At 73.9% G+C, this 115,343-nt stretch carries 89 protein-coding genes and 7 pseudogenes; 47 read left to right on the top strand and 49 right to left on the bottom strand.

Features of this window, described 5'->3' with window-relative positions; all coding sequences use genetic code 11:
- Positions 1-31 precede the first annotated feature (31 nt).
- Both ABZ117_RS20895 and ABZ117_RS20890 read right to left on the bottom strand, forming a co-directional pair.
- The gene (locus ABZ117_RS20895) at positions 32-2,023 is read right to left on the bottom strand and encodes a phospholipid carrier-dependent glycosyltransferase (protein WP_356822793.1); all 1,992 of its coding nucleotides are present in this window, start codon (positions 2,021-2,023) and stop codon (positions 32-34) included.
- A gap of 383 nt (positions 2,024-2,406) precedes the next feature.
- A complete protein-coding gene (locus ABZ117_RS20890) occupies positions 2,407-3,057 on the bottom strand; it encodes a nucleoside/nucleotide kinase family protein (RefSeq protein ID WP_356822791.1) in 651 nt (216 codons plus the stop codon).
- 105 nt (positions 3,058-3,162) lie between these two features.
- Here ABZ117_RS20890 and ABZ117_RS20885 point away from each other — a divergent pair, with 105 nt between their 5' ends.
- The 4 genes from ABZ117_RS20885 to ABZ117_RS20870 all read left to right on the top strand — a co-directional run bounded on the left by ABZ117_RS20885 (position 3,163) and on the right by ABZ117_RS20870 (position 9,000).
- Entirely contained in the window at positions 3,163-3,900 is a 738-nt protein-coding gene (locus ABZ117_RS20885) for a beta-phosphoglucomutase family hydrolase (protein WP_356822789.1), read from the top strand.
- Positions 3,897-6,251, top strand: coding sequence for a glycosyl hydrolase family 65 protein (locus ABZ117_RS20880; protein ID WP_356822787.1), 2,355 nt, complete (start codon positions 3,897-3,899; stop codon positions 6,249-6,251). The genes ABZ117_RS20885 and ABZ117_RS20880 overlap by 4 nt, the downstream gene beginning before the upstream one ends.
- Positions 6,252-6,731: 480 nt before the next feature.
- Entirely contained in the window at positions 6,732-8,234 is a 1,503-nt protein-coding gene (locus ABZ117_RS20875; protein ID WP_356822785.1) for a hypothetical protein, read from the top strand.
- Positions 8,235-8,514: 280 nt separating this feature from the next.
- A complete protein-coding gene (locus tag ABZ117_RS20870; protein ID WP_356822784.1) occupies positions 8,515-9,000 on the top strand; it encodes a DUF5709 domain-containing protein in 486 nt (161 codons plus the stop codon).
- Between the two features lie 123 nt (positions 9,001-9,123).
- Here ABZ117_RS20870 and ABZ117_RS20865 read toward each other — a convergent pair whose 3' ends face one another.
- Positions 9,124-9,333 carry a hypothetical protein gene (locus ABZ117_RS20865; RefSeq protein WP_356822782.1) on the bottom strand — a complete coding sequence of 70 codons (210 nt, stop codon included), beginning with the start codon at positions 9,331-9,333 and terminating at the stop codon, positions 9,124-9,126.
- A gap of 227 nt (positions 9,334-9,560) precedes the next feature.
- Between ABZ117_RS20865 and ABZ117_RS20860 the strand changes: the two genes are divergently transcribed.
- From ABZ117_RS20860 to ABZ117_RS20850, 3 genes and pseudogenes are all read left to right on the top strand, one after another.
- The gene (locus tag ABZ117_RS20860) at positions 9,561-11,396 is read left to right on the top strand and encodes a glycoside hydrolase family 15 protein (RefSeq protein WP_356822780.1); all 1,836 of its coding nucleotides are present in this window, start codon (positions 9,561-9,563) and stop codon (positions 11,394-11,396) included.
- Positions 11,397-11,462: 66 nt separating this feature from the next.
- A pseudogene (locus ABZ117_RS20855) lies at positions 11,463-11,734 on the top strand (FG-GAP repeat protein); the annotation flags it as partial.
- 98 nt (positions 11,735-11,832) lie between these two features.
- Entirely contained in the window at positions 11,833-12,069 is a 237-nt protein-coding gene (locus ABZ117_RS20850) for a hypothetical protein (protein WP_356822778.1), read from the top strand.
- Positions 12,070-12,167: 98 nt separating this feature from the next.
- Here the strand turns inward: ABZ117_RS20850 and ABZ117_RS20845 are convergent, their stop codons facing one another.
- Positions 12,168-14,906 (bottom strand): SpoIIE family protein phosphatase, encoded by a 2,739-nt coding sequence (locus ABZ117_RS20845; RefSeq protein ID WP_356822776.1) that lies wholly within the window; start codon positions 14,904-14,906, stop codon positions 12,168-12,170.
- Between the two features lie 119 nt (positions 14,907-15,025).
- Positions 15,026-17,614, bottom strand: coding sequence for a SpoIIE family protein phosphatase (locus ABZ117_RS20840; protein WP_356822774.1), 2,589 nt, complete (start codon positions 17,612-17,614; stop codon positions 15,026-15,028).
- Between the two features lie 323 nt (positions 17,615-17,937).
- Between ABZ117_RS20840 and ABZ117_RS20835 the strand changes: the two genes are divergently transcribed.
- Positions 17,938-19,203, top strand: a complete 1,266-nt coding sequence (locus tag ABZ117_RS20835; protein ID WP_356822773.1) for a hypothetical protein — start codon at positions 17,938-17,940, stop codon at positions 19,201-19,203.
- Between the two features lie 256 nt (positions 19,204-19,459).
- Here the strand turns inward: ABZ117_RS20835 and ABZ117_RS20830 are convergent, their stop codons facing one another.
- From ABZ117_RS20830 to ABZ117_RS20815, 4 genes and pseudogenes are all read right to left on the bottom strand, one after another.
- Positions 19,460-19,747, bottom strand: a complete 288-nt coding sequence (locus ABZ117_RS20830; RefSeq protein WP_356822771.1) for a YkvA family protein — start codon at positions 19,745-19,747, stop codon at positions 19,460-19,462.
- A 49-nt stretch (positions 19,748-19,796) separates the two neighbouring features.
- Entirely contained in the window at positions 19,797-21,062 is a 1,266-nt protein-coding gene (locus ABZ117_RS20825) for a hypothetical protein (protein ID WP_356822769.1), read from the bottom strand.
- Between the two features lie 868 nt (positions 21,063-21,930).
- On the bottom strand, positions 21,931-23,295 hold the full coding sequence (locus tag ABZ117_RS20820; RefSeq protein ID WP_356822767.1) for an FAD-dependent oxidoreductase: 1,365 nt from the start codon (positions 23,293-23,295) through the stop codon (positions 21,931-21,933).
- Between the two features lie 171 nt (positions 23,296-23,466).
- Positions 23,467-23,832 (bottom strand): annotated as a pseudogene (locus ABZ117_RS20815) (C40 family peptidase); the annotation flags it as partial.
- A gap of 1,658 nt (positions 23,833-25,490) precedes the next feature.
- Between ABZ117_RS20815 and ABZ117_RS20810 the strand changes: the two are divergent.
- Together ABZ117_RS20810 and ABZ117_RS20805 are read left to right on the top strand one after the other, a co-directional pair.
- Positions 25,491-27,584, top strand: a complete 2,094-nt coding sequence (locus tag ABZ117_RS20810; RefSeq protein ID WP_356822840.1) for a DUF1996 domain-containing protein — start codon at positions 25,491-25,493, stop codon at positions 27,582-27,584.
- 154 nt (positions 27,585-27,738) lie between these two features.
- Positions 27,739-28,377 (top strand): GNAT family N-acetyltransferase, encoded by a 639-nt coding sequence (locus tag ABZ117_RS20805; protein WP_356822765.1) that lies wholly within the window; start codon positions 27,739-27,741, stop codon positions 28,375-28,377.
- Positions 28,378-28,401: 24 nt separating this feature from the next.
- On the opposite strand, the gene ABZ117_RS20800 is transcribed toward ABZ117_RS20805, so the two are convergent.
- Positions 28,402-29,106, bottom strand: a complete 705-nt coding sequence (locus tag ABZ117_RS20800; RefSeq protein ID WP_356822763.1) for a lipoprotein — start codon at positions 29,104-29,106, stop codon at positions 28,402-28,404.
- 262 nt (positions 29,107-29,368) lie between these two features.
- On the opposite strand from ABZ117_RS20800, the gene ABZ117_RS20795 reads away from it, so the two are divergent.
- Positions 29,369-30,697 carry a lipase family protein gene (locus ABZ117_RS20795; protein WP_356822761.1) on the top strand — a complete coding sequence of 443 codons (1,329 nt, stop codon included), beginning with the start codon at positions 29,369-29,371 and terminating at the stop codon, positions 30,695-30,697.
- Between the two features lie 6 nt (positions 30,698-30,703).
- On the opposite strand, the gene ABZ117_RS20790 is transcribed toward ABZ117_RS20795, so the two are convergent.
- Positions 30,704-31,345, bottom strand: coding sequence for a class I SAM-dependent methyltransferase (locus tag ABZ117_RS20790; protein ID WP_356822759.1), 642 nt, complete (start codon positions 31,343-31,345; stop codon positions 30,704-30,706).
- A 123-nt stretch (positions 31,346-31,468) separates the two neighbouring features.
- Here ABZ117_RS20790 and ABZ117_RS20785 point away from each other — a divergent pair, with 123 nt between their 5' ends.
- Positions 31,469-31,927 (top strand): NAD(P)H-dependent oxidoreductase, encoded by a 459-nt coding sequence (locus ABZ117_RS20785; RefSeq protein WP_356822757.1) that lies wholly within the window; start codon positions 31,469-31,471, stop codon positions 31,925-31,927.
- A gap of 114 nt (positions 31,928-32,041) precedes the next feature.
- On the opposite strand, the gene ABZ117_RS20780 is transcribed toward ABZ117_RS20785, so the two are convergent.
- Positions 32,042-32,242 (bottom strand): hypothetical protein, encoded by a 201-nt coding sequence (locus ABZ117_RS20780; RefSeq protein ID WP_356822755.1) that lies wholly within the window; start codon positions 32,240-32,242, stop codon positions 32,042-32,044.
- 1,839 nt (positions 32,243-34,081) lie between these two features.
- On the opposite strand from ABZ117_RS20780, the gene ABZ117_RS20775 reads away from it, so the two are divergent.
- Positions 34,082-34,207, top strand: coding sequence for a hypothetical protein (locus ABZ117_RS20775; RefSeq protein ID WP_356822753.1), 126 nt, complete (start codon positions 34,082-34,084; stop codon positions 34,205-34,207).
- A 104-nt stretch (positions 34,208-34,311) separates the two neighbouring features.
- Entirely contained in the window at positions 34,312-35,061 is a 750-nt protein-coding gene (locus ABZ117_RS20770) for a hypothetical protein (RefSeq protein ID WP_356822751.1), read from the top strand.
- 27 nt (positions 35,062-35,088) lie between these two features.
- Here the strand turns inward: ABZ117_RS20770 and ABZ117_RS20765 are convergent, their stop codons facing one another.
- Complete coding sequence (locus ABZ117_RS20765) at positions 35,089-36,081, bottom strand: acyl-CoA desaturase (protein WP_356822750.1); 993 nt, start codon at positions 36,079-36,081, stop codon at positions 35,089-35,091.
- A 248-nt stretch (positions 36,082-36,329) separates the two neighbouring features.
- On the opposite strand from ABZ117_RS20765, the gene ABZ117_RS20760 reads away from it, so the two are divergent.
- A complete protein-coding gene (locus tag ABZ117_RS20760; RefSeq protein WP_356822748.1) occupies positions 36,330-38,498 on the top strand; it encodes an acetoacetate decarboxylase family protein in 2,169 nt (722 codons plus the stop codon).
- A 34-nt stretch (positions 38,499-38,532) separates the two neighbouring features.
- Complete coding sequence (locus ABZ117_RS20755; RefSeq protein WP_356822746.1) at positions 38,533-38,793, top strand: hypothetical protein; 261 nt, start codon at positions 38,533-38,535, stop codon at positions 38,791-38,793.
- A 50-nt stretch (positions 38,794-38,843) separates the two neighbouring features.
- On the opposite strand, the gene ABZ117_RS20750 is transcribed toward ABZ117_RS20755, so the two are convergent.
- A complete protein-coding gene (locus ABZ117_RS20750; RefSeq protein ID WP_356822744.1) occupies positions 38,844-40,463 on the bottom strand; it encodes a peroxidase family protein in 1,620 nt (539 codons plus the stop codon).
- Between the two features lie 141 nt (positions 40,464-40,604).
- Positions 40,605-41,888 carry a cytochrome P450 gene (locus ABZ117_RS20745; protein ID WP_356822742.1) on the bottom strand — a complete coding sequence of 428 codons (1,284 nt, stop codon included), beginning with the start codon at positions 41,886-41,888 and terminating at the stop codon, positions 40,605-40,607.
- A 253-nt stretch (positions 41,889-42,141) separates the two neighbouring features.
- On the opposite strand from ABZ117_RS20745, the gene ABZ117_RS20740 reads away from it, so the two are divergent.
- The 3 genes and pseudogenes from ABZ117_RS20740 to ABZ117_RS20730 all read left to right on the top strand — a co-directional run.
- Complete coding sequence (locus ABZ117_RS20740) at positions 42,142-42,498, top strand: lysophospholipid acyltransferase family protein (protein WP_356822740.1); 357 nt, start codon at positions 42,142-42,144, stop codon at positions 42,496-42,498.
- 427 nt (positions 42,499-42,925) lie between these two features.
- Positions 42,926-44,173, top strand: coding sequence for a beta-ketoacyl-[acyl-carrier-protein] synthase family protein (locus ABZ117_RS20735; protein ID WP_356822738.1), 1,248 nt, complete (start codon positions 42,926-42,928; stop codon positions 44,171-44,173).
- A 90-nt stretch (positions 44,174-44,263) separates the two neighbouring features.
- Positions 44,264-45,136, top strand: a pseudogene (locus ABZ117_RS20730) (acyl-CoA desaturase); the annotation flags it as partial.
- A gap of 177 nt (positions 45,137-45,313) precedes the next feature.
- Here the strand turns inward: ABZ117_RS20730 and ABZ117_RS20725 are convergent.
- Together ABZ117_RS20725 and ABZ117_RS20720 are read right to left on the bottom strand one after the other, a co-directional pair.
- Positions 45,314-45,970: a GNAT family protein gene (locus tag ABZ117_RS20725; RefSeq protein WP_356822736.1), complete on the bottom strand. Its 657-nt coding sequence runs from the start codon at positions 45,968-45,970 to the stop codon at positions 45,314-45,316.
- A gap of 305 nt (positions 45,971-46,275) precedes the next feature.
- Complete coding sequence (locus ABZ117_RS20720; protein WP_356822735.1) at positions 46,276-46,977, bottom strand: ATP-binding protein; 702 nt, start codon at positions 46,975-46,977, stop codon at positions 46,276-46,278.
- Between the two features lie 310 nt (positions 46,978-47,287).
- Between ABZ117_RS20720 and ABZ117_RS20715 the strand changes: the two genes are divergently transcribed.
- The 3 genes from ABZ117_RS20715 (at position 47,288) to ABZ117_RS20705 (ending at position 49,851) form a co-directional block, all read left to right on the top strand.
- Complete coding sequence (locus ABZ117_RS20715) at positions 47,288-48,163, top strand: helix-turn-helix transcriptional regulator (protein WP_356822733.1); 876 nt, start codon at positions 47,288-47,290, stop codon at positions 48,161-48,163.
- A gap of 62 nt (positions 48,164-48,225) precedes the next feature.
- The gene (locus ABZ117_RS20710) at positions 48,226-49,041 is read left to right on the top strand and encodes an SAM-dependent methyltransferase (protein WP_356822731.1); all 816 of its coding nucleotides are present in this window, start codon (positions 48,226-48,228) and stop codon (positions 49,039-49,041) included.
- Between the two features lie 309 nt (positions 49,042-49,350).
- A complete protein-coding gene (locus tag ABZ117_RS20705; protein ID WP_356822730.1) occupies positions 49,351-49,851 on the top strand; it encodes a hypothetical protein in 501 nt (166 codons plus the stop codon).
- Between the two features lie 67 nt (positions 49,852-49,918).
- Here the strand turns inward: ABZ117_RS20705 and ABZ117_RS20700 are convergent, their stop codons facing one another.
- Positions 49,919-50,980, bottom strand: a complete 1,062-nt coding sequence (locus ABZ117_RS20700; protein WP_356822838.1) for a glycerophosphodiester phosphodiesterase family protein — start codon at positions 50,978-50,980, stop codon at positions 49,919-49,921.
- Between the two features lie 180 nt (positions 50,981-51,160).
- Complete coding sequence (locus ABZ117_RS20695; RefSeq protein WP_356822728.1) at positions 51,161-52,309, bottom strand: PP2C family protein-serine/threonine phosphatase; 1,149 nt, start codon at positions 52,307-52,309, stop codon at positions 51,161-51,163.
- Between the two features lie 232 nt (positions 52,310-52,541).
- Here ABZ117_RS20695 and ABZ117_RS20690 point away from each other — a divergent pair, with 232 nt between their 5' ends.
- Genes ABZ117_RS20690 through ABZ117_RS20680 form a run of 3 tightly spaced genes read left to right on the top strand, consistent with a single transcriptional unit; the run spans position 52,542 to position 54,228 of the window.
- Positions 52,542-53,228, top strand: a complete 687-nt coding sequence (locus tag ABZ117_RS20690) for a hypothetical protein (RefSeq protein ID WP_356822726.1) — start codon at positions 52,542-52,544, stop codon at positions 53,226-53,228.
- On the top strand, positions 53,225-53,500 hold the full coding sequence (locus ABZ117_RS20685; RefSeq protein WP_356822724.1) for a BON domain-containing protein: 276 nt from the start codon (positions 53,225-53,227) through the stop codon (positions 53,498-53,500). The genes ABZ117_RS20690 and ABZ117_RS20685 overlap by 4 nt, the downstream gene beginning before the upstream one ends.
- A complete protein-coding gene (locus ABZ117_RS20680; RefSeq protein ID WP_356822722.1) occupies positions 53,497-54,228 on the top strand; it encodes a metallophosphoesterase in 732 nt (243 codons plus the stop codon). The genes ABZ117_RS20685 and ABZ117_RS20680 overlap by 4 nt, the downstream gene beginning before the upstream one ends.
- Before the next feature lie 47 nt (positions 54,229-54,275).
- On the opposite strand, the gene ABZ117_RS20675 is transcribed toward ABZ117_RS20680, so the two are convergent.
- From ABZ117_RS20675 to ABZ117_RS20660, 4 genes are all read right to left on the bottom strand, one after another.
- On the bottom strand, positions 54,276-55,583 hold the full coding sequence (locus tag ABZ117_RS20675; protein WP_356822836.1) for an MFS transporter: 1,308 nt from the start codon (positions 55,581-55,583) through the stop codon (positions 54,276-54,278).
- A gap of 302 nt (positions 55,584-55,885) precedes the next feature.
- Positions 55,886-56,875: an aldo/keto reductase gene (locus ABZ117_RS20670; RefSeq protein ID WP_356822720.1), complete on the bottom strand. Its 990-nt coding sequence runs from the start codon at positions 56,873-56,875 to the stop codon at positions 55,886-55,888.
- Between the two features lie 166 nt (positions 56,876-57,041).
- Positions 57,042-57,176, bottom strand: coding sequence for a hypothetical protein (locus ABZ117_RS20665; RefSeq protein ID WP_356822718.1), 135 nt, complete (start codon positions 57,174-57,176; stop codon positions 57,042-57,044).
- A gap of 682 nt (positions 57,177-57,858) precedes the next feature.
- The gene (locus tag ABZ117_RS20660) at positions 57,859-58,674 is read right to left on the bottom strand and encodes a methyltransferase domain-containing protein (RefSeq protein ID WP_356822716.1); all 816 of its coding nucleotides are present in this window, start codon (positions 58,672-58,674) and stop codon (positions 57,859-57,861) included.
- Positions 58,675-58,729: 55 nt separating this feature from the next.
- On the opposite strand from ABZ117_RS20660, the gene ABZ117_RS20655 reads away from it, so the two are divergent.
- From ABZ117_RS20655 to ABZ117_RS20635, 5 genes are all read left to right on the top strand, one after another.
- On the top strand, positions 58,730-59,449 hold the full coding sequence (locus ABZ117_RS20655; RefSeq protein ID WP_356822715.1) for a GntR family transcriptional regulator: 720 nt from the start codon (positions 58,730-58,732) through the stop codon (positions 59,447-59,449).
- Between the two features lie 369 nt (positions 59,450-59,818).
- The gene (locus tag ABZ117_RS20650) at positions 59,819-60,319 is read left to right on the top strand and encodes a DUF6415 family natural product biosynthesis protein (RefSeq protein WP_356822713.1); all 501 of its coding nucleotides are present in this window, start codon (positions 59,819-59,821) and stop codon (positions 60,317-60,319) included.
- Between the two features lie 75 nt (positions 60,320-60,394).
- Positions 60,395-60,526 (top strand): hypothetical protein, encoded by a 132-nt coding sequence (locus ABZ117_RS20645; RefSeq protein WP_356822711.1) that lies wholly within the window; start codon positions 60,395-60,397, stop codon positions 60,524-60,526.
- A gap of 107 nt (positions 60,527-60,633) precedes the next feature.
- On the top strand, positions 60,634-61,077 hold the full coding sequence (locus tag ABZ117_RS20640; RefSeq protein ID WP_356822709.1) for a hypothetical protein: 444 nt from the start codon (positions 60,634-60,636) through the stop codon (positions 61,075-61,077).
- Between the two features lie 75 nt (positions 61,078-61,152).
- Positions 61,153-61,578 (top strand): hypothetical protein, encoded by a 426-nt coding sequence (locus ABZ117_RS20635; protein ID WP_356822707.1) that lies wholly within the window; start codon positions 61,153-61,155, stop codon positions 61,576-61,578.
- Between the two features lie 279 nt (positions 61,579-61,857).
- Here ABZ117_RS20635 and ABZ117_RS20630 read toward each other — a convergent pair whose 3' ends face one another.
- The 6 genes from ABZ117_RS20630 to ABZ117_RS20605 all read right to left on the bottom strand — a co-directional run bounded on the left by ABZ117_RS20630 (position 61,858) and on the right by ABZ117_RS20605 (position 67,478).
- A complete protein-coding gene (locus tag ABZ117_RS20630; RefSeq protein ID WP_356822705.1) occupies positions 61,858-63,084 on the bottom strand; it encodes a cytochrome P450 in 1,227 nt (408 codons plus the stop codon).
- Between the two features lie 79 nt (positions 63,085-63,163).
- A complete protein-coding gene (locus tag ABZ117_RS20625; protein ID WP_356822703.1) occupies positions 63,164-64,375 on the bottom strand; it encodes a cytochrome P450 in 1,212 nt (403 codons plus the stop codon).
- The gene (locus ABZ117_RS20620; protein ID WP_356822835.1) at positions 64,372-64,965 is read right to left on the bottom strand and encodes an ATP/GTP-binding protein; all 594 of its coding nucleotides are present in this window, start codon (positions 64,963-64,965) and stop codon (positions 64,372-64,374) included. Before ABZ117_RS20620 ends, ABZ117_RS20625 begins: the two co-directional genes overlap by 4 nt.
- A gap of 13 nt (positions 64,966-64,978) precedes the next feature.
- Complete coding sequence (locus ABZ117_RS20615; RefSeq protein ID WP_356822701.1) at positions 64,979-65,326, bottom strand: DUF742 domain-containing protein; 348 nt, start codon at positions 65,324-65,326, stop codon at positions 64,979-64,981.
- Positions 65,327-65,337: 11 nt separating this feature from the next.
- On the bottom strand, positions 65,338-65,745 hold the full coding sequence (locus ABZ117_RS20610) for a roadblock/LC7 domain-containing protein (protein ID WP_356822699.1): 408 nt from the start codon (positions 65,743-65,745) through the stop codon (positions 65,338-65,340).
- Positions 65,742-67,478 carry an ATP-binding protein gene (locus ABZ117_RS20605; protein ID WP_356822697.1) on the bottom strand — a complete coding sequence of 579 codons (1,737 nt, stop codon included), beginning with the start codon at positions 67,476-67,478 and terminating at the stop codon, positions 65,742-65,744. Before ABZ117_RS20605 ends, ABZ117_RS20610 begins: the two co-directional genes overlap by 4 nt.
- A gap of 376 nt (positions 67,479-67,854) precedes the next feature.
- Between ABZ117_RS20605 and ABZ117_RS20600 the strand changes: the two genes are divergently transcribed.
- Positions 67,855-68,850 (top strand): hypothetical protein, encoded by a 996-nt coding sequence (locus ABZ117_RS20600; RefSeq protein ID WP_356822695.1) that lies wholly within the window; start codon positions 67,855-67,857, stop codon positions 68,848-68,850.
- A gap of 306 nt (positions 68,851-69,156) precedes the next feature.
- Complete coding sequence (locus ABZ117_RS20595; RefSeq protein ID WP_356822694.1) at positions 69,157-72,531, top strand: pyruvate carboxylase; 3,375 nt, start codon at positions 69,157-69,159, stop codon at positions 72,529-72,531.
- Between the two features lie 60 nt (positions 72,532-72,591).
- Here the strand turns inward: ABZ117_RS20595 and ABZ117_RS20590 are convergent, their stop codons facing one another.
- From ABZ117_RS20590 to ABZ117_RS20575, 4 genes and pseudogenes are all read right to left on the bottom strand, one after another.
- Entirely contained in the window at positions 72,592-73,572 is a 981-nt protein-coding gene (locus ABZ117_RS20590) for a hypothetical protein (protein ID WP_356822692.1), read from the bottom strand.
- 159 nt (positions 73,573-73,731) lie between these two features.
- The gene (locus tag ABZ117_RS20585; protein WP_356822690.1) at positions 73,732-74,187 is read right to left on the bottom strand and encodes a hypothetical protein; all 456 of its coding nucleotides are present in this window, start codon (positions 74,185-74,187) and stop codon (positions 73,732-73,734) included.
- A gap of 226 nt (positions 74,188-74,413) precedes the next feature.
- Complete coding sequence (locus ABZ117_RS20580) at positions 74,414-75,640, bottom strand: carbohydrate-binding protein (RefSeq protein ID WP_356822689.1); 1,227 nt, start codon at positions 75,638-75,640, stop codon at positions 74,414-74,416.
- 222 nt (positions 75,641-75,862) lie between these two features.
- A pseudogene (locus ABZ117_RS20575) lies at positions 75,863-77,932 on the bottom strand (TIM-barrel domain-containing protein); the annotation flags it as partial.
- A gap of 766 nt (positions 77,933-78,698) precedes the next feature.
- Here ABZ117_RS20575 and ABZ117_RS20570 point away from each other — a divergent pair.
- Positions 78,699-79,781: a GNAT family N-acetyltransferase gene (locus tag ABZ117_RS20570; RefSeq protein WP_356822833.1), complete on the top strand. Its 1,083-nt coding sequence runs from the start codon at positions 78,699-78,701 to the stop codon at positions 79,779-79,781.
- Between the two features lie 349 nt (positions 79,782-80,130).
- On the opposite strand, the gene ABZ117_RS20565 is transcribed toward ABZ117_RS20570, so the two are convergent.
- Positions 80,131-81,138, bottom strand: a complete 1,008-nt coding sequence (locus ABZ117_RS20565) for a Ppx/GppA family phosphatase (protein ID WP_356822687.1) — start codon at positions 81,136-81,138, stop codon at positions 80,131-80,133.
- Between the two features lie 671 nt (positions 81,139-81,809).
- On the opposite strand from ABZ117_RS20565, the gene ABZ117_RS20560 reads away from it, so the two are divergent.
- On the top strand, positions 81,810-84,350 hold the full coding sequence (locus tag ABZ117_RS20560; RefSeq protein ID WP_356822685.1) for a discoidin domain-containing protein: 2,541 nt from the start codon (positions 81,810-81,812) through the stop codon (positions 84,348-84,350).
- 47 nt (positions 84,351-84,397) lie between these two features.
- On the opposite strand, the gene ABZ117_RS20555 is transcribed toward ABZ117_RS20560, so the two are convergent.
- Positions 84,398-85,351 (bottom strand): helix-turn-helix transcriptional regulator, encoded by a 954-nt coding sequence (locus ABZ117_RS20555; RefSeq protein WP_356822683.1) that lies wholly within the window; start codon positions 85,349-85,351, stop codon positions 84,398-84,400.
- Between the two features lie 131 nt (positions 85,352-85,482).
- Between ABZ117_RS20555 and ABZ117_RS20550 the strand changes: the two genes are divergently transcribed.
- A complete protein-coding gene (locus ABZ117_RS20550; protein ID WP_356822681.1) occupies positions 85,483-85,827 on the top strand; it encodes an ANTAR domain-containing protein in 345 nt (114 codons plus the stop codon).
- A gap of 15 nt (positions 85,828-85,842) precedes the next feature.
- Here the strand turns inward: ABZ117_RS20550 and ABZ117_RS20545 are convergent, their stop codons facing one another.
- A complete protein-coding gene (locus ABZ117_RS20545) occupies positions 85,843-87,009 on the bottom strand; it encodes an amidohydrolase (protein ID WP_356822680.1) in 1,167 nt (388 codons plus the stop codon).
- A 145-nt stretch (positions 87,010-87,154) separates the two neighbouring features.
- Between ABZ117_RS20545 and ABZ117_RS20540 the strand changes: the two genes are divergently transcribed.
- On the top strand, positions 87,155-88,618 hold the full coding sequence (locus ABZ117_RS20540) for an aminotransferase class I/II-fold pyridoxal phosphate-dependent enzyme (RefSeq protein WP_356822678.1): 1,464 nt from the start codon (positions 87,155-87,157) through the stop codon (positions 88,616-88,618).
- Between the two features lie 446 nt (positions 88,619-89,064).
- Positions 89,065-91,344 (top strand): catalase, encoded by a 2,280-nt coding sequence (locus ABZ117_RS20535; protein WP_356822676.1) that lies wholly within the window; start codon positions 89,065-89,067, stop codon positions 91,342-91,344.
- 102 nt (positions 91,345-91,446) lie between these two features.
- Here ABZ117_RS20535 and ABZ117_RS20530 read toward each other — a convergent pair whose 3' ends face one another.
- The 8 genes from ABZ117_RS20530 to ABZ117_RS20495 form a co-directional block, all read right to left on the bottom strand.
- Positions 91,447-93,183, bottom strand: a complete 1,737-nt coding sequence (locus ABZ117_RS20530) for a SpoIIE family protein phosphatase (protein ID WP_356822674.1) — start codon at positions 93,181-93,183, stop codon at positions 91,447-91,449.
- On the bottom strand, positions 93,167-94,225 hold the full coding sequence (locus ABZ117_RS20525; RefSeq protein ID WP_356822673.1) for an ATP-binding SpoIIE family protein phosphatase: 1,059 nt from the start codon (positions 94,223-94,225) through the stop codon (positions 93,167-93,169). Before ABZ117_RS20525 ends, ABZ117_RS20530 begins: the two co-directional genes overlap by 17 nt.
- On the bottom strand, positions 94,222-94,668 hold the full coding sequence (locus ABZ117_RS20520; protein WP_356822671.1) for an anti-sigma regulatory factor: 447 nt from the start codon (positions 94,666-94,668) through the stop codon (positions 94,222-94,224). Before ABZ117_RS20520 ends, ABZ117_RS20525 begins: the two co-directional genes overlap by 4 nt.
- A complete protein-coding gene (locus ABZ117_RS20515) occupies positions 94,668-95,048 on the bottom strand; it encodes an STAS domain-containing protein (protein ID WP_356822670.1) in 381 nt (126 codons plus the stop codon). Before ABZ117_RS20515 ends, ABZ117_RS20520 begins: the two co-directional genes overlap by 1 nt.
- Positions 95,045-95,938, bottom strand: coding sequence for an STAS domain-containing protein (locus tag ABZ117_RS20510; protein WP_356822668.1), 894 nt, complete (start codon positions 95,936-95,938; stop codon positions 95,045-95,047). Before ABZ117_RS20510 ends, ABZ117_RS20515 begins: the two co-directional genes overlap by 4 nt.
- A 567-nt stretch (positions 95,939-96,505) precedes the next feature.
- Positions 96,506-97,807 carry an acyltransferase family protein gene (locus tag ABZ117_RS20505; RefSeq protein ID WP_356822666.1) on the bottom strand — a complete coding sequence of 434 codons (1,302 nt, stop codon included), beginning with the start codon at positions 97,805-97,807 and terminating at the stop codon, positions 96,506-96,508.
- A 925-nt stretch (positions 97,808-98,732) separates the two neighbouring features.
- Entirely contained in the window at positions 98,733-98,921 is a 189-nt protein-coding gene (locus tag ABZ117_RS20500; protein ID WP_356822665.1) for a hypothetical protein, read from the bottom strand.
- 76 nt (positions 98,922-98,997) lie between these two features.
- Positions 98,998-99,651, bottom strand: a complete 654-nt coding sequence (locus tag ABZ117_RS20495; RefSeq protein WP_356822663.1) for a hypothetical protein — start codon at positions 99,649-99,651, stop codon at positions 98,998-99,000.
- Between the two features lie 272 nt (positions 99,652-99,923).
- Between ABZ117_RS20495 and ABZ117_RS20490 the strand changes: the two are divergent.
- The 3 genes and pseudogenes from ABZ117_RS20490 to katG all read left to right on the top strand — a co-directional run.
- Positions 99,924-100,178: pseudogene (locus ABZ117_RS20490) on the top strand (abortive phage infection protein); the annotation flags it as partial.
- 318 nt (positions 100,179-100,496) lie between these two features.
- Entirely contained in the window at positions 100,497-100,934 is a 438-nt protein-coding gene (locus ABZ117_RS20485) for a Fur family transcriptional regulator (protein ID WP_356822661.1), read from the top strand.
- Between the two features lie 33 nt (positions 100,935-100,967).
- Entirely contained in the window at positions 100,968-103,199 is a 2,232-nt protein-coding gene (gene katG / locus ABZ117_RS20480) for a catalase/peroxidase HPI (RefSeq protein WP_356822659.1), read from the top strand.
- 207 nt (positions 103,200-103,406) lie between these two features.
- Here katG and ABZ117_RS20475 read toward each other — a convergent pair.
- A pseudogene (locus ABZ117_RS20475) lies at positions 103,407-104,259 on the bottom strand (transcriptional regulator); the annotation flags it as partial.
- Between the two features lie 228 nt (positions 104,260-104,487).
- Between ABZ117_RS20475 and ABZ117_RS20470 the strand changes: the two are divergent.
- A pseudogene (locus ABZ117_RS20470) lies at positions 104,488-104,779 on the top strand (carboxymuconolactone decarboxylase family protein); the annotation flags it as partial.
- Positions 104,780-105,078: 299 nt separating this feature from the next.
- Complete coding sequence (locus ABZ117_RS20465; RefSeq protein ID WP_356822657.1) at positions 105,079-106,647, top strand: carbohydrate-binding protein; 1,569 nt, start codon at positions 105,079-105,081, stop codon at positions 106,645-106,647.
- Positions 106,648-106,816: 169 nt separating this feature from the next.
- Here ABZ117_RS20465 and ABZ117_RS20460 read toward each other — a convergent pair whose 3' ends face one another.
- Positions 106,817-107,218: a VOC family protein gene (locus tag ABZ117_RS20460; protein WP_356822656.1), complete on the bottom strand. Its 402-nt coding sequence runs from the start codon at positions 107,216-107,218 to the stop codon at positions 106,817-106,819.
- 346 nt (positions 107,219-107,564) lie between these two features.
- Here ABZ117_RS20460 and ABZ117_RS20455 point away from each other — a divergent pair, with 346 nt between their 5' ends.
- Complete coding sequence (locus ABZ117_RS20455) at positions 107,565-107,747, top strand: hypothetical protein (protein ID WP_356822654.1); 183 nt, start codon at positions 107,565-107,567, stop codon at positions 107,745-107,747.
- Between the two features lie 80 nt (positions 107,748-107,827).
- Positions 107,828-108,718, top strand: a complete 891-nt coding sequence (locus ABZ117_RS20450; RefSeq protein WP_356822653.1) for an SDR family oxidoreductase — start codon at positions 107,828-107,830, stop codon at positions 108,716-108,718.
- A gap of 29 nt (positions 108,719-108,747) precedes the next feature.
- On the opposite strand, the gene ABZ117_RS20445 is transcribed toward ABZ117_RS20450, so the two are convergent.
- Positions 108,748-109,758 (bottom strand): phosphotransferase, encoded by a 1,011-nt coding sequence (locus ABZ117_RS20445; protein WP_356822651.1) that lies wholly within the window; start codon positions 109,756-109,758, stop codon positions 108,748-108,750.
- A 105-nt stretch (positions 109,759-109,863) separates the two neighbouring features.
- Entirely contained in the window at positions 109,864-110,637 is a 774-nt protein-coding gene (locus ABZ117_RS20440) for a polysaccharide deacetylase family protein (RefSeq protein WP_356822649.1), read from the bottom strand.
- A gap of 707 nt (positions 110,638-111,344) precedes the next feature.
- On the opposite strand from ABZ117_RS20440, the gene ABZ117_RS20435 reads away from it, so the two are divergent.
- Positions 111,345-112,421: an acyl-CoA desaturase gene (locus tag ABZ117_RS20435; RefSeq protein ID WP_356822648.1), complete on the top strand. Its 1,077-nt coding sequence runs from the start codon at positions 111,345-111,347 to the stop codon at positions 112,419-112,421.
- Between the two features lie 69 nt (positions 112,422-112,490).
- On the opposite strand, the gene ABZ117_RS20430 is transcribed toward ABZ117_RS20435, so the two are convergent.
- Positions 112,491-113,069 carry a DNA starvation/stationary phase protection protein gene (locus tag ABZ117_RS20430; protein ID WP_356822646.1) on the bottom strand — a complete coding sequence of 193 codons (579 nt, stop codon included), beginning with the start codon at positions 113,067-113,069 and terminating at the stop codon, positions 112,491-112,493.
- A 517-nt stretch (positions 113,070-113,586) separates the two neighbouring features.
- On the opposite strand from ABZ117_RS20430, the gene ABZ117_RS20425 reads away from it, so the two are divergent.
- A complete protein-coding gene (locus ABZ117_RS20425) occupies positions 113,587-114,312 on the top strand; it encodes an alpha/beta hydrolase (RefSeq protein WP_356822645.1) in 726 nt (241 codons plus the stop codon).
- 50 nt (positions 114,313-114,362) lie between these two features.
- Positions 114,363-115,208, top strand: coding sequence for an alpha/beta hydrolase (locus ABZ117_RS20420; protein ID WP_356822644.1), 846 nt, complete (start codon positions 114,363-114,365; stop codon positions 115,206-115,208).
- The last annotated feature ends 135 nt before the right edge of the window (positions 115,209-115,343 follow it).

Below are 115,343 nucleotides of genomic sequence, written 5' to 3'. Positions count from 1 at the left end.
CGCCGTGACCAGGGGGTCGAGTCAGCGCCGCTCACCGCCGAAAGAGGCTGATGGAACGGCCGACTTCGCCGGCCGGCCGGCTGCCGGCGATCAGTTCGGCCAGCCTCCCGCGCGCCTTGGCGGCCGCGGAGTCGGACACCACCAGCAGTCCGTGCACCCGCTCCGGCGGTACCCGGCGGGGATCGGCGGCGTGGATGCCGTAGTACGACGGCACTCCGCTGCCCTTGTACACCAGCCACACCCGCTCGCCCGGGTACCGCTGCCGGAGCCGGTCGGCGAGCCGGCCCAGGTCCTGTCCCCAGTCCACGTTGGAGTCGTGCAGCAGCCGGTGCGTGTGCGCCGGGCCGCCGAAGGCCTCGTTCGCGTACGGCAGGTAGTACGGGAACGCCCGCAGCGAACTCGCCGCCGCGAACAGCAGGAGGGCGCAGATCAGGGGACCGGCCCAGCGCCTACCCCGGTGCCAGTGCCGGTCCCGGTGCCGGTGCAGCGCGGGCAGGCAGCCCGCCGCCACCGCGAGGAACATCGGCACGAACAGGGCGTACCGGGTGCCGAAGTCCCGCGCCCCGGTCATCGCCACCGCCAGCAGGACGAGGGGCGGCAGCAGCAGGTACGGCGCCACGGGCCGCAGCCGCCGCACCGCCACGACCGCCACCATGCCGGCCGCGCCCAGCGCCGCCAGCCCGAGCGGCGTCTTCACCAGCAGGGCGGCCGGCAGGTAGTACCAGAGCGAACCGGTGTACACGTGCCCGAACAGATAGCCCTGCCAGGGATAGTCCTCCAGCCCGAACTGCACCCGCATCCCCGCCCGGTAGGCCTCGGGCACCGGCAGCAGGTCCACCAGCCGCCCGCGCAGCCCGTGAACGGCCGGGACGGGGCCGGCGGGCGTGAACCGCAGCCGGGGATCGACGGCCAGGTACGCGGCCCAGACGACGGCGAGCGCCACCAGCACCACGACCACGGCGCCCACGAGCCCGGCCCCCACCGTCCGCCGGCCCCCGAACCACGGCCGGGTTGACCGGTCCGACCGGGCCCATCGGTCCGACCGGGTCCACCGGTGCGGCCGGAAGGCCGGGAAGAACCGGTGCGTTACCGGCGCGGATGCGGCGGCCGGAGTGGCCGGATGTGGGTCCGGGCCGGGCCCCGCGGCCGGAGTGGACCGGTGCGGGTTCGAGGTGGGTTCCGGGGCCGGAGTGGACGGGTGTGGGTCTGGGCCGGATGCCGCCGCCGGAGTGGCCGGATGCGTGGCCGGGCCGGGACCCGTGGCCCGAGTGGACCGGTGTGCGGACACCGCGGACGCCGCCGCCAGCGCCATCAGCACCGGCACCGCCGGCAGCGCGCTCATCTTCGTCGCCACGGCCGCCCCGAGCGCGGCCCCGGCCGCCGGCAGGTACGGGACGGGCCGCCGCCGCGCCCGCCACACCAGCCAGGCCGACACCAGCACGAACCCGGCCGCCGGCACGTCCAGGGTGGCCAGCGAGCCGTGGGCGATCAGGTCGGGCGAGAAGGCGTACAGGGCGAGCGTCACCAGTCCGCCCGCCGGGCCCGCCACCTCCCGGGCGAACGCGAAGGCGACCAGCCCGCACAGCAGGGTCAGCGCGATCACCGGCAGCCGCGCCCACAGCATCACCCGCCAGGGGTCATTGCCCGACGCGTACAGCAGCCGCCGGCCCGCCTCCCCCTGGTCGCCGGTGAACGCCGGGTCGTAGTGCGGGTCCGCCACCGCCACCCCGGCCGCGATCAGAAGCTTCCCGAGCGGCGGATGCTCGGGGTTGTAGCGCACCCGGTGCGCGTGCAGGTAGTCGGCGGCCGTCGCCACGTACACGGGCTCGTCGATGGTGGGGGTCTGCTGGACGGCCGTGGTGACCATCGCCGCGGCCATCTGCGCCAGCAACAGCACGACGAGGAGCGGCGTCAGCCGGCGCCCGTGCCGGCGCAGCCGGGCGTACCGGGCGGCCCGGGCCCGCCGTGCCGGCTCGGCGGCCGGAGCCCCGGGAGCCAGGACCAGGTGCTGTTCGCGCGTCATCGTCCGTCCCACGGTGGCACCGGCCCGCGCGCCGTACCGGCGCCCGCGGGCCCGGTCACGGTCCCGCGGGCGCACCGCTCCCGCCACCGCCGTACAAGTCGTACCGGCAGACCCTCTGCCGTACACACCGGTACGGCCCACGGCCCGTCGGAGTTCACCCCGCCCGACACGAAACCGGCCGCACGACCGCGTCCCGGCGTGGTGTCTCCCGCGACCGGGGCCGTCGACGGGGCGCACGCGAGCCCGGCTCCCGGCCGGTAAGACCGGAGCGCGGCCGTCCCTTCCGGTGACGGACCTGGTCCGGCGGTACGCACGGGGCGTGCACCGCCGGTGCACCGTACGCCGTACGCCGTACGCCGTACGCCGGTGCCGGCGCCCGCGTGTCAGCTCGCCGGGGGCGCCGGGGCGGCCGGTAGCACCAGGTCCGCCCGTTCCCGGGTCGCCGCGACCAGGTCGGCGTTGCGCTGGTCCGTGCCCCGTACCCAGGCCACGGCCGCCGCGTGGTCCTTGCCGAACTCCTCGTGCCGGGCGATCAGCCGGCGCACCCGCTCGTCCTCGTCGGTCTCGCAGAACCAGACCTCGTCCAGGCACGGCCGCACCCGCCCCCAGGCCCCCTCCCGCACCAGCAGGTAGTTGCCCTCGGTGACCACCAGCCGGGTGGCCGGCGGCACCGGGATGGCTCCCGCGAGCGGCTGCTCCAGCACCCGCTCGAACGCCGGCGCGTACACCACCTCGCCGGTCTCCTCGCGCAGCCGCCGCAGCAGCGCCGCGTACCCGGCCGGGTCGAACGTGTCGGGCGCGCCCTTGCGGTCCCGGCGGCCCAGCCGGTCCAGCTCGGCGTCGGCGAGGTGGAAGCCGTCCATGGGCACGTGCACCGCCCACGGCGGACCGTCGCCGTTCAGGGCGTCCACCAGGCGGGCGGCGAGCGTCGTCTTGCCCGCGCCCGGGCTGCCCGCGATGCCGAGCAGGGCACGCCCGCCGCCCCGGGGCAGGGCGCGGGCACGGCGGAGGAGGTCGTCGAAGGTCAGGGACACACGGGCAAGTGTGGCATCGCCCGTTCGCCGCACATGTGGCCCGTTCGCCGAACATGTGGCGTGCGCCACCCACTGGAGCGCTCCCGACGGGGAACAGTGCTGGGTATGACTCAGCTCGGTCTGCCCGACACCATCCAGGCCTGTCTCTTCGACCTCGACGGGGTCGTGACCAAGACGGCCGTCGTGCACGCGGCGGCCTGGAAGGAGACGTTCGACGCGTTGCTGCGCGCCTACGACGGCGAGCAGGGACGGCCGTTCGACGACGCCGACTACGACGAGTACGTCGACGGCCGCCCCCGCGCCGACGGCGTCCGCGCCTTCCTCGACTCGCGCGGCATCCGCCTGCCCGAGGGCGGCCCCGGCGACCCGCCCGACGCGCGCACCGTCCACGGCATCGGCAACCGCAAGAACGAGCTGCTGCTGGAGAAGATCCGCACCGGCGGCGTCGAGGCGTACGAGGGCACGCTGCGGTATCTGGAGGCGGTCCGCGCCCAGGGGCTGCGCACCGCGATCGTCTCCTCCAGTGCCAACTGCCGGGACGTGCTGCGCGCCGTCGGCGCCGAACACCTCTTCGACACCCGCATCGACGGCGTGGTCGCCGCCGAGCGGAACCTGCCGGGCAAGCCGCACCCCGACACGTTCCTCGCCGCGGCCCGCGACCTCGGTGTCGAGGCGTCCCGCGCCGCCGTCTTCGAGGACGCCCTGGCCGGCATGGACGCGGGCCGCGCGGGCGGCTTCGGCTACGTCGTCGGCGTCGACCGGGTCGGCCAGACCGACGCGCTGTACAAGCACGGCGCCGACACCGTCGTGCGGGACCTCGCCGAGCTGGGAGACAAGCAGTGATCACCGAGCGGTCGTACGCCGTCGAGCCCTGGACCGTCCGGGAGACCACCCTCGACCTGGACGTCCTCGCCCAGAGCGAGTCGGTGTTCGCCCTGTCCAACGGGCACGTCGGCTGGCGCGGCAACCTCGACGAGGGCGAACCGCACGGCCTGCCCGGCAGCTACCTCAACGGTGTCCACGAGGTGCACCCCCTGCCCTACGCGGAGGCCGGCTACGGCTACCCCGAGTCCGGGCAGACCGTCATCAACGTCACCAACGGCAAGGTCCTGCGCCTGCTGGTGGACGACGAGCCGTTCGACCTGCGCTACGGCCGTCTCGTCGCCCACGAGCGCGTGCTGGACCTGCGCCGCGGCGTGCTGGAGCGGACCTGCGAGTGGACCTCGCCGGCCGGCTCCACCGTCCGGGTGCGCTCCACCCGGCTGGTCTCGCTGACCCAGCGGGCGGTGGCCGCGGTCGCGTACGAGGTGGAGGCCGTCGACAGCCGCAGCCGGGTGGTGATCCAGTCGGAACTGGTCGCCAACGAGAGCCTGCCGGAGTCCGACGGCGACCCGCGCGCCGCCAGGGCGCTGAAGTCGCCGCTGGAACAGGAGGACGGTTTCGCCGCCGGCAACCGGCTGCGGCTGGTGCACCGCACCCGGCGCAGCGGCCTCAGGGTCGCGGTCGCCGCCGACCACGTCGTCACCGGCCCCGACCGCACCACCACCCGCAGCGAGAGCGGCATCGACGTCGCCCGGCTGACCGTGACCTCCGTGCTGGAGCCCGGACAGACCCTGCGGGTGGAGAAGCTGGTCGCCCACGGCTGGTCCGGCACCCGCTCCCTGCCCGCGATGGCCGACCAGGTGGACGCCGCGCTCGCCGCGGCCGGGCACGACGGCTGGCAGGGCCTGCTGAACGACCAGCGGTCCTGCCTGGACGACTTCTGGGCCCGCGCCGACGTCGAGGTGGAGGGCGACGAGGAGATCCAGCAGGCCGTCCGCTTCGCGCTCTTCCACGTCCTCCAAGCCGGGGCGCGCGCCGAGCAGCGCGCGATCCCCGCGAAGGGGCTCACCGGCTCCGGGTACGACGGGCACGCCTTCTGGGACACCGAGATGTTCGTGCTGCCCGTGCTCACCCACACCGCGCCCGCCGCCGTCGCCGAGGCACTGCGCTGGCGGTACAACACCCTGGACGAGGCCCGCGAACGCGCGGCCCAGCTGGGACTCGCCGGGGCCGCGTTCCCCTGGCGGACCATCGCCGGCCCCGAGGGCTCCGCGTACTGGCCGGCCGGCACCGCCGCCTTCCACGTGAACGCCGACGTGGCCGACGCCGTCGTCCGGTACGTCGAGGCCACCGGCGACACCGCCTTCGAGCGGGAGACCGGCGTGGAACTGCTGGTGGAGACCGCCCGGCTGTGGCGGTCGCTGGGCCACCACGACCGGCACGGCGTCTTCCACCTCGACGGCGTCACCGGCCCCGACGAGTACAGCGCGGTCGCCGACGACAACACGTACACCAACCTGATGGCCCGGCAGAACCTGCGCGCCGCCGCCGACGCCGTCGAACGCCATCCGCGCGAGGCCCGGCGGCTCGGCGTGGACGACGAGGAGAGCGCCGCCTGGCGGGACGCCGCCGACACCATGCACCTGCCCTACAACGACGAACTCGCCGTCCACGAACAGCACGCCGGGTTCACCCGCTACCAGCGCTGGGACTTCGCCGGCACCCGCGCCGACCAGTACCCGCTGCTGCTCCACTTCCCCTACTTCGACCTGTACCGCAAACAGGTCGTCAAGCAGGCCGACCTCGTGCTGGCCATGTACACCTGCGCGGACTACTTCGAGCAGGAGTACGACGAGGAGCAGATCGCCCGGAACTTCGCCTACTACGAGCCGCTCACCGTGCGCGACTCCTCGCTGTCCGCCTGCTGCCAGGCCGTCATCGCCGCCCGCACCGGCCATCTGGACCTCGCCTACGCCTACACCACCGAGGCCGCGCTGATGGACCTGCACGACCTGGAGCACAACACCCGGGACGGGCTGCACATCGCCTCCCTCGCGGGCACCTGGATGGCGCTGGTCGCCGGCTTCGGCGGCATGCGCCGCGACGGCGACGGGCCCCGGTTCGCGCCCCGCCTGCCCGAGCGGCTGAGCCGCCTCGCCTTCCACGTCCAGTTCCGCGGGCGCCGGCTGCGGGTGGAGATCGGCGCGGACAAGGCGACGTACGCGCTGCTGGACGGGCCGCCACTGACCATCCGGCACCACGGGGAGTCCCTGACGATCAGCACCGACGAACCGGCCGTCCGGGCCATACCGCCGATGGTCCGCCGTGCCGCGCCCGACCAGCCGCCGCACCGGGCACCGAACGGCGGCTGACCTGCGGCCGTCGGGGGGCGCGTGTCTCCGTCGCCGGGCGCGGGACGCCTGCGGCCGGTCGCGCGGTTCCCCGCGCCCCTGGGCACGATCGGGTTCGACCTGGTCGTCGGGTGCGGGCGTCCGGTGGCCGGTCGCGCGGTTCCCCGCGCCCCTGGGGGGTTGGATTCGGCCTGGTTTCAGGGGTGTGCGGGGTGGTCCGGGCTCGTCGTGGTGCGTGCGTGTCCGTTGTCGGTGCGGGGCGTGCGGTGGCTGGTCGCGCAGTTCCCCGCGCCCCTGAGGGGGTTCGGATTCGGCCTGGTTGCAGGGGTTTGCGGGGTGGTGGCTCAGCCGTCGGTGGGCCGGATGGCCCTACCCGTGCGGCGCGGGCGGACGGAGCGGGCTAGCTTGGCGGTGGCTTCCCGGCTCCGGGCCCGGCCCGTCCGGGCGGGTGAGCCGCGGGGGAGCAGCCGTGAGGAAGCTGTAGGCGAGAAGCGGTGATCCATGACCGGCAGCACGGACGTCCCACACGCCGGCGCGCGCCGTGAGCGCCGTGCCGCGCACCCGGCGACCGCCGGCGGTCGCACCCGGGTCCGCGCCACCGCCCCGCTCGCGGCCGTCGCCGCCGTCTTCACCCTCGCCCAGCTACTTCTTCTCGGCCCCGGTACCGGCCTCGGCTGGGACGAGACGGTGTACGTCAGCCAGGTCGCCGCACACGCCCCGGCCTCGTTCTTCAGCGCGCCGCGCGCCCGGGGCGTCTCCCTGCTCGTCGCGCCGGTCGCCGCCTGGTCGTCCTCCACGGTCCTGCTGCGGATCTACCTCGCGGTCCTCTCCGGCCTCGCCCTGTACCTGGCGCTGCGCGTCTGGCGGAGCCTGTTCCCGGTCCGTGTCCTGGCGCTCGCCGGTGCCCTCTTCGCCTCCCTGTGGGTGACCCTGTTCTACGGCCCGCAGGCCATGCCCAACTACTGGGTGGCCGTGGGCGCGCTCACCGCCGTCGGCTGCTTCCTGCGCGCCGGGGCCGGTGGCGCCGGGACGGACCGGGCGGCCCTGGCGGGGGTCGCCGGGAGCGCGGCGCTCATGGCGTGGATGCGGCCGACGGACGCCGTCTGGGCGGCCCTGCCGCTGCTCGTCCTCGGTGCGGGCCGACGCCACCGGCGGGCGCTGCTCGTGCTGCTGACCGGCCTCGCCGCCGGCGCCGCCGAGTGGGTGATCGAGGCGTACACGCGCTACGGCGGCCTGGCCCGGCGGCTGGCGGACGGCTCGGCGATCCAGGGCGGCCTCGGCTGGCACCTCGCCGTCATCGACCAGCTGCGCAGCCTCGGCGGGCGGACCCTGTGCCGGCCGTGCACCGGCGGCCCGCCGCATCCCGCCCTCACCGTGTGGTGGTTCGTGCTGCCGCTGCTCGCCGCGCTCGGACTGGCCGTCGCCGTCCGCGCCCGGCGCACGGCGGCCACAGCCCTGCCGCTCGCCTGCGCGGCGACGGCCGCCTTCCCCTACCTGTTCCTGATCGGCTACGCGGCACCCCGCTTCCTGCTGCCCGCCTACGCCCTGCTCGCGGTCCCGGTCGCCGACGCGCTCGTCCACCTGATGACGGCTCCCCGCCCCTCCCGGCGCCCGGTCGTGGTGACGCTGGTCTGCGCCGGGCTCGCCGCCCACCTCGCCGTACAGCTGGCGGTCCTCGTGCACACGGCCGGCAACACGGCCGCCGCCCACCGGGCCTGGTCCCGCACCGCGGCAGAGCTGCACCGCCGGGGCGTCCGCCCGCCCTGCCTGGTCACCGGCGAGGAGGCCCTGCCGGTCGCCTACCAGGCCGGCTGCTCCTCGGCCGCCACCACCGGACCCAACGCCAACGCCACCGGCGACGGCATCGCCCGCACCGCCCGGCGGACGCCGGTCGCCACGCTGGTGCCGGCGGGGGCCTCGCCGCCCGGCTACGCCCGCGCCTGGACGTCCGTACCGCTGGGCGGCGTACGGCTGTACTACGTCGTCCCCGGACCCCGCGGCTGACGTCCGCCCCACCGCCCCGGGGAAGGGCTGTGGAGCGCTTTGCCGCACATGGGTTGCATATGCCGGAGGGATGGCACGAGGCTGGGTGGTGGCCGCCCCTGGTCCCGCTCCGCCCCTCCCCGCCCCGCCGAGGCCCGGTCCTCGGCCCGGCACCGCGTCCACGGCTCCCGACGCGGCAGGAGCTGATCAGGGGCGGTTCGGCCACGGCCCGGGTGACGGCGGGGTTAATGATCCTCTTGCGGGTTACGCGGAGCAGGACCGCACCGCGAAGGAGGCGACCATGAGCGACCAGTCCGAGCAGACCCCCATGGCGGACGACGCCTACCAGCCCACCGGAACCAACGAGGAACAGGAGGACGCCGCACCCCTGGACCTTCAGGACGCGGTGGGCGAGCGCACCTACGACGACATCCTCGACGAGGGCTACTCCCCGCCCGAACGTCCCCTGGGCGTCACCAAGCACGGCATCACCGCCGCCGAACAGCACGAGGGGGAGACCCTGGACCAGCGGCTCGGCCAGGAGGTCCCGGACGTGACCCCGCCGGCCGGCGACGAGATCGGCGACCTGCCGGGCGGCGAGGGCGAGCCGGTCGACTCCGAGGCCGGAGAGGCCCGCGCGGGTCGCCTGGTCGCCCCGGACGAGGGCGCCCACACCGACACGGTCAAGGAAGAGGTCGCCGACGACGTGGGCATCGACGGCGGAGCCGCGGGCGCCGAGGAAGCGGCCATGCACGTGATCCCGGACGACACCGCCCTGCCGGAGTGACCGCCGGCGCCCGCGACCTCCGGCACCGGTCACGGCGCACGACACCGTCCCACGCACACACGACGGTACCGGCCGGGCGTTCCCTCGCCCGGCCGGTACCGTCGTCCGTCTCCCCGGACCGCCCTACGGCAGCAGTTTCTCGACGGCCGCGGAGCCCTCGGACTCCAGCTTCTGCCGCGCCCAGTCGAGGTTCTTCGGTGTGACGTCCCTGCCCGCCGCCATCACCAGATCCTCGGGGGTGACGTCCCTCGAGGGAGCGGAGTGGAGCAGGGCGTCCGGGGTGCGGACGTCGTCCGACGTCGACCGGGACTCTTCGGGTGTGGATGTCGACATGATGCCTCCTCCTCGGTCCGGATGACCGCATCCGTGCCGGTGCCTCCGAACGGGGCACCCTCTCACCATTGCCCGCCCCGGCGCTCCCTGCATCCGGAAAGCGCCGGGGGCGGCGAGCAAGCTCCTGCCCACGCCACGCGGGCCCACTCGCTCCTAAGCTGGATAACACCCGTAAGCGGGAAACCGCATCGCGGGACAACGCCCGCATCCGAGCCGGGAGGCCGCCGATGGCCGAGACGCCGTTTCCCGAGGACGCGGCCCCCGGCCGCCGCTACCTCCCCATCGCCGACCACGGACTCATCGGCGACCTGCGCAGTGTGGCCCTGGTCGGCACCGACGGCACCATCGACTGGTACTGCTGCCCGTCCTTCGACGCCCCCAGCGTCTTCGCGGCGATCCTGGACGCCGAGCGCGGCGGCCGGTTCGAGCTGGCCCCCACCGTGCCGGCCCGCACCAAACAGTTCTACTTCCCCGACACCAACGTGCTGATCACCCGGTTCTTCACCGAGGACGGCGCCGGCGAGGTGCAGGACTTCATGCCCGTCGGGACGCCGGGCTCCGAGACCGGCCGGCACCGGCTCATCCGGCGCGTGGTCTGCGTCCGCGGCACCGTGCCCTTCCGGGCGCTGGTCGCCCCCCGCTTCGACTACGGCGCCGCCCCGCACACCGTGCGCGCCCTGGACGGCATGGTGCTGTTCGAGTCGCCCGACCTGGCCCTGACCCTCACCTCCACGGCGACCCTGGAGTACGGCGACCGCGACGCGTGGGCCGACTTCAAGCTCGACGAGGGCGATTCTGCGGTGTTCGCCCTGGACCAGGCCGGCGCCCGGATCACCCCGCGCGGCTGCGCCCACGCCGAGGCCGAGCACGAGTTCACCGCCACCGTCGCCTACTGGCGGCGCTGGCTCCACCAGTCCCGCTACCGGGGCCGCTGGCGGGAGATGGTGCACCGCTCCGCGCTCACCCTCAAACTCCTCACCTACGCCCCCACCGGCGCCATCATCGCCGCCCCCACCACCAGCCTGCCCGAACAGCTCGGCGGCGAGCGCAACTGGGACTACCGCTACGTGTGGGTGCGGGACGCCGCGTTCTGCGTGTACGCGCTGCTGCGGCTCGGCTTCAGCGGCGAGGCCGAGGCCTTCATGCGGTTCGTGACCACGCACATCAGCCCCGGCTGCGGCGACGGCACCGGCCCCTTGCAGGTCATGTACGGCATCGACGGCCGCGCCGACCTGCCCGAACGTGAGCTGCCGCACCTGGAGGGATACCAGGGCTCCGCACCGGTCCGCGTCGGCAACGCCGCCGCCGGCCAGCTCCAGCTCGACATCTACGGCGCGCTGATCGACTCCATCTACCTCTACGACACGTGGGCCCAGCCCATCTCCAGCGGCCAGTGGGACGACGTGTGCCAGCTGGTCGACTGGGTCTGCGACCACTGGGACCAGCCCGACGAGGGGGTGTGGGAGACCCGCGGCGGGCGCAAGAACTTCCTCTACTCGCGGCTGATGTGCTGGGTCGCGATCGAGCGGGCCATCCGCCTCGCCAACCGGCGCGGCCTGCCCGCCGACCTGACCCGCTGGCGTCGGTCCCGGGACACCGTCTACCGCCGGATCATGGACCGCGGCTGGTCCGAGCGCCGGGGCGCCTTCGTGCAGTACGAGGGCGGCGACGTCCTGGACGCCTCCCTGCTGATGATGCCGCTCGCCAAGTTCATCGCCCCCACCGACCCCAAGTGGCTGTCCACCCTGGACGCCCTCACCGACGACCTGGTCTCCGACTCCCTCGTCTACCGCTACGACCCGCAGGCCAGCCCCGACGGACTCCGCGGCGACGAGGGCACGTTCTCCATCTGCTCCTTCTGGTACGTCGAGGCGCTCGTCCGGGCCGGCCGTCTCGACGAGGCCCGCCTGGCCTTCGAGAAGATGCTCACCTACGCCAACCATCTCGGCCTGTACGCCGAGGAGATCGGCCGCACCGGCCGCCAACAGGGCAACTTCCCGCAGGCGTTCACCCATCTGTCCCTGATCAGCGCCGCCTTCAACCTGGACCGCGCCCTCGGCTGACCCCTCCCGGACGTCCCGGTCCCGCCACCGCTGTCACCGTTGCGCCCCCCGTCCCCGGGTCGGACCGGCGTCCCCGGCACCGCCGAGAAGGACGACGCCTGGGGCAACGACCTGTCCGTCGCCGACGTGAACGGCGACGGCTACCCGGACGTCGCGGTCGGCGCGCCCGGCGAGGACATCGGCACGTCACCGGCGCGGGCGCGGTCCGGCTGCTGCCCGCCAGCGGCGACCGGCTGCTCACCGGCGGCTCCCGCTCCTACGGCGGGGCCGCCCTCGGCGCCGCCGCCCACGGCGCCGCCGCCCACGGCGCCCACTATGGCGCGGTGATCGACGAATAGCCGACTGCCCGGATCGGGCGGTGTGTCCGGAACGTGCCACGGGTACCCGGCAGCTCCGCAAGCGGAATCGCCACCGGCTCGACAGAGGGAGGAGACGGATGACCAGCACCAGCGAGACCGGCCACGTCACCGGCACCCGCGACAAGGACTACAACCTGATCTGGTACGTCGAGGCGTGCCTGAGCAACGCGCTGCGCCTGGAGCAGTACATCCAGGACGCCGAGCGGGAGGGGGACAACGAGGTCGCCGACCTGTTCCGCAAGGCGCAGGCCGACAGCCGCAAGGGTGCCGAGATGGGCAAGCAGTTGCTGCGCTCCCGGCTGGGCGACGGCTGACCGCCACCGCCCCGACCGCCGACCGCGCGCCGCGGCCGGACATGACCCCTTACGGGCATGCCGGCCGCGGCGCCTTCCGCGCTGCCCGGGCCGCCCGCTCAGGGCAGTGGCTGTTCCGCCCAGATGACCTTGCCCTGCGGGGTGTAGCGGGTGCCCCAGCGCTCGGCGATCTGGGCGACCAGGAACAGGCCCCGGCCGCCCTCGTCGGTGCTCCCCGCGTACCGCAGATGCGGGGACGTCGTGCTGCGGTCGGAGACCTCGCAGATCAGCGTGCGGTCGCGCAGCAGCCGTACCCCGATCGGGCCACGTCCGTAGCGGATGGCGTTGGTCACCAGCTCGCTCAGGACCAGCTCGGTCGTGAACGCCAGCTCCTCCAGGCCCCAGGCGGCCAGCTGCCGGGTCACCGACGCCCGTACCCCCGACACGGCCGCCGGATCGGACGGCACCTCCCACCCGGCGACCCGGTCCGCGCCCAGCACCCGGGTACGGGCCACGATCAGGGCCACGTCGTCGCTCGGCCGGGACGGGAGCCGGTCCAGCACCGTACGGCAGGTGTCCTCCGGTGACGCGCCCGGCGTACGGAGCAGAGCGTCGCGGAGCAGGTCGAGCCCCTCCTCGATGTCCCGCTCCCGGTCCTCCACCAGACCGTCGGTGTACAGCACCAGCCGGCTGTCCTCCGGCAGTTCCAGCTCCGCCGTCTCGAACGGCAGCCCGCCGAGGCCCAGCGGCGGCCCCGCGGGCAGGTCGAGGAACTCGACGCTGCCGTCCGGGCGGGCCAGCGCGGGCGGCGGATGACCGGCCCGCGCCATGGAGCACCGCCGGGACACGGGATCGTAGATCGCGTACAGGCAGGTCGCGCCCGTGACCGCGGCCGCGCCCGTCGCCGGGGTCTCGTCCTGGTCGATGCGCCCGACCAGCTCGTCCAGCAGGGCGAGGAGTTCGTCGGGCGGCAGATCGAGCGAGGAGAAGTTGTGCACGGCCGTACGCAGCCGGCCCATGGTCGCCGCCGCGTGCAGCCCGTGCCCCACGACATCGCCGACGACGAGCGCCACGCGCGTACCGGACAGCGGCAGCACGTCGAACCAGTCGCCGCCCACCCCGGCCTGGGCCGGCAGATAGCGGTAGGCGATGTCCAGCGCCCCCTGCTCCGGGAGCGTCCGCGGCAGCAGGCTGCGCTGGAGGGTGACCGCCATGCTGTGCTCGCGGGTGTACCGGCGGGCGTTGTCGATCGACACCGCCGCCCGCGCCACCAGCTCCTCGGCGAGCGCCAGTTCCTCCGTGTCGAACGGCTGCGGTTTCTCCGACCGCCAGAAGTTCGCCACCCCCAGCACCAGACTGCCCGCCCGCAGCGGCACGGCGATCAGCGAGTGGACGCCGTACGCCAGGACCTGGTCGGTGCGCTCCAGGTCCTGCGCGCGCCAGCCGGGCGAGGCACGGAGCCGGGGCTCCACCACCGACTGACCGGTGACCAGGCTGCGGGCCTGCGGTGAGGTGGGTACGAACCGGATCCGCTCGCCGACCGGGTACAGCGGGGCGTCCTTGCGGACGCCGGCACAGGCCGCGCGGCGCAGCGCCGTCCCGGGCCGCGGCTCCTCCCCGCTGAGCACCGCGTCGAACAGGTCAACCGTCGCGAAGTCCGCGAACCGCGGCACCGCCAGCTGCGCCAGCTCCTCCGCGGTACGGGTCACGTCCAGGCTGGTGCCGATGCCCACCCCGGCGTCGTACAGCATGTTCAGCCGTTCCCGGGCCACCTCCGCGCGGCCGGACACGGCGCGCAGCTCGGTGGAGTCGCGCAGCGTGGTCACGCTCCCGGGCGGGCCGCCGCGCAGATCGGTGGGCCGTTGATTGACCGCCAGCAGACGGTCCTTGACCAGGTGCACCTCGTCCGTGGCGATCCGCCCGGAGGCCAGCAGCCCCGCCGTCTCGTCGTCCAGGCCCAGCTCCAGCACATGCCGGCGCTCGGCGTCCTCGGGCAGGTCCAGCAAGCGGTGCGCCTCGTCGTTGGCGAGCAGCAGCCGCCCGTCGCCGCCGACGATCAGCACCCCCTCCCGCACCGCGTGCAGCACCGCGTCATGGTGCTCGTACATGCGGGTCATCTCGTACGGCCCGAGCCCGCGCGTCTGGCGCAGCAGCCGCCGGCTGACCAGAGCCGTACCCCCGGTGGCCAGCGCGAGCGCCGCTGCCGCCGCCGCGAGCAGCAACGGCAGCTGCTGGTCGGCGGCCCCGCCCACGTGTGCCGTGGTGATCCCGGCGGACACCAGGCCGACGACCTTGCCGGCGGGGTCCCTGACCGGGACCACGACCTGCACCAGCGGGCCGATGGTCCCGGTGAGGTGCTCGGTGACCGTGCCGCCGGCGAGGGCCGGGGCGATCGTGCCGACGAACTTCCTGCCGATGCGGTCGGTCCTGGGATGGGTGTAGCGGATGCCGTCGGTGTTCATCACGACGACGAAGTCCACGCCGGTCGCCTTGCGGGTGGCCTCGGCACGCGGCTGGAGCACGGCCGTGGGGTCGGGGGCGCGCAGGGCGGCGGCCGTGCCGGGCGCGTGGGCGAACGTCTCGGCCACGGCGAGGGAGCGGTTGGTCGCCTCCAGGTCACTGTCGTGCCGCACCTGGAGGACCTGTGCCACCACGGCCGAGACGACCAGCAGCAGCACGATCACCACCTGGAGCAGGAACACCTGCCCGGCCACGCTGCGCCCCGACACCGCCGACCGCAGCACCCCCGGCCGGCTGCCGTCCGCCTCGTCCCCGCTCCGCGGCGGGACTTGCGGTACGCGCGGGTGCCCGGAAGAACGGGACGACCGGGTCGCGGGCCGGCCGGGCAGTCGCACCATGCGCCATGTCTACACTGCCCGGCGCCCTCAAGCGAGACCGTCAGCCGGGTTGCCCACCGCTGATCCCGGAACGGGAGACCGATGACGGACCTGCCCCGGGGTGGCAGGGCGCGGCGGGGTCAGCCGGGCGGCATGAGCGGCGGGGTGGAAAAGGGCGGCCGGTCCCGCGGTGCGCGGGCCGGGCGGCGGGCGGCGAGCAGCAGCGCCACGTCGTCGGGGCGGTCGGTGGCGTGCCGGGCGGTGGCCGTGAGCCGGTCGGCCACCCCCGACAGCGACCGCCTCCCGGCCCGGCCGGCACCCGCCCCGGCTTCGGCGAGCGCCAGCCGGAGCGCGGTGATGCCGTCGTCGATGTCGGCGCCCGGCCGCTCCACCAGCCCGTCCGTGTACAGGGCGAGGATCGCGTCCGGCTCCAGCAGCACCTCGGTGACCGGGTACCGGGCGGTGGCATCCACTCCGAGGACGACACCGCCCGGGATGTCCAGCACGCCGGTGCTGCCGTCCGGAGCGCGCAGCAGCGGCGGCGGATGACCGGCCCGGGCGATCCTGGTCCGGCCGGTGAGGGGGTCGAGGCGCAGATAGCAGCAGCTGGCGAACTGGCCCGGGTCCAGGTCGATCAGCAGGAGGTTGGTGCCGCTCAGCACCTCGTCCGGCGGCCGGTCGCCCAGCGCGAACGCGCGGACGGCGCTGCGCAGTTGCCCCATGGTGGCCGCCGCCTGCACCCCGTGCCCCTGCACATCGCCGATGACCAGGGCGAGCCCGTCCCCGGCCCCGACCACGTCGTACCAGTCACCGCCCACGTCCATGCCCTGCGTACCGGGCAGATAGCGGCCCGCGGTCTCCACCCGCGGGTGCGCCGACAGCCGGCGGGGCAGCAGCGCCTGCTGGAGACCGCGCGCCAGAGCCGCCTCGCTGTCGTAGCGCTGCGCCCGCTCCATGGCGTGCGCGATCAGCCCGGCGAGCGCCGTGAGGACCGTGCGCTCCTCCGTGCTGAAGCCGCGCGAGCCCTCGAAGCCGAGGATGCAGGAGCCGACCGGCCGGCCGGACGCGATCAGCGGCAGGAAGGCCCGGGCGCCCTCGTCGGCGTCGAGCGCGATGCCCGGATAGGCGGCGGCCAGCTGCTGCATCGACTCGAAGAACAGCGGCCGGCCGGTGGTCAGGGTCTCCACACCCGGCAGGCGCGCGTCCAGGCCGACCCCCTCGAACGAGGCGAGGAAGCCCTGCGGGAAGCCGGTCTCCCAGGCCAGGTACAGGTGGCGTTCCTGAAGCAGGTAGATGGCCAGGCGCCGCCCGCCGAACGCGGGCAGCAGCTCCTGCATGACCACCGCCGACACCTGCCGGGCGGTCACCGCGTCGGTCAGCGCGATGGCGAGGGCGATCGGCCGGTACAGCGGCGCCAGCGAGTGACCGGCCACCACCGCGCCCTCCGGGACATGCGCCTCGGGAACCGTCCCCAGCGCGGTCTCCATACGGCTGGCCGGGACGATCGTGCAGGTCAGCAGGTCCACCCCGGGATGTATCGAGACGGCCAGCCACTCGCCCTCACCCCCCTCCTCCCGGTCGCCGGCCGGCCGTCGCGCGTGGAAGTGCACCGGGTCCGGAGTGAGCAGCGCGCTCCGCAGATGATCGTCGTACGGCGGCCCGGACAGCCACGGCATCGCCTCCCACAGCGCCCGCCCGAGCAGCCACTCCCGCTCCCGGCCCGCGAACCGGGCCGCGGCCGCATTGGCGTACACGATCAGCCCCAGCCGGTCCAGACAGAACACGCCCTGCGGCAGCAGGTCGGCCGCGCCGTCCGCGGAAGCCCCCGGGCCGGGATCGAAGACCACTCCCCGGACCACCCCGCGCCCCGCCGTCCCCGTATCGCCGGCGGACACCGGCCGCGTCCCGGTATCAGCACCGGACGCCTGCCACAGGTCGAGCAGCCGCGGGGTGCCGTCCCGGGACCTCAGGTCCAGCGGCGTGCCCGGCGGTGTCCCGGCGGCGGCGTCGCGCAGCGCGGCCAGGATCCGGTGCGCGTCGGCCGGGGCCACGGCGTCCGCGAGCGCCGCCTCCGTCCCCGCGAACTCGCCGGGGCGCAGGCCGAGCAGCGCGTGCAGCCGGTCGTCGGCGCGCACCTCGGAGGTCGCCGGGTCCCAGCTGAACCGTCCCGCGTCCGCGCGTGCGGGCCGGCTCGCGGGCGGCCGGACGCTCAGCGGCTCCCCGTCCCAGGCCACCGCGCTCTCCTCGCCGTCGGCCAGTGCCCGCAGGCGCTCGCCGAGGCCCTCGGCGAGCTGGACGAGCAGGTCCTGGTCGAGGAGTTCGTCGAGGGTGTCCGCCACCGACGGGCGCAGCACCGTGAGGACGCCCAGCGGTTCGGTCGCGCCCGGCACCGGCACGTGCACCGAGCCGAACGGGAACGGCAGACCGGCCGCGAACTGCGGATACCGGCGCATCGTCTCCGTGGCGTTCGGCAGGACCACCGGCACACCGAGCCGGTAGGCGTCGGCGACGGGGAAGGGACGCCCGACGTGCAGCCGCCACCAGGGCCTGAACAGCGGGCCGGGGAGCCCCACGAGCACCGCGAGGCGCAGCGTGCCCGGGGCGCCCGACCGCAGATACACGCCCGCCACCCGGCCGCCGGCCGCGCCGAGTGCGCCGGTCGAGGCGTCGGCCAGCAGCGCGGCCAGCCGGGCCCGCGTACGGACCGCCCGCTCGCCGCTCCCAGCCATCGGCCTACCTCGTCCCGTGCGCCTCCGGATGGATGACATGGATGACACAGCAAGAATGCGCCACCAGACACGCGGAACGCACCTGGGCGGGGGGCGGGGGCGGGTGCCGGGGGAGAGAGCCGGGGGCCGGAGCGGACCGCGCAGGCGGGGCGCCGCCCGCCCGCCCCGGCGTGTGTGCCGCGTCCCCCGCGTCCCCCGGTGGTCTCACACCTGTGCCCCGCCCGGGTGGCGGCGCCGAGGAGCCGCTTCTAGTAATGGACTCCGTGACGCCATGACCGCGCACGGGGCCAGGTGCGCGGTCGCGCCCTTCCCCTGGAGCCGAGATGACCATCCGCTCTTCGCCCTCCCGTCCCGACGATTCGCTGATACCTCCGGCACCGGCCACCAGCGGCGTTCCCACGCCCGCCCCCCATCTCGTGACACGCCCCCCACGGCCCCCCGGGGAGCCGCCCGAGCCACCCCGCGCGGAGGACTCCGCGCAGATTTCCGCGCAGGATTCCGCGCAGGACTCAGCACGGGACTCCGCGTACGACTCCGCGTACGGTGACCCCCTGCGCGACCTGGTCCACGCGGCCGTCGCCGACCGTCCGCTGGAGGACGTCGTCCGGCTCATCACCCTGCTGGAACAGTCCCCCGAGCACGCCCGGACCACGGCCGACGCCCTGCGCGCGGTCGGGATGGACCGGTCCGTGGAGGACGTCACCCGCCTGGTGACGCTGCTGACCGAGCCGCCCCGGGGAAGCGACAGCGCCGACGAGGTGATCCGGGCCGCCGCGGAGCACCGCCCCCTGGAGGAGGTCTCCCGGCTGATGCAGCTGCTGAACCGCGCTCCGGTGGAACGGCACTGCGGTGAGGCGGCCGTGCGGGCGGTGGCCGAGCACCGGCCCGTCGAGGAACTCGCCGAGCTGATCGGCCGTCTGGCCACGGACCGCCGGAGGCGTGAACGCCCGCTGCCCGAGCCGGCGCCTCCCGGGACCACCGCCCCGCGTCCCACGCCCGGCACCGGGGCGCCCGGCACCGGGCCGGAGGGACCCGGCCGTCGTGCCGACGACAGGCCGGCCGGGGAGCACGCCCCGAAGGAGCGGTCGTCGAAGGAGGATCCGGCCGGGAGGCGGGCGGCCGGGGAACGGCGGTCCGGCGAGAGGCAGGACGGGAACTGCCCCGCGGACGGCCGGGGGCCCGGGTCCCAGGCGTATGCCGCACGTGGTGCCGCACCGGTGGTGCTGCTGTGCGGGGCGGCTCACGCCCCGCGCTACTGGTCCGGACTGCCCCAGGACGTACTAGGGGCCACGCTGCTCGCCTCGGCGCTGTGCGGGCTGCTGGCGCTGGCCATGACCGCGCGGGCGGCGCAGGCCCGGCTCGTCGCGGCGACGGCCGCGGCCGGTGTCACGGCGGTGCTCGCCGCGGGCCAGGCGCTCGGCGGACGTTTCGGCGTACCCGACCCGTCCCGTCTGGCGGCGGCGACGCTGGCGCCGCCCTGGATGGCCGGCATGACGGCCGCGGCAGCCGCGCTCGCCGCGCTGACGGTCGTGCTGACCACCCTGACCGGGGGCACCGGGCGCCCGGCGAAGGGAGGCCGAGGCCGCTGAGCAGGCCCCGCACGCCACGGCCGGTCCATGCCGGCACCGGTCCACGGCACCGCGAGCCGGGTCATCCGCTCGGCCGGCCCCGGCCCCGGCGACGGCGGTCCGGCGGCCCCGCGCCTGGCGCATCGACGGCGACGGCCTTGGCCTGTCGCCACATCGCCGCGTATTCGGGGCGCACACCGGCCCGGCCGTACCTCAGGCCCTCGGCGAGGTGGTCGGCACGGTGGTCGCCGGGGTGGTCGGCCGCCTCGGCGACCGGTCAGGGTTCGGACGGCCCGGGCGGCAGGGGCCGGGCCGCGCGCAGGCTGCGCAGGGCGAGGAGCAGGACGCCGATGTCGTCCAGGTAGACGGGGTCGGGCAGCAGGTCGGTGGGCAGCACCAGATACGCGACCGCCCCCCAGAACACCCAGCGCGGTCCCGTCGGCAGACCGGCCTGCCGCAGCGAACGCCGGGTCCGTACCAGCCGGACCAGCAGAGTGACGGCGAAGGCGAGCAACGCCGCCGCGGCGACGGCCGCGATCACCAGCAGGGTGCCGGACGTGTCCATGCGCTCTCCTTCCGCGTCCTCCCGCCCCTTCTGCCCTCCCGCTTCCGGGCTACGCCAACCGGCCGCCGGAACCGCCGGAGGCACCGGTGCCGGCGCCGTCCGCCGCCGTGCCGCCCTGTACCGAACCGTCGGCCGCCGCGCGGTCCGCCGCCGTGCCGGCGGCCGGTGCCTCGTCCGGGGAGGCGCCCGCGGTGGGCTCCGGCCGCTGGCGGCCCTTGGCCGTGAACCTGAGCCGCTCGAAGGTCCGCGTCAACTGGTGCAGCGCGACCGGCGTCCGCGCGGTGGACCGCTGCTGCTGCGGCAGGGCGGGCGCGGGGACGTCACGGTAGGCGGACAGCGCCTCCAGCGCCTGCTCGGCGGCCTGCTTGTACAGATCCCGGGACTTCGTCATCGCCTCCAGCGCCTCGGCATACATGGCGACGAGCCGCCGCTCGCGCTCCAGCTCCTCCTGGACGGTTCTCAGGGTCCAGTTGTCGCGCAGATCGGTCAGCGCCTCCTCGGCGCCCTGGGGCAGGGGCCGGGGCTGGGCGGTGAAGTGCCGCAGCGCCGCGACGAGTTCGGCCGGCTCCGAACCGTCCAGGAAGACGTTGCGCACGCTGTGTTCGCGGCCGTCGTAGTCCTTGGGCGCCGGGTCGGGGGGCAGCAGTACCGCGCCGCCGCGCGGCACCTCGACGCCGAGGTCCTTCAGCGCCCAGTTGACGGCCCGCAGTTGCTGCGGCGCGGCCCGGTGCTCCACCACGCGGTGCCGCAGGCCGGGCGGCAGCAGCCGGGTCAGGGGCAGCCGGCCCCGCTCGTCCGGCGTCATCGCCTCGTGTACGACCACGTTGACGCACCAGGCCTCACGGGCCGCGTCCCGCAGTCGGCGCCGCATCTCCTTGTCGTCCGCGGGCAGCGCGTTGGCCTGCCGGAAGCGCAGGCCGGGGACGGTGGCGTGATGATCCCAGGAGCCGTCGCCCCCCTCCGCGCCGCCGTCGGGCCAGCACAGCGTGGCGGGCGATGGCCAGGTGTCGTCCCACGGGCGTTCCGCCTCCGCGATGAGCCGCCACTCGTGCTCCTCGGGCCGGCTCGGATGCGGTACGAGGGTGAGCCGGGCCCGTACGGTCACCGTGCCGGCGGCCCGCCAGCGTGCCTCGAAGACCCGCCCGGCCGGGTCCTCGCCGGCGGGTGGCTCGGCGAAGTCGTCGATGTCCCCGCTCTCCTTGCGCCGGTGCAGGACGCGGCGGACGACGTCCTCGGGGTCGGGCCCGGTGTGGCGGCCCCGGGCCGCCCAGACGGATTGCGGGATGGTGGCGCGGTCGCCGGCGGAGTTCGACATGAGCCAATCTGCTGATGGGGGCGGGTGCGCCTCCCAGTATCACCGCTGGCCCGGGCGATCCGGCGGCCGGGGCCCGCCGCCACGCGTCATGGATGGGTGTGCGCCCGCGTACGGGGTGTGCGCCGTGCGCCCGGGACGCGCGCGGTACGCGTCGCACGACCGTGGCGCACCCGTGCCGTGCCGCCGCGTGGGGCGTCCACAATGGTCCGGCGAACGGGGCCCGCCCGCCCATCCGCTCAGGGGCGGGCCCCGTTCACCCTGCCGGGGCTCAGGGTGGGGCAGACCGGCACAGAGGCGCCGCGCCGTCAGCGGGTCGACGAACGGCTCGTCTCCGGGCGTGCGTTCGGTGAAGGCACGCGCCGCGGTGCCCGCGCACGGCCGCGGTGGCGGACCCGTGACCGATGCTCGGGCGGCCGGCGTGGCAGCGCCGGGCGTGCGCCACCGTGTCGAGGTGTACGACTCCCTCCGCGCTGTCTTCCCGGACTCCGCCCCGGACGCTCGCCCCGACCGTCCACCCCGCGCTCGCGCCTCCCGTGGGCCGCGGCGACCGCCGCCGCAGCTCACAGAGGAGGCTGGCTCCGTCCGGTCGGGCGCGCAGGGCGGGGGCCCGCACGGCGCCTCGCCCCGCGCTGCTCCCCGCCGCTCCCGGCCGCTTCGCCCGGCGGCTCGCGATACGGGGCCGAGCCGCACCGGGCGGCGGGCGACAGCGCGGCGACCCCGGTCACCGGCATCCGGACGTCGAGTGCCACCGGTGCCACCTGTCCACTGTGCCACCGCACGAGCCGTCCGTCCGGGCGGTCCGGGCCCGAACGGCGCGGGGGCCGGTGCACCGGCACCGGCCCCCGCGACACCCGACCGGGTGCGGAACTCACGCCCCGCTGGCCCGCAGCATGTCCTCGCGCTCGACGATCTTCACCCGCTCGCGGCCCTGCGGCTCGCCCAGGGCACGCTCGGCGGCGTCCAGCCGGTACCAGCCCTCCCAGGTGGTGAAGCGGACGTCACGACCGGCCAGGAAGGCGTCCACGGCCTCCGGCTCGGGCGTGGCCGGGGTGTCCAGGCGGCCGTTCGCGTAGTCGTCCAGGAGGTTGGCGACGGTCTCGTTGGCGTCACCCTTGGTGTGGCCGATCAGGCCGACGGGGCCGCGCCGGATCCAGCCGGTGACATAGGCGGAACGCAGCGGCGTGCCGCCCTCCTCGATCACGCGGCCGCCCTTGTCCGGGACGGTGCCGGAGTCGATGTCCCAGGGCAGCTTGGGCAGCTTCTCGGAGAGATAGCCGACCGCGCGGTAGACCGCCGTGACGTCCCAGTCCTTGAACTCGCCGGTGCCCTTGACGTTGCCGGTGCCGTCCAGGGCGGTGCGCTCGGTGCGCAGGCCGACGACCTTGCCGTCCTCGCCGAGGATCTCCGCAGGCGACTCGAAGAAGTGCAGGAACAGCTTGTGCGGGCGGTTGCCGACGTCCCGGATCGCCCAGTTCTCCAGGGTCTTGGCGACCATGTCGGCCTGCTTGTTGCCGCGGCGGGTCTCGATCGAGCCCTCGTCGTAGTCGATGTCCTCGGGGTCGACGATGACCTCGATGTTCGGGGAGTGGTCCAGCTCGCGCAGCTCCATCGGGCTGAACTTCGCCTGCGCCGGCCCACGGCGGCCGAACACGTGGATCTCCACTGCCTTGTTGGCCTTGAGACCGTCGTGGACGTTCGGCGGGATCTCGGTCGGCAGCAGCTCGTCGGCGGTCTTCGCCAGGATGCGGGCGACGTCGAGGGCGACGTTGCCGACACCGAGGACGGCGACCTTCTCGGCCTCCAGCGGCCAGGTGCGCGGCACGTCCGGGTGGCCGTCGTACCAGGAGACGAAGTCGGCGGCGCCGTAGGAGCCGTCCAGGTCGATGCCGGGTATCGACAGGTCCCGGTCGGCCATCGCGCCGGTGGAGAAGATGACCGCGTCATAGAAGGCGCGCAGGTCGTCGAGGCTGATGTCGGTCGGGTAGTCGACGTTCCCGAACAGGCGGATCTGCGGCTTGTCGAGCACCTGGTGCAGGGCGGTGATGATGCCCTTGATGCGCGGGTGGTCGGGCGCGACGCCGTACCGGATCAGGCCGAACGGGGCGGGCATCCGCTCGAAGAGGTCGATGGACACACCGGGGTCGGCGGCCACCTCGGACTTGAGCAGGGCATCGGCGGCGTAGATCCCGGCGGGGCCGGCTCCGACGATGGCTACCCGCAGGGGGCGCGGCATGATCAGGTTCCCTTCGAGTGTGAACGGCGACTCGAACAGGAAGCCTAAACTAAGGCAGACCTAAGTAGGTACGGGGGTCCGGCCTATGACCCCATAAGGCCATCTTATGGGTTGTCGAGGGCCGGCTTATGAGCCGGGTTCCACCGACCCGGCTCACCTGCCGCCTCCGGGTCACGCGGGCCGGACGACGCGGTGGATCGCCGCTTCCCCGGCCCCGTAGACCGACTCCTCGCGGATGGTCGATCCCGGCCCCGGGGCGTGCACCATCATCCCGTCACCGACATAGAGACCCACATGCCGGTCGTCGTCGAAGAAGAGGACGAGGTCACCGGGTTCCGCGCCGGCCACCGTGACCGGGGTGCCCGCCAGGGCCTGCTCGTGCGCCGCGCGCGGCAGCATGACCCCGGCGGCCTTCCACGCGGCCTGGACGAGGCTGGAGCAGTCGTACGAACCCGGCCCGGTCGCGCCCCATACGCACGGTCTCCCGACCTGCCCCCGGGCGAACGCGATCGCCTTGGCGGCCCGCAGGGCCCGGGAGTCGACGCCGACGCCGACGCCGACGCCGACGCCGGCGGATGTGGATGCGGCCGGGTACGGATACGAGCCCGTGCCCGTGCCCGTGACGTGAAGGGTGGTCGCCATGACGGGAGCCGTCATGGCCGGGTGGCCGCCCGTGCCGGCCGCCGGGTACGTCGCGGCGGGGAGGGAACCGGCGGTGTGCGTCACGGCAGGCGCAGCCACGGCCGGAACGTCGGGGGAGACGAACGGCGCTGACGGCATGCCGGGCGCCGCCGGGACCGCGGGTGTGGCCGTTGACGTGGCCCAGGAAGCCGGCTGGGCGCCGGAGTTCCACGCGCTCTGCGCGTACGCGGGCTGTACAGACCTGGAAGCCTGGGCGAGCGAGGAGGCGTGCCGGGTGAGCAGGTCGCGGGCGGCGGTGAGTCTGCGCCGGCTGTCGCCCTTGGACACGGTGGGGGAGGGGCGACCCGGCGCGGCACCGGGCAGTGTCCTGGGGGTCTGGACCCGGTTCGCCTGCGCGAGGGGCAGTGCGGCGGCCGGGGGCAGGCCGGCCCCGGCGGCGCCGGCACCGGCCGGCGCCTGCTCCACGAGGTCCGGCAGGCCCACCGAGCCGCCTGCCGACGCCAGTTCGGTCCTGCTCCGGCCGGGCGTTTCGGTGGTGATCGAGTCGCGGACACCCGGAAGGTGCCGGGGCGGAGCCGGATCGGGCAGTACCGCCCGCCCGCCTTCCAGCATCGCCGTCGGCCGGCCGGCCGCACCCACCGCCACCGGCCCGTGCGCGGGTTCACCCGCCGTGTGCCCACCGCTCGGCAGGATCCCGGTCACGTCGGCCGCCCACGGGTAACCGGCGGATCCGGCGGTCAGTTCGCCGATGGCCTGCCCGCCGTCCGGCCGGCCCCCCGTACTCCCGGCCGGCAACTCGCCGATCGCGCCTCCCGCGCCCCGCTCCAACGCCTGGGGTGTGCGTGCCGACGGCCCCGGGGGCAGGGCCTCCCGCGCGTCGCCTGCCAGGTCACCGCCCCCGTCCCGGCCCTGGGACCGCGCCGGGGCGGCCGGTCGGTCGGGCAGGCGGTCGGGGGGCAGTACGGCGGGGACGGTCGGGCCGAGCTTGGCGCGGGCCGCGTCGAACCACTGCCGGGCCATCGTGTCCAGCGCCGGTTCCGCGCGCCTGCCCGTCCGCTTGGCCAACGGGACGCCGCGCGAACGCCGTTGGGCGGCCATGGCCCGGGTGGCGTTGAAGTTCCCGGTCGCGTTCTCGGCCTGGTCATAGAGGGACTCGATCCGTTGACGGACCTCGTCGCGGCTCTCCGGCGCCATGGAAGACGTGCTCCTTCCTCGCCCCGCGGGGCAGTTGGGCCGCTCGCCGGGACTGAGCCGGCCGGGCCGAGCGTCAACCTAGCCAACGTGTGTACCTCGTGTGAAGGTTGAGGTGTGGAATGTCCGATACATATTCGTGATGTTCGCGACGAGGTTCGAGTGGGAAGAGGCGAGGCTCGTGGTTTCCTGTGAGACTCCGGTGAATGCGCGATTCCGTTGAACGCGACGGCTCCGCCCTCCGTATGGGGCTGGGGAATTCCATGTCCGACCGCGAGCACACACAGGGGACGACCTTGGTACGCAACAGGCGCAGACGCCCGACCGGCGCACGACGCGCGACCCTCGCGGCGCTCGCCCTGATGCTGGGCGGAGCCGGCCTGGCCGCGGTGAACGTCTACGCCTCGGCCGGCGAGGGCTGGGGCGGCGGCTCCGGCACGGACTCCACCGGACGCGTGCTGTCCACGGGCATGGCGACGATCGACTGCCCCGATGTCGGCACCCGGCTGACGGCGGTTCCGGACGCGGCGCGCCCGGACGTCGACCGTGAACTCGCCCTGCTCGACCAGCAGACGGCGGCGGCCTACCGGCAACTCCAGCAATGGGGACGGGGCGGCGGCGGCCAGGACACCGGATCCACCCCCGACGCGATCATGAGCCCGCTGACGGGGAAGCGGTCCGCCTCCATCGGCCGCATCACCGACGCCCTCGGCCGGGCGGGGGAGCACCCGCGGGGCCTGGACGACCTGGCCGCCTGCACCCTGCGCCCCGGCGACACCGGGCAGCCCACGGCCACACCGAGCGGCACCGGCCAGGACCAGGCGGGAACCGGACAGGGACAGAACGGTAGCGGCCAGGGCCAGAACGGGGCGGGCCAGGCCGGCAACGGGCCGGTCGTCTCCGACTACGCGGACATCACCGCCGTACAGCCCGACGCGCCGGCCGCCTCCCCGGGGTCCGACGCCTCGCGCGGCACCTTCACCTCCGACTGCGGCGTCAACGCGAACGGCCTGTTCAACTCGGACAACGTCATCGTCGCCCCCGGCGTCTCCAACGGCGCCCACCACTTCCACGACTACGTCGGCAATCAGGGCAACAACGCCTTCGCCGGCGACGGCGACCTGGCGAAAGCCGCCACGAGCTGTGTCGACCAGGGCGACAGGTCCACCTACTACTGGCCGGTGCTGCGCCTGCAGAACGGCACGCAGGAACGGGACGCGGGCGCCCCGGGCGGCGGCACGGAGGGCAACGCCGGCCAGATCGTCACCCCCAAGGCGGTGACGCTGACGTTCGTCGGCAACCCGCGCGGCAAGGTCACCGCCATGCCGCGCCTGCTGCGCATCATCACCGGCGACGCCAAGGCGTTCGTCAACGGTCCCGGCAACGCCAACGCGTCCTGGAGCTGCACCGGCCACGAGGACCGGCAGCTGAAGGACAAGTATCCGCTGTGCCCGCGGGGCAGCGACGTCGTGCGCACCTTCCGGTTCCAGAGCTGCTGGGACGGCCGCAACATCGACAGCGCCAACCACCGCACCCACGTCGCGTTCGCCACCGCCGACGGCTCCTGCCCGGCCGGCTTCCGGCCCATACCGCAGCTGGTGCAGCGCATCGTCTACGGGGTCGCCGCACCGAGCCTCGCGGACGGCGGCCGTACCGTCCCCCTGTTCGCGGTCGACTCATTCCCCGAGCAGCTCCACAAGCCCGTCACCGACCACGGCGACTTCATCAACGTCTTCGACGAGGACCTGATGCGCGAGATGGTCGACTGCATCAACTCCGGCCGCACGTGCGGCTCTTCCGGCGGCAGCGGAGGTGGCGACGGCAACGGCAGCGGCGGTGACGGTACGACCGCGACGCCCACGGCGGGTACCGGCGGCCCGGACACGACCGCGGCGCCCACGGCGACCTCCGGGTCCCCGGCGACCCCCGCCCCCGGTGACGGGGCCACGACGGAGCCCGGCGGGGACACCGGCGCGAAGCTCGGCGGCGACACGGCCACCGAGCCCGGCGACACGGCCACGAAGCCCGGCGGGGGCGCCACCTTCGCGCCGAGGCCGTCGGCCTCCCGCGCCGCTGAGGCACCGAGAACCGAGGCGACCACCGCGCCGGCCCGCACCACCAAGCAGGACGGGACGGGCGCCGGGAGCCGGGGCGGGGGCGGCCGGGCAGGCAGGCCCGCTCCGGCCGCTTCGACCCCTTCCCGTGCCACGTCGTCCAGGCCGGCACCGGCCCCGTCCGCCTCCACATCCACATCCACCTCGGCCCCCGCGTCCTCGGCGTCGGGCCAGGCCGGCGCCGCCGGGTACGTCCCGCCGGTGACCGCTCAGACCCCGCCCCAGGCGGCCGGGGGCGGTCTGGCGGAGACCGGGGCCCACCTGTGGCCCGCGGCCATCGGCACGCTGCTCGCCCTCTCGGGCCTGTTCATGCTGATCCGAGCCCGCCGCCTGCGCTACTGACCACGGCCACCCACCGGCCGGCCATGACCACCAGCACCTGACGGCACCGGCCCGGCAGCTCTTACGGCGGCCCTTCTCCACCGAGGGGGGTCGCCGGGGCGTATCCTGAGCCATCCTCTTGTGGGAGCGCTCCCAGTGCGTCCAGGATGCCGGTATGCCCTCTGTGCCTGCGCATCCCGCCCCCGCGATCCGCCCCTGCCGCCCCGCCGACCGCGAAGCCATGGCCGACGTCTGTGTCCGCACCGCGCACAACGGAGGCGACTCCCGGGCCATCTACCCCGACCCGCGGCTCATGCCGGTGCTCTTCGCCGAGCCGTACGTCCACTTCGATCCGGAACTCGCCTTCGTGCTGGACGACGGCAGGGGCCGGGCCGTGGGTTACGTCGTCGGGACCGCGGACACCGGAAACTTCGTCAGGGACTTCCGGCAGACCTGGATCCCCCGGCTGGCCGGCCGCTACCCGGAGCCCGCGGCGCCGCCCCGCACGCCCACCGAGGAGATGATCCACCTCCTGCACCGGCCGGAGCGGATGCTCGTGCCCGAACTCGCCGGCTATCCCGCCCATCTGCACATCGACCTGCTGCCGGAGTGGCAACGGCGGGGCTACGGCCGCGCGTTGCTGCACACCCTCCTGGCCGCCCTGCGCGGGCGGGGCGTGCGGGCGGTCCATCTCGGGATGGTCACCGCGAACACGGCCGCCCGCGCGTTCTACGACCGGCTCGGTTTCCACGTGATCCCGGTCGCGGACGCCGGTCCCCTCACCTACCTGGGCCGGGAAACGGCCGCGTCCTGAACGCGTCGGGGGACCGCACGGCACTCAGGTCAGTTCGAGGGTCCGCTTGGCGAGGTCGTAGGCGGGCCGCATCTCCTCGTGCTCCTCGGTGTCCATGCCGCCGAGGTGCAGGACGACCGGCCCGTCCGGCGTGCTGACCGCGAAGGCGCTCTCCTTCTTGGTCTCTTCCAGGAGTTCGCTCGTGCAGAGGTACTCCACCTCCACGGCGGTGACGCCGCCGCCGGTCGTGAAGGAGTGGTACTCGGCCTTGCTGACGTTGTCCTCGGCGGCGACGAACGCGCGCAGCACGCCGCCGGCGTCGGCATCGCCCGTCCCGCCGGTCCATACGCGCAGGAAGCCGATGTTCCCGGCGGGCTTGGCGTCGATCTCACAGGCCGCGGTGACCGGCCCCTGCCGGAGGAGGCTGTCGGCGAGCGCCCCGCCGAGGTTGTCGTCCTTCTTGTCCGACGCCTCGCTGGGCTCGTTCCCGGCGGCGGCGATGGACTTGGCCTTCCAGTGCCGGGCTATGTCGAACCTGACGGGCAGTTCGCAGGCGGAACCGGCGACGCCGATCGTGCCACCGCTCGGACCAGCCTTGGCCGACGCCGACGCCGACGCCGACGCCGACGCCGACGCCGACGCCGGTGCTGTGCTGGATGCCTCCGGTCGGCCCGTGTCGTCCGTACCGCCCGGCCCGGCGCAGCCGCTGAGCGCCGTCGTCAGCGCAGCCCCCGCCGCAGCCATGCCCATGGCTGCCCTCCGCGCGAACCCCACGACCTGCACGCCCCCCACCTCGACCTGCACCTTCGTCTCCCCACTGTCCGGCCGGCCACTGTAGCCGAGCGGGCGGACAGCGGCGCCTCGGACGAGCTTCGAAGCCCTTGCTGACAACAAGTCACCATTACCCAACCGTGACCTCCATGAGGCTACCGCCGGTAACTTACTCGGAAGTAAGGTCCCTGCCAGCCGCTCCGGAGCCCCCTGCCCCACCCCGCCGCCCAGGAGGTCCGCCATGTCCGTGCGCACCCGTGTGCCCGCCGCCCTCGCGATCGCCGTCGCCGCCTGCCTCGGCGCCCAGACCGCCGCCGCGCTCCCCGCCACCGCCACGGGCACCGTCGTGTCCCGCGGTGTCACCATCCCGGCCTTCTACACCCCGCCCGCCGCGCTGCCCGCCGCCGACGGCGCTCTCGTCCGCAGCGAGCGGCTGCCGCTCGCGCTGAGCCTGCCGGGCCTCGACGGACCCCTGCCCGGCCGGGCCACCCGGCTGATGTACAAGTCGACCGACTCCGCCGGGCAGCCGGTCGCGGTGACCGGCGCCTACCTGGAACCGGCCGCCGCGTGGCAGCACGGCGGGCCACGCCCGCTGGTCGCGCTGGCCCCCGGCACCATGGGCCAGGGCGACCAGTGCGCCGCCTCGCTCGGCCTCGAACACCCGCTGACCCTCAACGGCCGCACGGTGTCCGTCGGTTACGAGGACCTGGCGATCTACCGCATGCTCGCCGAGGGTGTGGCCGTCGTCGTCACCGACTACGCCGGACTCGGCACGACCGACAGACTGCACACCTACGTCAACCGGCTCGACGGCGCCCACGCCGTGCTGGACGCGGTCCGCGCGGCCCGGCACCTGGAGGGCGCCTCGGTCACGGCGGCCTCGCCCGTCGGGCTGTACGGCTACAGCCAGGGAGGTGGTGCGACCGCCGCCGCGGCCGAACTCCAGCCCTCCTACGCCCCCGACGTCACCCTGGCCGGCACCTACTCGGGGGCACCGCCCGCCGATCTCGCCAAGGTGACGGAGGCGATCGACGGCAGCGACCTGGCCGGCGCGCTCGGCTGGGCCGTCAACGGCTTCCTGCAGTCCGACCCCGCGCTCAGGCCGATCGCCGACAGGCATCTGAACGCGGCGGGCAAGGCCGCGCTGGCCGACCTGTCCACGATGTGCGTCGGCGACGCGATCCTCTCCTACAACTCCGCGCACAGCAGCGCCTGGACGACCGACGGGTCCTCCCTCGCCGATGTCGTCGCGGCCGAGCCCGCTCTGCGGGACTTCCTCGACCGGCAGCGCATCGGCACGCGGAAGCCCACCGGTCCGGTGCGGGTGGCGACGGGGATCAACGACGACCTCGTCCCGCACGCGCAGGCCCGCCGGCTGGCCGTCGACTGGTGCCGCAAGGGCGCCGACGTCACCTATGTTCCGGTGCTAGCACCGCAGTTGGGCCGGGCCCTGCTCAACCACTTCGCGCCGCTGCTCGCCGACCAGGGGGACGCCGTCGACTGGCTCACCGACCGGCTCGCGGGCCGGCCCGCCGGCTCCACCTGCCGGCTGCTGCCCCTCCAGCCCTGACCGGCGTCACGGCGCCCCGCGCACGGCGTGCAGGAACAGGTGCGGCTCCGGTACGGCGTCGGGGTGGGCCGGGGTGAACACGGCGTGCTCCTCGGTCAGTACCGTCAGGCCGGCCCCGGTCACCAGGTCCGTGAAGGCGCCGGCGGCGAAGCTCGTCACCCGTACCGGCTGCCCCATGAAGAACCCCTCGGCGTCCTCCACGTCGAGGGGCACGGTGGCCAGTGCGACCGACCCGCCGGGCCGCACGGCGCGGGCCAGCTTCGCCACGACGGCGGCCTGCTCGGCGCGGGACATCTGGAGCAGCGGGAAGTAGGCGCACACGGCGTCGAAGGAGGCGTCCTCCAACGGCAGTTCACGGATGTCGGCGAGCCGGAAGTCCGCGGCGGGCACCTGCCGGGCGGCCAGCTCCGTCATCACCGGGGAGACATCCACGCCCAGCACCCGGTGCCCGGCCTCGGTGAGGGTCTGCGCGGTCGGCCGGCCGGTCCCGCTGCCCACGTCCAGCACCCTGCTGCCCGGCGCCAGCCGCTCCAGCAGCCGGCGCAGCGACGCCCGGTGCGGCTCGGACGCGGCGAACGCCTCCTCGTAGGCGATTCCCAGCGCGTCGAACACCTCGGCGGCCGGTACCCGGCGATCGTCCTCCGCCACCACGTCCCCTTCCGTCGCCGTGTGCGGGCTGCCGGACACCGTCCTACCCCGGGCGGGCGCCCGTGACGCCTGCCGGCACGCGGCGTTTGCGGGCAGCGGCGGGCGCACGGCAGGGTGCGGTGCGTGCCTACCTTGCTGATCGTCCATCACACGCCGTCCCCGAACTGCCAGGCGCTGCTCGAAGCCGTCGTGGCGGGCGCGACGACACCCGAGATCGAGGGCGTGCGCGTCGTACGCCGGGCGGCCCTGTCCGCCACCGCCTCCGACGTGCTGGAAGCCGACGGCTACCTGCTCGGCACGCCCGCGAACCTGGGCTACATGTCCGGCGCCCTGAAACACTTCTTCGACCAGATCTACTACCCCTGCCTGGACGAGACCCGGGGCCGTCCGTTCGGCTACTACGTCCACGGCGGCAACGACGTCACCGGAGCCGTCCGCGCCCTCGAGGCCGTCACCACGGGTCTCGCCTGGCGCCGGGCGGCCGACGCGGTGACCGTCACCGGTACGCCGGGCACGGGCGACACCGAGGCGTGCTGGGAGCTGGGAGCCACACTCGCGGCGGGCCTGATGCCGGACGGCTGAGGCGTCCCGGTACGGGCCGCGCGGCCACCGGAGTGATCCTCGTGCGGTTGTGCATCGTGACCGGCGTGGGCCGAAGCACGCCACCGGGCCGCTCTGTTAGTCCTATTTATATGTTCATAGGACTACTAGGGAGGTGCTGGCGTGGCCCTCGGGGCACGTCTCGCCGTCGTCCTTCCGCTGCTCGTGGCCGTGTCCGGCGGACCGGTGGACCGCGCCGTCGCCGACGGCGCGGGCAGCGACGGGCTCGCCCTGGAGGTCGACGTCGACACCCGGCCGGGCACCGGGGCCACCCACCCCGGCATCCGCGTCGGCCACCCACTGGTGAAGGCGTACCGGCTGATCAACCGCAGCGGAGCCGACCTGTACGACGTACGGGTGAACGACCCGGGGCTGCCGGGCGCCGGGATCCGCTGCCCCGGCGGCGACGACCACGTCCCGATGCTCCGCGGCCTGGACTCCGCCACCTGCACCGCGTGGGCCACCGCGCGCGAAGGCACCTGGATCGCCGACGTCACGGCCGTCGGCCGCATCCCCTCCCTCGGCCAGGAGTCCCGGGCCACCGCCCGCTCCGGATACGCCGGCGTCGGCGGCCGGCCGGCCCTGTCCGAGACGGTCGTGACCGAGGTGGGGGTACCGGGCCAGCCCCTGGCACCCGGCCCGGTCACCGTCCTCTACGACGTGTCCAACACCGGCAACCGTACGGTGCTCGACCTCCGCCTCACCGATCCCGTGCTCCAGCCGCCCGGCATCGTCTGCCCGGCCGGCGACGACACCGTCCCGAGCCTCGACCCCGGGGACTCCGTGCGCTGCCAGGCGACCGTGGAGCGGCCTGCGGGCCAGTACTTCAGCGAGGGGCATGTGACCGGGACCGACCGGATCAGCACCCTCCGGCCCGACGGCTGCCCGAAGCGGGCGCCGCTGCTGACGGCCGACGCGTCCGGCTCCTTCACGCTGTACCCGCCCCCGCCACCACCGGTCCCGGTGCCACCGCCCCCCACACCACCCCCCGCCGTTCCCCCACCCGCCCCACCGGCTCCGCCACCGCCTCCCGTCCCCGTCCCGCCCCCCGTGCCGGCACCGCCCCCGGCGCCACCGGTCCTGCCCCTGCCACCCGGCGTCACCTTCCCGCCACCTCCACCCCTGCCACCCCCCGGCGGGCCCGCACCCGTACCCGGAGTCCTCCCTCCGGGCGCGGCACCGGGCCCGGCCGTGGGAGCACCGGGGGCTGGGGCCGGGGGCGCCGGAGCGGTGGCCGGGGTGGCGGCGGGCGGAGGCGCGGGTGCGGGCACGGCTGCGGGGGCCGGGGCTGGGGCAGCGGCGGGTGCGGGTGCGGGTGCGGGTGCGGGCACGGCTGCGGGGGCCGGGGCAGGAGCTGGCGCCGCCGGGGCTGGAACGGCCGCCGGGGCGGGAGCAGCCGGTGCGGGAGGTGCCGCAGCGGGGGTGGGGGCCGGGGCCGGTGCTGCGGCAGCGGGAGGAGGTGCGGGCGCAGGCGCTGGGGCAGCGGGGGGAGGCGCCGCGGCCGGAGGAGGCACCGCGGCCGGTGCCCCGGCCGGAGCGGGTGCCGCGGCGGGAACTGGGGCCGGTGCAGGCGGTGCCGCGGCGGGCGCGGGGGCCGGAGCCGGTGGCGCTGCTGGTGCCGGCGGTGCCGGTGGTGCCGGTGGTGCACTGGGCGCGGGGGCGGCTGGCGTTGCAGCGGGCGTCGGTGCGGGTGCGGGTGCGGGCGCGGCAGCCGCTGGGGGAGCGGCAGCGGCCGGTGGCGGAGGCACCACCGGAGGCGGGGCCGCCGGAGCGGGAACGGGCGCGGCCGCCGGGGCGGGAACAGGTGCCGGGGCCGAGGCAGGCGCTGCCGCCGGAGCGGGAACGGGCGCCACGGCCGGCGAGGGCGGGGCGGCCGGCGGTGAGGGTGCCGGCGGTGGGGCCACCGGAGGCGAAGCGATCGGAGGCGGAACAGCCGGCGGCCGGTCAACGGGCGGCCAGCAGACAGGAGGCCAGGCGACCGGCGGTCAGGGCGCCGCCGGCCGGACGACCTCAGGTGGGACGACCACCGGCCGGACGGCCACCGGTCAGGGCACTGCCGGCGAGGCGACCGTACCGGGCCGGCCGCCCGGGCGGAACTCCCGTACCCCTCCTCGGCAACCGCACAGCCCGTCCATCATGTCCCGCTTCGTCCGGCCCGGCGGCGGTCCGACCGGGCTCGGCCTGCTGGCTGTGCTGTTCCTGATGCTGATCCCCGCCGCCCTGGCCGCCGCCCTCCTCGGCTCCCGGCGCATCAGCCCGTGACCGGCGGCGAGATGAACCCTCTGACCCCCCAGCCCTCCAAGCCCCCGAATTCCCCAAGTCCCCAGCCCTGACTCCCCGCAGAACACCGACAGGAGACCGAGTCGATGATCGAGATCTTCGCCGTGGTGCTGGGGATCGCCGTGGTCGCCGCAGGCATCGTGGTGATCCGGCATCACTACTGGCCCCCCGCCCCGGACGCGGAACCCCGCGAGGACGTCGCCGAGTACATCTCCATGATGGTCGGCGTGCTCTACGCGCTGGTGCTGGGGCTGTCGATGGTGTCCGTGTGGGAGTCCCGGTCGGGCGCCGAGGGCCATGTGCAGGCGGAGGCGAGCGCCGCCCACCAGATCCGCCTGCTGGCCGCCGGACTCCCGGCCGCGCAGGCCGAACAGACGCGCGATGCCGTCGACATGTACGTGCACACCGTCGTGTCCGCCGAGTGGCCCGCCATGACGAGCGGGCAGCCGCCGGGCCGGCGCGGCTGGGACCTGCTGAACGACCTCCGGGCCGCGAGCCAGGTGCCGGTCGACGCCACCCCCGCCCAGCAGGCCACGCTCCAGGAGTCCCTGGCCCAGCTCAGCACCCTGGACGACGCCCGGCGCGGCCGGGAGGCCGATGTGGGCAACAGCCTGTCGCCGGTGCTGTGGTTCGGGCTGATCGTCGGCGGTGTGCTGACCGTCGCCTTCATGTTCATGTTCGGGGTGCGCAGGAGCCTCACCCATGTGGTGATGGTGATGGGGCTGACGGGTCTCATCACGTTCACCGTGCTGCTGGTCTACCAGCTCAACCACCCCTTCAACGGCACGTTCGCCGTCGACCCCACCCCCTTCTCCCGGTACTTCCCCGGCGCCTGACCACGAGCGCGCCCGTCAGCCGGCCCGTCAGCCACGGTCGTGCCGCCGCGGTGCCCGCCGTCCCGCCGCCTCCGTGGTCAGCCGGCCGGCGATCCGCCGTCCGTCCGGCCAGCGCACGTCGTACGCCCAGCCCCACCGCTCGAACCGGGCGATGAGCCAGGCCGTCAGGTCCGGCTGGCCCGCCAGGGCGCCGTGCCGGGCGCTGCCGGGGTCGGCGTGGTGGAGGTTGTGCCAGCCCTCGCCGAAGGTCAGCAGCGCCACCCACGGCACGTCCCGGGACTGGTCGCGGGTGCGGTAGTGCCGGGCACCGAAGGCGTGCGCGACGGAGTTGACCGACCAGGTGACATGGTGGACGACGGCGTACCGGACGAGGCTCGCCCAGAAGAACGTGACCAGCGCGCAGTGCCAGTCGTGGGAGACCGCGAGGACCAGAGCGGGCGGCAGGCCGAGGGAGACGGCGGCGGTCACCGGGTAGCAGCGGTCCAGGCGGCGCACGTCCGGGTCGGCGAGCAGATCGGGCGCGTAGCGCGGGTAGTGGGAGCGGACGGGTGAGGAGGAGAACCAGCCGACCTGGGCGTGCCACAGCCCCTTGGCCAGCGCCCGCCGGGTGGTGCCGTACGCCCACGGCGAGTGCGGGTCGCCCTCCCGGTCGGCGTACTGGTGGTGGCGGCGGTGTTCGGCCACCCACATGGTCACCGGGCCCTCCAGGGCGAGGCCGCCCGCGACACCGAGGGCGATCCGCAGCGGCCGTTTCGCCCGGAACGACGTGTGGGTGAAGTGCCGGTGGTAGCCGGCGGTGACGCCCATGATGGACAGCGCGTACATTCCGGCGCCGAGGACCGCGTCGTACCAGCGCGGCCCCCACCCGGCGGCCAGGGCCGCCGGCAGCGCCAGCGCCAGGACGGCGAGGGGGCCCACCACGAGGGTCAGCAGGTAACCGGTGCGCAGCGGCCGGCCGACCGGGACGGTGTCGGGAAGCGGGGACCGCAGGTCCCCCGGGCGTTCGGCGGACGTGGTCACGACGCGCCCTCCGCCAGATGGGGGACCGGTGCCGTCGGGGGAGTGCAGGGGGTCATGTGCGGCGATTATGCGGCAGTCGTACGACCTCACGGCCCAGGCTCGGCGGGCCGCACGGCGGCCGTGCGCGACCTCTACCTGGATGGATGAAGGTGCGGGCCCGCTCGCCCTGGCCGACGATGGGGGCGAGGCCGCGCCCGCGGACGCGGCCCCACCCCTGTCCCCACGTCGTCGAGCCGAGGGAGCGTCGGATGCGAGCGGAGGGCACCGCACCCGGACGGCCCGTGCCGGACGGTCAGGACGTCCAGGAACTGCTGCGCCGGTGCGCGCGGGACGTGGTGGACGTCGCCGAGGGCATCCGCGCGGTGTCCGCACGCACCAGTACCGCCCTGTTCTCCCCGGACCTGGCCGCCTCCGCGCGCCGGCGCCCCCGCACCGGCCTCGCCGCCCGCTGGGCGCTGCTGCGCGCCCTCACCAACAAGCAGGGCCTGGGCGGTTCGGCGATCACGGCCCCGAAGGGCGTGGGCCATGTGCTGGGCGCGGCGGGAGAGGTGCTGGGCCGGGAGAGCCTGGCGGCGCTGGTGGCCGTCGGCTCGCTGCGGCTGCGGATCGCCGCCGTACTCATCGACCACCCCGAGTTCGAGCGCGATCCGGGCATGCGCCGGCTGACGGAGGCCGTCACCGCCGACCGGGACCTGGAGTCGGTGCGGGCCCTGCGGGCACTGTTCCGGGACCAGGGGGCCCAGCGCGCGCTGTCCGGGCTGGCCCCGCTGATGGCCGAACTCCTGGCGATCCGCGCCCTGCTGGACGAGGACCCGCAGAACGACGAGACCGGCTGGGCGCTGGCCGCCGGCCGTGCGCTGTCCGCCGACCCGCTGCACGGCGTCAGCGCCGCCCGGGTCGCGCAGCTGGACAAGGGTGAGGGCGCCGCCGAGGCCGTCGAGCTGACCGACCAGGAGAGGCAGGTCATCGCGCCGGAAGGCTCCTTCCTCGGTTTCCTGCGCAACATCGAGATGCTCTCCACCGACGGCCGGATCCTCGTGCAGAACGTGCGCGGTCCGGACGGTGTCGTCCGTTACGTCGTCCAGGCGCCCGGCATGGCACCGGGCCGCCCCCGCAACGACTCCCCGCAGGACTTCGTCGGTGCCTGGCGCAACCTGTTCCTGACGGACTCGCCGTACACCCGCTCGATCCTCCTCGCCCTGGACGACTACGGCATCCCGCGCGGCGCCGACCTCGCGCTGATCGGGCACAGCGAGGGCGGGATCGCCCTGATGAACCTCGCCCAGGACGAGGAGTTCTGCCGCACCTACCGGGTCACCCACGTCGTCGCCGTCGGCTCCCCGGTCGACAGCAAGAGACCCGCCGACCCGCGCACCTGGGTCGCCAGCATCACCAACCAGCACGACATCGTGCCCGTCCTCGACGGCCGCGGCGCGGGCTCCGCGTTCGACCCGCACCCCGCCTGGTACGAGGTCGACTACATCGGGCCCGGTCACGAGTTCCCGCTCTGCCACATGATCCACGAGTACATCGAGCACCTCAGGACCGTGATCCCCGAGGCCCGGGAGCGCGTCGACGACGCGCTCACCCCCTACCGGGGCCCCGTCGTGCGCACCCAGGCCTACCAGCTCAAGGACCGTGCCAACCCGCCCGAGGGCTACCCCTTCCTCACCCTGCCCACCGCCTCCGTGCCCACCGCGGCCGGCCCGGTCGACGTACCCGTGCGCTACTACGACTCCTCCGCCGCCCACCTGTGCTTCCCCGTCGACGCCGCTACGGCCCGGAGCCTGCTGCCCGACGTCACCTGGCTGGCACCGAGCCGGCTGGGCAGCCGGGCCATGGCGGTGCTCTCGGTGTACGAGCACCGCTGCACCACGATCGGCCCCTACACCGAGATCGTCCTCTCCGTGCTGGTGGACGACCTGTGGCGGCCCAGCCCCTATGACATCGCCCTGGACCTGCTGCGCCGCGTCGACCTGCGCCGCACCGGCCGCTACGTCCTCTCCCTCGCCGTGACCAGCGAGGAGGCCCGGGTCGTCGCCCAGGAGATCTGGGGCCAGCCCGTGCTGCGGGTGACCGCCGAAGCCGATCTGATGGGCCGGGAGATCCGCGCCGGCTCCCCGGACCTCGGCATCACCGTCGGCGGCCGCCTCGGCCGGGGCGTGCCCTGTCCCGAGGCCGACTGGATCCTCTACGGCCGCCGGGGCGGGAGCACGGTGCGTACCCTGGTCCGGGCCCACGGCAGGCTCCGCCTGCACCGCGGCGGCGGAATCGGGCTGCGGCTGGACACCGCGGCGGCCGAGCCCTTCGCCGGGCAGCTGCGCCGGCTCGGTATCGACACGGCCCGGCCGCTGTTCGTCCTGACCTGCCCCCAGTTCATGCTGCACCGCAGCGCCGGCGCCCTCCTGCCCCGCTGACCTCCCCGCACAGCCCGCCCACCGGGAGTACACCATGGTGACCGAGTCCCCCGCAGTGACGCCGTACGACACCCGGCTCCCCGACAGCGCCGGTACGCTGCGGTCGGACGCCGAGCTGATGGAGGAGTACGCGCGACGGCTGCGCGCCGCCGCCGACACGCTCGGCGACTGCCCGGCGGCACCGGAGTGGAGCCGCCCCACCCTGGAACGGCAGGCCGCCGCCTGCACCACGGCGGCGGAACAACTGCGCACCGCCGCGGAGGCGTTGCTCGCGCACGCCCGAGCCGGGGACTGAACCCGGCCGGGCGGCACCGCCGGGCGGCCCCGCCGTTCCCCAGGCGCGGCTCAGCGGGCCGGGGTCCGGATGTCCGCCGCGCTCCGGCCGAGTGACACGAAGTAACGCGTCTTCTCCTCCGGGAGGTTGCGGTGCACCAGGTCGGAGAAGCTGCGCGTCCCGCGGACGATCCGCAGGCCCTCGGGGGAGAAGGTGCCGGGCGTGAACAGGCGGGGCGCCAGCAGTGGGTTGTTCAGCGCCTCGGAGAACGCGTCGACGGAGATGACGCGTTCGAGCAGCCGGCCGAAGACGGCACCGGGCTCCGGCTCCTCGGCGAACAGCCCGACGTACAGGTCGATCGCGTCGACGTCGCCGTACATCTCGAGCAGCGCCTCCTGGATCCGCGGGTCACCGGAGATCTGCCGCGGGTCGGTGACCCGGGGGAAGCCGTAGTAGGCGCGGTAGTCGTTGTACGAGGCCAGCCGCAGGTCGCGGCCCACGGCGACGGCGTGCGCCTCCAGCGGCAGCAGCAGCGCGTCCGTGTTGAACAGGCCGACCTGGCCCGCGGGTTGCCGGGACAGGTCCTCGAACAGCGGGCCGAGGCCCCGGTCCAGGACCAGCTGCCCGTTGGTGACGGTCCGCTCCAGCGGCACCTCACGGCCGCCGAGACCGTACGTGGACGGGACGAGGCTGTGCCAGCGGTAGACCAGGCTGAACTCGATCGTCGCCCAGTTCTCGCGGTGCCAGACCCCGCGGTCGGTGCGGACGGGGTCGAGGACGAACGCGAAGTGGTACGGCGTGATGTGGTTGATGTACTCCTCCAGCATCACCCGGATCATCATCACGATCAGGGTGTTGCGGGTGGTCTGGAAGACGCGCTCGTCGTCCCAGTCCGGATGCGCGTCGGCGAGGACGCCGGCGACCCGGTTGTGCTCGCGCAGGAAGAGGACGTTCATCGCCATCGGCCCGATGTGCGCGTGCGCGCGTTCCCCGCCCCACGCGAACAGCGTGTCCACGTACGTCTCCGGCACCTCCTCGAACCGGACCGGTTTGATCGCCCGGAACTCGTCCGTGATCCGGCCGCCCTCGCACAGGGCGGGCGGGAACTCGGCCCCGCCGATGATCCGGCTCTTCATCCGGCCGCCCTCGAAGGTGCGCAGGCAGGCGGTGACCTCCTCGCGGTCGCCGTACAGCTGGGACATGTCCAGGGTGTGCGGCGAGTCGGTGCGGCGCGGGTCGCCGGTGGCGGCGTGGCCGCGCAGGAAGCCGTCGGTGAACCACTGCGCGAACGCCGGCAGCAGCGCGGTGGACCGGGTGCAGTAGCGGCCCTCGCCCTCCCGCCGGAACAGCTCGGCGACCTTCTCCGGCGCGGGCAGGTCCTTCCGCACGGCGGCCACCGGCGGCAGGTGCCGGCCCACCCAGGAGCGATCGGTCAGGGAGTCCCAGGAGGTGTACGGGGCCTTGGTGCTCAGCGGGTTGGGACGCGGCGGCGCCTTGAGCACGGCCAGGTCGGTGAGGGTGGAGTTGAGCCTGCGGTGCAGCCACCTGCTGCGCTGGGCGGCCCGCCAGACCGGGCCGAAACGGGTCAGCAGACGCGTCTCGAAGCGGTTGCGCACGCCGTCCCTGGACCTGTCCCTGACCCCGGTCCACGGCACGGTCCTGGCCTGGGCTGAGCGAGACGTGACGGTCATGGGTCGTCCTCCGGTCGGTCGCGGGCCGCATCCCCGTGTACGGATCCTGGTGTCGGTCCCGGTGTGCGGATCCTGGTGTCGTCGGGGTGTGCGGGGCGCGGGGCAGGTCCCGTGCGCGGGCCCCGGTGCCGCGTCCCGGTGTCAGGCCGTGGGCACCGCGGTACGCCCGGACCGCACCCGGTAGTGCTGCGGGAACGGGGTGCCCGCGTAGTCCAGGGCGCGTTCACCACCGGGCAGCGGGCGGACACCGGGGCGCAGCAGCACACGCCGCACCAGTTCCGGCACGATCACCCGCGCCGCGTACCGGCCGACGCAGTCGTGGGCGCCGTGACCGAGGACCAGGTTGTGCGCGGGCGGGCGCCCGGGCCGGAACTCGCCGGGCGCGTCCACGACCTCCTCGTCGAACATCGCCGAAGCGAAGCAGGCCAGCACCACGCTCTTGGCCGGGATCACCGTCTGCCGCGCCGTGCCGGCGGCCAGCACGTGCTCGCGTACGCACAGCCGGGGTGTGACCGGCACGAACGGATGGAAGCGCAGCGCCTCCCATACGTAGGCGTCGAAGCGGGCCGGGTCGCCCGCGGCCGCCGCGCGCTCCGCCTCGGCCAGCACGCCGGGGCGTACGGCGAGTTCCTTCAGCGCGGTGGCCGTGCACTGGGTGGCGTTCTGCTGGTAGCCCGTCAGGTAGCCGACCAGGTTGGCGTTGATCCGCTCGTCGTCGAAACCGTACTCGGCGGGCAGCCGGGTGCGCAGCATCCGGCCCAGGACGTCGTCGGGGCCGTCCCCGGGGTCCCCGGCCCGGCGGCGTGCGATCAAGCCGGCCACCGCGTCACGCAGTTCACGTCCGGCGGCCACACCGGCCGCGTGGACCTCCGGGTCGCGGCCGGGATTCACGGCGAACGCCCACTGCATCCGGAGGGTGCAGGAGTGCAGCGTCTCCTCCTCGATGCCGGCGAAGCCCAGATAGGCGGCGGCGACCCGGGCGGCGGCCACGCGGGCGTAGTCCTGGACGAGGTCGAAGGTGTCCGCGTCACCGGCGGTCGCCTCGTCCAGTACCTCGTCGGCGATCCGCGCGGTCAGCTCCCGCACCCGCGGCGCGTCCTCGGCGGCCAGCATGAGCTGCCCGTACCCGCGCTCGCGCCAGTGCACGTCACCGCCGTCCCTGGCGAGGACGAACGGTGCCCCGAGCACGTCCTCCAGTGCCGGCCCGAACACCCCCACGGTGAACGTCCCGGGCGCCGACAGCACCTCCAGGACGTCGGGGTGCCGGGTGACGAACACCCCGACGGGTGTGCCGAACACCGGCCGGTGCGCGCGCAGCTCGGTGAAGAGGGCCGCCCTGCCGGTCGCCATGGCCTCCCGCAGCAGGGCCACCCGCTGCGGGACGTCGTCCTCCGCGATCGCGTCGTACGCGGCGAGAAAGTCCATGACGGCCATTCAGCCACCGGCCGGCGGCCACCGCACCCCGGACCGGCATTCGGGGCAGCGCGGGCGTGCGCGCCGGCGCCGCCCCCCGTCATGATCACCCCAGGGACCGCACGGCGGAGAGGAGCGCACGATGCTGTCGGCGTGGGCCGGGGCTCCGGTGCCCGTCGTCGGCGACACGACCGTGCTCCTCATCGGCACCCTGCACCGGCTCGGCCTGTGCCCCGCCGTCCTGGCCACCGCCGGACTGTGACGGGTGCCCCTGCTGGGCCCGGCCCTCACCCGGGAGGGTTACGTGCCGGTGCACCGGGGCAGCCGCCGTGCCCCGGACGCCCTGCGGCACGCCGCCGACGCGCTCACCGCGGGCCACGACGTGCTGATCCACCCCGAGGGCCGCCCGCCCCGCCACCGCGCCTCCCACGACCGCCTGCCCGGACGGCTGAAGGCCGGTGTCGTCCGGCTCGCCCTGTCCACCGGCGCCCCCGTCGTCCCCGTCGGACACGGCGCCCGCCGCGTCTCCTCCGGCGGCCGTGCCGAACAGCTCACGGGCTGGGTGACGGCCCCCGTGCGCCGCACCCAGTCCACGCGCACATCGGCCCTCCCGTCCGGCTGAACACCTCCGACCGCCCCCCGGACGACCTGGAGACCGCGCTCGCCCGCGCCTGGGCCGACGCGGTCCGCGCCCTGGACGGCGGGCCCGGCGAGGACGGCGCACCCGGCGGGGAGGGCACGCCCGGTGGGGAGAGCATGCCCGGAGGGGAGGCGCATCCGGCGGGGACGGCCACTTGCCCGCCGGGGGGTACTGACCGCCGGGTGGCACTGACCGCGGGGTGGCACTGACCGCCGGGTGGCCCTGGCGTCCCGGCCGCACTGAGGTCCGGGCGGTCCTGGCGTCCATCCGGCTGTGGCCTCCGGCCACCCGCCCCGGCGTCCACCGGCCCGGCCCGATTCGCGCATCCGGGTGGTACCGGTCCCCGTCCTGGGCCGATCGAGTTGCCGCGGCCCGCAACAGCCCCTCACGGCACGGATAATCACGCCTCATGCACCAGGTGAGAGCAGGAGTACGACGGGCCCCGGTCGCCGTCACCGGACTGGGTCTCGTCACCCCGGCGGGCATCGGCAAGGACGCGGCCTGGACGGGCCTGTGCGCCGGGCAGTCCACCGCCGCGGCCGACCCCGGCCTGGACGGACTGCCCGTGGCCTTCTCCTGCCGGGTGCCCGGCCTGGACGCCGCCGGCCTGCTCGGTCACCGGCTCGCCCGCCGGCTCGACCGGTTCACCACCTTCGCGCTGCTCGCCGCCCGCGAGGCCGTCACCGACGCCCGGCTCACCCCGACCGGCTGGGACGGGCCCCGCGTCGGCGTGGTGATGGGCGTAGGCACCGGGTCCATGCAGGGCTGGCAGACCGAGTTCGACCGGCTCGCAGACCATACCCCGCAGCGTGTCTCCCCCCTCGCACTGCCCCGCAGCGTGCCCAACATGGCCGCCGCCGAGATCGCCCTGGACCTCGGCGCGCTCGGCCCCAACATGGTCGTCAGCACCGCCTGCGCGTCCGGCACCAGCGCGATCGGCCTCGCCCGGGACTGGCTGCTGTCCGGCCGGTGCGACCTCGTCCTCGCCGGCGGCAGCGAGTCCGCCCGGCTGCGGATGACCGCAGCCTGCTTCGCCCAGATGCGCGCCCTCTCGCGCCGCTCCGCCGCCCCGCACGCCGCCTCCCGCCCCTTCGACCGCGACCGTGACGGCTTCGTCCTCGGCGAGGGCGCCGCCGTCCTCGTCCTGGAACGCACCGAGGACGCCCGCGCCCGGGGCGTACGGCCCACGGCGCTGCTCGCCGGGTTCGGAGCCTCCTGCGACGCCCACCACTTCACCGCCCCGCACCCCGACGGCGACGGCGCCGCCCGCGCCGTGAGCGGCGCCCTCGCCGACGCCGGACTGGCCCCCGAGGACATCGACCACGTCAACGCGCACGGCACGGCCACCCCGCAGGGCGACGCCGCCGAGCACAACGCGCTGCACCGGGTCTTCCACCGGCCCCCGCCCGTCACCGCCCTGAAGGGCACCATCGGGCACGCCATCGGCGGGGCGGGGGCCATCGAGGCGGCCTGCACCGTCCTCACCCTGCGCCACCAGCTGATCCCGCCCACCGCCAACCTGGACACCCTCGACCCGTCGATGGACCTGGACGTCGTCGCCAAGGTGCCCCGGCCGCACCGCATACGAGCCGCCGTCAGCAACTCCTTCGGCTTCGGCGGCCAGAACGCCGTCCTGGCCTTCACCGCCGTCGACTAACCCGCCCGCGGCCGAGAGAGGCAGCCATGTCCTCGGAGATCTCCGACTCCCCCCTGCCGGCGGCCGGCGGCCGGCGGCCGGTCCTGGCCCACCGGCGAGCAGCTGATGATCGGCGTCTTCGTCGCCGTACCGTCCCTCGCGCTGCTCGCCGCCCTGCCCCTGGCCTGGCGGCACGGCCTCAGCCTCACCGACCTCGCCCTGGCTTTCTACCTGATCAGCGGACTGGGCATCACCGTCGGCTTCCACCGGCACTTCACCCACGGCTCGTTCAAGGCCAGACGGCCGCTCCGCGTCCTCCTCGCCCTGGCCGGCAGCCTCGCCGTGCAGGGCCCGCTCATCATCTGGGTGGCCGACCACCGCAAGCACCACAAGTACTCCGACCGCGACGGGGACCCGCACTCGCCCTGGCGGTACGGCCACTCACCCCGCGCCCTCGCCAAGGGCATGCTCTACGCCCACCTCGGCTGGCTGTTCGAGACCCGGCACACCTTGCCGCTTCAATACGCGCCCGATCTCGTCCGCGACCGCACCCTGATGCTCATCTCCCGGCGCTTCGGGGTCCTGGTCCTCGCCTCCCTCGCCCTGCCCGCCCTGCTCGGCGGCGCACTGACCCGGTCCTGGCACGGTGCGCTCACCGCACTGTTCTGGGCCGGGCTGGTCCGGATCTCGCTGGTCCACCACGTGACCTGGTCCATCAACTCCATCTGCCACGCGACCGGCTCCCGCCCGTTCCGCGGCCGGGACCGCTCCGGCAACGTGTGGTGGCTGGCCCCGCTCTCCTTCGGCGAGTCCTGGCACAACCTCCACCACGCCGACCCCACCAGCGCCCGGCACGGCGTGCTCACCGGCCAGCTGGACGCCGGCGCCCGGCTGATCCGCTGGTTCGAACGGCTCGGCTGGGCCTACGACGTGCGCTGGCCGGACCGCCACCGGATCACGGCGCGGCGCGAGCCGGGGGAGTAGCCCCGGCGCACGGCTCCGGTGACGGGACATGGGGGCCGGTGGGGCGGACTGCCCGTGCCGGCCGGCGAAGCCGCTCCCCGTCCCGGCCGCTCCCCGTCCCGGCCGGGCCCCTCGTCCCGGCCGGCGAGGGGCCCGCTCGTGGTGGCCGGTTCTCGTGGCCCCCGGGTCGGTCCGTGGTCAGTGGCAGCGGGAGGTTGTCGGGGTGTCGTGGCGGTGCCAGACGCTGGTGATCACGCGGCCGTCCGGGAGGGTGTGCCGGGGCGGGCCCTCGTCCCGGACGAAGCCGGCGCGGGCCAGGGCGCGGCGGCTCGCGGTGTTCCCGGTCTCCGCACCCGCCCGGACGGTGGCCAGCCCGACATGGCGGTGGGCCAGTTCGGCGCCCGCGCGGAACAGCTCCGCACCCAGGCCCTGGCCGCGGCAGCCCGGCGCCAGCCAGCCGCCCATCTCGCCCGACCGGTGGTCCAGTTCGAGCGCACCGGCGTAACTGAGGTCGGATCTGCGCACGCACACCAGCAGAAGGGGGTCGTCCGGTCCGGGCGCGTACGGCTCGGCCAGGCCGCGGGGGATCCGGCGGCCGTCGTCCCCGGCCGGCCGCCATGCCAGCAGGTTCCGGCGGGTGCCGGGGCCGGGCACCACCTCGTCCGCCTGGGTGCCGAGCCACCGCTGAGCCTCGGCGTCCGCGCTCGCGGCGAGTGCCGCCACGACGTCCAGTCTGGTCCGGGGAGTGAACAGCAGCAGGCGCTCGGTGGCCAGGACGTGCCGGCCGGGCGCGCACCGCCCCGGCACGGGCAGTCCGCGGGTGGCCGGGCCCCGGCGGAACAGTGACCAGACCATGGAACCCCCGATGCGACGGCACACGCGGCGGACCGGATCCCGTACGGGACACGCGCCGCCGCCGGTGCGGACGATCCGCACCGGCGGTGAATCTAGCGGGTCGCGGGACGGATGCCGTGCCGGGGCCGGCGCGGGACGGGGCGTGGTTCAGCCGGACTGTTCCTGCGAGCCGGGCCTCGGGCGGGTGCGGGTCCAGGACGGGTCGGCGGCCGGGGCAGGGGTGGGGGTGGGGGCGCTGTGGTGCATGGGGGGCTCCTTCGGACGAGTGGGGGACGGTCCGGGGGCGTGACTCCTGGGTGCGGGGGTCAGGCGCGGCCGGACGGCAGTTCCGCCCAGACGACGCGGGCGCGCCGGCCGGGGACGGCCTCCACTCCCCAGTCGTGGCTCAGCGTGCCGACCAGGAGGAGGCCGCGCCCGTGCGGGTCGCCGGGGCCGGGACGGCGGACCGCCGGCAGGGCCGGGCCGCCGTTGGCCTGGTCCTCGACCTCGATGCGCACCCGGTCCGCCGCGTCGGTCAGGCGGCAGCCGATCCACTCGCCGGCCGCGTGCACGAGGGCGTTCGTGACCAGCTCGGAGACCACCAGGACCATGTCGTCCCGGGCGTCCTCCGGCACCCTCCAGGCGGTGAGCAGGTCCCGTACGACATGGCGGGCGGTGCCCACGGCCGCCGGCTCGGCCGGCAGATCGAAGGCGGCGGTGCCGCGGCGGACCGGCGCCGGCGGATCGCAGGCGGCGGTGGCGGGGAGGGGGGCCCCGGGGGCGAGCCGGTCGGGGCCGTCGGGCCCGGGGAGTCGACCGGGGCGCTCGCCTCCGGGGCCGGGGATGCCGGCCGGGGCGGGCAGCCGGCACAGGGACTGCCCGCCGTCCGGTAGCCGGCGCAGGGGTGCCTCGGGGTCCGCCGCCCGGTGTCCGGGCGGCGCCCCGGACAGGAGCAACGGCGCCTGCTTCCAGGGAAGCCGGTCCGGTGTCCGGTCGTCGGGCGGTCGGGGGAGGGAGGGCGGAGCCATCGCCGTGCGCCTTTCGTGGCCTCGCTTGTCGGGGGTTGTCACCGTCGGCCCGGCCACGGAGCGACGGACGGCGCACCGCCTCCGCGGAGACCGTGGTGCGGCCCGTCTCCCCCGAGCCGGCCGCGCCGCCCGCTCCTTGGTCGACCGGAGCGGTGGGCCCACTCTGGCACCTGCCAACAACACCCCGCAACCGCCGAGTTGAAATTTGCAAGTAGCCAAGTGCATGCTGCATCCGCCAGAACGTGATCGAATGAGCTGGGAAACCGATCGCGTACGAACGTGACCCGGGCACCGGACGAGGGGGGTGGGCGTGACCGCGGAGACCGACTGGGGCGGTGCGCCTTCCGTGCTGCGCATGATCCTCGGCAGACAGCTGGAGGAACTGCGCACCCGGGCCGGACTCGGCTACGCCGAGGCGGGGGCGGCGATCGGGGTCAGCCACTCCACGATCCGCCGCATGGAGGCCGCGAAGGTCGCCCGGCTGCGGCTGGCGGACGCCGAGAAACTCCTCCAGGTCTACGGGGTCACCGACCAGGAGGAGATCGACACCTTCCTCCAGTCCGTGCGCGAGGCCAACAAGCGCGGCTGGTGGCACACCTACCGCGATGTCATGCCCGACTGGTTCGCCGCCTATCTCAGCCTGGAACAGGCGGCTCTCCAGATCCGCGTGTACGAGAACCAGTTCGTGCACGGCCTGCTCCAGACCGAGGAGTACGCGCGTGCCCTGCTCACCGCGGCCAACCCGCACGCGTCCGCCGAGGCCACCGAACGCCGGGTCGCGCTGCGCATGCGCCGCCAGGAGGTGCTGGCCCGGCCGGCACCGCCGCGGCTGTGGGTGGTGATGGACGAGACCGTGCTGCGCTGGCCGGTCGGCGGGCCCGAGGTGATGCGCGCGCAGATCGACCACCTCATCGAGGTCAGCCGGCTGCCCCAGGTCACCGTGCAGCTCATGCCGTTCCGCAACGGCCCCCATCCCGCCCTGCGGGCCGGCGCCTTCCACCTGTTCCGCTTCCGGGCCCGCGAACTGCCCGACATCGCCTACCTCAGCGGACTCGTCGGGGCGGTCTACCTCGACAAGGCCGAGGACGTCGTGGTGTACCGGGAGGCCCTGGACCGGCTGGGCGCGCAGGCCGCGCCCGCGCGGAAGACCGAGGACCTGCTCGGCGCGCTGCGCGAGGAGCTGTGATCCGACCCGTGACGCGATTCCCCGCCCCCCGCAGACCCACCGACCGAATGGGAGACACGGCGTTGCCCGACAACGGATGGCCGGCCGACCGGATCGACACCGAGAACGCCCACTCCGCCCGGATCTACGACTACATACTCGGCGGCAAGGACTACTATCCCGCCGACCAGGAGGCCGGGGACGCGATGTCCCGGGAGTGGCCCGCGCTCCCGGTGCACATGCGCGCCAACCGCGACTTCATGACCCGTGCCGTGCGCTGGCTCGCCGAGGAGGCGGGCGTGCGCCAGTTCCTGGACATCGGCACCGGCATCCCCACCTCGCCCAACCTGCACGAGATCGCCCAGGCCGTGGCCCCCGGGTCCCGGGTCGTGTACGCCGACAACGACCCGATCGTCCTCACCCTCTCCCAGGGCCTGCTCGCGAGCGCCCCGGAGGGCCGGACCTCGTACATCGAGGCCGACTTCCGTGACCCGTCCGCCATCCTGGACGCCCCCGAGCTGCGCGAGACCCTGGATCTGAGCAGGCCCGTCGCGCTCACGGTCATCGCGATCGTCCACTTCATGCTGGACGAGGACGACGCGGTCGGTGTCGTCCGCCGGCTGCTGGAACCGCTGCCGTCCGGCAGCTATCTGGCGATGTCCATCGGCACCGCCGAGTTCGCGCCCGAGGAGGTGGGCCGCGTCGCCCGCGAGTACGCGGCCCGCAACATGCCGATGCGGCTGCGCACCCTGGACGAGGCCCACGCGTTCTTCGAGGGCCTGGAACTGGTCGAGCCGGGCATCGTCCAGGTGCACAAGTGGCACCCCGACGGCACCGGCGAGAAGGGCATCCGGGACGAGGACATCGCGATGTACGGCGCGGTCGCCCGCAAGCCGTGACAGACCCGGGGCCGGGGTCCGACCCACCTCCCGGACCCCGGTCCCGCCCCGCCCGTACGACGGGCCGGGTGGGCGCCCGGGCGACACCGTGAGCCCCTCCGTACGTCACCCGTGACACCCGCACGCGCAGGCACCGCCGCCGCGCCGGCCGTCCACCGCGCGGTCGTGGTCCGGCGCCGCCGCGCGACCCCCGGGAGATGGCCGGAACTGATCGCCGAGCGTCGGAACCGGACCGCGGGAAACGAGGTCTTACGGTCCGTCGACGGCCGGGATCGGGCCGGTCGCGAAGAAACCGGGGGAAAGAGACACATGTCCATCCGCAGCCGTAAGACCCTGCTCACCGCCGCGGCGCTCACCGCGGGCCTCACCCTGGCCGCGGTGACGCCCGCCCTCGCCGGGGTGGGTGCGAGCCACACCACCCGCGCCGCCGCCATGTCGTCCGCCCAGGGCGACCCGCGCAACGCCACCCAGCACGTGGCCGACTTCTACGGCGCCTACATCGACGCCGTCTGGGCCACCGACGACCCCACGGCCGCCGCGAGCGCCAAGGCCCTGCGCGGTTTCCACCTCTCCGCCGCCGCCAAGAAGGCCGTCGCCGCCTACGAGAAGAAGGAGCACGCCGACGGCATCCTCTTCGCGCAGAACGTGCCGGTGAAGTGGAAGGTGGCCTACACCGGTTCCGGCGCGGGCCACGCCACCAGCCGGGTCACGCTCACCTGGAGCGACGGGGCGCACCCCACGGTCAGCCGGATCGACGTCCAGTCGGACCTGAAGACCCTGAAGATCACCCGCCTGAAGCCGGTCGGCTGACCGGCGGCACCGGGCGTGCGGCCCCGCCCCGCCCCATTCGGGGCGGGCCCCACGCCCGCCGCACCGGTCAGCCGCGACCGTGCGGGAAGAAGGACCGCGGCAGCGGCATGCCGCGGGCGGCCATGAGCTGCCGGACCCGGTCCGGGTAGTCGGTGATGATCCCGTCGGCCCCGAGGCCCATCAGCGCCTCCACCGTCGCCGGGTCGTCACAGGTCCACGGAACGACCTTCAGTCCGCGGGCGTGCGCCTCCCTGACCATCGCCGCGTCGGAGTAGAACCGGAATCCGGGGTCGCCGACCTTTCCGGTCTGCGGGAAGCCGTAGTTGGGGGAGAGGGTCGTGACGCCGGGAAGCGTCGCCGCCGCCCGGACGAAGTCCCCGCCGTAGTCGTCCGCGTCGATCCCGCCCAGCCACGGGGACGCGCCCGGCTCGCCGACCTCCAGGAAGTCGTGATTGGTCAGCGCCACCAGCGGCCACTTCGGCGCCAGCCGGTGCATCACCCTCAGCGCGCCCCAGTCGAAGGACTGGACGGTGACCTGCCGCTCCAGGCCCGAGCGGTGGATCTCCTCGTACACGCGGCGGACGAACACCTCGCGCGGCGCGGTCTGTTCGGGCGCACCCGCCTCCACCTTGGTCTCGATGTTCAGCGTGACCTGCCGCGCGTGGTAGCGCCTCACCAGGTCGAGGACGTCCCTCAGTTGCACCATCCGGAAGCCCTTGACGACCTCCTGCCCCGGGAAGCCGGGCAACTGCTGGTAACCGCAGTCCAGCGTGCGGATCTGGGCCAGCGTCAGATCCTTGACGAACTTGCCGACGTACGGGTACATCGGGTCACCGGGCGCGACCGGGCCGGTGTCCCGGCACTTGACGCCGCTGACCTGCCGGTCGTGATCGACCACGACCCTCAGGTCCCGGGTCACCTGGGTGTCCAGCTCCAGCGTGGACACCCCGAGCCGCATCGCCTTGCCGAAGCCCTCCAGGGACTCCTCGGTCGTCAGCCCGAGGCCACCGCGATGCGCCTGGAGGTCGAAGCGCGCCGCCGGCGGGCCGCCCGGCACGGCCCGCGCGGCCACCGGCGACAGCAGCGCCGGCACCAGGGCCAGACCGGCGAGCAGCTGCCGTACCGGCAGGCGCCGTACGGGCAAGAGTCGTAAGAGCATCGGGAACCTCACCGCGGTCGGGACGCGTACACGGTGTCCGCCGTCGGGCACGGGGGCCGGAGCGCGCGCCTCAGATTCTCCCGACACCGCGGCGGGGCGGGCCACCCCCCGGGACGAACATCGGCGCAAGGGGAGCTGAACGCGGGGCCCTCAGCCCGGCCGGGCCGGGCCGCCGCCGTGGCCGTGGTGCTGGCGGCGTTCGGCGGGGGTGCGGTGCAGGGCGATGAGCGCGGCGTCGTCACCGAGGCGCCCGCCGACATGGGCGAGCAGATCGCGCCGCAGATGATGCATCAGCGCCTCGGGGCTGTCGTCGGTCCAGCGGGCGACCCGGTCGGCGAGGGGATAGAACCGGCCACGGTCGTCCCGCGCCTCCACGACCCCGTCGGTGTACAGCAGCAGGGTGTCGCCCGGCTCGAAGGAGAACACGTCCAGCGTGTGCTCGTCACCGGCGTGCACCCCGAGCGGCGGCGACGGGTGCAGGCTCGGGACCGTGACGACGTGACCGGGGCTCAGCAGCAGCGGCGGCGGGTGGCCGCAGCTGGTCATCCGGGTCACCGGGTCACGGTCCGGGATCTCCACGAGCAGCGCGGTGGCGAACCGTTCGCCGGCCTCGTCCGGGGGGTCCAGCTCGGCCGCGTAGCGGGTGACGCTCTGGTCCAGGGCGCCGGCCAGTCCGGCCAGCGCGAGGTGCCGGTGGGCGCTCTCCCGGAAGGCGCCGAGCAGCAGGGCCGCCTCCCCGATGGCGGACAGGCCCTTGCCGCGGACGTCACCGATCAGAACGCGGACCGCGCCACCGGACCGGGTCGCCGCGTACAGGTCTCCGCCGATCTGTGCCTCGTCCTCCGCGGCCAGGTACAGCGACGCGATCCGCAGCGGGCCGATCTGTTCGGGCAGCGGCCACATCAGGACGTGCTGCGCGGCCTCGGCGACCGTACGGACCTGGGCCAGCTGGGCCTGGCGGCGCTCGCGCAGGGCGCTGTAGAGAACGGTGAGCACCACGAGGACCGTGAGGGTGATGATCTGCACGACGTGGTTCGTGGTGCCGAGCCCGCCGTGGGTGACACCGATGACGATCTGTGCGGCCACCGCGAGCGCCCCGACGCCCGCGGTGGTCCGGGGCCCGGCGAAGGAAGGGGTGAGTGCGGGCGCGATCACCAGCGCCGGCCCGAGGTGGACGTCGTCGGGGGCCCGCATGTCCACCACCGTGATCACCACGATGAGCACGACCGGAAGCAGCAGCAGCGTGTGGGCCGACTGCCACGGTCGCCGCGGACCCGCGCGCCCGAGCCGGGATGCCATGCCTACCAGCGTGCTCCCGGGCCGGTCGAGCGGCCACTCGCCACCGGCGGGCGGGCCGGGCGGACACCGGGCGCCCCCTCGGCGCAGCCCCTCGCCGCCGTCACCCCGGCGCTCGTGGCGCAGGGCTGAACCTTCCGGTGGCGCCGTGTCGGTGGCGGCACGCCGGGTACCCGTACGAGCCCCGGAGCCGATCAGGCAGGCCCGGGGGCGAAAGGCGCCGAATGGAGAGGTCATGACGCACAACGGGGAGGAAGCCGTGCCCGTCCGGCGACCGGAGGCCTCCGGGCTCCGCCTCGCCACGGACGGACCGGATCAGCAGGCCGGACCCGCTCCCGAGCCGGCGGACCTGCCACACGACCGCAGCCAGGCGATCCTGGAGGCCGCCAAACAGATCGGCGCCCTCTTCAAACGGGCGGGCCACCCCTTCGCGCTGGCCGGGAGCGTGGCCGTCTACGCCCACGGCGGCAGCCGCTATCTCCAGCACGACGCCGACTTCTGCGTGCTGCCCGACGACGCCGACGCGGTGGCCGCCACCATCCGTGAGGCCGGCCTCGCCGTGCTCACCCCGCCCGAGGACTGGCTGCTGAAGACCACCTGCCACGGGCAGAACGTCGACATCATCTTCTCGCTGGCCCACCAGCCCGTCACCCGGGAGATGCTCGACCGGGCCCATGTGCTGCCGGTCGACTCGGTGCTCATGCCCGTGCTGTCCCCGACCGACCTGATCCGCAGTCTGATCACCGCCTTCTCGGAGCACTACTGCGACTTTGGGTCGGTCCTGCCGGTGGCCCGCGCCGTGCGCGAGAAGGTCGACTGGGACGAGGTCCGCGCGTCCTGCGGCGACCAGCCCATGGCCGCCGCGTTCCTCTTCCTCCTCGAACGGCTGAACGTGATCGACGCCCAGGAGGGGCAGTCATGACCGAGACCAGCCCGCCCCCGCCGACGGCCGGGAACCTGGACTACCGCGTCGCCCACCTCGCCGAACACCTGGCCTCCGGAAACCTCGGGGAACTCGGCGTCCGGCTCGAGATGCGCGGCGACGCCGTCCTGCTCACCGGCACCGTGCCGTCCACCCAGTGCCGGGACGAGATCCTCCAGCTGGCCCGCGAGGAACTGGCGGGGCACCCGGTCCACTGCGACCTGCTCGTCGCCGGCACCACCTCACCCGACCACGGAGAGGACCTGACATGATCCGCGTCGCGGCCGTCGGGGACATCCACATGGGTCCCGACAGCCAGGGCACCCTGCGTCCGTCCTTCGAAACGCTGCCCGAGTGCGCCGACGTCCTGCTGCTCGCCGGCGACCTCACCCGGCACGGCACACCGGAGGAGGCCGCCGTCGTCGCCCGGGAGATCAAGGACCTCGGGGTGCCCGTCGTCGCCGTACTCGGCAACCACGACCACCACGACGAGCGCCCCGAGGAGGTCACCGCGATCCTGCGGGACGCGGGCGCGCACGTCCTGGAGGGGCAGGCCACCGTCATCGGCGCCGACGGCGCGCGGATCGGGATCGCCGGGACCAAGGGCTTCGGCGGCGGCTTCGTCGGGCGCTGCGCCGGGGAGTTCGGCGAACCGCTCATGAAGGAGTTCGTCCGCTACACCCGCCGGTGCGCCGACGGCCTGCACGGCGCCCTGAAGGACCTGGAACAGCGGGACTGCGACGTACGCATCGCGCTGACCCACTTCTCGCCCGTACCGGACACCCTCGCCGGAGAACCGCTGGAGATCTATCCGTTCCTCGGCAGCTACCTGCTCGCGGAGGCCATCGACACCGCCGGCGCCGACCTCGCCGTGCACGGCCACGCCCACGCCGGCACCGAGCACGGGATGACCAGCGGCGGCGTCCGCGTGCGCAATGTGGCCCAGCCGGTGATCGGGCAGGCCTTCCACGTGTACCACCTGCCCGGTCGGCAGGAGTGAGGCGGGTCCCGCCCCCGTACCGCCGGCCTGTGACGCGGGCCGGCCGCTCAGGCCGCGGTGCCCAGCAACTCCCGGCCGGTCACGTCACCGTCCCGCGCCGCCGTCAGCGTCACCGGCACCGGCTCGCCGCGGCGGCGCGCCAGCAGGCCGGCGCCGATCGAACCCGCGACGACCAGCCCGCCGGCGACCAGGGCGCCGCGCGCCCCGGCCCACTGCATCAGCAGGCCCAGCAACGGCGGCCCGCCGAGGCTCCACACCGTGCCGACACTGCTCCACACCCCGAGCACCCGGCCCCGCAGATGCGGCGGCGGATCGGTCTGGAGCACGGCCGTACCGGCGGTGTCCGAGACGGACTCCACGACCGCCATCGGGAGCACCAGCACCAGCAGCACGGCCAGTGACGGCGACAGGCCCGCCACGACCTGGAGCAGCGCGCCCGCCATCGCGAGCAGGCCCACGGTCCGCACGGACGGCCTGCGCAGCCGCGCGCCGAGCACCGCGCCCAGGATGCCGCCGACGGCCAGCACCGTGGAGACCGTGCCGAACGTCCCGGCGCCACCCGCGAGCGGTCCGGTGACGAGGACGGCGAGGGTCAGGCCGTAATTGCGGCCGAAGACGGAACTGATGCCGGTGATCCCCGCGAGGGCGACCAGCCGGGGGCGGCGCGCGAAGAAGGCCAGCCCCTCCCGCACGGTCAGCTCCGCACGCGCCGGCACGGCACGGGCCCCCGTCGCCGGCCGGGCCGCCGCGGCCTGGGCGGCCGGCCGCAGCAGCGGCACGACCGAGGCGACGAACAGGAACGACAGCCCGTTGGCGGCGTACGCGGCGGCCGTGCCGAAGAAGCCGACGGTCATCCCGGCCAGGCCGGTGCCGGCCAGCCGGCCCGCGCCGTGCACGAGCGCGCCCACACCGATCGCGGACGGCACGTCCTCCGAGGGCACCAGGTCGTTGCCGAGCAGGGCGCAGGCCGGTCCGTCGACGGTGGCGATGACACCGGTCACCGCGGCCAGCACCAGCAGTGCCGTCAGGTCGATCCGGTCCAGCGCCACGAGCAGCGCGGTCGTGAAGGCGACCGCGCCGAGCAGGGCCTGACTCACGGTGACCGTCAGCTTCCGGGGCCAGCGGTCCACGGCCGCGCCGCCGAGCAGGCTCACGAACAGCGCGGGTGCCGCCTGCACGGACATCGACAGACCGGTCGCCGCGGCAGAGCCCGTGATGTGCAGCACGAGCAGGTTCTGCACCGTGAGCTGCATCCAGGTGCCGGCGTTGGAGACGAAGTTCGCGGCCGACCACCAGCGCATGCCGCGGTGCCGCAGAGACCGCCACGGCGAACGGGAGACGGCGGCGGAGGGCATGGACGCGGGCAGGGCGGAGGCACGGGACACGGCGGGATACTCGACAACCAGGTGACGGGGAGGAGACCGGCGGATCCCGTCGGTCCGGCTGCGTTGCACGGCCGGGCCGCCTGGTCAGGGCGTCGACCATGCTGACAGACGGGACGGGCGGCTCCTCGCCACCGCCGCCGGCCCGTACCTCGTCCTCACCTCAAGCACCCCTCCGGCGGGGTGACTTGGGCTCCCGCGTGGGCTTCCTCACAGATGCCGGGAGCCGCACGGCGCCCCGCGGCGTCCGGCACCCCGACCGCGCCCCACGCGGGTCAGCGGTTGACCGTCCGCATCCCCGCCTCGTCGTACCGCTCGCCCGCCGCCCGCGGCAGCTCGGCGTCGATGCGGGCCAGGTCGTCCTTCGTCAGCTCGATGCCGGCCGCGGCGGCGTTCTGCTCCAGGTAGGTGCGCCGCTTGGTGCCCGGGATCGGCACCAGGTTCTCGCCCTGGGCCAGCACCCAGGCGATGGCCAGCTGGGCCGGGGTCACGTCCTTCTCCGCGGCGATCTCCTTCACCTTCGCCGCCAGCCGCAGGTTCGCCTCCAGATTGGCGTCCGTGAAGCGCGGGTTGGTGCGGCGAAAGTCGTTCTCGTCCAGCTCCTCCGGCGAGGAGAAGCGGCCCGCGAGGAAGCCGCGGCCCAGCGGCGAGTACGGCACGAAGCCGATGCCCAGCTCCCGGCAGGCCGGCAGCACCTCGGCCTCCACGTCCCGCGACCACAGCGAGTACTCGCTCTGCACCGCGGTGACCGGGTGCACGGCGTGGGCGCGCCGGATGGTCTCCGCGCTCGCCTCGCTCAGGCCGATGTAGCGCACCTTGCCCTCGGCGACCAGCTCGCCCAGCGCGCCGGCCGTCTCCTCGATGGGCACGTTCGGGTCGACCCGGTGCTGGTAGTAGAGGTCGATGTGGTCGGTGCCGAGCCGCTGGAGCGAGCCGTGGACCGAGCTGCGGACGTGCTCGGCCGAGCCGTCCTGCCGGCCGACCGTGCTCATGTCGCCGGGGACGGCGTCGTCCATCCGGTAATTGAACTTCGTGGCGATCACGTATTCGTCGCGGCGCCCCCTGACCGCCTCGCCGACGAGCGACTCGTTGGTGAGCGGACCGTACATCTGCGCGGTGTCGAGGAAGTCGACACCGAGGTCGAGGGCGCGCCGGATGGTCGCGATCCCCTCCTCCCGGTCGGCGGAGCCGTAGAAGGCGGACATCCCCATGCACCCGAGCCCGATGGCCGATACCTGGAGGTCCCCTAGCCTGCGCTTCTGCATGGGAGATCCCTTCCTGCACACTCGATCGTCATTTCCGCACGGCACGAGGGCCTGCCTCCATCTAGCGACGGATTCCGGCACCCGGCATCCCGTGCGGGACACCGGGTGCGAACGCTCTCTTCCGCACCGGCTGTCCGCGACGCTACGAGCTGGAGCGCGCTCGAAGTCAAGCCCGCTCCGTGCCGGACTGTGGATTGGGCCGCACGGGCAGCTCGAACAGGTCGTTCTGCGTGACCACCAGCTTCTCGAACAGGTCGTTCTGCGTGACCACCGGCTTGTCGCGCAGCTGCGCGGCGGGCATCGCGCCCGCCTCTAGCAGTTGCTCGTCCCGGTGGCCGTCTGCCTCATCCCAGCGTCATAGCGGTCTGGGCGGTGGTGGCCAAGTGAGCGACCCGAAGCACCGCCCCGAGCCGTCGCGGCGGCTTTCGCTGCCGCGTGCCGAGCCCGTGATCACCGGGATGGTCGTCGTCCTGTTCGCAGGCATGGCCCTGCGGGTCATTCAATTCGGCGGGCTGCACCAGGAGCTGAGGACTGTGAACCACGCCCGGGACGCGCTGGCCGCACAGGTCGAGCGGCTCGGAGCATTCCCTGTGGCGGGGCCGCCGGGCAGCCGCGGCGAACCCGGAAAGAACGTCGTCGGCCCCAGCGGCCCGCCCGGACCACCGGGAGCGTCAGGTTCGCCAGGGGAGGACGGCAAAGGACGGGCAGCACGGCCCGTCATGGCCGCCGAGACCCCGACCCGCCGGGCCGCCCCGACAGGACGGGACGGACGGCCGGGACGGGCCGACCTGCCCCAACGGCTATACCCTCCGGCCACCTTCGGAGACCCGGACGCTTCCGTCTGTCGCAAGGACGGCACGCCACAACCCAGCGACAGCGGCTCACCGACTGCACCGCAGGCCGTCGGACTCGACCCGCAACGCCGTCAGTACGCCTGGACTCCACGTATAGCTCCGCGGCTCTCGGGCGGCGGGGACACTTCGTCACGTCGGACGGCGGCCGACTGCCAGCAGGTGGGAGCTTGCGGCCAGCAGCTCCGGGTAGGGCTCCGCCATGCGCGCGGCCGTGAGAGCGGACTCGAACAGGGGAGTGTCGCGAAAGTCGTCGCCGGTGTTCCGTTCGGCCGCCGCCAGCATGGACCAGGCTGGTCCCTCGATCCCGTAGACCTCGGCACCATCGAACCCGGCCGAGGCCACCTCGCCGCGCAGCTGCTCCCCGCTGTGGAAGTACGCGGCGGTGAACGCCCTCTTCCCGTCATGGATCTGGGTACCCAGGATGCCGCCGATGCTCGCCTGGATCGCCTCCTTGTGGAGGTGTGCGAAGGCGGCGTGCTCGAAAAGGCTGGAGTACCGGTTGATGCCCGCCGCTGCGAGCAGGCCACCCGGCTTGAGCACTCGGCGCGCCTCGGCGAGCGCCTGGCGCCGCTCCGCGTAATCGATGAGGTGATACAGGGGGCCGAGGAGCAGGACGACGTCGTATGACGCATCGTCGGCGGCGAGCTGGCGGGCGTCACCCAGCTCGACGGTGGCACCCGTTGCCTTGGCCTGCTCGATGTGGCGCTGAATCGGGTCGACCAGATGCAGCGAGTAGCCGTCCTCGACGAGCCAGCGCGCGTGGGCGCCCGGGCCGCCGCCGACGTCGAGGACCCGGGCCGGCGGTGAGGGAAGGTGGCGGCGTAGCAGTTCCTGGGTGCGCACCATCTCCAGCCGGCCGTCCGCTGTCGTGGACAGCCGGTCCGCCTCGTTGATGGTCTCGGTGTAGAACCTCACGATCTCCGGCGCTAGCTCAGGCAGTGTCATGGGGGGCATTCTGGTTCCCGAAAGGTGGACCAGTCCAGCGATCGGAAAGACGCCCATGCCGTTGCTGAAGTACGAGCAGATCGCCGAAGATCTGCGGACCCGGATCGCGGCCGGTGAGTTCGGTCCGGGAGAGCTGCTGCCTTCGGGCCGTGACCTGGCCGAACAGTGGCGGGTATCCAGGGCCACGGTGGTCAAGGCGTACGAGGTGCTGAGGGCTGACGGTCTGGTCGTTGCCCGGCAGGGCGCCGGGTTCACGGTCGTGGACACGCCGGTCGCGCGACCAGCGGGCGGCCGCCATGTTGGCTCCAGCCGCGTCACGGGCGGCGCGCCTTACCGCCGGCTGGGCATGCCAGACCGGCTCGCGCCACCCCCGCACGTCGCTGACGCCCTCGGCTTGAAGCCGGGTGAGACGGCGCTACGGCGCATGAGACTGGTGCTGCTCGACGACGGTTCGCCCGGAACCATCGTCACCGCCTGGTTCCCGCCTGACGTCGCTGACGCGGCGCCCCGTCTTGCTTTGCCCGGGCCCATCGCCGAGGGCACCACGCACTATGTACGCCGAGAAACCGGCCGTTCACCCTCCGAAGGCATCGACATCACCACAATCCGGCTGGCCAGGAACGAGGAAGCTCACCTGCTCGAAGTGGAGCAGCCAGCCGCTGTGGCCGTAGTGCTGCACACGGCACGTGACCAGGAACATCGCGCGTTGGTGTGCGAGGAAGGTGTCACGCCGTCGCACGTCTATGAGGAGATCGACCGATACCCGATGGGGTAGTGCTCACTCCAGAGGCTTGACTGGACCGGTCCACCGGTCCAGTCTCTTCTTGTGCCGCGCAGGCGCGCCGCGAAAGCGGCCGCGCTGTGCTCGGCTGCCGGAACGCTAAGCCCGGCGACCGCTGACACGGCCCCGGGCGCGGCCAACGCCACTGAGGAGCGTCGACATGGCGAACGGTACCGTCCGACCCCAACCGAGCCCACGGGGCAGCGGGACGACGATGCGCGTTTACGCCCTGGACCGCTACGGCGCGATCACCCAGGAGCGCGGCACGGTCACCGTTACGTCCGGGAACCAGCCGCTGCCCCTGATGAGCACCGCATACCCGCCATGCGCCTGCCCGCGGCACCGCCAGGCGGGGAGCTCCTGATGACCCGAACGCGTCCGGCCCCTGCCGCCACCGTCCCGGTGGACACCGACACCATGCGCGGCAGCATCGCGCTGCTGCTCCCGCACGAGACGGTGCAGCCGCCGGTTGGCGAGCAGCTCGCCACGCTGACCTTGGCCCTTCGCGGGCACATGCAGCTGATCATCCCTGAGGTCGAGCAGATCACGGCCCGTCTGTCGTCGAACGACATCCCTCGGTACTGTGCGCTCGCCTGCGTCGGCGAAGCGCGCGGCAAGCTCGGCGTCAAGGCAGCAGCCGACCCGCACGGTGCGCTGACGTACGCCCGCAGGCTGGCCCGCACGCTCACCGCGCTGTGCGACCACTACGAGGCGCTCACCGGACAGGGCATGTGTGTCGCCTGCGACCGGCCGATACGCGCCACGGACGACACCGTGCCGTACGACCGGGTCGGCAACTCGGGTGGCGCCCTGACGAGCCGCATCCACGCCGCCTGCGCACAGCACCCGCGCCCCGCTCGCTGAGCGGATGCCCCCGCCCCGGGGTCAGGGGTCCCAGGGCGACCGCTCCGGGTCAGGGCCGCATCGCACAAGCCCGACGTGTTCCCGCCGCGCACCCGCGGCTGCGACCCGTGCGCCGAGTACGCCCGCCGCCAGGGCGACGCGGACGCCCGGGCGGAGCACCGGGCCCGCGACCTGTTCCTGCCGCGAGGCATCGCCCGGCCGCTGTAGCCGATGGCGTACCACCAAGAACGCCGGTCCCTGATCTCCTGCGCTGAACAGGCTCAGAGACAGGGGCAGGCCCCCGAGAGACACCAAGGACAGAGAGGAACTTCGACATGACAGTGGCTCCTGAGAGGCCGGTCGCTCTGCGGCGCGGCCAGGACCTCGTGACGCCCGCGCTGTTCGAGCGGCTGACCGACTTCTGCGCGGAGGAGTACGGACTGGAGCGCGGCGTCGCCGCACGCATCCAGGACCAGGCCATCGCCATGTGCTACACGATGGGCGTCACCCAGTCCGGCGACACCATGGCGCCGTCGGCGACGGTGGACCCCGGCTGGCACACCTTCATGCTCCACACCGAGGAGTACGCCCTCTGGTGCGAGGAGCAGTTCGGCTACTTCCTGCACCACCGGCCCAACAGCAAGACGCGCACCAGCGGCCTGATGACCCACACCGTCGACAAGATCCGCGCGCAGGGCTTCGAGGTCGACGACCGGCTCTGGGGCACGGCGGCCGATTGCAACCCGCCGGCCTGCTGCGGCGACGGCCCCTGCTGCTGACTCCGGCCACTGTCAGTGGCAGCCGCTAGAGTCCGGCCCCATGTTCCGGGCTTTCAGTACAGATCGGGAGTTTTTATGGCGACTGCTGAAGCTGCGAAGGACCGCGGCCGGGTGACCGTCTTCAGCATGTTCGGGCCCGTCTTCACCTACGCGAGCAGGCTCGTCGACGGCCGGCAGCTCGCCTACGTCGGCCCGCTCACGCCGGGCGTCTCGTGGCGCAAGCTGTGGCAGATCGCCGACCGGTGCTGCCGTGAAAGGGACACCGAGGCGGAGAAGGCTAGGTGGATCGTCACGCAGGCCAACCGCTCGTTCATCTGCGGCAGCGACGTCGTCGTGAAGCTCCCCGACGCTGACTGGGAGATGGAGGCCGGAGGCCGGCAGGTGGACATCGGCACTTGGTCCTACCAGAACGTGCTGGTGACCGGGAACTTCGCCGTGCCGGTGCTCACCGAGGAACAGATCGCGCCGAAGCCGACCGCCTATCCCCACTACGCAGACTGACGCCCCGACCACTCTCACTCTCGCGAAGGTCAAGTGGTCGAGACGCCGGGCTCCCGCCCCATGGAAAGGAGGGGAACATGACGCCGATCGTAGCGGCAGCCAGATCGCCTGCTCTGAGCGATGTTGCTGCCCGGTGAGAACCGGGTGGTGCCTGACCGGCCCCGCTCGTCCGCCTCCCCCGTGGCGGATGGGCGGGACCTTCTGTTGCTCCCGTCAGCGCGTGAGTCCGCGACGCCGCGAGCTGGAGCGCGCTCGAAGTCAAGCCCGCTCCGTGCCGGACTACGGATTGAGCCGCACCGGCAGCTCGAACAGGTCGTTCTGCGTGACCACCGGCTTGTTGCGCAGTTGTGCGGCGGGGACCGCCAGCTCCAAGCCGGGGAAGCGGGCGTACAGGGCCGGCAGGGCGACCCCCGCCTCCAGGCGGGACAGCGCGGCGCCCGGGCACACGTGCGGGCCGTGCCCGAAGGAGATGTGACGGGCCGACGGCTCACGGGTGATGTCGAACTCCCCGGCGGTCGGGCCGTGCGCCCGCTCGTCGCGGCCGATCGCGCCGTACGACACGATGAGCGCGTCCCCGGCCGGGATCACCCGGTCGCCGACCGGCACGTCCTCGGTCGCGAACCGGATCAGGACGTGGGAGGTGGGGGTCGCGTAGCGCAGGGTCTCCTCGATCACCGCCGGCCAGTCGGCCCCGCCGGACAGCACCAGGGCGCGCTGCTCCGGGTGGGTGGAGAGGCCGACGACGGCGTTGACGATCAGCGAGATCGTCGTCTCGTGGCCCGCCGCGACCATCAGCTGGAGCGTGGAGACGATCTCCTCGTCGGTGAGGCGGTCGCCGTCCTGCGAGGCCAGGATCAGCGCGCTGGTCAGGTCGTCGCCCGGCTCGGCCCGCTTCGCCGCCACCGTCTCCGCCATGATCCCCGCCAGCTCGGTGAGGGTCGCCACGACCTCCTGGGGCGGGGTCTGGGTGGAGAAGAACTTCTCGAACAGCACCTTCAGCCGGGGCAGCCGCGCCTCGTCGATGCCCATGAGGTCGGCGATGACGTACATGGGCAGCGGGTAGGCGAACGCCGCCTTCAGGTCGACGGTCGAGCCGTCCGTGGGCAGCGCGTCCAGCAGGTCCTGGGTCAGCTTCTCGATCCGCCCGCGCATCCGCTCCACCCGGCGCGGGGTGAGCGCCTGCGCGACCAGGGTGCGCAGCCGGCGGTGGTCGGCGCCGTCCACCGTGAGCATGGAACGGCCCGGGTTGGCCAGGCCGATCAGCGGCCAGTCGGCGGGGATCTCGCCCCGCTGCCAGGCACCCCACACGTTGATGTCCTTCACCAGCCGCGGATCGGTGAGCAGCGCCTTCGCCTCGGCGTGGCGGGTGACCGCCCACACCGGGACGCCGCCGGGCAGTTCGACGGCGGCGAGCGGGCCGGCCGCGCGCAGTGCCGCGCTCTCGGCGTCCAGGTCGGTGACGAAGGGGTCGAGGGCGATACGGGGTGCTTCGGTACCGGTCGTCATCGTGACGTGCCTCCCAGGGCGGGGTCGGGGTACTGCGCCTGTCCCGCCGCGGCAGCGGGCCGGCCGAGGCGGCCCGCGATCACAGGGCGGGTACGGGGGTGAACCGGACGGGCAGCCGGGTCAGACCCCCGAGCCAGGGCGAGGGCCGACGGGTGAGGGACTCGGCGGGCACCGCCAGGTCGATGTCCGGCAGCCGGTCCAGGACCACCTCGATGCCGGTCCGCGCGATCACCTCGGCGATCTCCTGCGCGGGGAACGGGCAGCGGTGCTCACCGTGGCCGAAGGAGAAGTGCGCGTTGTTGCCCCCGGTCAGCGCGGAGGCGTCGGTACGCACCTGCGGATCGGAGTTGGCGCCCTGGAGGCCGAGCAGCAGCAGGTCGCCGGCCCGGATGCGCCGGCCGCCGAGGTGGGTGTCCCGGGCGGCCCAGCGGCCCGCCACGTTCTGTGTGGGCGTGTCCTCCCACAGCACCTCGTTCATCGCCTCGGCGACGCTGTGCCGACCGCCGAACAGCGAGGCTGCGAACCGGTCGTCGGTGAGCATCAGCCGCAGCGAGTTGCCGATCCAGTCGGCGGTCGGCTGGTGGCCGGCGGCCAGCATCACCATCAGGTCCTGCACGATCTCCTCGTCGCTGAACCCGCTGTCGTCGGCGAGCATCCGGGAGACCACGTCGTCGGCGGGCTCCTTCGTCCGCTCCGCGAGCAGCCGGCCCATGGAGGAGGCCAGATGGGACTGCCCGGCCAGGGCCCGCTCCCGTCCGTCGATCATGTCGTTCAGTGCGGTGACCAACCCCGGGCCGTCCTCGTCGGGGAAGCCGTAGAGCCGGGCCAGGACCCGTACCGGCAGCAGCATCGCGTACTGGGCGATCAGGTCGGCCTCGCCCTCGCCGCACAGCGCGTCGATCAGCTCGTCCGCGAACCGCTCGGCGTGTCCCCGCAGTTCGGACGGGTCGACCGCCTCCAGCGCGTTGCCGACCATCGCCGCGCGCTGCCGGTGCCGTTCGCCGACGGTGTAGAGGATCGACGGCTGCCTGCGGCCGATCATCGGCAGCAGCGGCCAGTCCGCGGGGACGTTCTCCCACTGGCTCCACAGGTCCGAGTCCCGGCTGAACAGCGCCGGATCACCGGTCACCTGGTGCAGTTCCCGGTAGCCGAGGACCAGCCAGGCCGGTATGTCACCGTCGAGCAGCACCGGTACGACGGAGCCGTGGTCGCGCCGCATCTCCCGGTAGAGACGGGCGGGTTCGGTCTGGAACCGGGGTCCGCTGAGCGGGACGGCGTCGGGGGTGGTCACACGAACTCCTGTCGGGGCAGGCCCGCCCGCGCGGACGGGTCGGCGTACCGGTTCTTCACGTGCTGCACCAGCGTGATCAGCACCTGCTTGCCCGACACCCGGGAACGGGCGTCGCAGTCGAGCAGCGGCACCCGCGGATCCAGGTCGAGGGCCTCGCGGACGTCCGCACCGGCGCGGACGGGACCGCCGAAGTCGTTGCAGGCCACGATGAACGGCGTGCCGTGGTGCTCCAGCCGGTCGATCGCGTACCAGGAGTCGTCGATGCGGCGGGTGTCCACCAGCACGACCGCGCCGAGCGTGCCGGCGAACAACTGGTCCCACAGGAACCAGAACCGCTCCTGGCCGGGCGCGCCGAACAGGTACAGCACGTTGCGCGCGTCCAGGGTGATCCGGCCGAAGTCGAAGGCGACCGTGGTGGCGGACTTGCCGCGCACCTGGCGGATGTCGTCCACCGACTCACCGGCCCGGGTCATCGTCTCCTCCGTGGTGAGGGGACGGATCTCGCTGACCGAGCGGACCAGCGTGGTCTTGCCGACGCCGAAACCGCCCACCACCACGATCTTGAAACCCTGGTCGGCGGAGGCACCCAACGGGGTGCGGGCGTCAGAGGTTGCGGAGTCCAACGAGCACCTGCTCCAGGATGTCGGGGTCGGTTATGGCCGGCCGGTGCGGATGACGGGCGCTGACGCGGCCCGCCGCGAGCAGGTCGCACAGCAGCACCCGGGTGATGCTCACGGGCAGCCGCAGCTCGGCGGCGATCTCCACCACCGAGGTGGGGGACCGGGTCAGCTTCAGGATCGCCACGTGCTCCGACTGCATGCCGGCCACCGGCTCCGACTCGGCGACCACGAGGGTGACCAGGTCGAAGGGGGTGTCGGGGCCGGTGCCGCTGCGCCCCTGGGTGAGGGTGTACAGCCGGTCGGGGGCGTCGTCCCGGCCCGGCCGGTTCATGCCCGGACGGCTCATGAGGTACGGGGCGGGGCGGTCAGGTAGGCGCCGAGCTGCTCGACCAGTTCGCTCATGTTGTGGCCGACGACCCCGGCGTCCGCGTCCTCCGCGGCGATCACGGCCAGATGGGCGCCCGCGCCCGCCTCCACGATGAAGAGCACACCGCCGTAGAACTCCGCCATCGCGGAGCGCACGCCGCCGCTGCCGTCGCCGAACTCCACGGACGCGCCGTGCGACAGCGACTGGATGCCGGCCGCGATCGCTGCGAGCTGGTCGGCCTGGTCGACGCTCAGCTCCGGCGTCCGGCACAGCTTCAGCCCGTCCCGGGACAGCACGAGCGCGTGCCGGGCACCCGGGGTCTTCTCCAGCAGGCCTTCCAGGAGCCAGGTGAGCTTGTCGTCGGCGGTGGTCGGGCCGGTCATGAGGTGGAGTCGCCTTCCGGGTGCTGGTGCTGGTGCTCGTGCTGGTGCGGATGAGGGGAAGCGGCGGGGGAGCCGGGGCCGGCGGTGTCCCGCGGGGAGTCCCCGGCCGGAGCGCTGCCGGGCTCGGGGCTCTCAGGGGGTACGGCGGTCAGGTCGTCCGGCGCCACGGAGTGCGCGGAGCCGGAGGTGTGGTCGTCCTGGAGCGGATTCCCGGTGCCGTCGTCGTCCCGTGCCGGGCCCTGCTGCGCGGGTGCGGAGGCGGGGTCGGACCGGCGGGTGCCGGGTGCGGACGGCCGTACCGCCTGGCGGAAGCTGCTGAAGCGGGCGGCGCGGGTCCTGCCCTCGTCGGCGCCCGGCGAGGTGCGGGCTCCGGCGGCTCCGTGCGCGGACCGGGCGCGTTCCGCCTCGGCGAGCGTACGGCCCCGGCGCCGCCTGGGCAGCCCGGCCGGGCCCTCCTGGGGCGGCGCGGCGGACTCGTGGACCGGGGCGGCGTCCACGGCGGCCGGCGTCTGCGCCCGCACGGGCGTGCCGGTCTCCTGGCGCGGGACCGTGACGGCCGGGGCCGCCGTGACGGCCGGTGTGGCGGGACCGGCCGGGGCGGGGCCGGTGAGGATGTCCTGCGGGATGAGCAGCAGCACGCCCGTGCCACCCCGCGCCGACGGCCGGAACGACACCTTCAGGCCGTGTTTGCGGGCCAGCCGGCCGACCACGGCCAGCCCCAGCCGGGTGCCGGTCAGACCGCCCAGCTCCGAGACGTCACCGGAGACCGCCCGCTCGGCGCGGCGCAGCTGCACCTCGCCCATCACCAGCCCGCTGTCCTCCACGGAGACGATGGCGCCGGCCGGCACCTCCTCGACGTAGACGTGGACCTCCGCGTTGGGCGGCGAGAAGTTCGCGGCGTTGTCGAGGAGTTCGGCGAGGGCGTGCATCACTCCCTCGGCGGCGTGCCCGGCGACGGCGGCCTCGCTGACCGAGTGCACCCGTACCCGCCGGTACCCGGCGATCCGGCCCATCGCGCCGCGCAGGATGGACTCCATCCCGATCGGCCGCGCCCACCGGCGCCCCGACCGGGCCCCGGTGAGGACGGCGATGGAGTCGGCGAGCCGGCCGGCCTGCGCGGTGCGGTGGTCGAGCTGGAGCAGGTCGGCGAGTACGTCCTCGTCGGTGTGCCGTTCCTCCATCGCCCGCAGGTCGGCGAGCGTGGCCGTGGCGAGGGCCTGCATCCGGGCGGCGGCGTTGGAGGTCGCGGAGACCGCGGCGGCCCGCTCCCGGCGGGCGAGGTCCAGCTCCCGCGACAGCCGGATGTTGTCCTGCCCGAGCCGGTCCAGCTCCCGCGCGGCCTCCTCCTCCCGGCGTGCGCGTTCGGCCGCGAACGACTCGGTGAACTCGGTCCGCTGCCGGGCGAGTTCGTCGATCAGGCGCTGCTGTTCCTGGCGCGCCTCCTCGGTCGCGCGGGCCTGCTGCTGGAGCAGTCGCCCGATGTCCTGGGTGGCGCCCTCCAGCCTGCGCCGGGTGTCCCTGGCGCTCCGCAGGGCGTGCGCGGCCGTGGCCACCGCCGCGCTGAGGACGACCGCGGCCGTGCCGGTGCCCCAGGCGAGCGGGGTGCGCACCGAGCCGGGAGCCATCGCCACGGCCGTACAGACCACGAGCGCCGACAGCACCGCCGTCACGGCGAGGGCGGACACGAACGTGCGGAGGGAAGGTCGTTCGCCGGGATGCGTGGGCGCGGTCATCGGTCCGGTCTGGTCCTCGCGGCAGATGCGGGCAGTGGGGCTGGGAGACGTGCGGTCGGGAGGCGTACGGCTGGTGGGTGGTGACACCGGTGGTGAACTGGCGGTCACTATACGAGAATTCGTGATCGAAACAGAAAGATTCCCTGTCCGTTCCAGGAACTGGACGGTCACAGACGTGTGTTCACCGTGAACTCGGATGCGTTCCGGGGTACACGGGCAGGGGTGGGTCGGCCGGGGGAGATCCGCACATCGGTACGATGGCGCCCGAAACGGCCGCAGGACGGACAAACGCCTCGCCCCGCCGGACCACCGGGTGCGAGGTGAAAGGGGCGATGGAGATGACGGGGGAAGCGACGGCGATGGGCTGCCGTGCCTCATGACCACTGAACCGCACACCGGCCCGTCCCGCTCACTGCTCCTGCGGCTCGCCCGGTCAACCGGGCGCACACTGCGGGTCGAGTGGCAGGCCATCGTCGTCGATCCCGTGCGGCAGTTCGCGCGGCGCGGCCTGTCCGGGCTGCTGCTGGCGTTCGTCGCCGCGGCCGGAGTCGTCTTCTTCCACGACATCGCCCAGCACCCCACCGGAGCGGTGTGGGTGCGGCGGCTCGGCGGCGTCCGGGCCGACCTTCCGCTGTGGCTGTCCCTGCTGCGCACCCCCGTGTCGCTGTACGTCCCCGCCCTCGACCTGCCGGTGTGGGCGGGCATCACCCAGCTGTTCCTCGCCTTCGCCTGGGCCGAACTGACCCTCGGCCGGGCCCGGACCCTGGCGATCGCCTATGCCACCACCCTGGCCGGCACCCTCACCGCCCGCCTGATGATCGCGCTGGGCCCCGGCTGGTGGGGGTTCGGCCTGCCGCCCGAGGCCGGGCACGTCCTCGACACCGGGCCCTCCGCGGCCGTCGTCGGCCTGTTCACCTATCTCGCGGTGATCCGGCGCGCGCCCGTGGTGTTCACGATGACCGGCGGCTCGATGGTGTGGGAGTCCATCGCCGTGCCCAACCTGGCCGGCCGCGAGCACCTGGTCGCGGTGGGCGGGGCGGTCGTCCTCGGGCTCCTGCACGGCCGCGGCGAGCGGCTGCGCGCCGCCGTACGGTCCCTGGCCGCCCACGCGGCGGACCCCTCACCCGCCCCCGGGCCCCTGACGGCCCCCGCTCCCCCCGGGACCTCGACGGCGCCCGCTCCCACCCGGACCCCGACGGCCCCCGCTCCCACCCTGATCCCCGCCCCCACCTGCGATCTCGCCCCTGCCTCCGCCCCCGCCCCCGGCCCCGAGGCGATCCGCACCGTGCCGGCCCCCGCGTACTCGCCCGCCCCCGTCGACCGCCCCGGAACGACCCGGTCGAAGGTTCCGGCGCCGTGCGTCGACCGCTAGGGTCTCTCCGTCCGGATCAGGCCGGATCAGGGCGCGGTGCCAGGGCCCGCGAGCCGGGCATGATCCGGACGACAGGTCCCGGGGCCACCGGCTGCTGCTCCGGGCCGCAGGCTGCTGTACTGGTGATGTGGTGACCACCCCCGGCGGGGCCGGGCCGGCGCGGACGTGTGGCGTCGGCCACCCCGTCGATGTGATGGTTTTCGCACCTCGACCCGTGCGGACACCCCCTAGGGTGGCCGCGAGATACGGCAGGCGTGGCCGACACCAGGGTGTTCGTCGCCGGCAGGCAGCTGAAGGGAATCCAGGATGTTCCGCAAGGTGCTGGTCGCCAACCGTGGAGAGATCGCGATCCGCGCGTTCCGGGCGGGCTACGAACTGGGCGCGCGCACCGTCGCCGTCTTCCCGCACGAGGACCGCAACTCACTGCACCGGCTGAAGGCCGACGAGGCGTACGAGATCGGGGAGCCCGGGCATCCCGTACGGGCCTACCTCTCCGTGGAGGAGATCGTGGCCGCCGCCCGCCGGGCCGGCGCCGACGCCGTCTACCCCGGATACGGCTTCCTGTCCGAGAACCCCGAACTGGCCCGCGCCTGCGAGGAAGCGGGCATCACGTTCGTCGGCCCGGACGCGGCCACGCTGGAGCTGACCGGCAACAAGGCCCGCGCGGTCGCCGCCGCCCGGGCCGCCGGAGTGCCCGTGCTCGGCTCCTCCGCGCCCTCCGACGACGTGGACGAACTGGTGCGCGCCGCCGACGAGATCGGCTTCCCCGTCTTCGTCAAGGCCGTCGCGGGCGGCGGCGGGCGCGGTATGCGCCGCGTCACGGAGCCGGCCCAGCTGCGCGAGTCCATCGAGGCCGCCTCCCGCGAAGCAGCCTCCGCGTTCGGCGACCCGACCGTCTTCCTGGAAAAGGCCGTCATCGACCCGCGCCACATCGAGGTGCAGATCCTCGCCGACGGCGAGGGCAACGTCATCCACCTGTACGAGCGGGACTGCTCGGTGCAGCGCCGCCACCAGAAGGTCATCGAGCTGGCCCCCGCCCCCAACCTGGACCCGGGCGTGCGCGACCGGATCTGCGCCGACGCCGTCCGCTTCGCCCGCGAGATCGGCTACCGCAACGCCGGCACCGTGGAGTTCCTCCTCGACCGCGACGGCAAGCACGTCTTCATCGAGATGAACCCGCGCATCCAGGTCGAGCACACCGTGACCGAGGAGGTCACCGACGTCGACCTGGTCCAGGCCCAGCTCCGGATCGCCGCCGGCGAGACCCTCGCCGGCCTCGGCCTCTCCCAGGACACCGTCACCCTGCGCGGCGCCGCCCTCCAGTGCCGTATCACCACCGAGGACCCCGCCAACGGCTTCCGCCCGGACACCGGCCGGATCAGCGCCTACCGCTCGCCGGGCGGTTCCGGCATCCGGCTCGACGGCGGCACCACCCACGCCGGCACGGAGATCAGCGCGCACTTCGACTCGATGCTGGTCAAGCTCACCTGCCGGGGCCGGGACTTCCAGGCCGCGATCGGCCGGGCCCGGCGCGCGGTCGCCGAGTTCCGCATCCGGGGCGTGGCCACCAACATCCCCTTCCTCCAGGCCGTCCTGGACGACCCCGACTTCCGGGCGGGCCGGGTCACCACCTCCTTCATCGAGGAGCGCCCGCACCTCCTGACGTCCCGCTCCTCCGCCGACCGCGGCACCAAGCTGCTCACCTACCTCGCCGACGTCACCGTCAACAAGCCGCACGGTGCCCGCCCCGACGTGCTCGACCCGCTGACCAAGCTGCCCCCGCTGCCCGCGGGCGAGCCGCCCGCCGGTTCGCGGCAGCGCCTGGTGGAACTCGGTCCCGAGGGCTTCGCCCGCCACCTGCGCCGGTCGCCGACGATCGGCGTCACCGACACCACCTTCCGCGACGCCCACCAGTCCCTGCTCGCCACCCGGGTGCGCACCAAGGACCTCCTCGCCGTCGCCCCGGTCGTCGCCCGCACCCTGCCCGAGCTGCTCTCCCTGGAGTGCTGGGGCGGCGCCACCTACGACGTCGCGCTGCGCTTCCTCGCCGAGGACCCCTGGGAGCGGCTGGCCGCCCTGCGCGAGGCCGTCCCCAACATCTGCCTCCAGATGCTGCTGCGCGGCCGCAACACCGTCGGCTACACCCCGTACCCGACCGAGGTCACCGACGCCTTCGTGCAGGAGGCCGCCGCCACCGGCATCGACATCTTCCGCATCTTCGACGCCCTCAACGACGTCGGCCAGATGCGGCCCGCCATCGACGCCGTACGGGAGACGGGCACGGCGATCGCCGAGGTCGCGCTCTGCTACACCGCCGACCTCAACGACCCGGCCGAGCGGCTCTACACCCTCGACTACTACCTGCGCCTCGCCGAGCAGATCGTCGGCGCCGGCGCCCACGTCCTGGCGATCAAGGACATGGCCGGCCTGCTGCGCGCGCCGGCCGCCGCCAAGCTGGTCTCGGCGCTGCGCCGCGAGTTCGACCTGCCCGTGCACCTGCACACCCACGACACCGCCGGCGGCCAGCTCGCCACCTACCTGGCCGCGATCCAGGCGGGCGCCGACGCGGTGGACGGGGCGGTGGCCTCCATGGCGGGTACGACCTCGCAGCCGTCGCTGTCCGCGATCGTCGCCGCCACCGACCACTCCGAGCGGCCCACCGGCCTGGACCTCCAGGCCGTCGGCGACCTGGAGCCGTACTGGGAGAGCGTCCGGAAGATCTACGCCCCGTTCGAGGCGGGCCTCGCCTCGCCGACCGGCCGCGTCTACCACCACGAGATCCCCGGCGGCCAGCTGTCCAACCTGCGCACCCAGGCCGTCGCCCTCGGTCTCGGCGACCGCTTCGAGGACATCGAGGCGATGTACGCCGCCGCCGACCGCATCCTCGGCCGGCTGGTCAAGGTCACCCCGTCCTCCAAGGTGGTCGGCGACCTGGCCCTGCACCTGGTCGGCGCCGGCGTCTCCCCGGAGGCCTTCGAGACGACCCCCGACCGGTTCGACATCCCCGACTCGGTGATCGGCTTCCTCCGCGGCGAGCTGGGCACCCCGCCCGGCGGCTGGCCGGAGCCGTTCCGCACCAAGGCGCTCCAGGGCCGGGCCGCGGCCAAGCCCGTCCCCGAGCTGTCCGCCGAGGACCGCGACGGGCTGGCCAAGGACCGCCGGGCCACCCTCAACCGGCTGCTGTTCCCCGGCCCGGCCCGGGAGTTCGACACGCACCGGCAGACCTTCGGCGACACCGGCGTGCTGGACAGCAAGGCGTTCTTCTACGGCCTGCGCCCGGGCAAGGAGTACGCCGTCGATCTGGAGCCCGGCGTCCGGCTGCTGATCGAGCTCCAGGCGATCGGCGAGGCCGACGAGCGCGGTCTGCGGACCGTGATGTCCACGCTCAACGGCCAGCTGCGGCCCATCCAGGTCCGCGACCGGGCCGCCGCCTCCGACCTTCCCGTGACGGAGAAGGCCGACCGCGGCAATCCGGGCCATGTCGCGGCACCCTTCGCCGGTGTGGTGACCCTCGCGGTCACCGAGGGCGACGAGGTGGCGGCCGGTGCCACGATCGCCACCATCGAGGCGATGAAGATGGAGGCCACGATCACCGCCCCGAAGGCCGGCCGGGTGTCCCGCCTGGCCATCAACCGCATCCAGCAGGTCGAGGGCGGCGACCTCCTCGCCGAACTGACCTGACCTGACCCACCCAGCGCCGCCCCGGCACGGGGGCGGCGCGGGGTGGGTGCGGCTCGCCGGTTACCGGTGGTCGACGAGGTGGCGCAGGCGGGCGAGGAGCAGGTTGGGGTCGCGCCGGGTGACGTACGCGCCGCTCGGCACGTACACGGTCCGGCCGCGCACCGCGACGGCGGTCGGGTTGGACAGCCCGTCCTGTGCGGTGAGCACGGTCGTGACGGTGCCGTCCGGGCTGACCAGGACGACCTTGCTGCCGTCGTTCAGCGCGGCCAGCACGCTTCTGCCCTGCCCGGGGAAGGCGAAGTCGTCGATGCCGTCGAGCCCGGTGGCGCGTGTCTCGACCGGCCCGGCGGAGCCGTCCGGGCCGACGGGGAGGCGCAGCAGCGTGCCCCGGTCGGTGTTGGACACCCACACGGCGCCGCGGTGCACCTTGATGCCGTTGGCGCCGAGGCCGGAGCCCGGTGGCGCGGAGAGCGGGGTGAGCGCCGTGGCCGACGCCCAGTCCGTGGCCGTGCCGCCGGCCTGCGGGACGCTCCAGACCGTGCCGTGCACCGAGTCGGCCGCGTACAGCATGCCCCGGCGTTCGTCGAGGGCCAGTCCGTTGGGCAGCCCGTCGGCGGGCAGCGCCGCGATCCGCTGCGGCGCGCCACCGGTGGGGGAGAGGCGCCAGATGCCGGTGGCGCGGGTGCCGGTGGCGTAGTTGACGTACAGCGTGCCGTCGTGGGCGCGGGCGATGCCGGTGACGACGGCGTCGTGCACGAGCGGCGTGGCCGGGTTCGCCACGGCGGGCAGGGTCGCGAGGATCCGGGTCTGCCCGTCGGGGGTGACGCGGGCGACCTGCCGGGCCAGGGCGAGGGTCAGGTCGGCGGAGCCGTCGGGCTCCAGGGCGATGTTCTCGGGCGTCTGCCGGGCGGCCGCGTCGAAGTGGGCGACGACGCGCGCGGCGGTGACGACCGGGTCGGTGCCGGGAGCGGGCGCCGCGGCGACCAGGCCGAGCGCGAGCACGGCCGTGGCGGTGCCGGCCAGGCGGGGGAGCGGGGGCATGTGACCTCTTTTCGGTCGGCGCGCGGGGCGCCGGCGTGCGGGGTCACACCACCATGAGGGGGTACGGGCGGCCGGTGGCGGGAGCCGGGGCCGGGACGTCGCCCACGCGGCCCACCGTCCGGTGCCGGACGCGGCGCGCCCGGGTGACGGCCGGCCGGGTCAGTCCCAGAGCGGGTAGGTCACGACCCGCTGGAAGCCCTCCGGGAGGGCGCCGGTGTAGGTCAGGCTCATCCGGGTGTAGTGCCGGACGCCGGGGTCCTTCTTCCAGGGCTGGGCGCCGTCCAGCCGCACGGTCACCGGGTAGCGGTGGAACGTGCCGGCCGCGCAGTACGGCTTGCAGTCGTTGAGCAGGTTCACGCCCGCCGCGGTCGCGGCCCGGCCGCTCCACCGGGTCCAGTGCAGTCCGGTGAGCCGGCTGTTGCCGTCGCCGCAGGCCAGGATGAAGTCGGTGGGGCGGACGGTGCGGTGCCACAGGCAGTCGACGAGGACCGGCCGCGGGCGCGCGGCCGGCCGGTGGACCGCGGACGGCGGACTCGCCGAGGCCGTCGTCATGGCCGCTGTCAGCAGGACGCCTGCCGCGAGGGTGACCGTCGTTCCCACCAGTGATCCGCGCATGGCCGCTCCCACCCGTCGTGCTGTGTCCGACCGCGTGCACTCGACGCTACGACCGTCCCGCCGATTGCACCAGTCCCGCAGGTGGGGGCGGGTGCCGGTGGTGTTCCGGCGCCCGCCCCCATGAGCCGGACACATCAAGCGATGATGCGTCGCGCGCGCCCGTCAGACCGCGTCGCGCCCGTCAGCCCGCGTCGGGCGCGTCCGGCAGGTCAGGCGCGTCCGGCCCTCAGCAGGCGCCCTCGTCCTGCCAGGCGCCCCACTCCGAGGCGCCGGGCACCTCGTTCTGGGTCCACCACTTGGCCTTCCAGTTGTGCTTGTTGTACGAGACCTCGTTCCCGGCCGTGTAGGTGGCCGTCGCGCTCCAGGCGGTCTTGCAGGAGGCCGGGGTGGGGGTGGGCGTCGGGGTGGGCGTGGGGGTCGGGGTGGGGGTCGTGCTCGGCGGGGTGGCGCCGGCGAACTTCACCGAGTACTTGGCGAAGTCCCAGGAGTTCTGGGCCACGCTGGAGCAGGTCCCGGACGTACGGCCGCCGTTGTCGGCCGGGGAGCACTGCCGGTCGCGGTTCAGTGACCAGAAGGTGAACCGGTCCATGTTGTGGCTCGTCGCGTAGTCCAGCACGGTCTGGAAGTCGGCCTGGCTGAAGTACTCCCCGGTGTCGCTGCGGCCGTTCATGCCCGAGAAGCCCTCGTGGGCGTAGGCGGTCGCCTGGTTCCAGCCGAAGGTGGACTGGAGAATGGAGTTGAAGTTCGTGAGCGCGCTGGTCTGGCTCGCCGCCCCGCTGAAGCCGCCGTCGAACGGCATGATGGAGAAGTTGTTCGGGGTGAAACCCTGCGATTTGGCCTCCAGCAGCATCTGCTTGCCGAACCAGCCGGTCCCGTCCGCGGTGCCGGCGGTGGTCACGGAGACGTACAGCCCCGGGTTGTTCTGCTGGAGGATCTTGGCGGCGCCGATCTCGTTCTTGATCGCCGCGGTGTTCTCGTACTCCGGCTCCTCCAGGTCGAAGTCGATGGCGTGCAGCCCGTACTTGGTGATGACCTGCTGGTAGGCCGCCGCCGTGGAGGCCGCGTCGGCGCAGGCCTGGCCGAGCTTGGTGCCGCCGTAACCGCCGATGGAGACGGAGACGTCACCGCCCTTGGCGCGGATGGTGTTGATCACCGACTGTACGGCCGTGTCCGAGGAGACGGACGACGTGCCGCCCCAAGTGGGTGTGCAGCCACCGCCGTTGGGGGCGAGGACGAAGGCCAGCTGGAAGGCCTTCAGGCCGGTGGCGTCCATGATGGCGGCCGGGTCCGGCGGCTCGTTGTCCGTCGGCATCAGATAGGGGGCGGCGGCGTACCAGCGGTTGCTGAGCGCGGTCGTCGCGCCCGAGGCGCTGCCCGCGACCAGTGCGGTGCTGCCGGCGGCGGCGAGCGTGACGGCTGCCGCCGCGCCCAGACATGCCCGAAGACGTCTCATGCGTGCCTCCAGAGGGTGGGGACCCGGGGACGGGGAGCCCCACCCTCTGGGAGTAGTCGCGGCCACGTCAATAAGTTGGACTAGACCAACATGTTCTTTGGACTAGACCATACGTTCTCTTTACCTTCCGTCGACCAGTCGGACCGTGAACCCGCGGTCGAGCGGCAGTCTCGCCGTGGTGACGGCCGTGACGTGACCGCCGGCGTCGTACGACCAGGCGTCGCGCGGCAGCGGACGCCCGTCGAGCAGGATCCGCGCGGGTGCCGTGCCGCCGTGCACGCTGAACCGGTAGGACCGGGCGGCCACCTTGCCCGCGTAGTCGCCCCTGCTCGCCCCGACCGTCACGGTGGTGCCCCGGGCGTCCTCGCGCACCGACACCCGCTGGGTGGCCGCGGCACCCTCGGCGTAGGCACGGGTCACGCCGTCGTCCTCGTACAGCGTGTAGTGGCTGGTGCCGTGCGCGGCCGGGTAGAGGTCCCAGTCCAGCTCGTGCCGGTCGCGGGTCTGCCAACTCGTCGTCCCCTTGGGCCACATGGGCACGATCGCGCCCTCGCGCACGAACAGCGGGAGGGTGTCCAGGGGGGCGTGGTAGCCGTCGAGCGTGGTCGGGCCCCGGTAGGTGCGGCCGGTCCGGTAGTCGGTCCAGGTGCCCTTCGGCAGGTAGATCCCGTCGCGGGTGTCGGAGTCCTCGTAGACCGGGGCGACGAGGAAGTCCGGGCCGGACAGGAACTCGTACGCCGCCTGCGCGCCGAGCGTGCCGGGGTCGTCCGGGTACTCCAGCCACAGCGGGCGCACCGCTCCCACCCCTGTCCGCGCCGCCTGGGCGGACAGGGTGTACATGTACGGCAGCAGCCGCTCCTTCAGCTGGAGATAGGCGCGGTTGACGGAGGTGTACGGCTCACCGTCGCGCCAGGGCTGCTGGTCGGCGGGCTTGCCGGTGGTGATGTCGGTGGCCCAGCCGTCCATCGTCATGACGGCCGGCAGGAACGCCTTCCACTGGAGGTCGCGGGTGTACATGGTGGGGTCGTGGCGGTAGATGCTGCCGACGTCACCGGTGTCGTAGGCGATGCCGGACAGGGTCGCCCCGGCGTACGTCGGGATCTGCCAGCGGATGTAGTCCCAGGACAGCTTCTGGTCGCCGCTCCACAGCACCCCGCAGCGCTGGGCGCCCGCCCAGGACACCGGCAGCCACACGAAGCCGCGGGCGTCGCTGTTGTCCTCGATCCCCCGCTTGGCCGCGTCGCAGGCGTCCAGCGCGAACCGGTAGCCGTTGCCCACCCAGGCCACGTCCAGCTTGGCCACCCGCTGGCCGGCCCGGACCTGCTCGGCGAGTTTCCCGATGCCGTCCTGGGTCCACAGGCCGAGCTGGGCGTGGTGGTCCTCAAGGCCCTTCCCCGTCTGCTCCAGGTCCTCGTACCCGCAGCCGTACCCGTCGTTGACCAGCATCCAGCCGAGCGGCATCCCGTTCGCGGTGTAGCCGTCGGCGGTCCTCAGCGCGTCCAGGGTGTGCCGCTCGCCCCGGTTGGCGTTGTGCAGGTAGCAGTCCGAGTCGCCCGGTTCCAGGCCGTACACCGGTGGCATGAAGGGCTTGCCCACCAGTGACGTGTACTCGCCGATGACCTGGCGGGCGTCGCCGAGGAAGTAGTAGGCGTCCAGGCGCCGTTCCTGGTGACCCGTGGTGACCGGCGAGCCGAACGTGTACACGCCCGGTGCGAAGGTGTTGCGGAAGACGCCGTAGCCCGCGCTGGAGAGGTAGAAGGGCTGGGAGTTGTTGTAGCCGCCCTCGTTCCAGTCGAAGCTGTTCGCCACGTGGATGGTCCGCCCGCGGTGCGAGAAACCGCCGTTCTGCTCGCCGCCGCCGAAGAACTGCTCGTCCGCGCCGCGGACCAGGCTCTGCCGCATCCCGCCGGTCGACCAGCGCAGCGGCTTGTCCTCCTGCCAGATCCGGGTGCGGTTGTCGGGCCGGTACAGCCCGAACCGCAGCGGCTTCTTGTACACGCGCAGCACCGCCTGCGGGGACCGGATGCCGTAGTAGTCGCCCGCGTCGAAGGACGAGGTGTGCCGCTGCCGGGCCGGCTGCCCGCGCACGATGGCGGTGCCGGCCGGGTCGCCGAGCGAGCCCGACGGATCCGCCTGGAGTCGCAGCCGGCCGCCCGTCAGGAGATCGGCGCGGGCCGTGAGCCGCCCGGCCCCGATGGTGTAGCGCCCCTCGCCGCCCGAGAAGGAGGTGAGGTCACCGGCGTCCGCCGTGGCCGGCAGATAGGCGGTGCCCGTGAAGGAGTTGTCGTGCACGTCGTACGGCACCACCACGACGTGGTACGTCCCCGACGCCCGGGGGATCACCGTGGCCTCGGGGTCGGCGGTGCCCGCACCGGACGCCACCTGCCTGCCGTGGTCGTCGTAGACGTACAGGTCGAAGTCGTCCGAGGGGTGCTCCCAGCCGACCGACAGCGGGACACCGCCCTCGGGGTTGTCGTCCCAGTAGCCGTCCGGCACCGAGACGGTCAGGTCGAAGCGGTCGCACACCTTGCTCTCGGGGTCGTCGGCGGCACCGGGGCAGTGCTCGGGCCCGGCGCCGGTGCCCTTGGCGTAGACCGGGCTCCGCCAGGTGACGCTGCTGTGGCCCGGGTCCAGTACCGCGCCGGACGCGGTGGCGCCGGCGTGGGCGGGGGCCGGAACGGCCAGCGCGGTTCCGGTCAGGACGGCGGCCAGCCCCAGCGGTATCCAGGCCGGCCACGGCACACGGTGTCGGAGTCTTCGCACGGCGGAACAGCTCCCCTCGCACCTTCGCGGAACGACTGTTCTTACGCGGTGTTGCTCGCAAGCGCTCGGAACAGGCGTCGTTCGAGCAATTTCACGCACGCAGCGTCGGTGTAGCTACAGGTTCATGTCAATACCGCGGCGTCATGCCGGCTCCATGTCCCACCGTCCGTCGCCCGGGGCACCCTTGACAGACCGCGGGCTTTTTCGTCAGGTTTGAGCCAGCTCCTACGGTTCGGTTTCCCGGCCGGGAAACGGGCGACCTGACGTGGGGATCGACGACGTGGGGATCAACGACGTGGAGATCACCGTCCACAGACCCGGTGACCTGACGCCCGGCCTGCGCGGGGCCTGGCACCGGGCGATGGACGAGTCACCCGAGTACGCCAACCCGTTCCTGGCCCCCGAATTCGCCGCCGGGGTCGGCCGGTTCCGGCCCGGAGCACGCGTGGCGGTGCTGTGGGAGGGCGGGGAGCCGGTCGGCTTCCTCCCGTACGAGCGGGGGCCGTTGGGCACCGGCCGGGCCGTCGGACTCGGTTTGTCCGACTGCCAGGCCCTCGTGCACCGGCCCGGAGTCACCTGGAACGTGCGGCAACTGCTGCGGGCCTGCGGGCTCAGCATCTTCGAGTTCGACCATCTCGTCCGGGAACAGACCCCGTTCGAGCCCCACGTCACCGGCACCTTCGCCTCACCGGTGATCGATGTGAAACCCGGCGACGGCACCTACGCGCAGTGGCTGCGCGGGGCGTACCCCGGGCTGGCCAGGACGACGCTGAAGAAGGAACGCCGGCTCGGCCGGGACGTCGGCGAGGTCCGGTTCGTCTTCGACGAACGCGACCCGGAGGCGCTGCGCACCCTCATGCGGTGGAAGTCCGCGCAGTACCGGAGAACCGGCCGCATGGACCGGTTCTCCCGGCCGTGGATCGTCGCCCTGGTCGACCACCTGTTCCGCGTCCGCGAGGAGCACTTCACGGGGGTGCTGTCCGTGCTGTACGCGGGCGACCGTCCGGTCGCCGCCCACTTCGGGCCCCGCTCGGCCACCGTACTGGCCGCCTGGTTCACCGCCTACGACCCCGGACTCCCCGCCTACTCGCCGGGGTTGATGATGCACCTGCGGACCGCCGAGGCCGCCGCCCGGCACGGGGTGAGCCTGGTGGACCTGGGGCGCGGCGACAAGGAGTACAAGGACTGGCTCAAGACCCGCGAACTCCGGGTAGGCGAGGGCTTCGCGGCCCGTCCGCACCCCGTCGCACTGGCCCGACGCCTGTGGCGGCGCCCGGTACGCGGCCTGCGGAACACGGTGCTGGCCCACCCGGGCCTCCGCGAACCGGCCGACCGCCTGCTGAGAATGGCCGGCACATTGCGGACGCACGCGCGCTGACCTGCCACTACGGCCACCGGAACGGGGTCCGGGCCCGGGCGAGCGGACCATGGGCCGGCCTGAGCCGCGGGCCACGGAACGGGCACGCCCGCTCGCCACCGGCCGGTCGAGGAGACCGGTTACGGCGGGTACCGGCCGCCGGCACCGCCTCGCGAGGGCGGAGCCGCGGGGCGCGGAGCCGCGGGGCGCGGAGCCGCGGGGCGCGGGGTGCGGCCACGCCGTCATGCGGCCGGGGTCTCCCGCGCGGGAATGTCCGCCACCCGTCACTGCCGCGGCGGGAAAGTCCGTCACCTGTCACTCCCGCGCGGGAACGTCCGTCACCCGTCACGCGGAAGCGCCCGGCGCGCCGTCACGCGGACGGTGCCGCGATGCGCAGGGTCGTCGTCGGGGGCGGGGTCGTGGAGTCGGTGGCGCCGGTGACGTCCGTCCACCAGTCGGCGCCGTCCTCGACATAGCGCAGCAGCACACCCTCGCGGATCGCCCAGGGGCAGACGACGGCCCGGGGCAGACCCATCAGCTTCAGCGCCGTGTGCCCGACGACCGCCCCGGCCAGGCTCTGCGCGGCGCGCGGCGCGGAGATGCCGGGCAGCTGGGCCCGCTCGGCGATGGGCAGCGCGGCGAGCGTGTGCACCGCCTCGCGCAGATCCCGGCAGGCCAGCTCACGCTCGACGAACGGTCCGTACCGCCCGGGCGAGGCCCCGCACAGCCGCGCCAGCTGCTGGAACGTACGGGAGGCGACGACAGCGGTGCGTGGCCGCTCCCAGCGGATCCGCGAGGCGACGTCCCGCAGCTCGTGTCGGATCCGGCGGCGCAGTTCCTTCAGCTCACCCGGCCCCGGCGGGTCCTGGACGCCCAGGTGCTCGCGGGTCAGCCGGCTCGCTCCGAGCGGCAGGGACGCGGCGAAGTCGGGCAGCCGTCCCCTGCCGAACGCCACCTCCAGCGAGCCGCCGCCGATGTCGAGCAGCGCGAGCGGGCCCGCCTTCCAGCCGAGCCAGCGGCGGGCGGCCAGGAAGGTCAGCTCGGCCTCGGTCTCACCCGGCATCGTGCACATACGGATCCCGGTACCGGACGCCACCCGTTGCAGGACGTCCGCCCGGTTCGGAGCGTTGCGCACCACGGTGGTCGCGAAGGCCAGCGGGCCCGCGGCGCGCCACCTGCGAGCCGTGGCGCCCGCCGCGGCCACCGCCCTCACCAGCTGTTCCACCGCCTCGTCGGCGATGGTGCCGTCCGCGCCGGCATGCTCGCACAGCCGCAGCTTCCACTTGACGGTGTGCACCGGCAGCGGAACACCGCCTTCCACGTCTGCGATCACCAATCGCACCGTGTTCGACCCCGCATCCACCACGCTCACCCGCATGGCCGGGGAGTACCCGTTCAACCGCCGGTCATCCGCCCCACGGGGGGCGTGCCGGTGCACAGGGACCGCGGCGCGTGCCTCGAGAACGGCGCGCGCGGCCGTCCGGCACGCACGACGAGCGCGCCCCCGGACCCGGCGCGCACCCGGTCCGCGGCAGCACGCGCACGCACCACCCGCACAGCACGACCGCCCCGATCCCGGCCGCGCACCCGAGACCCGGGCTTCGCCGGGAGGATCTCCCGCGGCACCCGCACCCCGTCCCGGCCGGCCGCCGTCACGGCCCGTTCCACAGAACCGGACGAGGAGCTGATCCGCCGACCGGCCCAGGAACCGCTGTCCTGACCGGCACCCCTCCGACGCTCGACCGGCAGGCCGGTGACATCCCACCGGTGCCCCGCCGGCCCCTCCCGGGCGACACGGTCGGTCCCGCCGTCCGCCGTGCCGCGCACGGCTCCGCCCGACGGCCCGGAGGCGGCCGTGCTGTGACGGCGGCTCCGCAGCGGTGTTGACGCCTGACCGCGCCGCGGTCGCGGTGCGCGGTGATCGCGGCGCGGCAGTTGAAGGATGTGGCGTCCGAAGGCTTGTAACCCGCTTGACTCATCACTTAAATCAAAACATGAACTAAGCCGTGGGGTCAGCCGCTTGACCCCCGAGCCGTCTGGAGCCGCCGCATGAGACTGAGATCCCTGGGCATCGCGCTGTCCGCCATGGCAGCGCTGATCGCCCTTCCCGCCACGCATCCCTCGGCCGCCGCGGCCGAAACCCCCCTGTCCCAGGGGAGGACGGCCACCGCGTCGTCCGAGGAGAACAACGGCACCACCGCCGCGCTGGGTGTCGACGGCGACACCGGGACCCGCTGGTCCTCGGCCGCCGGGGACGACCAGTGGTTGCGGGTCGACCTGGGCGGCACCGCCACCGTCACCCGGGTGGTCCTGAACTGGGAGGCCGCCTACGGCAAGGACTACAAGGTCCAGATATCCGGCGACGGGAACAGCTGGACGGACCTGAAGTCCGTCACCGGCTCCGACGGCGGCGTCGACACGCTCGACGTGTCCGGGCAGGGCCGCTACGTGCGCATGCTCGGCGTGCACCGGGCCACCTCGTACGGCTACTCCCTCTGGGAGTTCCAGGTGTTCGGCAGCACGAGCGGCAGCGGGACCGGCTGCGGGACCGCCAACGCCGCCCAGGGCAGGACGGCCACCGCCTCCTCCACCGAGAACGCCGGCACGCCCGCCTCCGCCGCCTTCGACGGCAGCACCACCACCCGCTGGTCCAGCCAGGCCGCCGACCCGCAGTGGCTCCAGGTCGACCTCGGCTCCGTCCAGGACCTGTGCAAGGTCGACCTGAACTGGGAGGCCGCCTACGGCAAGGACTTCCAGATCCAGGCGTCCGCCGACGGGCAGAGCTGGAGCACCCTCAAGACCGTCACCGGCGCCACCGGCGGCACGGCCTCGTACGACGTCAGCGGCTCGGGCCGGTACGTCCGGATCCTCGGCACCGCGCGCGGCACCGGCTACGGCTACTCGCTGTGGGAGTTCGCCGTGCACACCGGTGCCACCGGCGTCCCGCCGGTCCAGGGCGGCGGCGACCTCGGCCCGAACGTCATCGTCGTCGACCCCTCCACCCCCAACCTCCAGCAGAAGTTCGACGACGTCTTCGCCAAGCAGGAGTCGGCGCAGTTCGGCACCGGCCGCTACCAGTTCCTGCTCAAGCCCGGCACGTACAACGGGATCAATGCCCAGATCGGCTTCTACACCTCGATCTCCGGGCTCGGGCTGAACCCCGACGACACCCAGATCAACGGTGACGTCACCGTGGACGCGGGCTGGTTCAACGGCAACGCCACCCAGAACTTCTGGCGTTCGGCGGAGAACCTCGCCATCAAGCCGTCGAACGGCACCGACCGCTGGGCCGTCGCCCAGGCCGCGCCCTTCCGCCGCATCCACGTCCAGGGCGGCCTCAACCTCGCCCCGAACGGCTACGGCTGGGCCTCCGGCGGCTACATCGCGGACTCCAAGGTCGACGGTACGGTGGGCCCGTACTCCCAGCAGCAGTGGTACACCCGCGACAGCTCGGTCGGCGGCTGGAGCAACGGCGTGTGGAACATGACGTTCTCCGGCGTCCAGGGCGCCCCGGCCACCAACTTCGACAACGGCCCGTACACCACGCTGGACACCACCCCGGTCTCCCGGGAGAAGCCCTTCCTGTACCTCGACGGCTCCGCCTACAAGGTGTTCGTGCCGGCCAAGCGCACCGGCGCCCGGGGCGTCTCCTGGCCGGCCGACGCCGGTACGTCGCTCCCGCTCGACCAGTTCTACGTCGTCAAGCCGGGCGCCACGGCCGCCACCATCAACGCGGCCCTCGCCCAGGGCCTCAACCTGCTGTTCACGCCCGGCGTCTACCACCTCGACCAGACCCTCGACGTCACCCGCCCCGACACGGTCGTCCTCGGACTCGGTCTCGCCACCCTGGTCCCGGACAACGGCGTCGACGCGATGCACGTCGCCGACGTCGACGGCGTCAGGCTCGCCGGATTCCTGATCGACGCCGGCGCCGTCAACTCCGACACGCTCCTGCGGATCGGCACGCCCGGCGCCACCGCCGACCACTCCGCCGACCCCACCACCATGCAGGACGTGTTCGTCCGCATCGGCGGCGCCGGACCCGGCCTCGCCACCAACTCGGTCGTGGTGAACAGCAACAACGTCGTCATCGACCACACCTGGCTCTGGCGCGCCGACCACGGCAGCGGCGTCGGCTGGAACACCAACCGCGCCGACTACGGCCTGCGCGTGAACGGCAACGACGTCCTCGCCACCGGCCTGTTCGTCGAGCACTTCAACAAGTACGACGTCTACTGGTCCGGAGAACGCGGCCGGACCATCTTCTTCCAGAACGAGAAGGCGTACGACGCCCCGAACGCCGCCGCCGTCACCCACGACGGCATCACCGGCTACGCGGCCTACAAGGTCGCCGACACCGTCACCACCCATGAGGCCTGGGGACTGGGCAGCTACTGCAACTACACGGCCGATCCGTCGATCGTCCAGGCCCACGGCTTCCAGGTGCCCACCACCTCCGGCATCCGGATGCACGACCTGCTGGTGATCTCCCTCGGCGGCCAGGGCCAGTACGCCCACGTCGTCAACAGCACCGGCGCACCCACCTCGGGGACCAGTACCGTCCCGTCCAAGGTGACGTCCTTCCCGTAGGCCGTCCCGCGTCCCGGGCGGAGGCCGCGCCCCGCCCGGGACGCCCGTCAGCCCTCGTACAGGGACTCGTGCGGATTGCGCCGGAACTCCTGCCGGTACAGAGAGGCGAAGCGGCCCGGGTGGTGAAAACCCCAGCGGGCCGCGACCGACGTGACCGTGGCCCCGGTGCCGGGGTCGGCGTCCAGCAGGTCCCGGTGGGCGTGCGCGAGCCGCACCCGGCGCAGATGGGCGAGCGGTGTCGTGTCCAGATGCCGGCGGAAGGCGTACTGGAGCGCGCGCACCGTCACATGGGCCGCGGCGGCGATCTCGGCGACCGTGACGGGCTGGTCGGCGTGGTCGTCGATGTAGGCGAGCGCGCGGCGCAGCATCACCGGGTGCGCGTCGTGACGATCGGCGGCGGTCGGCTCCTCCAGCGCCGTGCTGGGGAACGTGGCCAGGACGCTCGCCGCGAGGTGCTGGGCGGCCGTGGCGGCGATCAGCGGCTGGTCCGCGATCTGGGCGTCGGACAGCACGTGGTCGCGCAGATGGGCGATCGTACCGCTCAGGTGCCGGGCCGCCGCGGCCGAGCGCGGCCGGTGACCGGTCAGCCGTACCGGGGGAGAGCCGGCCGGGCCCGCGGCCACCTGGGCGAGCAGCGCCGGGTCCAGCATGGTGATGTTGTAGCGGGCGTTGCAGATCCGCCCCGTGTACGGCAGGTCCGGCGGCGCGAACAGCACCACGTCACCCGGTCCGAAGGCGTCCTCCACCCCGTGGAAGCCGTGGTCCCGCACGGTTCCCTCGTGCATGACGCACAGACAGATCCGGCCCAGCGGGGACACCGAGTAGCTCATCTCGAAGTCCAGCGCGAGTTCGTCGACACTCACGGAGGACAGGGCGGCGCGGTGGACCCGGGCGTGGTGGGGACCGGGGGTACCGCTGGCGATACGCATCCTGGCGTAGGCCCGGCTGAAGAAATCCTCCGTCACCTCCAGGTCGTCGCTGTCGAAAGTGAGCGATTCCATCCCGCTCACCTGCCCTTCAATCTGCTCCCTATGTGCCCCTGAGCAGCCCTTTTTCGTTTTCTGTACCGCGTTGCGCGATGTTGTTCGCCTGACGGCTGTTTGAGTGGGGGGCTGCTGCGCATGGTGATCGCATGATCGGATGTGACGAGCAGACGGACCAGCTGGACGGACTCCGGGAGGAGGTCGCCCAGCTGCGCCGGGCCCTCGTCTCGCACGCGCTGGTCGACCAGGCGATCGGCGTGGTCATCGCCCGCGCCGGGCTGCGCCCGCAGCAGGGCTGGGACGTGCTGAAGCACGTGTCGCAGCACACCAACACGAAGATGCGGGAGGTGGCACGCTGCCTGGTGGAGTGGCCGTCCTCCGGCCGCCTGCCCGACGTGATCCGCCGAGCGCTGCCCGCCGCCGTGCGGCACGTCCGTGCCGCCGCCGAGGGGCCGGGCGGGGAACGCGAGGCACGCCACGCCGCGCAGGTCTGAGCGGGCGTACGACGGTCAGGCGGCGGCCCGGCGCAGGCCCTCCCACGCGCGCCCGCGCAGGTCCGCGTCCCGCAGCACGTCCACGGCCGTGCAGGTCAGCGCCTCCACCACCGCCGGCAGGACACGGCGGGCCCGCTCCGACGCCGCCGCCTCGGCGAACTCCGGTGTGTGGTCGGAGCCGTCGGCGCCCATGACCGCGACGAACGGATGGATGGCGGGCACCCGGCCGCTGACATTGCCGATGTCGGAAGAGCCCAGGTAGACGCCGGGAGCGGGCGGGGTGAGAGTGATCCCGGCGCGGTCCAGATGCCCGGCGAACCGCTCGGACAGCACCGTGCTGTCCCGGAAGTGCTCGTACCGCACGCTCGCGCGTTCCACCGTGACGGTCGTGCCGGTCGCCAGCGCCACCCCCTCGGCGGCCGTGCGCAGTTGTGCCGCCAGGCCGTCCAGGGCGGCGGTCGTGAGCGCGCGCAGCCCGAAGCGCCCCTCGGCGAACTCGGGGACGATGTTCGTGGCCGTACCACCGTGCGTGATGATGCCCTGGACGTGAGATCCCTCCGGCAGCCGCCGGCCGAGCGCCGCGACCACGTTGAACAGCTCGATCAGCGCCGCCAGCGCGTCGATTCCCTCCGTCGGGTTGCCCGTGGGATGCGCGGCCCGGCCCTGGAAGGCCACCAGGTACTGCTCCTGAGCGGTCAGCGGGGCCCGCGCCCAGTCGTACACCCCGGGGTGGAACATCAGGGCGGCGTCCACCTCGTCGAAGACCCCGGCCTCCACCTCCAGGGCCTTGCCGCCCCCGCCCTCCTCGGCCGGCGTGCCCACCGCGAGGACCGTGCCCCCGTCACCGCCCAGCACCGCGTCCGTGACCAGGGCCGCCCCGAGGCCGGCCGCCGCGATCAGGTTGTGCCCGCAGGCGTGTCCCAGCCCGGGCAGGGCGTCGTACTCCAGGGGGAACGCCACCACCGGCCGGCCCCGGCCCGAGCGCGCCGTGAACGCGGTCGGCAGGCCCGCGGTCTCCCGTCGCACCTCGAACCCGGCGCGTTCCAGCTCACCCGTGAGCAGTGCCGCCGCCTGGTGCTCGGCGAACGCGGTCTCCGGGTCGGCGTGCAGGGCCGACGCCACGGCCCACAGCGCGTCCGCGCGCCGCGCGACCTCCTCCCGGACCCGGTGGTACAGCGACACAAGTCCTCCTGCGGCTCGGCGGGATGTGCTCCGTACCAAAACCGGGTTCCACCGAACGGCCCCCTGACACCGGGCCGACGGGTTTGGGGCGCGGCGGCGGGTGCAACACGGTGGATGCGGCACCGACCAGCTCAGGAGGACAGCCATGGATCACTCCCGCGTACCCGTCCTGGAGGCTCTACAGGAGTTCCGGCGACGCGGAGACGTGGTGTTCGGGCCACCCGGGCACAAACAGGGCCGTGGAGCCGACCCCCGCGTGGCCGAGATCCTCGGCATCGACGTCTTCCGCTCGGACGTGCTGAGCCTCAACGGCCTGGACGACCGCCGCCAGTCCCAGGGCGTGCTGGAGCAGGCGCAAGAACTGATGGCGGACGCGGTCGGCGCCGAACACGCCTTCTTCTCCACCGCCGGCAGCTCCCTGTCCATCAAGACCGCCATGCTGGCGGTCGCGGGCCCCGGGGAGAAACTGCTCCTGTCCCGCAACGCCCACAAGTCGGTCATCGCCGCGGTGATCATCAACGGGGTGGAGCCCATCTGGGTCCACCCCAAGTTCGACGCCGAACGTCACCTGGCCCACCCGCCGGAGGCCGACGACGTCCGCAACCGGCTGCGCGAGCACCCGGACGCCAAGGGCATGCTGCTCATCACCCCCACCGACTGGGGCACCTGCGCCGACATCCGCGCGGTGGCCGACGCCTGCCACGCGTTCGACGTGCCGCTCATCGTCGACGAGGCCTGGGGCGCGCATCTGCCCTTCCACCCGGACCTGCCCGTCTGGGGCATGGACGCGGACGCCGACCTGGTCGTCACCAGCGTCCACAAGATGGGCGGCGCCATCGAGCAGAGTTCGGTGTTCCACCTCCAGCACGACCGGGTCTCGCCCACTGTGCTCAAGCAGCGCGAGGACCTGCTCGGCACCACCAGCGCCTCCAGCCTCGTCTACGCCACCCTCGACGGCTGGCGGCGGCAGATGGTCGAACAGGGACGTGAACTGCTCGGCAACGCCCGCCACCGCGCCGAGCGCGTCCGCGCCGAGCTGCGCGAGCTGCCCGGGCTGCGGGTGATGGGCGGGGAGATCATCGAGGAGGGCCTGGCCGCCGAGTACGACCCCCTGAAGATCGTCGTCGACGTACGGGAGCTGGGCATCAGCGGCATGCAGGCGGCCGAATGGCTGCGCGCCAATTGCCACGTCGACGTGGGCGGTTCGGACAGCTGCCGCATCAGCGCCTCCATCACCCACTCCGACGACGACGAGACCGAGAAGGTGCTCCTGGACGCCGTGGGCTCGCTGGTCCGGCAGGCCGACTCCATCGAACGACAGCCCGCCGTGCACCTGCCCGCACCGCACGTCCTGGAACTGGAACAGGCGGTCCTGCCGCGCGACGCGTTCTTCGGCCCGGCCGAACAGGTGCCCGCCGAGCAGGCCGTGGGCCGGATCGCCGCCGAGATGATCAGCCCCTACCCGCCGGGCGTGCCGGTCGTGGCACCGGGCGAGGTGATCACGTCGGACGTCCTCGACTACCTGCGCAGCGGAGTCGCCCACGGCTTCCTCATCTCCGACGCGGCGGACCCGACCCTGGAGACCGTGCGGGTCGCGGCACGCCCCTGATCCGCCGGCCCCCGGTCCCGTACCGGTCCGTCCCGGACTGCGGGAACCGCCCGCGGCGCCTAGGGTGGCGTACGCGGGCGGAGCGGTGCGCGCCCGCCCGGGGCCAGGAAGCCCGCTGCGCCGGTGAACGCGTCATCGGCGGGCAGGCGCATGGCCCCGCTGACGGTCCCCGGGTCCGGACCGGCGTCCGGCGGGCCCGCCGTCCCGGCAACTCGACAAGAGACGGCCCGACTTCACCCCGACCGGAGATCTTCGTGATCGCCGGTTTCGGACGCCCCGGCCCGGGGACCCCGGACCTGGGCCGCCGCGGCCCCTTCCCCCGACCTCTTTCGCCTGCCGGTACCCGCTGCCGGCCGCATTCCCGGCCCCGACCAGCGCGCACCGCACACCCAGCCGCCCCGTCCGCGCGGCGGCCCCGTCCGTGACCAGTGAAGGAATTGGTGTTGATGAGCGAGACGAACCCCTTGAAGCGAGCGGCGGACAAGGTGGCCGACGCCCTCCAGGGCGGGCCCGCGGGCCCGGAGGACGGCATCCCCGGTAAGCCGGCTCCCGAGTCGCCGTCGGTCGCCGAGCCGACCGAGCCCCGCGAGCCGCTGCCCCCCAAGCCCGATCAGGGCGGCCCGGCCACCGTCTCGCCGACCGGGCAGCCGACCGGCGCCGACCAGGCGCGGACGGCCCAGAGCGGCAGCTACCTGACCGACGCCCAGGGCACCCGGCTGCCCGACACCGACCACTCGCTCAAGGCGGGCCCCCGCGGCCCGGTGCTCCTCCAGGACCACCACCTGCGCGAGAAGGTGATGCACTTCGACCACGAGCGCATCCCGGAGCGCGTGGTCCACGCCCGCGGCGCCGGCGCGCACGGCGTGTTCCGCAGCTACGGCACCGCGGCCAACGTGACCAAGGCGGCGTTCCTCGCCGAGGACGTCGAGACCCCGGTGTTCGTCCGCTTCTCCACCGTGCTCGGCTCCCGGGGTTCGGCGGACACCGTCCGCGACACCCGCGGCTTCGCGACGAAGTTCTACACCAGCGAGGGCGTCTTCGACCTGGTCGGCAACAACATCCCGGTGTTCTTCATCCAGGACGCGATCAAGTTCCCGGACGTCATCCACGCCGGCAAGCCGCACCCCGACCGGGAGATCCCGCAGGCCCAGAGCGCCCACGACACCTTCTGGGACTTCGTCACCCTGCACACCGAGGCCACCCATCACACCCTGTGGAACATGTCCGACCGGGGCATCCCCCGCTCGTACCGCACGATGGAGGGCTTCGGCGTCCACACCTTCCGCCTGGTCAACGCCGCCGGCGAGACGACCCTGGTGAAGTTCCACTGGAAGCCGAAGCTGGGCGTGCACTCCCTGGTGTGGGAGGAGGCGCAGATCGCGGGCGGCGTCGACCCCGACTTCCACCGCCGCGACCTCTACGACGCCATCGAGGCGGGCGCCTACCCCGAGTGGGAGTTCGGCATCCAGACCTTCCCCGACACCCCCGACCAGACCTTCGAGGGCATCGACCTGCTGGACCCGACGAACATCGTGCCCGAGGAGCTCGCCCCCGTGCAGCCCATCGGGCTGCTCACGCTCAACCGCAACCCGACGAACTTCTTCGCCGAGACCGAACAGGTCGCCTTCCACGTCGGCCACCTCGTCCCCGGCATCGACATCACCGACGACCCGCTGCTCGCCGGCCGTCTCTTCTCCTACCTCGACACCCAGATCACCCGCCTGGGCGGCCCCAACTTCCCGCAGCTTCCGATCAACCGGCCGCACGCCCCCGTCAACGACATGCTGCGCGACGGCTTCCACCAGACGGCCGTGCACCGCGGGGTCGCCCCCTACCGGCCCAACTCCCTCGACGGCGGCTGCCCGTTCACCGCGGGCGCGGACATGGGCGCGTACGTCGAGACGCCCGTACGGGTCCCGGAGGCGACCAAGGTCCGCGAGGCCCCCGAGTCGTTCGGCGACCACTTCAGCCAGCCCCGCCGGTTCTGGCTCAGCATGAGCCCGGTCGAGCGTGAGCACATCATCGGCGCCTACACCTTCGAACTCGCCAAGTGCTACGAACAGGCCATCAGGGAACGGGCGCTGCAGACCCTGGCGAACATCGACCCGGAGCTGTGCGCGGGCGTCGCCGCCGGCCTCGGGCTGCCCGCCCCCGAGCCCACCGTGCCCCTGGCCGACGTCGAGCCCAGCCCCGCCCTCTCCCAGGTGGGCCGGACCTGGCCCGCCGACGGCCGGATCATCGGCATCATCACCGGCCCCGACGGAGACCTCGACGGCGTCCGCGCGGTACGCCAGGAGGTGCTGGACGGCGGCATGGTCCCGCTGGTCGTCGCACCGGCCGGCGGCATCCTCGGCGACGGCGACGGCGCCGTGACCGTCCAGCGGACCTACGCCACCGCCCGCTCCGTGGAGTTCGACGCCCTCCTGGTGGCCGGGACGCCCGGAGTGGGCGCCGACGCCTATGGCGCCCGTGACGCCAAGGCGGGCCGCCCCACCGTCCAGCAGGCCACCCCCGACCCCCGGGTCGGACTGCTGCTGGCGGAGGCGTACCGGCACGGCAAGGCCATCGGCGCCACCAGCGGCGGGGAGAGCGCGCTGGAAGCGGTCGGCATCCCGCTCGACGCGCCCGGCGTCGTCACCGGCGACACCGCCGGCGACGTGCTCCAGCAGCTCAACCGGCTGCTCGGCGGCCACCGGGTGTGGGAGCGCTTCCCGTCCGCGGCCTGACCGGCCACCGGCCCCTCGCATGACCACGGGCCCGCCCGCGGGTCACGCGAGGGGCCGTACGCGGCGACACCCCGGCACCGCCGGACGCCGCGACGACGCCGGTCACTCCTGCGCGGCGTCCTCAGCGGTGCGGCACAGCAACAGGCAGATGTCGTCGTCGTGCTCCGAGTCGTGCAGCATCGGCTTCAGCACCGAGTCGGCCGCCGCGTCCAGATCCTCCAGCTCCAGCGCGCCGAGCGCGCCCATCGCCCGGACCAGCCGGTCGATGCCCGCGTCGATCCCCGCGGACCGCCGCTCCACCAGGCCGTCCGTGTACAGCGCGAGAGTGGACCCCGCCGGCAGATCGAGGGTGTGCTCCTCGTACTCGTACGGCATCGGCACCCCCAGCATGATCCCGGGTCTGGCCTCCAGCACCCGCACCTCGCCCCCGGGGCCGCGCGCGACCGCGGGAGGGTGCCCCGCCGCCGCCCACACCACGCCGGGCTCGCCCGGCGTGAACCGGGCGATCGCACACGTCGCGTACAGCTCCGGCTCCTGGTGGCGCAGCATCCGGTGCAGCAGGGTCAGGATCCGCGCCGGGCCGTTGCCCTGGACGGCGTAGGCGCGCAGCGCGGTGCGCAGCTGGCCCATGATGACCGCCGCGCGCAGCCCGTGGCCCGTGACGTCGCCTATCACCGTCAGCACACTGCCGTCGGGCTGCGAGAACGCGTCGTACCAGTCACCGCCGATGTTCAGCCCGTGCGTCGCCGGCAGATAGCGGGCGGCCAGCGCGAGCCCCGCGGTGTCGGGCAGCTCGGTGAGCTGGGCCCGCTGGAGGGCCTCGGCGACATCCCGGTGCTGCTCGTAGGCGTGGGCGTTGTCCAGGGCGATGCCCGCGCGCCGGGCCAGTTCCAGCAGCATCACGGTGGTGTCCGCGTCGAAGCGGTCACCCGGCGCGGCCAGTGTCAGCACGCCCCGCACGGTGCGCGCGCCGAGCGGCAGGCACAGCAGCGGCCGGTCCGGGGACAGCGCCGAGGCCGGCAGGTCGTCCACGCCCGGCAGCCCCCCGGGATGGACGCCCGCGTGCTGCGGACGGCCGGTACGGGCCGCGGTCACCGTGGCCGCCGCCCGCGCGCCCGGCGGAGTCCCCTCGTCGTCCACGAGCCAGATGTCGACGTGCCGGGCGTACTCCGGGACCAGCAGACCGGGCAGCCGGCGCAGGATGTCCTCGTGGTCCAGGGAGGCGTTCAGGACCGCGCTGGCATCGGCCAGGAAGGTCAGCAGCCGGCGGGCGTTCTCCGCCTCCGCGCGTGCCGCCCGCTCGGCCTCCAGGTGCTCACGCTGCGCCAGCGCCGCGGCCTCCAGCTCGGCGTGCAGCGCCAGGACACCCTGGTTGGTCTGGTGCAGTTCCTCCCGGTGGAACCGGACCAGCTCCTCCGTCTCGTCCAGGTGCGCCAGCAGGCCGGCGGCGGCCTCGTCGGCGTCCAGCAGCGCCTCGGCGAGCCCGGCGTCCCCCGGCCCGGGCAGCGGCCCCGCCACGGGCACGGGGCAGGCGAGGGTGTGCTGCCAGGGCTCCGGCCCGTCGAGCACGACCCGCAGCGCCCCGCCCGGTATGGCCGCACCGGACCCCGCGCGGTCGCTCCCGTCACAGAGGGAGCAGCCCGCGGACTCGGCGCTCACCGTCAGCTCCGTACGCCCCTCACCGAGGCCGCGGCGCAGCCGGCTGCCGAGCACGGCCAGGAAGCGCGCGCGCTCGAGCGCGGGCACACCGGCGTCGGCCGTGAGCCGCGCCAGCAGGGCGCGGACGCGGGCCGCGTCGGCGGCGGAAGCGATGGTCCAGGAGTCAGAGGCGGCTGTCATGAGGGCTGGTCCGGCGGTCGGGGGCCAGTACGGCCACACTGGTGTCGTCGCGTGCGGGGCGGGCGGGGCTGCCCGCTTCACGCAGGATCGCCCCGGCCACCACCGACGGGTCGTGGGCGAGCAGCCGGGTATCCTCCGGCGGCGCCCAGCGGCTGGGCAGCCCGTCACTGTGCATCACGAGCAGACTGTCCCGGCGCCACGGCAGCCGGCGCACGGGGACCTGCGCCGGGAAGTACGCCCCGACGATCCCCGGATGGGCGACGTGCGACGTCCAGCCGTCCCCGGAACGCACCCGGGCGGAGACGTTCCCGACACCGGCGAGGGACAGCTCCGCCCGGTCCGCGTCCACCTGTGCCACCGTCACCGCCGCGCCCCGGGTGGGCCGCAGCACCACGTGCAGCCGGCGCAGGAGCTCCGCCGGCGGCAGGTGCGCGGCGCGGCGCAGTTCCGCGACCGCCGCCGTGGACGCGTGGGCTGCCTTCGGGCCGTGCCCGAGACCATCGGCGAGCAGCAGGGTCATCAGGCCGCCGGAGCGCGCCCAGCCCCAGGCGTCACCGCACTGCTCCGCCTGGGCGAGCGCGGTCGTGATCCCGCCCACCGGCACCGCCGCATGCGCGCTCCCGCGCGTGCGGGGCTCCGGGTCGATCCGGGCCGTCGCCACCGTCCCACGGCCCGGCAGGCTGTACAGATGGAACGCGTTCGCGCTGCGCAGACAGCTGCCCAGGCCCGCGCCGAGCGAGCCGGCGGCGGTGGAGTAGCCGTCCCGCAGGGCCGTGTCGGCGTCGGCGAAGCCCGGCCCGTGGTCGAGCGAGAACACCTGGACCGACGTGCCCGCACCGGCCGGCGGCGCCACGAGGTTCACCACCATCCGGCCCCCGCCCGCGTGCCGGAGCAGATTGGTGGCGAGCTCGGTGGCGACCAGCTCCGCGGCGGCGGTGCGCGGCGCGGCGAGACCCGCTTGCGCGCACGCCTCCTGGGCCGCCGTCCGGGCGTCCCGCACCCGCGTGGAGTCGTGCACCGGGACCTCCCACACCCGGCTCATCCCAGCACCGGACGCGAACCGGGAACCTTGGCCACCCAGGCGACGGCCGTGACGGTCGTGCCCCGGCCGGGTTCGGTGTCGACGCTGAACTCGTGCACCAGCCGTTTCGCTCCGCTCAGTCCGAGGCCCAGCCCGCCCCCGGAGGTGTAGCCGTCGGTCATGGCCAGTTCCAGGTCGCGGATGCCGGGACCGCTGTCGATGAACCGCATCCGCAGCCCCCGGCTGCGGCCGTTGTCCAGCGGCGTGATCTCCACCCGCCCGCCACCGCCGTGCACCAGCGTGTTGCGGGCCAGCTCACTCGCCGCCGTGACCAGCTTGGTCTGCTGCACCAGACCGAAACCGAGCTGCGCCGCGCACTGCCGCACCTCCTGACGGACCCAGGCCAGATCCGCGTCCGAGCCGATGGGCAGACTCGTCGCGGGCGCCTGGCCGGACACCTGCATCAGCTCCCCCTCTGGGACAGCAGTTCCATGGCACGGTCGACGTCCAGGGCGGTGACCAGCCCGGGCAAGGTCAGCCCCAGCTCCACCAGGGTGATCGCCACCGCGGGCCGCATACCGGCGAGGACCGTACGGGCCGCCAGCAGCCGGGCCGTGGAGGCGATCTCCGCGAGCACCCGGCCGAGGAACGAGTCGACGATGTCGACACCGGAGATGTCGAGCACTACGCCGGTCACCCGGCTCGTGGCGATGCGGCTGGTGATGTCGTGCTGGAGCTGTTCGGCCATGCCGTCGTGCAGCTCGCCCTGGAGGGAGACGAGCAGGACGTCGCCCAGGGCGAGCACCGGGACCTGGGGTGAGTGACGGGGACTGGGCTGGTTCACCGGGCGCTCGCACCCGCGTCCGAACGGGACACCTCTATGCCCTGCCGGCCCAGCGCGTAGGCCAGCGCGTCGGCCAGCGAGGCCCGGGTGAGCACCGAACCCAGGTCGATGCCGAGCTGCACGATGGTCTGCGCGATGGCCGGGCGGATCCCGGAGACGATGCACTCGGCACCCATCAGCCGTGCCGCGGCGACCGTCTTCATCAGGTGCTGCGCGACGAGCGAGTCGACGGTCGGCACCCCGGTGATGTCGAGGATGGCGTACCGGGCGCGCTGGTCGACGATGGCCTCCAGCAGCGACTCCATCACCACCTGGCTGCGCGCGCTGTCCAGTGTCCCGATCAGCGGTACGGCGACCGTGCCCTCCCACAGCTTGATGACCGGGGTGGCCACTTCGAGCAACTGCTGCCGCTGCCGCTCGATCAGCTCCGCGTTCGCGTCCAGCGCCGTCTCCATCACCACCAGGCGAAGTGTCCCCATCAGCAGGGTCAGCGCCAGCACACTCTCCTGGACGTGCGGGGTGGCGGGGTCGGTGAACTCCTCGCGCAGCAGCTCGACCGCGGGTGCGCGCAGCACGGCGACCTCGTCGGCGATCTGCGCCGGGGTCGATCCGGTACGCGTCCGGCTGTGGGTCATCCGGCCCAGCTGGTCGCGCACCGACGCGTACCCGGGCGCCTCGATGTCCTCCAGCCGGCCGCTGACGGCCACCTCGGACAGCGCGTCCACCACGGCCTTGCACGCCTCGACCGCTTCGTCGCGGGAGACGGTGAAGACCGAGCGGAACAAGGGGGCGTCGGCCCACCGCTGGGCGATCTGCTCCCTGCGCCGTTCCAGGAAGGCGCTCACCACCTGCGGCGCCGATTCGGCCACGTCCTGCTCCGGCACTCTCATCCTCTCCTCTCGCACAGCCAGGTGCCGACGCCGGTCGGCGGGCTCCCCTGAGCCGATCATTGCCGACCGCCAACCGTAGCCCTCGGTGTCCGGCCTGGCCAAACCTCCGGGCGGCCACGGGTCCACGCCTCTCTTCGGCACCGGCAGCGGCGGTTCCGGGACGTCGTTCCGGCCGCCGCCACGCCGTCGCTCAGTGCGCCGGCGCTCGTTCCCCCGACCCCGGGCCCGGCCGGGAACGGCAGCGCTGAAGGGGGCGTGCCCTGGCGCGCGGCAGCGCCGGCCGGCGGTGGGCAGGGGCGGCCGCGGTCGGGCCGGCTGCCGGCCCCCGGCTCACCCCGGTGTGTTTCCCGCGCACGTCGACACGGCTCCTTCGGTGTGGTCGAGCGGTGCCGGCCCGTCGGTGCGTGCCGTCGGGCCGGTGTCGGGAGCCGGTTACCCCGAAACCCGCCGGACTCTCCTGGCTGTTGCCGACGTCACCCGCGCGTGCGACCGGCTCCCGGCCGATCGGACGGGACCAGCACGGAGGAACAGGACAACTCGGCGGGCACCGGCCGGGCCGCGCCGCCGTCAGTCACGCGCCGGCGCCGCCGCCTCCCGGCAGGCCCGCACCGCCTCCGGCTGCGGTCCGGGCGCCGGGACCGCCTCCGGCTGCCGTACGGGGGCCGCCTCCGGCTGTCGGACGGGGATCACCTCCGGCTGTCGTACATGGGCCGCTTCCGGCTGCGGTACCGGGATCGTCCGCGGGCGCGAGGCCGGCCGGCGGCGGCGCAGCAGCAGCCGTCTCGCCGGGCGCTCCACCCCCTCGTACAGCGCCCAGGACAGGGCGAGCGCCACGCCGAACGCGGCAGTGGTGACGGCCAGGCCGGTCAGGACGCCGAAGCGCGGCTTCGTACCCAGCACGCTCGTGGCGGCCCGCAGCACCAGCAGGTGGATCATGTAGAAGGCGAACGACAGCTCCCCGAGCCGCACCATCCGCCGGTGCCGCCACAGGGACGGCAGCCCGCGCAGGTCCGCGACGGCCGCCGCGGGGATCAGCAGGGCGAATCCGGCGATGGTGCACACGGTGGCGGAGTAGCCGGGTGTGACCTGCGGGACGAGGAAGTAGCCGATGACCGCGAGGGCGAGCGACGCCTCCAGACCCGGCCCGCGCCAGCGGCCGAGCAGCACCAGCCGCGCGGTGACCGCGCCGAGCACGAACTCGGGCAGCCGCGCGGCGGGGAACGAGTAGACGGACCGGTCCCACCAGTGGTGGGCCTCTGCCCAGGCCAGCACCATGACCGCGGCCACCGACAGGCCGCCCAGCGCGGTCGAGCCACGTGCGCCGAGCCGGCGCAGCGACAGGATCAGCGCCGGGAAGGCGGCGTAGAAGAACGCCTCGCAGGCCAGGGACCAGCTGACCGGGTTCAGGGTCTGCCACCACGGGCGCCACCAGGAATGCAGCAGCAGCGCGTTGGCGAGGGTCTGGTGCGCGGTCGGCCGTGCCTGGCGCGTCAGCGTGTACGCCATGACCAGCGCGACGGCGAGGGTGACCAGGTGCACCGGGTAGATGCGGGCGATACGCCGCCGCCAGAAGGCGAGGGCGCGGTCGCCGGGCCGCGCCGACCAGGTCAGCACGAATCCGGACAGCAGGAAGAAGAACGACACTCCGGTGGCGCCGGCGCCGAACCCCCAGGACACCAGACGGCCACCGGTACCGCCGAAGTAGCCGAAGTTGTGCACGTGCAGTCCGAACACCAGCAGTGCCGCCATCCAGCGCAGTCCGGTGAGCGACGGCAGGGAGGGCTGGGCGGCCGGTGAGGAGAGCCGGACGGTCGGGGCGCCGCTTCTGGCGGACGGCGTCCGGGGCGCCCGGGTCGTCGCCGTGGTCATCACATCACCTGCCGCAGGGAATTCGCGTGGGGCATGAAGGGGACCTTTGCCCGTCCACCCCGGGCCCATCACGCCACATCCCGAACTTCACACGGCTGCCGAACGACGCCCCACCGCGCGGCCCACACCCGACGCGACCGCCTGCCCCCACCCGAGTGAGACCACCGACGGCGGCGCGCGACGCGGTCCGCCGTGCGGCCGGATGCCCGCCGCGGGGCCGGGCAGGTGCTGCGGGGGTCGGGTGCCCGCCGTGGGGCCGGGCACCTCCGGTGGTTCGGCCACGCGCCGTGGGTCCGGATGCCCGCCGTGGGGTCGGACGCCGTCCGCCGCAGGGCGGCCGCCCGCCGCGGGGGTCGGGATGTCCTCCGCAGGGCCGGGCACCTCCGGTGGTTTCGGCCATGCGCCGTGGGTCCGGACGCCCGCCGGGGGGCCGGGCACGCGCCGTGGGGTCGGACGCCTGCCGTGGGGCCGGACGCCTGCTGTGGGGTCCGGCACGCGCGGCCGGGTCGGAGGCCCACCGCCGGGTCGGACGCCGTCCGCCGCAGGGGCGGCCACCCGCCGTCGGGTCGGGTGCCCGCCGTGGGGCCGGCCGCCCATCGTGAGGGTGGGCACGCGTCGCGGGTTCGGAGGCCCACTGCCGTGGCGGACGCCCGCCGTGAGGTCGGGCAGGCGCCGTCGGGTCGGGCGGGCGCCGGAGCGCCGGACGCCCGCCGGGGGCCGGGCACACGCCGCGGGATCGGATGCCTGCCGTGGGACCGGACCCCCGCCGCGGGGTCGGGCACGCGCGGCCCGGTCGGAGGCCCCCAGCTGGGTCGGAGAGTCACCGCCGGGTCGGACGCCTGCCGTGGGGGCGGACGAGGGTCACCTCGGTGGCGGGAGCGCACCCCGGTGCCGGGTGCCCCGGACATCCGCGCCCGGCCCCGTGTCAGCCGTTCAGCCCTTCCGCCCGGGCGGCGGCCGTCCCGGACCGGCGCCGGGCCTCGCGGGCGGTCCGGTCGGCCTGCCGTGCCCGCTCCCGCGCCTCCCGCTCAGCGGCCCGCGCCCGTCGCTGCTCCTCCTCGGCATCCCGCAGCCGCTCGCGCAGCTCACGGACCCGCTCCTCCGCCTCGGTCACCCGGACGCCGGCCTCCCGCGCCGCCCGCCCGGCGGCACCGGCCTCGTCCTCCTGTGCGCGCAGCTCCCGCTCGGCCTCACGGGCCAGCTCGCGGGCCTCGGCGAGGCGCCGGCGGTGTTCCGCGTCGCGTGCGCGGTCCTTGTCCCGCGTACGGGCCTCGGCTTCGTCCGGCGTACGGTCCTCGGACCGGGCGGGCCTCTGCGGTCCGGCCGCCGCCGGGGGGGGCGGGCCGGCGGCGGAGGAGGGCCTCGTCGGCCGCCGGGAAACCGGTCGTCGCGCTGAGCGGTCTCACCAGCCGGCCCGCCGCCCAGTCACGCGCGGCCCCGGGGTCGGCGAGTACCGCGTGCAGCGTCTCCTCGACCGCCCGCTGGACGTCCTCACCGACCGGATGCCCGGCCTGCGCGGCCAGCTGCCGGGCCTGCCGGCCCAGCGCGCCGATCACCTCGTTCTGACGAGAGGCCAGCCGGCGCAGCCGCGCCCCGTCCAGTTCCCGGTGCGCGCGGCGCAGCTCCTCACCGAGGGCGAGCAGCGACCGGACCTCCTCCGGCTGCCGGCGGACCAGCAGATTGCTGACCCAGGCGGCCCGGCTCGGCCGCCGCAGCGCACCGACCGCCTTGGCGAGGCCCTGGTCACCGGCCGCGCGGGCGTCCCGGGTGCGGCGGTCGCGGGCGGCGACGAACTCCTCCGGGCGCAGCCCGTACAGCTCGTCGGCGACGGCGTCCAGGTCCACCAGCGTCCTCCTGACGGCCACCCCCTGCCGGAGTGCGAACGACCGGGTCCGATTTTCTCACTCCAGGGGGCTCGTGCGCCTCGTGCGGCGGTCCGCGGGAGGGACACGCACCACGACTGCCGGCGGCACCGGGATCCCTGCCTTCCGGCACCGGACCGCCACCCTTACCTCCTCCCTTCGGCAGCCGACCGCCACCCTTCGGCCCCCTTGTGTGGACCGTCGGCCGACGGCGCCGGTGCGGCCGGGCCCGGCAGGGTGACCGTATGCAGAGGAGCGAGCTCCTCGACGTCTTCTGCTCGATGGGCCTGTACGCGGCGATGGCGTTCGAGTTCGTGACTCCCGACGCCCCGCACCGTCCGGGCGACCCGCGCCACGACCTCGACATGGCGAGCTACGCCGTGACCAAGACCCTCAAGGACCGGCCGGACGACCCCGCTTCCGACTGGCACTGGGAACCGAAGGAGGCATTCCACGCCCTGGCCCGCCGCTACCGGTCCGCGCGAACCGCCTGCCGGCACACCCACTGAGCCGGGCCGGACCGGCGGGCGCGGTGGGCCGCCCGCCCAGGGGTCCCCGGGAGGGCCGCGCGAGTACGCAGGCTCACCCCTTCGGAGGACCGTCCGGCAGGCCGCGGGGCCGGCGCGGTGCGAACGGCCCCATGATGCGGGCATGCCCCGCCCCGTCCACCACCCCACGCCCCGCCGGACATGGCCAGGCGCACGCACCGGTGGAGGCGGAAGTGGACGCGTATGGCCGGGAGGGAACGTTCCGGCGCCGGTACACGGCCAGAATTGCATCGTTCGTTTTCTTGAATCTCTCGTGTTTATGCCGGTAGGTTCAGCGCCATGACCGCCTCCCCGGCCCCGACCACCGCCGGACAACTCCGTGGTGCCGGCCTGCGTGTGACGGCGGCCCGCGTCGCGCTGCTGGAGACCGTCCGGGACGGTGACCACCTCCAAGTGGAGGCGATCGCCTCCGGAGTCCGCGAGCGCGTCGGCCACATCTCCCTCCAGGCCGTCTACGAGGCTCTGCACGCGCTGACCGCAGCGGGTCTGGTGCGCCGGATAGAACCGGCCGGCCATCCGGCCCGGTTCGAGGGACGCGTGGGCGACAACCACCACCACATCGTGTGCCGGTCGTGCGGCGCCGTCGCCGACGTCGACTGCGCCGTCGGCGACGCGCCCTGCCTGACCGCCTCGGACGACCGGGGCTTCGCCATCGACGAGGCCGAGGTCGTGTACTGGGGCACCTGCCCCGACTGTTCCACCGGCCGCAGTTCCTGAGCACCACGTTCCGCACAGTTCGGAAGGATTGCCATGACTGAGAACCACGACGCGATCGTCACAGACGCGAAGGCGGACGGGGCGGGCGGCGGCTGCCCCGTCGCCCATGACCGTGCCCTGCACCCGACCCAGGGCGGAGGCAACCGTCAGTGGTGGCCGGAGCGGCTCAACCTGAAGATCCTTGCCAAGAACCCTGCCGTGGCGAACCCGCTCGGTGAGGACTTCGACTACGCCGAGGCCTTCCGCGGTCTGGATCTCCCGGCCGTGAAGCGGGACATCGAGGAGGTGCTCACCACTTCCCAGGACTGGTGGCCGGCCGACTTCGGCCACTACGGCCCCCTGATGGTCCGTATGGCGTGGCACAGTGCCGGCACCTACCGCATCAGCGACGGCCGCGGCGGCGCCGGCGCCGGCCAGCAGCGCTTCGCCCCGCTGAACAGCTGGCCCGACAACGTCAACCTGGACAAGGCCCGCCGCCTGCTGTGGCCGGTGAAGAAGAAGTACGGTCAGCGCATCTCGTGGGCCGACCTGCTGATCCTCGCCGGCAATGTGGCCCTGGAGTCCATGGGCTTCGAGACCTTCGGCTTCGGCGGCGGCCGCGAGGACGTGTGGGAGCCGGAGGAGGACGTCTACTGGGGTCCCGAGACCACCTGGCTGGACGACAAGCGCTACACCGGCGACCGTGAGCTGGAGGACCCGCTCGGCGCCGTCCAGATGGGTCTCATCTACGTCAACCCCGAGGGCCCGAACGGCAATCCGGACCCGCTCGCCGCGGCCCGCGACATCCGCGAGACGTTCGCCCGGATGGCGATGAACGACGAGGAGACCGTCGCCCTGATCGCCGGCGGCCACACCTTCGGCAAGACCCACGGCGCCGGCCCCGCCGACCACGTCGGTCCCGACATCGAGGCCGCCGGTTTCGAGGAGCAGGGCCTGGGCTGGCGGAACAGCTACGGCACCGGCAAGGGCGCCGACACCATCACCTCCGGCCTCGAGGTCACCTGGACCGCCACGCCGACCCGGTGGAGCAACGGCTTCTTCGACAACCTCTTCGGCTACGAGTGGGAGCTGACCGAGTCCCCGGCCGGCGCCAAGCAGTGGCGGCCCAAGGACGGCGCGGGCGAGGGCACGGTCCCGGCCGCCCACGACCCGTCGAAGAAGATCGCCCCGGCGATGCTCACCACCGACCTCGCGCTGCGCTTCGACCCGGTGTACGAGCCCATCTCCCGCCGCTTCCACGAGAACCCGCAGGAGTTCGCGGACGCCTTCGCCCGCGCCTGGTACAAGCTCACCCACCGCGACATGGGCCCGAAGTCGCTGTACCTCGGCCCGGAGGTCCCGCAGGAGACCCTGCTGTGGCAGGACCCGCTGCCGGAACGCGAGGGCGAACTGATCGACGACGCGGACATCGAGACCCTGAAGACCAAGCTGCTCGACTCGGGCCTCAGCGTGTCCCAGCTGGTCACCACCGCGTGGGCGTCCGCGTCGACGTTCCGCGCCAGCGACAAGCGCGGTGGCGCCAACGGCGCCCGTATCCGCCTGGCCCCGCAGAGCGGCTGGGAGGTCAACGAGCCGGACCGGCTGGCCCAGGTGCTGCGCACCCTGGAGGGCGTCCAGCAGGAGTTCAACGCCTCCTCCGGCACCAGGAAGGTCTCCCTGGCCGACCTCATCGTCCTCGGCGGCGTCGCCGCCGTGGAGAAGGCCGCCAAGGAAGGCGGCTTCCAGGTGCGGGTGCCCTTCACCGCGGGCCGCGTGGACGCCACCGAGGAGCACACCGACGCCGAGTCCTTCGAGGCGCTGGAGCCGACCGCGGACGGCTTCCGCAACTACCTCGGCAAGGGCAACCGCCTGCCGGCCGAGTTCCTGCTGCTGGACAAGGCGAACCTGCTGAACCTCAGCGCCCCCGAGCTGACCGTCCTCGTCGGCGGCCTGCGCGTCCTCGGCGCCAACTACCAGCAGTCGCAGCTCGGCGTCCTCACCCACACGCCCGGCGCCCTCACCAACGACTTCTTCGTCAACCTGCTCGACCTGGGGACGACGTGGAAGGCGACGTCCGAGGACCAGACCACGTTCGAGGGCCGTGACGCGAGCACGGGCGAGCTGAAGTGGGCAGGCAGCCGCGCCGACCTCGTCTTCGGCTCCAACTCCGAACTGCGTGCCCTCGCCGAGGTCTACGCGAGCGACGACGCGAAGGAGAAGTTCGTCAAGGACTTCGTCGCCGCCTGGGACAAGGTCATGAACGCGGACCGGTTCGACCTCGTCTGACCTGCCGGCCTTCGGGCCCTCCGACCGGCGCGTCCGGGTCCGCCCCACGGGGCGGACCCGGACGTTTTCCCGCTGCCGGGCCGCCGCTGCCGGGCCGCCACTGTGACGGGGCCGCTGCCGGGCCGTCAGCGCCCGGGCGCCGCCGCGGCCGTCACTTCCGCCGGTGGGTGGGGCCGGGCTGTCGGCGGGCGCGGGCGTCCTCCCGGCGGCGGCCCAGGCGGCCCGCAGCTGGATCTTGTCGTGGTCGGGCGTGTGCGGGCGGGGCGCCGTAGGCGGGGAGGGTCAGACCCGGCTGGGCCGGCAGTTCCATGGCGTCGAAGTCGAGGGTGATCTCGCCGAGGCGGGGTGGGGTGGAAGGACTTGCGGCCGGTGCGGTGCGGGCGGACGTGGTGCTCGGCCCAGGCGGTGCGGCGGTGCGGAATTCGTCGCTGCGGGTGACCAACTCGCCGATCGGGCCGGTCAGGTCGGTCAGGTCGCTGCGTCGGGGGCGCGGCCGGCTTCGGTGCGCAGCAGGGACACGGTGGTGTTCAGGGCCTCCTCCCAGCGCGGGAAGAACTCGCGTCCGGCCGGGTCGAGGAACTGGAACCGGGCCATGTTCACCGGCTCCCGGTCCGCGCCGACGCGGAGCGGGCTGTACAGGCGCGGCCGAGGGGGTTGGTGGGGAGGACGTCCAGGCGGCCGTCGCGGATGAAGTCCGGACAGTCGCTCATGGAGTTCAGGACACGCACGCTGTCGGGCAGCGGCCCGCGCGGGCGCCGGGTGCGGCGGTGGGGCGTTCGGCGGCGGTGCGGGCGAGGTCGTGGCGGTGGGCGCGTCCGGCGTCGTCCAACTGGAGGGCGCCTGCGACGGAGTCGAGCACCTCCTCGGACGCCCCGGCCAGGTGGCCGCGCTCCAGACGTATGCCGTGGTCGATGCTGACGCCGGCGAGCAGGGCGACTTCCTCACGAGGCAGGCCGGGCACCCGCCGGTTGCCGCCGAAGGCGGGCAGCCCCGCCCGCTGCGGGGTGATCTTGGTCCGGCGGGAGGCCAGGAACGCGCGGACGTCACTCCCGGTACTCACGTTTCCAGGCTGAGCCGGACGGCGCACCGGTCGGGGGCCCTGCCGGTACCCGTAAAGGCAGATCCTTCCCCACGTCTGGGTACTGCGGTTTCGCTGGTCCCGGCGCCGTCTGGGGCTGCCCGGGGCTTGGCAGTTTCCGCCGCCGGTCGGTGCCGGACGACCGGCCCGGCCACACAGTGGCACCAAGGACCACTCGCCGTCCGATCGAGGAGTTGTTCCTGCTGTTCTGACGCCTGGGAGCGTCCCGGTCTCTGCCCGCGCGACCGCAGTCTGGTCACGGTGAGTGTGCCGACAGCCCTGTACGCGGGGAGCAGTTCGGCTACCACCTCGGTGTCGCGCCGGACAACGGGCGCTGAGCGTCGAGGAGCTGTCCGAGGCCATCACCCACCTGGCCTTCTACGCGGGCTGGCCCAACGCCATGACCGCGATCGTCCGGCTCAAGAGCGTCGCCGACGAGCGCGCCGGCACGGTCGGTTGCCGGGCCCGGCCGAGGCCGCCGAGTACCGCCGCTCGTCCGTGACCGGCTCCAGCAAGGTGGTCTCCTCGCTCCCGTCACCGCTCCCCTCCCCTCCCCTCCTCTCCCCTCCCACAGGGCAGTGTGCTCCTGGTGTCTCTCTTCTCGTCTCGCTGATTCATATCCCTGAATAAGGATCACGTACGCGACTCTTGACGCGCGCATCGACTCCTCCCTAGCGTCGGAAACCCCCAGAGGGAAAGCGCTTTCCGGCGGTCTTCACCATGCCACGGCCGGCCGTCGGGTTCACCCCTCCGGACACCCGCATCCGCACAGCCGAGCCAGAACCGCTAGGAGACAAGCCGATGCAACTCAGATCCGCCCTCGCGTGCGCCGGTCTGCTCGCCGGCACGCTCGTCGCGCTGTCCGGCACCACCGCCCAGGCCGCCACCACCCTTTACGAAGCCGAGAGTTCCCCCGCGGTGTGCACCGGCACCGTGGACTCCGGCTGGGCCGGATTCTCCGGCAGCGGCTTCTGCAACGGGACCAACGCGTCAGGGGCGTACGCCCAGTTCACGGTGGACGCCGCCGGCGCGGGCACCGCGACCCTCGGTGTCCGCTTCGCCAACGGGACGGCCGCCGCCCGGTCCGCGACCGTCGCGGTCAACGGGGCGGCGGCCACCACGGTGTCGTTCGAGACCACCGGCGCCTGGAACACCTGGGCGACCAAGACACTCACGGTGCCGGTCAAGGCCGGTGCCAACACGATCCGCCTCACCCCCACCGGCGCCGACGGCCTGCCCAACCTCGACTACCTCGACGCCGAAGTGTCAGCGGCGGCGACCGGCACCGTGCTCTACGTGTCACCGAGCGGCAGCGACGGCGCGGCGGGCACGGAGTCGGCCCCGACCACGCTGACCTCCGCCATCAGCCGCATCACGCCCGGCGGCACGATCTACCTGCGTGGAGGGACGTACACCCCGTCCGCCACGGTCACCATCCCGGCCGGCAAGGACGGCACCTCCGCCGCCCGCACCACCCTGTCGGCCTACCCCGGCGAGAAGCCCGTACTGAACTTCGCGGCGCAGAGCGAGAGTCCGGCCAACCGGGGCATCCAGCTGAACGCCTCCTACTGGCGGCTGTACGGCCTGACCGTCGAACACGCCGGGGACAACGGCATCTTCGTCGGCGGCAGCAACAACGTCGTCGAGCGCGTGGTGACCGCCTACAACCGCGACACCGGCCTGCAACTGGGCCGCATCGCCTCCACCACCCCCAACTCCCAGTGGCCGTCGAACAACCTGATCGTCAGCTCCGAGTCGCACGACAACGCGGACTCCGACGGTGAGGACGCCGACGGCTTCGCCGCGAAGCTGACCACCGGCACCGGGAACGTCTTCCGTTACGACGTCTCGCACAACAACATCGACGACGGCTGGGACCTGTTCACCAAGACGGACACCGGCGCCATCGGCCCGGTGACCATCGAGTACTCCCTGTCCTACGGCAACGGCACCTTGAGCGACGGCACGGTCAACTCCAACGGCGACCGCAACGGCTACAAGCTGGGCGGCGACGACATCGCGGTGAACCACGTGGTGCGGCACGACATCGCCTACAGGAACGGCCACCACGGCTTCACCTACAACAGCAACCCCGGCACGATGACGGTGTCCGACAACGTCGCCATCGACAACGCCCAGCGCAACTTCTCGTTCGACGCGGGTACTTCGGTGTTCCGCACCGACACGTCGTGCCGCTTCGCCGTCAGCGGCTCGAACGACAAGACCGTCGGTGACACCGACAGCTCCGACCAGTTCTGGACCGGCGCCAACGGCTCCCGCTGCTCCGCGTACGCGGGCGCGCTCGGCTGGTCCTTCGCCTCGGACGGCCACCTCGTGGTGACGTTCGGCGGCAGCGTCGTGACGCCGTAGCCGGTGCACGGCGGACGGTGACACGCGGGACGCCGCCCCGGGCGGCGTCCCGCTCCCGGTCCGTGGGGACGACGGGCTCAGCCGACGAGATCGGTCACCGCCCAGGCACCGGGCGCGGTCCTGCGGCCACAGGGGGCGGGCCGGGGCGAGTGCCCCGGCCCGCCGTTTCTCAGGACTGCGCCTGCGTCTCGGGGGTGCCGTAGGGGCGGGTGATGATCTCCATGCCGTGTCCGGCCGGATCGTGGAAGTACAGGCCCCGGCCGCCCCAGTGGTGGTTGATCTCGCCCGGCTGCTTCCCGTGCGGGTCGGCGTAGTAGGTGATCCCGGCCTCCCGGATACGGGCGAAGGCCGCGTCGAACTCCTCCTCGGAGACGAGGAAGGCGTAGTGCTGCATGACGATCGACTCCGCCGGGACGGTGGCGAAGTCCAGGGTGACCCCGTTGCTCGTGGACACGGGAATGAACGGGCCCCATTCGGCCCCGGCCTCCAGGCCCAGGATGCCGGCCAGGAACGCGGCCGACTCCCGCTTGTCCCGGGCGTGGACGATGGTGTGGTTCAACTCGACTGACATGGGTGGAATGCCTCCGCAAGGCAAACTCACGGGCACCTCCATGCCTCACCCGGCCGGTGACCGGCACGCGATGCCGTACGACGATCCTAACGGCCTCCACCGGACGGCCCAACGGGCTTATCAGCCACGGGCGGCACGTCAGCCCGTGCACCGTGCCGGGATCGCCTTCCCGGTCGGCGGCGCCTGCCCCGCCCTCCGGACTCGGGATCACTGTCACACAGTGTGACAGTGATCCCGGAGTGAGGCCGGTTTCCCAGTACCGCCAGTAACATGATGACCTTGTTCCGGGTGTACCAGTCAGTCAACTTTGCGCCGTCCTCGGACGCGCCCCTGCCCGGAGATGCCGATGTCTACTGCCGACGACGCGCTGGAAAACGCGCGCTTCACCTACGAGCAGCACATGCAGACGTGCCGCCAGTGCCACGCCGACGCCGCTCTCTGCGCGGTGGCGAAGCATCTGCTGCGGCTCTACAACCTCGCCCGCCGGGACCGGCTGCGCGCCACCGGGCAGCACACCCCGACCGTCTGACCGGCAGGAAGCGCTTTTCACCCGCCGCGACGAGGGAACCCGGTCGCCTGTCCCGTCCGCCCGAGACACAGGAGGCCACTGTGACGGACCAGCACGGTGACCGGCCCGATCCGGTCACCCAGCACCCCCGCCCCGACTTCCCCGCCCAGGAGCAGCCGCATCCCGGCTGGACCGGCCCCATGGACCCGCCGCCCGACCACGGCGAGGACTCCTACCACGGCACCGGCCGTCTGGAGGGCCTCAAGACCGTGATCACGGGAGGGGACTCCGGCATCGGACGCGCGGTGGCGCTCGCCTTCGCCCGCGAGGGCGCCGACGTGCTGTTCACGCATCTCGACGCGGAGGAGGAGGACGCCCGCGAGACGTCCCGGCTGGTGGAGGACGCCGGGCGCAAGGCGGTCGCCGTGTCCTGCGACATCCGCGAGGAGGGCAACTGCCGTTCGCTGATCGAGCGGGCGGTCGGCGAGTTCGGCCGTATCGACGTCCTCGTGAACAACGCCGCCTACCAGATGGCCCAGTCGGAGGGCATCGAGGCGATCAGCACCGAGCAGTTCGACCGGGTGATGCGGACGAACCTGTACGGGATGTTCTGGCTCACCAAGTTCGCCCTCCCGCACATCCCGGCCGGCGGCTGTGTCATCAACACCACGTCCGTGCAGGCGTACCAGCCCAGCCCGCACCTGCTGGACTACGCCATGACCAAGGGCGCGATCGTCACCTTCACCCAGGGCCTGGCGCAGATGCTCGCCGAGCGCGGCATCCGCGTCAACGCGGTCGCGCCGGGACCGGTGTGGACCCCGCTCATCCCCGCCACCCTGCCGGACACGGCGGAGTTCGGGAAGCAGAGTCCGCTCGGCCGCCCCGCTCAGCCCGCCGAACTGGCCCCCGCCTACGTGTATCTGGCCTCGCCGCAGGCGAGCTACATCACCGCGGAGATCCTGAACGCGACGGGCGGCACCCCGCTGCCCTGACCCGGCCCAGGCGGCGCCGCCGGGACGGGTCAGCCGGCGCGGAACGGCGGCTCGGCCAGGAGCTCCAGCAGCCACCGGGCGCTCTGCGCCGGTCCCGGCCCGGCCCCGGACGCGCCGGGGAACATCCGGCCCCAGGCCGCCGCCCGGCTCAGCACGCTCAGACGCCAGGCGAGCGCCGCCGCCCGCCGCAGCTGCGCCGCCGTACGGCCGGGGCCCGTCCAGGGCTCCAGATACGCGTCGAGCAACCGGGGCAGCACGTGCGGGCCGTAGCGGTCGCGGGCCCGTTCGGCGGTGACGCGCAGACTGCAGAACGGGTGGGAGACTGCGGCGTCACCCCAGTCGAAGAAGGTGTACCGGCCCGGGGCCGGCCGGAACACCTGCCCGTCGTGCAGGTCCGCGTGGTCGAGGCTGTCCGCGATGCCCAGCGAGGCGAGTTCGGCGCACCAGTCCGCGAGGCGCGGCCGGAGCTTCTCCAGCCGGGCGCGGTCGTCCGGGCCCAGCACGCGGTCCCCGGCGAGGAGGCGTTCGAACACCTCCGGCAGCCCGGACGTCCGGGCTGCCGGCACGCCCAGCCGCTCAAGGGCGTGCGCGTGCGGGACCAGCGAGTGCTGCATGCGCGCGTACTGGCCCAGCAACTCCTCCCAGGCGCGCGGTCCGACGGGCTCCCGGTCGAGCACGGTCCGGAACAGGTCGCCTCCGTCGGGCAGCAGCGACCAGCCGCGCGCGGCGTCGACGGCCAGGGGCCGCAGCACGTGCTCCGGCACCCAGCGGGCCAGGGCGGCGGTCAGCGGGCCCTCGAACGCGCCGGCCGGCGGGCTCGCCTTGAACCAGACCGCCGTCCGTCCCGCGACGGGCACCCGGATCAGCACGGACCACGGCCGCAGCCGCACCTCGAGCCCGCCGGCGGCCCGCAGACCGTGCGCGGTCAGCTCCTCGGCCACCCAGCCGAGCGCCTCGGCACGCCAGGTCTCCTGCTCCCAGGGGGTCACCGCGTCCCGGTACCGCCCGCGGTCGACGACGGTCGTGGCATCCTCTCGCATCGCCCCATCCCATCACCGCCACCGGCGTCCCGGCCAGCGGTTTCGCCGCACACCGGCATCCGTCGGACGACTCCCGTTCCGGTACTGCGGCCGACAACCCCCGGCTCAGCGCACCGGGAAGCCGAACGCGTAGCCCTGCTGCTTCAGCCACGGCAGCAGGGTGCCCAGCGCGGCCACCGTCTGGGAGCGGTCGCCGCCCGCGTCGTGGAAGAGGATCGTGGGGCCGTTCGCCAGTTCCCCCTTGACGGTGGCCACGACGGCGTCCGTGCCCGGCCGTTCGAAGTCCTTGGAGTCGACGTTCCAGCCGAGCGGACGCATCCCGTGCGAGGCCGCCAGTTTCCGGCTGTACGGCGTGAAGGCGCCGCCCGGAGCCCGGTAGTACATCGGGCGCACCCCGCCGGACGCCTTGGTGATCTGCCGCTCGGCGTCCACGATCTGCTGCGACTGGTAGGCCGTGGACTTGGTGTCCATGGTGGTGTCGTGCGACACCGTGTGGTCGCACAGCCGGTGCCCGGCGGCCACCACCTGCCGGACCAGATCCGGGTGGGCCTCGGCCTGGGTGCCGACCATGCAGAACGTCGCCTTCACGCCGTTGTCCCGCAGCACTTGGAGCACCCGCGGGGTCCAGACCGGGTCCGGACCGTCGTCGATGGTGATGTTCACGGCGTGCTCACCGCGGTCCGAGGCATGAGCGATCACGGCGGACACGGGCGCCGCCGTCGGCGCGGCGGGCCGGGCCGGCGCACCCCGGCCGGCCGAGCCGCCACCGGTCTGCCCGGCCTGCGCGGTCCACACCGAGGTGGCGGCGGCCACCACCGTCACCCCGAGCGCCGCCGCGACCATCCGGCCGTACCATCCCCGCCCGCCATGCCGCGCCATTCCGTCCGCCCCCTGCCGTGTAGATGACTCCCGTCGCCGCGCCGACGGGTTCCGTGCACCTGGCAGGACGGCCCCGGACGATCAGGGGATCCCTCTGTTACGGATCACGGACAATTCCGGGGCGCTTCGGCGACAGTCGCTCCCTGCGCGGGGCCGGAGACCGCCGGTCGGCCCGTCCGGGCTGGTTGTGCACCGGCGTACCACCGCTTCCGACAGGGCTGCCCGGCGGCGGCCCCGCCACCGGAACAGCCACGAGGGGGCGGGGGGTTGGAGAGACGGTGCGTCTTCCGTGAGCGGCGGCAGCATCGTGTACCAGGATCGGCAGCGCGTCAGCGCGGTGTACGAGGCCACCACCCGGCTGACCGACGTGGCCACCGGCGACCGGACGGTGATCCAGCGAGCGGCCCGGATGCCAGCCTCGGACCGCCCGAGACCGGCCGCCGGCTGGCCCGACTCCTCCCGGACGCCCGCTACGTGGAGATCCCGGACGCCCGCACACTGGTCCAACTGGACAACCCCGGCGCCCTCATCGCCGAGATCCGCGACTTCGTCAGGGCACACCCCCTGCCCGGCGAACACTGAGCACGGACCGCACGCCGGGCGCGCCGGGGTGGGGAAAACTACAGGAACCGGGTGGAGACAGCCCCCCGCCCGTCCCGGTGACTGGCAGGCTGTTCCGGCCGGACGGCCGTGCGCAGACTCGGCGCATGACGATTTCCACCGACGCCTCCCCCGAGTCCGCGGCGCCCGCCGCCCGATCCGGTACGCCCGGCTCCGCCGCCGGCAGCGACTACGCCCGGCTGTCCCGGCGCATCGCCGAGGCGGGGCTGTTCGAGCGCCGCCCCGGCTACTACACGGCACGGCTCGGTACGGTGATCGCGCTGCTGGCGGCCGGCTGGGGGACGTTCCTCGCGCTCGGCGACAGCTGGTGGCAGCTGGCCGTGGCCGCCTTCCTGGCCCTGGTGTTCGGACAGGTCGCCCTCGCGGCGCACGACCTGGCCCACCGCCAGGTCTTCCGGCGGCGCCGGCCGAGCGAGATTTGGGGCCGGCTCTTCGGCAACCTCGGGATCGGGATGAGCTACGGCTGGTGGATGAACAAGCACACCCGCCACCACGCCCACCCCAACCACGAGGAACTCGACCCCGACGTCGCCCCCGAGATCCTCGTGTGGTCCACCGGGCAGGCCCGTTCCAGCCGCGGCGTGGCCCGCCTCGTCGGCGGACACCAGGCACTGCTGTTCCTCCCGCTGCTCACCCTGGAGGGCCTCAACCTGCACGTCTCCAGCGTGCGGGCGCTGCGCTCACCGGCCGTGAAGAACCGCCTGTTGGAGGGGACCTTGCTCCTCCTGCACATCGCGGGCTACCTGACCGCGCTCTTCCTGGTGCTCAGCCCCGGCAAGGCGGTCGCGTTCCTCGCCGTGCACCAGGCCCTCTTCGGTGTCTACCTCGGCTGCACCTTCGCCCCCAACCACAAGGGCATGCCCACCTTCACCGGTGACGAACAGCCCGACTTCCTGCGCCGCCAGGTCCTCACCTCCCGCAACGTGCGCGGCGGCCGGCTCACCGACGTACTGCTCGGCGGGCTCAACCACCAGATCGAGCACCACCTGTTCCCGAGCATGCCCACGCCCCATCTGCGGCGGGCCCGGCCCCTCGTCCGCGCGTACTGCGCGGAGGTCGGGGTGCCCTACCACGAGACCGGGCTGATCCGGTCCTACCGCGAGGCCCTCACCCATCTGCACCGGGTGGGCGAACCGATCAGGCGGCAGCGCCGGGCGTCCTGACGCCCGGCGGGCGCGTGACGGCGGTGGCCGCGGGGCCGACCGGACCGTCCGCCGCCGCCCCCGCGCCGCTCAGGCGCGGACCAGCGGCGTGTCGACCAGATGCTCGGCCAGGAACCACGCCTGGAGTTCGCCGGTCCGGATGACCTGCGAGACGAGCAGGTCGTTGGTGCCGTCGTCGCCCAGCTCGGCCGTGCGCGCCGCGGCGTCGTGCGCGTCGACGAGGACGGACTCGTGGGCCTCCAGGAGCCGGGACAGCATCGCCGGCACCTCCTCCACGCCGTCCGGCGGCCGGGGGATCGTCGTGATCTCGGCGATGTGCCGGGGATCGCCCACGGCGACACCGCCCAGCGTCTGCACCCGCTCCGCGAGGGTGTCGACCAGTTCGAGCTGTTCCCCGGCGTGCTTGTCCAGCACCAGGTGCAGTTGGTAGAAGGTCGCGCCGCGCATCAGCCAGTGGTGCTTCTTGTAGAGGCCGTAGAGGATCTGGGTGTCGGCCAGGACCCGGTTCAGGCGCTGGCAGGAGTACATCCGCGCCTCGTAGGACAGACCGACCGGGAACTGCTTGACGGTCCCGAACTCCTGGATCACCTCGCCCTTCTGGTGCAGCCACGGCTGGCTGCCGCTCGCGTGGTGGGTGCTGCTGGTCATGATCGCCTCCGGTGGTGCCGTGCTCCGCGTACGGTGAAGACGCTAGGCACGGGAACGGCGGCGGCTTGCCCCCGCGCGCATGCCCCGATGCCCGCCGGCGCACCGCACACGACGCCTTCCGCGCGGGGACCTTCCCGTTACGGCGTCGGAGGCGGCGGCCCCCGGGGGGCGCGGCGAGCCCGCCGGTTCCCCCGGGGGGCAGGGCTGGCGAGCCCGCCGAATCCTTGGGGGCACGGGTGGCGAGCCCGCCGGCTCGCGGAAGAGCAGTGCGACGAGCCTGCCGGTGGACGCCTACCTCACGTGCCGACACTCCGGACGGGCACGTACAGGACAGGGCCGGAGCGTCCAGAGGCAAGCGCGACCGCGTGCCCTCCGTAGCGTTCCCGCCTGACCGGCCGCACGACCGGCTCTCCCCGGCGCCGCCACCCGTGACCCGCGTTCCCCAGGGGACTTCACCGGTCGCGGCGGCCCGGCCCCGGTGAGGATCCGCACCCCATTCACCGACAGGGAGTCTCCCGTGTCCACTGCCGCAAGACCGACCGTCGTCCTGGTCCACGGCGCCTTCGCCGACGCGTCCAGCTTCGCCGGCGTCATCCCCGAACTGCTCGCCCGCGGCCTCGACGTGGTCGCCCCGGCCGTACCCAACCGCAGCCTGACCGGGGACGCCGCCTACATCGCCTCACTCGTCCGCCAGATCCCCGGACCCGTGATACTCGTGGGACACTCCTACGGCGGCGCCGTCATCACCGTCGCCGGGGTCGAGGACAACGTCACCGCCCTGGTCTACCTGGCCGGATACGCCCTGGAGAAGGGCGAGAGCCTGGGCGAACTCCAGGGCCGCTTCCCGGACTCCGAGCTCGCCTCCGCCCTCGTCCGAACCTCCGTCCCGGCCGACGGGCCCACCGGCACCGACATCGACGTCTCGGTACTGCCCGACAGGTTCCCGGCCGTCTTCGCCGCCGACGTCGACCCCCGTCTCGCCGCCGTCCTCGCCGTCTCCCAGCGCCCGCTGGCCGCGCGGGCGTTCACCGAGGCGGCCCCGGCGGCGGCCTGGCAGAGCAAGCCGTCCTGGGGGCTGGTGGCCACCGCCGACCACACCATCAACCCGGACGTGGAGCGCTACGGATACGAGCGGGCCGGCATGACCACGGTCGAGGTCGACTCCTCCCACCTGGTCATGCTGTCCCACCCGCGGCGCGTCGCCGGCCTGATCGAGGACGCCGTCCGGGCCACCTCCCGCTGACTGCCGCCGCGCCCTCCCCGTTCCCGCCCCCACCGCTCAGGAAGCAGCCGATGAACCCACCGATCTCCCGCCGTGCCGTGACCGGCTCCGTGCCGGCCGGCGCCACCGCCCCCGGTGCCTCCGGCGCGGCGTCCGTGACCCCGGCCGACGCACCGGCCCCCGCGCACCCGCACCCGGCCGGACCCACCGTCGTCCTGGTCCACGGCGCCTTCGCGGACGGCTCCAGCTGGAACGCCGTCGTCGAACAGCTCCAGCGTGACGAGCACCGCGTGCTGGTCCCGGCCCTGCCGTTGCGCGGCCTGGCGAGCGACGCCGCCTACATCCGCGGCGTCCTCGACGGCATCGAGGGGCCGATCGTGCTCGTGGGCCACTCCTACGGCGGGGCGGTCATCAGCCACGCCGCCGCCGGTGCGCCCCGGGTCGAGGCGCTGGTGTACATCGCGGCCTTCGTCCCCGACATCGGGGAGAGCGCGCTCGGCCTCACCGCGAAGCTCCCCGGCAGCACCCTCGGCGAGGCCACCACCGCCCAGAGCTACCCGCTGCCCGGAGGCGGCCAGGGCGAGGAACTCGTCATCCGCAAGGACGTGTTCCGGCAGCAGTTCGCGGCCGGTGTCCCCGTCACCACCGCACAGGTGATGGCGGTGGGACAGCGCCCGATCGCCGTGGCCGCCCTCCAGGAGGAGGCCACGGCGGCGGCGTGGCGGGACATCCCCAGCTGGTACCTGGTCGCCACCGAGGACCGCAACATCCCGCCGGCCGCCGAGCGGTGGATGGCCCGCCGCGCGGACGCCCACACCGTCACCGTCCGCGCACCGCACGCCGTCGCCGTGAGCGACCCAGTCCCCGTCACCGATCTCATCCTGCGCGCCGTGCACGCGGTCCGCTCCGGACACTGAGCCCCGGACCGGTGTGACGGCGCAACCGGCCACCGGCCTACCGGCCACCGGCCTACCGGCCACCGGCCTACCGGCCACCGGCCTACCGGCCACCGGCCTACCGGCCACCGGCCTACCGGCCACCGGCCTACCGGC

The sequence above is a fragment of the Streptomyces sp. NPDC006309 genome (assembly GCF_040613095.1).
Lineage (GTDB): Bacteria > Actinomycetota > Actinomycetes > Streptomycetales > Streptomycetaceae > Streptomyces.
The sequence above is the reverse complement of the archived record's forward strand: the minus strand, read 5'-3'. Positions and strand labels throughout refer to the sequence as shown.

Coding starts and splice junctions, on each gene's coding strand:
- ABZ117_RS20665 (WP_356822718.1), bottom strand. CDS start 57,176: ATGCCCGCCGCGCAGCTGCGCGACAAGCCGGTGGTCACGCAGAACGAC.
- ABZ117_RS20530 (WP_356822674.1), bottom strand. CDS start 93,183: ATGACAGCCGCCTCTGACTCCTGGACCATCGCTTCCGCCGCCGACGCG.
- ABZ117_RS20745 (WP_356822742.1), bottom strand. CDS start 41,888: ATGGACTTTCTCGCCGCGTACGACGCGATCGCGGAGGACGACGTCCCG.
- ABZ117_RS20685 (WP_356822724.1), top strand. CDS start 53,225: ATGACCGAGACCAGCCCGCCCCCGCCGACGGCCGGGAACCTGGACTAC.
- ABZ117_RS20610 (WP_356822699.1), bottom strand. CDS start 65,745: ATGACCGGCCCGACCACCGCCGACGACAAGCTCACCTGGCTCCTGGAA.
- ABZ117_RS20455 (WP_356822654.1), top strand. CDS start 107,565: ATGTCTACTGCCGACGACGCGCTGGAAAACGCGCGCTTCACCTACGAG.
- ABZ117_RS20595 (WP_356822694.1), top strand. CDS start 69,157: ATGTTCCGCAAGGTGCTGGTCGCCAACCGTGGAGAGATCGCGATCCGC.
- ABZ117_RS20430 (WP_356822646.1), bottom strand. CDS start 113,069: ATGACCAGCAGCACCCACCACGCGAGCGGCAGCCAGCCGTGGCTGCAC.
- ABZ117_RS20485 (WP_356822661.1), top strand. CDS start 100,497: ATGACCGCCTCCCCGGCCCCGACCACCGCCGGACAACTCCGTGGTGCC.
- ABZ117_RS20860 (WP_356822780.1), top strand. CDS start 9,561: ATGGCCGAGACGCCGTTTCCCGAGGACGCGGCCCCCGGCCGCCGCTAC.
- ABZ117_RS20720 (WP_356822735.1), bottom strand. CDS start 46,977: ATGGCTCCGCCCTCCCTCCCCCGACCGCCCGACGACCGGACACCGGAC.
- ABZ117_RS20420 (WP_356822644.1), top strand. CDS start 114,363: ATGAACCCACCGATCTCCCGCCGTGCCGTGACCGGCTCCGTGCCGGCC.
- ABZ117_RS20870 (WP_356822784.1), top strand. CDS start 8,515: ATGAGCGACCAGTCCGAGCAGACCCCCATGGCGGACGACGCCTACCAG.
- ABZ117_RS20795 (WP_356822761.1), top strand. CDS start 29,369: ATGTCCGTGCGCACCCGTGTGCCCGCCGCCCTCGCGATCGCCGTCGCC.
- ABZ117_RS20560 (WP_356822685.1), top strand. CDS start 81,810: ATGAGACTGAGATCCCTGGGCATCGCGCTGTCCGCCATGGCAGCGCTG.
- ABZ117_RS20735 (WP_356822738.1), top strand. CDS start 42,926: ATGCACCAGGTGAGAGCAGGAGTACGACGGGCCCCGGTCGCCGTCACC.
- ABZ117_RS20520 (WP_356822671.1), bottom strand. CDS start 94,668: ATGCAGGTGTCCGGCCAGGCGCCCGCGACGAGTCTGCCCATCGGCTCG.
- ABZ117_RS20460 (WP_356822656.1), bottom strand. CDS start 107,218: ATGTCAGTCGAGTTGAACCACACCATCGTCCACGCCCGGGACAAGCGG.
- ABZ117_RS20465 (WP_356822657.1), top strand. CDS start 105,079: ATGCAACTCAGATCCGCCCTCGCGTGCGCCGGTCTGCTCGCCGGCACG.
- ABZ117_RS20650 (WP_356822713.1), top strand. CDS start 59,819: ATGACCCGAACGCGTCCGGCCCCTGCCGCCACCGTCCCGGTGGACACC.
- ABZ117_RS20615 (WP_356822701.1), bottom strand. CDS start 65,326: ATGAACCGGCCGGGCCGGGACGACGCCCCCGACCGGCTGTACACCCTC.
- ABZ117_RS20725 (WP_356822736.1), bottom strand. CDS start 45,970: ATGGTCTGGTCACTGTTCCGCCGGGGCCCGGCCACCCGCGGACTGCCC.
- ABZ117_RS20840 (WP_356822774.1), bottom strand. CDS start 17,614: ATGGCTGGGAGCGGCGAGCGGGCGGTCCGTACGCGGGCCCGGCTGGCC.
- ABZ117_RS20550 (WP_356822681.1), top strand. CDS start 85,483: ATGATCGGATGTGACGAGCAGACGGACCAGCTGGACGGACTCCGGGAG.
- ABZ117_RS20440 (WP_356822649.1), bottom strand. CDS start 110,637: ATGGCGCGGCATGGCGGGCGGGGATGGTACGGCCGGATGGTCGCGGCG.
- ABZ117_RS20525 (WP_356822673.1), bottom strand. CDS start 94,225: ATGAGCCGGGTGTGGGAGGTCCCGGTGCACGACTCCACGCGGGTGCGG.
- ABZ117_RS20445 (WP_356822651.1), bottom strand. CDS start 109,758: ATGCGAGAGGATGCCACGACCGTCGTCGACCGCGGGCGGTACCGGGAC.
- ABZ117_RS20630 (WP_356822705.1), bottom strand. CDS start 63,084: ATGACGACCGGTACCGAAGCACCCCGTATCGCCCTCGACCCCTTCGTC.
- ABZ117_RS20865 (WP_356822782.1), bottom strand. CDS start 9,333: ATGTCGACATCCACACCCGAAGAGTCCCGGTCGACGTCGGACGACGTC.
- ABZ117_RS20670 (WP_356822720.1), bottom strand. CDS start 56,875: ATGCAGAAGCGCAGGCTAGGGGACCTCCAGGTATCGGCCATCGGGCTC.
- ABZ117_RS20825 (WP_356822769.1), bottom strand. CDS start 21,062: ATGTCGAACTCCGCCGGCGACCGCGCCACCATCCCGCAATCCGTCTGG.
- ABZ117_RS20555 (WP_356822683.1), bottom strand. CDS start 85,351: ATGGAATCGCTCACTTTCGACAGCGACGACCTGGAGGTGACGGAGGAT.
- ABZ117_RS20810 (WP_356822840.1), top strand. CDS start 25,491: ATGCTGGGCGGAGCCGGCCTGGCCGCGGTGAACGTCTACGCCTCGGCC.
- ABZ117_RS20675 (WP_356822836.1), bottom strand. CDS start 55,583: ATGCCCTCCGCCGCCGTCTCCCGTTCGCCGTGGCGGTCTCTGCGGCAC.
- ABZ117_RS20705 (WP_356822730.1), top strand. CDS start 49,351: ATGTCCATCCGCAGCCGTAAGACCCTGCTCACCGCCGCGGCGCTCACC.
- ABZ117_RS20585 (WP_356822690.1), bottom strand. CDS start 74,187: ATGCGCGGATCACTGGTGGGAACGACGGTCACCCTCGCGGCAGGCGTC.
- ABZ117_RS20820 (WP_356822767.1), bottom strand. CDS start 23,295: ATGCCGCGCCCCCTGCGGGTAGCCATCGTCGGAGCCGGCCCCGCCGGG.
- ABZ117_RS20655 (WP_356822715.1), top strand. CDS start 58,730: ATGCCGTTGCTGAAGTACGAGCAGATCGCCGAAGATCTGCGGACCCGG.
- ABZ117_RS20875 (WP_356822785.1), top strand. CDS start 6,732: ATGACCGGCAGCACGGACGTCCCACACGCCGGCGCGCGCCGTGAGCGC.
- ABZ117_RS20510 (WP_356822668.1), bottom strand. CDS start 95,938: ATGAGAGTGCCGGAGCAGGACGTGGCCGAATCGGCGCCGCAGGTGGTG.
- ABZ117_RS20695 (WP_356822728.1), bottom strand. CDS start 52,309: ATGGCATCCCGGCTCGGGCGCGCGGGTCCGCGGCGACCGTGGCAGTCG.
- ABZ117_RS20605 (WP_356822697.1), bottom strand. CDS start 67,478: ATGACCGCGCCCACGCATCCCGGCGAACGACCTTCCCTCCGCACGTTC.
- ABZ117_RS20760 (WP_356822748.1), top strand. CDS start 36,330: ATGCGAGCGGAGGGCACCGCACCCGGACGGCCCGTGCCGGACGGTCAG.
- ABZ117_RS20805 (WP_356822765.1), top strand. CDS start 27,739: ATGCCCTCTGTGCCTGCGCATCCCGCCCCCGCGATCCGCCCCTGCCGC.
- ABZ117_RS20590 (WP_356822692.1), bottom strand. CDS start 73,572: ATGCCCCCGCTCCCCCGCCTGGCCGGCACCGCCACGGCCGTGCTCGCG.
- ABZ117_RS20600 (WP_356822695.1), top strand. CDS start 67,855: ATGACCACTGAACCGCACACCGGCCCGTCCCGCTCACTGCTCCTGCGG.
- ABZ117_RS20680 (WP_356822722.1), top strand. CDS start 53,497: ATGATCCGCGTCGCGGCCGTCGGGGACATCCACATGGGTCCCGACAGC.
- ABZ117_RS20540 (WP_356822678.1), top strand. CDS start 87,155: ATGGATCACTCCCGCGTACCCGTCCTGGAGGCTCTACAGGAGTTCCGG.
- ABZ117_RS20835 (WP_356822773.1), top strand. CDS start 17,938: ATGACCATCCGCTCTTCGCCCTCCCGTCCCGACGATTCGCTGATACCT.
- ABZ117_RS20750 (WP_356822744.1), bottom strand. CDS start 40,463: ATGACCGTCACGTCTCGCTCAGCCCAGGCCAGGACCGTGCCGTGGACC.
- ABZ117_RS20435 (WP_356822648.1), top strand. CDS start 111,345: ATGACGATTTCCACCGACGCCTCCCCCGAGTCCGCGGCGCCCGCCGCC.
- ABZ117_RS20640 (WP_356822709.1), top strand. CDS start 60,634: ATGACAGTGGCTCCTGAGAGGCCGGTCGCTCTGCGGCGCGGCCAGGAC.
- ABZ117_RS20660 (WP_356822716.1), bottom strand. CDS start 58,674: ATGACACTGCCTGAGCTAGCGCCGGAGATCGTGAGGTTCTACACCGAG.
- ABZ117_RS20635 (WP_356822707.1), top strand. CDS start 61,153: ATGGCGACTGCTGAAGCTGCGAAGGACCGCGGCCGGGTGACCGTCTTC.
- ABZ117_RS20885 (WP_356822789.1), top strand. CDS start 3,163: ATGACTCAGCTCGGTCTGCCCGACACCATCCAGGCCTGTCTCTTCGAC.
- katG (WP_356822659.1), top strand. CDS start 100,968: ATGACTGAGAACCACGACGCGATCGTCACAGACGCGAAGGCGGACGGG.
- ABZ117_RS20505 (WP_356822666.1), bottom strand. CDS start 97,807: ATGACCACGGCGACGACCCGGGCGCCCCGGACGCCGTCCGCCAGAAGC.
- ABZ117_RS20775 (WP_356822753.1), top strand. CDS start 34,082: ATGTCCCGCTTCGTCCGGCCCGGCGGCGGTCCGACCGGGCTCGGCCTG.
- ABZ117_RS20690 (WP_356822726.1), top strand. CDS start 52,542: ATGACGCACAACGGGGAGGAAGCCGTGCCCGTCCGGCGACCGGAGGCC.
- ABZ117_RS20770 (WP_356822751.1), top strand. CDS start 34,312: ATGATCGAGATCTTCGCCGTGGTGCTGGGGATCGCCGTGGTCGCCGCA.
- ABZ117_RS20845 (WP_356822776.1), bottom strand. CDS start 14,906: ATGGTGCGACTGCCCGGCCGGCCCGCGACCCGGTCGTCCCGTTCTTCC.
- ABZ117_RS20800 (WP_356822763.1), bottom strand. CDS start 29,106: ATGGGCATGGCTGCGGCGGGGGCTGCGCTGACGACGGCGCTCAGCGGC.
- ABZ117_RS20850 (WP_356822778.1), top strand. CDS start 11,833: ATGACCAGCACCAGCGAGACCGGCCACGTCACCGGCACCCGCGACAAG.
- ABZ117_RS20830 (WP_356822771.1), bottom strand. CDS start 19,747: ATGGACACGTCCGGCACCCTGCTGGTGATCGCGGCCGTCGCCGCGGCG.
- ABZ117_RS20535 (WP_356822676.1), top strand. CDS start 89,065: ATGAGCGAGACGAACCCCTTGAAGCGAGCGGCGGACAAGGTGGCCGAC.
- ABZ117_RS20580 (WP_356822689.1), bottom strand. CDS start 75,640: ATGAGACGTCTTCGGGCATGTCTGGGCGCGGCGGCAGCCGTCACGCTC.
- ABZ117_RS20755 (WP_356822746.1), top strand. CDS start 38,533: ATGGTGACCGAGTCCCCCGCAGTGACGCCGTACGACACCCGGCTCCCC.
- ABZ117_RS20895 (WP_356822793.1), bottom strand. CDS start 2,023: ATGACGCGCGAACAGCACCTGGTCCTGGCTCCCGGGGCTCCGGCCGCC.
- ABZ117_RS20565 (WP_356822687.1), bottom strand. CDS start 81,138: ATGCGGGTGAGCGTGGTGGATGCGGGGTCGAACACGGTGCGATTGGTG.